At 72.6% G+C, this 93,159-nt stretch carries 86 protein-coding genes, 6 tRNA genes and 2 pseudogenes; 31 read left to right on the top strand and 63 right to left on the bottom strand.

Annotated features, from left to right (window positions below):
* Window positions 1-22: 22 nt before the first annotated feature.
* Together ACWD0J_RS18345 and ACWD0J_RS18340 are read right to left on the bottom strand one after the other, a co-directional pair.
* A tRNA-Val gene (locus ACWD0J_RS18345) sits at window positions 23-94 on the bottom strand.
* A gap of 77 nt (window positions 95-171) precedes the next feature.
* Window positions 172-624: a TIGR02611 family protein gene (locus tag ACWD0J_RS18340; RefSeq protein ID WP_451496835.1), complete on the bottom strand. Its 453-nt coding sequence runs from the start codon at window positions 622-624 to the stop codon at window positions 172-174.
* 191 nt (window positions 625-815) lie between these two features.
* Here ACWD0J_RS18340 and ACWD0J_RS18335 point away from each other — a divergent pair, with 191 nt between their 5' ends.
* Window positions 816-1,229, top strand: coding sequence for an SsgA family sporulation/cell division regulator (locus ACWD0J_RS18335; protein WP_004002642.1), 414 nt, complete (start codon window positions 816-818; stop codon window positions 1,227-1,229).
* A 268-nt stretch (window positions 1,230-1,497) separates the two neighbouring features.
* Window positions 1,498-2,061, top strand: coding sequence for a CGNR zinc finger domain-containing protein (locus ACWD0J_RS18330; protein WP_451496834.1), 564 nt, complete (start codon window positions 1,498-1,500; stop codon window positions 2,059-2,061).
* Between the two features lie 84 nt (window positions 2,062-2,145).
* Here the strand turns inward: ACWD0J_RS18330 and ACWD0J_RS18325 are convergent, their stop codons facing one another.
* Together ACWD0J_RS18325 and ACWD0J_RS18320 are read right to left on the bottom strand one after the other, a co-directional pair.
* The gene (locus ACWD0J_RS18325; RefSeq protein WP_020138043.1) at window positions 2,146-2,298 is read right to left on the bottom strand and encodes a hypothetical protein; all 153 of its coding nucleotides are present in this window, start codon (window positions 2,296-2,298) and stop codon (window positions 2,146-2,148) included.
* Window positions 2,299-2,476: 178 nt separating this feature from the next.
* Entirely contained in the window at window positions 2,477-2,923 is a 447-nt protein-coding gene (locus ACWD0J_RS18320; RefSeq protein ID WP_451496833.1) for a hypothetical protein, read from the bottom strand.
* Between the two features lie 217 nt (window positions 2,924-3,140).
* On the opposite strand from ACWD0J_RS18320, the gene ACWD0J_RS18315 reads away from it, so the two are divergent.
* Entirely contained in the window at window positions 3,141-3,659 is a 519-nt protein-coding gene (locus tag ACWD0J_RS18315) for a DsbA family protein (protein WP_451496832.1), read from the top strand.
* Window positions 3,660-3,662: 3 nt separating this feature from the next.
* Here ACWD0J_RS18315 and ACWD0J_RS18310 read toward each other — a convergent pair whose 3' ends face one another.
* The 3 genes from ACWD0J_RS18310 to ACWD0J_RS18300 form a co-directional block, all read right to left on the bottom strand.
* A complete protein-coding gene (locus tag ACWD0J_RS18310) occupies window positions 3,663-4,487 on the bottom strand; it encodes a GNAT family N-acetyltransferase (protein ID WP_451496831.1) in 825 nt (274 codons plus the stop codon).
* A 74-nt stretch (window positions 4,488-4,561) separates the two neighbouring features.
* Window positions 4,562-5,383, bottom strand: a complete 822-nt coding sequence (locus tag ACWD0J_RS18305; RefSeq protein WP_451496830.1) for an aminotransferase class IV — start codon at window positions 5,381-5,383, stop codon at window positions 4,562-4,564.
* A 35-nt stretch (window positions 5,384-5,418) separates the two neighbouring features.
* Window positions 5,419-6,504, bottom strand: a complete 1,086-nt coding sequence (locus tag ACWD0J_RS18300) for a chorismate-binding protein (protein ID WP_451496829.1) — start codon at window positions 6,502-6,504, stop codon at window positions 5,419-5,421.
* A gap of 178 nt (window positions 6,505-6,682) precedes the next feature.
* Here ACWD0J_RS18300 and ACWD0J_RS18295 point away from each other — a divergent pair.
* The 5 genes from ACWD0J_RS18295 to ACWD0J_RS18275 all read left to right on the top strand — a co-directional run bounded on the left by ACWD0J_RS18295 (window position 6,683) and on the right by ACWD0J_RS18275 (window position 7,175).
* Window positions 6,683-6,755, top strand: a tRNA-Gly gene (locus ACWD0J_RS18295).
* A gap of 37 nt (window positions 6,756-6,792) precedes the next feature.
* Window positions 6,793-6,866, top strand: a tRNA-Cys gene (locus ACWD0J_RS18290).
* Between the two features lies 1 nt (window position 6,867).
* A tRNA-Val gene (locus ACWD0J_RS18285) sits at window positions 6,868-6,939 on the top strand.
* A 40-nt stretch (window positions 6,940-6,979) separates the two neighbouring features.
* Window positions 6,980-7,051 (top strand) — tRNA-Val (locus ACWD0J_RS18280).
* Window positions 7,052-7,103: 52 nt separating this feature from the next.
* Window positions 7,104-7,175 (top strand) — tRNA-Val (locus ACWD0J_RS18275).
* A gap of 55 nt (window positions 7,176-7,230) precedes the next feature.
* On the opposite strand, the gene ACWD0J_RS18270 is transcribed toward ACWD0J_RS18275, so the two are convergent.
* From ACWD0J_RS18270 to ACWD0J_RS18255, 4 genes are all read right to left on the bottom strand, one after another.
* Window positions 7,231-7,545, bottom strand: coding sequence for a TFIIB-type zinc ribbon-containing protein (locus ACWD0J_RS18270; RefSeq protein ID WP_451496828.1), 315 nt, complete (start codon window positions 7,543-7,545; stop codon window positions 7,231-7,233).
* An 81-nt stretch (window positions 7,546-7,626) separates the two neighbouring features.
* On the bottom strand, window positions 7,627-8,586 hold the full coding sequence (locus ACWD0J_RS18265; RefSeq protein WP_451496827.1) for a phosphotransferase family protein: 960 nt from the start codon (window positions 8,584-8,586) through the stop codon (window positions 7,627-7,629).
* 527 nt (window positions 8,587-9,113) lie between these two features.
* Window positions 9,114-9,308, bottom strand: coding sequence for a hypothetical protein (locus ACWD0J_RS18260; protein ID WP_451496826.1), 195 nt, complete (start codon window positions 9,306-9,308; stop codon window positions 9,114-9,116).
* Between the two features lie 197 nt (window positions 9,309-9,505).
* Window positions 9,506-9,781 carry a hypothetical protein gene (locus ACWD0J_RS18255; protein WP_451496825.1) on the bottom strand — a complete coding sequence of 92 codons (276 nt, stop codon included), beginning with the start codon at window positions 9,779-9,781 and terminating at the stop codon, window positions 9,506-9,508.
* 196 nt (window positions 9,782-9,977) lie between these two features.
* Here ACWD0J_RS18255 and ACWD0J_RS18250 point away from each other — a divergent pair, with 196 nt between their 5' ends.
* On the top strand, window positions 9,978-11,438 hold the full coding sequence (locus tag ACWD0J_RS18250; protein WP_451496841.1) for a protein kinase domain-containing protein: 1,461 nt from the start codon (window positions 9,978-9,980) through the stop codon (window positions 11,436-11,438).
* A gap of 94 nt (window positions 11,439-11,532) precedes the next feature.
* Here ACWD0J_RS18250 and ACWD0J_RS18245 read toward each other — a convergent pair whose 3' ends face one another.
* From ACWD0J_RS18245 to ACWD0J_RS18205, 9 genes are all read right to left on the bottom strand, one after another.
* On the bottom strand, window positions 11,533-12,351 hold the full coding sequence (locus ACWD0J_RS18245) for a TrmH family RNA methyltransferase (RefSeq protein ID WP_451496824.1): 819 nt from the start codon (window positions 12,349-12,351) through the stop codon (window positions 11,533-11,535).
* Window positions 12,352-12,415: 64 nt separating this feature from the next.
* The gene (gene cobA, locus ACWD0J_RS18240) at window positions 12,416-13,648 is read right to left on the bottom strand and encodes a uroporphyrinogen-III C-methyltransferase (RefSeq protein ID WP_451496823.1); all 1,233 of its coding nucleotides are present in this window, start codon (window positions 13,646-13,648) and stop codon (window positions 12,416-12,418) included.
* Between the two features lie 162 nt (window positions 13,649-13,810).
* The gene (gene cobT, locus ACWD0J_RS18235; protein WP_451496822.1) at window positions 13,811-18,268 is read right to left on the bottom strand and encodes a nicotinate-nucleotide--dimethylbenzimidazole phosphoribosyltransferase; all 4,458 of its coding nucleotides are present in this window, start codon (window positions 18,266-18,268) and stop codon (window positions 13,811-13,813) included.
* 367 nt (window positions 18,269-18,635) lie between these two features.
* A complete protein-coding gene (cbiE, locus tag ACWD0J_RS18230; RefSeq protein ID WP_451496821.1) occupies window positions 18,636-19,850 on the bottom strand; it encodes a precorrin-6y C5,15-methyltransferase (decarboxylating) subunit CbiE in 1,215 nt (404 codons plus the stop codon).
* Between the two features lie 105 nt (window positions 19,851-19,955).
* The gene (locus tag ACWD0J_RS18225) at window positions 19,956-20,591 is read right to left on the bottom strand and encodes a GNAT family N-acetyltransferase (protein WP_451496820.1); all 636 of its coding nucleotides are present in this window, start codon (window positions 20,589-20,591) and stop codon (window positions 19,956-19,958) included.
* A 159-nt stretch (window positions 20,592-20,750) separates the two neighbouring features.
* Window positions 20,751-21,581: a MetQ/NlpA family ABC transporter substrate-binding protein gene (locus tag ACWD0J_RS18220; RefSeq protein WP_451496819.1), complete on the bottom strand. Its 831-nt coding sequence runs from the start codon at window positions 21,579-21,581 to the stop codon at window positions 20,751-20,753.
* A 79-nt stretch (window positions 21,582-21,660) separates the two neighbouring features.
* Window positions 21,661-22,407: a methionine ABC transporter permease gene (locus ACWD0J_RS18215; protein WP_451496818.1), complete on the bottom strand. Its 747-nt coding sequence runs from the start codon at window positions 22,405-22,407 to the stop codon at window positions 21,661-21,663.
* A complete protein-coding gene (locus ACWD0J_RS18210; protein WP_451496817.1) occupies window positions 22,404-23,447 on the bottom strand; it encodes a methionine ABC transporter ATP-binding protein in 1,044 nt (347 codons plus the stop codon). The genes ACWD0J_RS18215 and ACWD0J_RS18210 overlap by 4 nt, the downstream gene beginning before the upstream one ends.
* 398 nt (window positions 23,448-23,845) lie before the next feature.
* Window positions 23,846-24,496 carry an HAD family hydrolase gene (locus tag ACWD0J_RS18205; protein WP_451496816.1) on the bottom strand — a complete coding sequence of 217 codons (651 nt, stop codon included), beginning with the start codon at window positions 24,494-24,496 and terminating at the stop codon, window positions 23,846-23,848.
* Between the two features lie 69 nt (window positions 24,497-24,565).
* Between ACWD0J_RS18205 and ACWD0J_RS18200 the strand changes: the two genes are divergently transcribed.
* Both ACWD0J_RS18200 and ACWD0J_RS18195 read left to right on the top strand, forming a co-directional pair.
* Window positions 24,566-24,925: a hypothetical protein gene (locus ACWD0J_RS18200; RefSeq protein ID WP_451496815.1), complete on the top strand. Its 360-nt coding sequence runs from the start codon at window positions 24,566-24,568 to the stop codon at window positions 24,923-24,925.
* Window positions 24,906-25,355 (top strand): hypothetical protein, encoded by a 450-nt coding sequence (locus tag ACWD0J_RS18195; protein ID WP_451496814.1) that lies wholly within the window; start codon window positions 24,906-24,908, stop codon window positions 25,353-25,355. Before ACWD0J_RS18200 ends, ACWD0J_RS18195 begins: the two co-directional genes overlap by 20 nt.
* A 19-nt stretch (window positions 25,356-25,374) precedes the next feature.
* On the opposite strand, the gene ACWD0J_RS18190 is transcribed toward ACWD0J_RS18195, so the two are convergent.
* The 3 genes from ACWD0J_RS18190 to ACWD0J_RS18180 form a co-directional block, all read right to left on the bottom strand.
* Window positions 25,375-25,872 (bottom strand): GNAT family N-acetyltransferase, encoded by a 498-nt coding sequence (locus ACWD0J_RS18190; protein WP_451496813.1) that lies wholly within the window; start codon window positions 25,870-25,872, stop codon window positions 25,375-25,377.
* A 45-nt stretch (window positions 25,873-25,917) separates the two neighbouring features.
* On the bottom strand, window positions 25,918-26,424 hold the full coding sequence (locus tag ACWD0J_RS18185) for an RNA polymerase sigma factor (protein WP_451496812.1): 507 nt from the start codon (window positions 26,422-26,424) through the stop codon (window positions 25,918-25,920).
* 74 nt (window positions 26,425-26,498) lie between these two features.
* Complete coding sequence (locus tag ACWD0J_RS18180; RefSeq protein WP_451496811.1) at window positions 26,499-27,716, bottom strand: glycerophosphodiester phosphodiesterase; 1,218 nt, start codon at window positions 27,714-27,716, stop codon at window positions 26,499-26,501.
* 411 nt (window positions 27,717-28,127) lie between these two features.
* Between ACWD0J_RS18180 and ACWD0J_RS18175 the strand changes: the two genes are divergently transcribed.
* On the top strand, window positions 28,128-28,748 hold the full coding sequence (locus tag ACWD0J_RS18175) for a lysophospholipid acyltransferase family protein (RefSeq protein ID WP_451496810.1): 621 nt from the start codon (window positions 28,128-28,130) through the stop codon (window positions 28,746-28,748).
* Between the two features lie 378 nt (window positions 28,749-29,126).
* On the opposite strand, the gene ACWD0J_RS18170 is transcribed toward ACWD0J_RS18175, so the two are convergent.
* The 5 genes from ACWD0J_RS18170 to ACWD0J_RS18150 form a co-directional block, all read right to left on the bottom strand.
* Complete coding sequence (locus tag ACWD0J_RS18170) at window positions 29,127-30,650, bottom strand: MFS transporter (protein ID WP_451496809.1); 1,524 nt, start codon at window positions 30,648-30,650, stop codon at window positions 29,127-29,129.
* A gap of 117 nt (window positions 30,651-30,767) precedes the next feature.
* A complete protein-coding gene (locus ACWD0J_RS18165; protein ID WP_451496808.1) occupies window positions 30,768-31,331 on the bottom strand; it encodes a TetR/AcrR family transcriptional regulator in 564 nt (187 codons plus the stop codon).
* An 89-nt stretch (window positions 31,332-31,420) separates the two neighbouring features.
* Window positions 31,421-32,392 carry an aldo/keto reductase gene (locus ACWD0J_RS18160; RefSeq protein ID WP_451496807.1) on the bottom strand — a complete coding sequence of 324 codons (972 nt, stop codon included), beginning with the start codon at window positions 32,390-32,392 and terminating at the stop codon, window positions 31,421-31,423.
* A gap of 147 nt (window positions 32,393-32,539) precedes the next feature.
* On the bottom strand, window positions 32,540-33,967 hold the full coding sequence (argH, locus tag ACWD0J_RS18155; protein ID WP_451496806.1) for an argininosuccinate lyase: 1,428 nt from the start codon (window positions 33,965-33,967) through the stop codon (window positions 32,540-32,542).
* A gap of 156 nt (window positions 33,968-34,123) precedes the next feature.
* Window positions 34,124-35,320 carry an argininosuccinate synthase gene (locus ACWD0J_RS18150; RefSeq protein WP_451496805.1) on the bottom strand — a complete coding sequence of 399 codons (1,197 nt, stop codon included), beginning with the start codon at window positions 35,318-35,320 and terminating at the stop codon, window positions 34,124-34,126.
* A 197-nt stretch (window positions 35,321-35,517) separates the two neighbouring features.
* On the opposite strand from ACWD0J_RS18150, the pseudogene ACWD0J_RS18145 reads away from it, so the two are divergent.
* From ACWD0J_RS18145 to ACWD0J_RS18120, 6 genes and pseudogenes are all read left to right on the top strand, one after another.
* Window positions 35,518-35,961 (top strand): annotated as a pseudogene (locus tag ACWD0J_RS18145) (hypothetical protein); the annotation flags it as partial.
* Window positions 35,962-36,112: 151 nt separating this feature from the next.
* Complete coding sequence (locus ACWD0J_RS18140; protein WP_451496804.1) at window positions 36,113-36,694, top strand: pyridoxamine 5'-phosphate oxidase family protein; 582 nt, start codon at window positions 36,113-36,115, stop codon at window positions 36,692-36,694.
* A gap of 112 nt (window positions 36,695-36,806) precedes the next feature.
* Window positions 36,807-38,489 carry a peroxidase family protein gene (locus ACWD0J_RS18135; protein ID WP_451496803.1) on the top strand — a complete coding sequence of 561 codons (1,683 nt, stop codon included), beginning with the start codon at window positions 36,807-36,809 and terminating at the stop codon, window positions 38,487-38,489.
* Between the two features lie 360 nt (window positions 38,490-38,849).
* Window positions 38,850-40,232 carry a ferredoxin reductase family protein gene (locus tag ACWD0J_RS18130; protein WP_451496802.1) on the top strand — a complete coding sequence of 461 codons (1,383 nt, stop codon included), beginning with the start codon at window positions 38,850-38,852 and terminating at the stop codon, window positions 40,230-40,232.
* A 29-nt stretch (window positions 40,233-40,261) separates the two neighbouring features.
* Window positions 40,262-41,368 (top strand): FMN-binding protein, encoded by a 1,107-nt coding sequence (locus tag ACWD0J_RS18125; protein ID WP_451496801.1) that lies wholly within the window; start codon window positions 40,262-40,264, stop codon window positions 41,366-41,368.
* Window positions 41,369-41,423: 55 nt separating this feature from the next.
* Window positions 41,424-42,164: an FAD:protein FMN transferase gene (locus ACWD0J_RS18120; RefSeq protein ID WP_451496840.1), complete on the top strand. Its 741-nt coding sequence runs from the start codon at window positions 41,424-41,426 to the stop codon at window positions 42,162-42,164.
* Window positions 42,165-42,254: 90 nt separating this feature from the next.
* On the opposite strand, the gene ACWD0J_RS18115 is transcribed toward ACWD0J_RS18120, so the two are convergent.
* From ACWD0J_RS18115 to ACWD0J_RS18090, 6 genes are all read right to left on the bottom strand, one after another.
* Window positions 42,255-42,794 carry an arginine repressor gene (locus ACWD0J_RS18115; RefSeq protein WP_451496800.1) on the bottom strand — a complete coding sequence of 180 codons (540 nt, stop codon included), beginning with the start codon at window positions 42,792-42,794 and terminating at the stop codon, window positions 42,255-42,257.
* A 19-nt stretch (window positions 42,795-42,813) separates the two neighbouring features.
* Complete coding sequence (locus ACWD0J_RS18110; RefSeq protein WP_451496799.1) at window positions 42,814-44,001, bottom strand: acetylornithine transaminase; 1,188 nt, start codon at window positions 43,999-44,001, stop codon at window positions 42,814-42,816.
* Window positions 43,998-44,906, bottom strand: a complete 909-nt coding sequence (argB, locus tag ACWD0J_RS18105; RefSeq protein ID WP_451496798.1) for an acetylglutamate kinase — start codon at window positions 44,904-44,906, stop codon at window positions 43,998-44,000. Before argB ends, ACWD0J_RS18110 begins: the two co-directional genes overlap by 4 nt.
* The gene (gene argJ / locus ACWD0J_RS18100) at window positions 44,903-46,054 is read right to left on the bottom strand and encodes a bifunctional glutamate N-acetyltransferase/amino-acid acetyltransferase ArgJ (RefSeq protein ID WP_451496797.1); all 1,152 of its coding nucleotides are present in this window, start codon (window positions 46,052-46,054) and stop codon (window positions 44,903-44,905) included. The genes argB and argJ overlap by 4 nt, the downstream gene beginning before the upstream one ends.
* 88 nt (window positions 46,055-46,142) lie before the next feature.
* A complete protein-coding gene (gene argC, locus ACWD0J_RS18095) occupies window positions 46,143-47,171 on the bottom strand; it encodes an N-acetyl-gamma-glutamyl-phosphate reductase (protein ID WP_451496796.1) in 1,029 nt (342 codons plus the stop codon).
* 200 nt (window positions 47,172-47,371) lie between these two features.
* On the bottom strand, window positions 47,372-49,855 hold the full coding sequence (locus tag ACWD0J_RS18090; protein ID WP_451496795.1) for an alpha-L-arabinofuranosidase C-terminal domain-containing protein: 2,484 nt from the start codon (window positions 49,853-49,855) through the stop codon (window positions 47,372-47,374).
* A gap of 145 nt (window positions 49,856-50,000) precedes the next feature.
* On the opposite strand from ACWD0J_RS18090, the gene ACWD0J_RS18085 reads away from it, so the two are divergent.
* The gene (locus ACWD0J_RS18085) at window positions 50,001-50,444 is read left to right on the top strand and encodes a DUF6314 family protein (RefSeq protein WP_451496794.1); all 444 of its coding nucleotides are present in this window, start codon (window positions 50,001-50,003) and stop codon (window positions 50,442-50,444) included.
* On the opposite strand, the gene ACWD0J_RS18080 is transcribed toward ACWD0J_RS18085, so the two are convergent.
* The 3 genes from ACWD0J_RS18080 to ACWD0J_RS18070 form a co-directional block, all read right to left on the bottom strand.
* Window positions 50,426-51,019 carry a histidine phosphatase family protein gene (locus ACWD0J_RS18080; RefSeq protein WP_451496793.1) on the bottom strand — a complete coding sequence of 198 codons (594 nt, stop codon included), beginning with the start codon at window positions 51,017-51,019 and terminating at the stop codon, window positions 50,426-50,428. The genes ACWD0J_RS18085 and ACWD0J_RS18080 overlap by 19 nt on opposite strands.
* A 101-nt stretch (window positions 51,020-51,120) precedes the next feature.
* A complete protein-coding gene (locus tag ACWD0J_RS18075; RefSeq protein WP_451496792.1) occupies window positions 51,121-51,555 on the bottom strand; it encodes a GNAT family N-acetyltransferase in 435 nt (144 codons plus the stop codon).
* A gap of 94 nt (window positions 51,556-51,649) precedes the next feature.
* The gene (locus ACWD0J_RS18070; RefSeq protein ID WP_451496791.1) at window positions 51,650-53,131 is read right to left on the bottom strand and encodes an aminotransferase-like domain-containing protein; all 1,482 of its coding nucleotides are present in this window, start codon (window positions 53,129-53,131) and stop codon (window positions 51,650-51,652) included.
* On the opposite strand from ACWD0J_RS18070, the gene ACWD0J_RS18065 reads away from it, so the two are divergent.
* Window positions 53,130-54,047 carry a DMT family transporter gene (locus tag ACWD0J_RS18065; RefSeq protein WP_451496790.1) on the top strand — a complete coding sequence of 306 codons (918 nt, stop codon included), beginning with the start codon at window positions 53,130-53,132 and terminating at the stop codon, window positions 54,045-54,047. The genes ACWD0J_RS18070 and ACWD0J_RS18065 overlap by 2 nt on opposite strands.
* A gap of 93 nt (window positions 54,048-54,140) precedes the next feature.
* The gene (locus ACWD0J_RS18060; protein WP_451496789.1) at window positions 54,141-54,335 is read left to right on the top strand and encodes a DUF1918 domain-containing protein; all 195 of its coding nucleotides are present in this window, start codon (window positions 54,141-54,143) and stop codon (window positions 54,333-54,335) included.
* Window position 54,336: 1 nt separating this feature from the next.
* Here the strand turns inward: ACWD0J_RS18060 and ACWD0J_RS18055 are convergent, their stop codons facing one another.
* Window positions 54,337-55,590: a glycoside hydrolase family 10 protein gene (locus tag ACWD0J_RS18055; RefSeq protein ID WP_451496788.1), complete on the bottom strand. Its 1,254-nt coding sequence runs from the start codon at window positions 55,588-55,590 to the stop codon at window positions 54,337-54,339.
* Between the two features lie 171 nt (window positions 55,591-55,761).
* On the opposite strand from ACWD0J_RS18055, the gene ACWD0J_RS18050 reads away from it, so the two are divergent.
* Both ACWD0J_RS18050 and ACWD0J_RS18045 read left to right on the top strand, forming a co-directional pair.
* Window positions 55,762-56,622 carry a 3-hydroxybutyryl-CoA dehydrogenase gene (locus ACWD0J_RS18050; RefSeq protein ID WP_451496787.1) on the top strand — a complete coding sequence of 287 codons (861 nt, stop codon included), beginning with the start codon at window positions 55,762-55,764 and terminating at the stop codon, window positions 56,620-56,622.
* Between the two features lie 225 nt (window positions 56,623-56,847).
* Window positions 56,848-57,105 (top strand): hypothetical protein, encoded by a 258-nt coding sequence (locus ACWD0J_RS18045; protein WP_451496786.1) that lies wholly within the window; start codon window positions 56,848-56,850, stop codon window positions 57,103-57,105.
* A 31-nt stretch (window positions 57,106-57,136) separates the two neighbouring features.
* On the opposite strand, the gene ACWD0J_RS18040 is transcribed toward ACWD0J_RS18045, so the two are convergent.
* The 10 genes and pseudogenes from ACWD0J_RS18040 to infC all read right to left on the bottom strand — a co-directional run bounded on the left by ACWD0J_RS18040 (window position 57,137) and on the right by infC (window position 68,032).
* Window positions 57,137-57,682, bottom strand: coding sequence for an NUDIX hydrolase (locus ACWD0J_RS18040; RefSeq protein ID WP_451496785.1), 546 nt, complete (start codon window positions 57,680-57,682; stop codon window positions 57,137-57,139).
* Between the two features lie 74 nt (window positions 57,683-57,756).
* Window positions 57,757-59,097, bottom strand: coding sequence for a transcriptional regulator (locus ACWD0J_RS18035; RefSeq protein WP_451496784.1), 1,341 nt, complete (start codon window positions 59,095-59,097; stop codon window positions 57,757-57,759).
* 196 nt (window positions 59,098-59,293) lie between these two features.
* Window positions 59,294-60,442, bottom strand: a complete 1,149-nt coding sequence (locus ACWD0J_RS18030) for a PP2C family protein-serine/threonine phosphatase (protein WP_451496783.1) — start codon at window positions 60,440-60,442, stop codon at window positions 59,294-59,296.
* Between the two features lie 185 nt (window positions 60,443-60,627).
* Complete coding sequence (gene pheT / locus ACWD0J_RS18025; RefSeq protein WP_451496782.1) at window positions 60,628-63,141, bottom strand: phenylalanine--tRNA ligase subunit beta; 2,514 nt, start codon at window positions 63,139-63,141, stop codon at window positions 60,628-60,630.
* Window positions 63,141-64,262, bottom strand: coding sequence for a phenylalanine--tRNA ligase subunit alpha (pheS, locus tag ACWD0J_RS18020; protein ID WP_451496781.1), 1,122 nt, complete (start codon window positions 64,260-64,262; stop codon window positions 63,141-63,143). The genes pheT and pheS overlap by 1 nt, the downstream gene beginning before the upstream one ends.
* A 137-nt stretch (window positions 64,263-64,399) precedes the next feature.
* Window positions 64,400-65,536 (bottom strand): ATP-binding protein, encoded by a 1,137-nt coding sequence (locus tag ACWD0J_RS18015; RefSeq protein ID WP_451496780.1) that lies wholly within the window; start codon window positions 65,534-65,536, stop codon window positions 64,400-64,402.
* A gap of 66 nt (window positions 65,537-65,602) precedes the next feature.
* Window positions 65,603-66,451 (bottom strand): TrmH family RNA methyltransferase, encoded by an 849-nt coding sequence (locus ACWD0J_RS18010; protein WP_451496779.1) that lies wholly within the window; start codon window positions 66,449-66,451, stop codon window positions 65,603-65,605.
* Between the two features lie 90 nt (window positions 66,452-66,541).
* The gene (gene rplT, locus ACWD0J_RS18005) at window positions 66,542-66,925 is read right to left on the bottom strand and encodes a 50S ribosomal protein L20 (protein WP_356771806.1); all 384 of its coding nucleotides are present in this window, start codon (window positions 66,923-66,925) and stop codon (window positions 66,542-66,544) included.
* 98 nt (window positions 66,926-67,023) lie between these two features.
* Window positions 67,024-67,218, bottom strand: a complete 195-nt coding sequence (gene rpmI, locus ACWD0J_RS18000; RefSeq protein WP_003947156.1) for a 50S ribosomal protein L35 — start codon at window positions 67,216-67,218, stop codon at window positions 67,024-67,026.
* 111 nt (window positions 67,219-67,329) lie between these two features.
* A pseudogene (gene infC / locus ACWD0J_RS17995) lies at window positions 67,330-68,032 on the bottom strand (translation initiation factor IF-3).
* Window positions 68,033-68,405: 373 nt separating this feature from the next.
* Between infC and ACWD0J_RS17990 the strand changes: the two are divergent.
* Entirely contained in the window at window positions 68,406-68,774 is a 369-nt protein-coding gene (locus tag ACWD0J_RS17990) for a DUF1844 domain-containing protein (RefSeq protein WP_451496778.1), read from the top strand.
* A gap of 10 nt (window positions 68,775-68,784) precedes the next feature.
* On the opposite strand, the gene ACWD0J_RS17985 is transcribed toward ACWD0J_RS17990, so the two are convergent.
* A complete protein-coding gene (locus ACWD0J_RS17985) occupies window positions 68,785-68,985 on the bottom strand; it encodes a type II toxin-antitoxin system VapB family antitoxin (RefSeq protein WP_451496777.1) in 201 nt (66 codons plus the stop codon).
* 54 nt (window positions 68,986-69,039) lie between these two features.
* Window positions 69,040-69,771: an SseB family protein gene (locus tag ACWD0J_RS17980; protein ID WP_451496776.1), complete on the bottom strand. Its 732-nt coding sequence runs from the start codon at window positions 69,769-69,771 to the stop codon at window positions 69,040-69,042.
* Window positions 69,772-69,921: 150 nt separating this feature from the next.
* On the opposite strand from ACWD0J_RS17980, the gene ACWD0J_RS17975 reads away from it, so the two are divergent.
* Window positions 69,922-70,977 (top strand): serine hydrolase, encoded by a 1,056-nt coding sequence (locus ACWD0J_RS17975; RefSeq protein ID WP_451496775.1) that lies wholly within the window; start codon window positions 69,922-69,924, stop codon window positions 70,975-70,977.
* Window positions 70,978-71,075: 98 nt separating this feature from the next.
* Here ACWD0J_RS17975 and ACWD0J_RS17970 read toward each other — a convergent pair whose 3' ends face one another.
* From ACWD0J_RS17970 to ACWD0J_RS17960, 3 genes are read right to left on the bottom strand one after another with little or no spacing between them, the layout of a single operon-like run.
* Window positions 71,076-71,453 carry a VOC family protein gene (locus ACWD0J_RS17970; RefSeq protein WP_451496774.1) on the bottom strand — a complete coding sequence of 126 codons (378 nt, stop codon included), beginning with the start codon at window positions 71,451-71,453 and terminating at the stop codon, window positions 71,076-71,078.
* Window positions 71,450-72,706 (bottom strand): type VII secretion-associated serine protease mycosin, encoded by a 1,257-nt coding sequence (gene mycP / locus ACWD0J_RS17965; RefSeq protein ID WP_451496839.1) that lies wholly within the window; start codon window positions 72,704-72,706, stop codon window positions 71,450-71,452. The genes ACWD0J_RS17970 and mycP overlap by 4 nt, the downstream gene beginning before the upstream one ends.
* A 14-nt stretch (window positions 72,707-72,720) precedes the next feature.
* Window positions 72,721-73,545, bottom strand: a complete 825-nt coding sequence (locus ACWD0J_RS17960) for a hypothetical protein (protein ID WP_451496773.1) — start codon at window positions 73,543-73,545, stop codon at window positions 72,721-72,723.
* Window positions 73,546-75,936: 2,391 nt separating this feature from the next.
* Here ACWD0J_RS17960 and ACWD0J_RS17955 point away from each other — a divergent pair.
* Window positions 75,937-77,139: an amino acid deaminase/aldolase gene (locus ACWD0J_RS17955; protein WP_451496772.1), complete on the top strand. Its 1,203-nt coding sequence runs from the start codon at window positions 75,937-75,939 to the stop codon at window positions 77,137-77,139.
* A 30-nt stretch (window positions 77,140-77,169) separates the two neighbouring features.
* Here the strand turns inward: ACWD0J_RS17955 and ACWD0J_RS17950 are convergent, their stop codons facing one another.
* The 4 genes from ACWD0J_RS17950 to ACWD0J_RS17935 are packed head-to-tail and all read right to left on the bottom strand — an operon-like array spanning window position 77,170 to window position 81,652.
* Window positions 77,170-78,075: a DUF2510 domain-containing protein gene (locus ACWD0J_RS17950; protein ID WP_451496838.1), complete on the bottom strand. Its 906-nt coding sequence runs from the start codon at window positions 78,073-78,075 to the stop codon at window positions 77,170-77,172.
* Window positions 78,076-78,102: 27 nt separating this feature from the next.
* Window positions 78,103-78,894 (bottom strand): 3-oxoacyl-ACP reductase, encoded by a 792-nt coding sequence (locus ACWD0J_RS17945; protein WP_451496771.1) that lies wholly within the window; start codon window positions 78,892-78,894, stop codon window positions 78,103-78,105.
* On the bottom strand, window positions 78,891-80,270 hold the full coding sequence (locus ACWD0J_RS17940) for an aldehyde dehydrogenase family protein (protein WP_451496770.1): 1,380 nt from the start codon (window positions 80,268-80,270) through the stop codon (window positions 78,891-78,893). Before ACWD0J_RS17940 ends, ACWD0J_RS17945 begins: the two co-directional genes overlap by 4 nt.
* 11 nt (window positions 80,271-80,281) lie before the next feature.
* The gene (locus ACWD0J_RS17935; RefSeq protein WP_451496769.1) at window positions 80,282-81,652 is read right to left on the bottom strand and encodes a glutamine synthetase family protein; all 1,371 of its coding nucleotides are present in this window, start codon (window positions 81,650-81,652) and stop codon (window positions 80,282-80,284) included.
* 85 nt (window positions 81,653-81,737) lie between these two features.
* On the opposite strand from ACWD0J_RS17935, the gene ACWD0J_RS17930 reads away from it, so the two are divergent.
* On the top strand, window positions 81,738-82,472 hold the full coding sequence (locus ACWD0J_RS17930; protein ID WP_451496768.1) for a FadR/GntR family transcriptional regulator: 735 nt from the start codon (window positions 81,738-81,740) through the stop codon (window positions 82,470-82,472).
* 71 nt (window positions 82,473-82,543) lie between these two features.
* Window positions 82,544-83,233 (top strand): gamma-glutamyl-gamma-aminobutyrate hydrolase family protein, encoded by a 690-nt coding sequence (locus tag ACWD0J_RS17925; RefSeq protein ID WP_451496767.1) that lies wholly within the window; start codon window positions 82,544-82,546, stop codon window positions 83,231-83,233.
* 162 nt (window positions 83,234-83,395) lie between these two features.
* Here the strand turns inward: ACWD0J_RS17925 and ACWD0J_RS17920 are convergent, their stop codons facing one another.
* Window positions 83,396-84,349: a LysR family transcriptional regulator gene (locus ACWD0J_RS17920; RefSeq protein ID WP_451496766.1), complete on the bottom strand. Its 954-nt coding sequence runs from the start codon at window positions 84,347-84,349 to the stop codon at window positions 83,396-83,398.
* Window positions 84,350-84,419: 70 nt separating this feature from the next.
* Between ACWD0J_RS17920 and ACWD0J_RS17915 the strand changes: the two genes are divergently transcribed.
* Window positions 84,420-85,598, top strand: coding sequence for a TDT family transporter (locus ACWD0J_RS17915; RefSeq protein WP_451496765.1), 1,179 nt, complete (start codon window positions 84,420-84,422; stop codon window positions 85,596-85,598).
* Here the strand turns inward: ACWD0J_RS17915 and ACWD0J_RS17910 are convergent.
* From ACWD0J_RS17910 to ACWD0J_RS17890, 5 genes are all read right to left on the bottom strand, one after another.
* Window positions 85,510-86,229 (bottom strand): helical backbone metal receptor, encoded by a 720-nt coding sequence (locus tag ACWD0J_RS17910; RefSeq protein ID WP_451496837.1) that lies wholly within the window; start codon window positions 86,227-86,229, stop codon window positions 85,510-85,512. The genes ACWD0J_RS17915 and ACWD0J_RS17910 overlap by 89 nt on opposite strands.
* A 5-nt stretch (window positions 86,230-86,234) precedes the next feature.
* Entirely contained in the window at window positions 86,235-86,822 is a 588-nt protein-coding gene (locus ACWD0J_RS17905; RefSeq protein WP_451496764.1) for a helix-turn-helix domain-containing protein, read from the bottom strand.
* Between the two features lie 395 nt (window positions 86,823-87,217).
* Complete coding sequence (locus ACWD0J_RS17900; protein ID WP_451496763.1) at window positions 87,218-89,836, bottom strand: ABC transporter permease/substrate binding protein; 2,619 nt, start codon at window positions 89,834-89,836, stop codon at window positions 87,218-87,220.
* Window positions 89,829-90,917, bottom strand: a complete 1,089-nt coding sequence (locus ACWD0J_RS17895; protein ID WP_451496762.1) for a quaternary amine ABC transporter ATP-binding protein — start codon at window positions 90,915-90,917, stop codon at window positions 89,829-89,831. The genes ACWD0J_RS17900 and ACWD0J_RS17895 overlap by 8 nt, the downstream gene beginning before the upstream one ends.
* Before the next feature lie 123 nt (window positions 90,918-91,040).
* Window positions 91,041-91,172: a hypothetical protein gene (locus tag ACWD0J_RS17890; RefSeq protein ID WP_451496761.1), complete on the bottom strand. Its 132-nt coding sequence runs from the start codon at window positions 91,170-91,172 to the stop codon at window positions 91,041-91,043.
* A 1-nt stretch (window position 91,173) separates the two neighbouring features.
* Between ACWD0J_RS17890 and ACWD0J_RS17885 the strand changes: the two genes are divergently transcribed.
* Window positions 91,174-92,103 (top strand): 5'-3' exonuclease, encoded by a 930-nt coding sequence (locus ACWD0J_RS17885; protein ID WP_451496836.1) that lies wholly within the window; start codon window positions 91,174-91,176, stop codon window positions 92,101-92,103.
* Between the two features lie 149 nt (window positions 92,104-92,252).
* Window positions 92,253-93,098, top strand: a complete 846-nt coding sequence (locus tag ACWD0J_RS17880) for a siderophore-interacting protein (RefSeq protein ID WP_451496760.1) — start codon at window positions 92,253-92,255, stop codon at window positions 93,096-93,098.
* Window positions 93,099-93,159 lie beyond the last annotated feature (61 nt).

The raw sequence follows: 93,159 nt of genomic DNA, 5'->3' as shown, positions 1-93,159 counted from the left end.
GCAGACGGGCCGTCGTACCGGGTGGGCGATACTGGGTTCGAACCAGTGACCTCTTCGGTGTGAACGAAGCGCTCTCCCACTGAGCTAATCGCCCGGGCGCACGCAGAACATTACCGCATGTCAGCGGGTGCGGGCGACGGACGGCCGCCCGTCGCCCGCACCCGCCGCGGCTCACTGGTCCTTGATCTCCCAGGGCATCACCAGGCCGAACTTCCACAGGTAGACCCCGCCGATCACGGCCGCGATCACCAGGCCGGCCGAGGTCAGGATGATGTTGCGGCGCCGCACCCTGGGGTCCAGGGCACGCTGGGCCGCCTCGGTGACCTTGCGCTTGGTCCAGCGCAGCACCAGCTGGGCCCAGACGAACTCGGTCGCCCAGATCGCCATGCCCCCGAAGATCACCACCCAGCCCGGTCCGGGCAACGGCAGCATGATGATGCCCAGGACCACGACCGCGAGCCCGATGATGAAGATCAGAACCTGCCAGCTCAGGTGCAGCACCCGGCGGGCCTTGATGAATTCGGGCGCCTTCGAGCCGAGCCCCTGCTCGCCCCGCGCCCCGTCGGTCTGCGTCTCGTCCGTCGCCACGGCAACCTCGCCCGGCTCGTCACTCCCCGTGTTCATACGGCCAAACCCTACCGGACCGAAACCGGTCACCGGAATGGGCGTACCGTGCGAACACGCTCTCGGCCGGAAGAGTTACGTAAAGGCACGCAAAACACTCAGAGGGGTTTACAACGGCACCGTAGGTGGCATGTCGATTTCGCCGACGTGCGAATCCCCGAGCGCACACTGAGCGAAAGGCCCTGGCGCTTATGAACACCACGGTCAGCTGCGAGCTGCACCTGCGCCTCGTTGTGTCGAGCGAGTCCTCCCTGCCTGTCCCCGCAGGCCTGCGGTACGACACGGCCGACCCCTACGCCGTGCACGCCACCTTCCACACCGGAGCCGAGGAGACCGTCGAGTGGGTGTTCGCCCGCGATCTCCTCGCTGAAGGCCTCCACCGGCCCACCGGAACCGGCGACGTCCGTGTCTGGCCGTCGCGCAGTCACGGCCAGGGCGTCGTCTGCATCGCCCTGAGCTCCCCGGAGGGCGAAGCCCTCCTCGAAGCTCCCGCGCGGGCCCTGGAATCCTTCCTGAAGCGCACTGACGCCGCCGTGCCACCCGGCACGGAACACCGGCACTTCGATCTCGATCAGGAGCTCTCGCACATCCTGGCGGAAAGCTAGGAGCGAGGCTGCACAGAGCCGCCCGGCGCCGTCCACTCGGGGAGACGGCTCGGGCCCGGACAACCGCATACGGAAAGCACCGGCGCCGTCGCCGCGGATCCTCGCGGGGCGGCGCCGGTGCGCGTGTCTCCGCGTGTCTCCGCTCCCCCGTCCCCGGCCTCCGTCGGCCGCCGGGGACGGAGAGACGGATACTCACTCTCCGTACGAGCCGTTACCATCGGCCTGCATCGGCGGGCGTGCGCCCGACCCCCAGGCCAGGGAGCGAAACGTGCTGATCACCCACGACATCCGGTGCGCCCTCGACACCGTGGTCGATCTGGTGAACACCGCGCCGGAGGACGACACGACGCCGGACGGGCTGCGGGACGTCGCCGGCCTGGAGCAGTTCGTGGAGAACCACGAGATCAGTGATGTCGGGGTGCTCTCGGAGTTCGACCTCTCCGCGGTGCGCAGGATCCGCGGACGGTTCGCCGCGGTCTTCGCCGCGGCGGACGCCCGGACCGCCGCCGGCCTGATCAACGAACTGGTCGCCGGCGCGGGCACCACCCCGCGCCTCACGGACCACGACGGTTACGACTGGCACGTGCACTACTTCGCGCCCGGAGCCTCCGTCGCCGACCACCTGGCGGCCGACGGCGGGATGGCGCTGGCGTTCTTCGTGGTCGCCGGTGAGCAGGAGCGGCTGCGCCGCTGCGAGGCGCCCGACTGCCGGCGCGCCTTCGTGGACCTCTCCCGCAACCGCTCACGGCGGTACTGCGACAGCCGCACCTGCGGAAACCGGCTGCATGTGGCCGCGTACCGGGCGCGGCGCAAGGAGGCGGCGGCGGGCTGACCATCCGGACGGCGCGCCGCCGGGGACGACACGGCGATGTCGACGCGGCCCCCGGCGGGTGGCGCCGGAGACCGCGGGTACGGCTCAGAGCAGCAGCAGATCGTGCAGCGCAGCCATGAGCAGCAGACACCCGATCACCGCAAGAAAGATCATCAGCGGTGGCTGGGAAAGGGCGAAGAGGCATCCGCGCGGCTCGTCCTGAGGTGGCGCGGCGTCGCTCTGTGTCGTGTCCAGCATCTCGCGGCGATGATGACGTAGTCGGCACCCGCTACGCGATCAACACGCCCGTGATGTGCGGGAGTTCGCCATATTCCGTGATGTCCGGTTCGGGTCCTGATCACTTCCGGACGCGCCGGGGTCCCTCTGTGACGTTTCAGTCCGTCGTACGGACGGCGCGGGCCGCCGCACGCCGAGGTCAGATGCCGTGTTTCTTCAGGATGGCCTCGATGTCGCTGAAGTCGTCCGCGGCGGTCTCCTTGCGCGGCCGGGCCGCGGGCTGGGCCGTCGGACGGGCGCCCTGCCCCAGGGAGGGCGCCGACGCCGCCGGGGCCACCGCCTCGCGCGACGCCGCCTTGGCGGCGGCCCGGCGCTCCTTGCGGGTGCCGCCCCGGCGGCGCTCCACGGCACGGGTGGTCGCGAACAGCAGCCAGGCGACGCCGAGCACACCGAAGCCCGCCCAGGCCGCCGGACTGAACGCGGTGTCCGCCAGCCACTCCACGACGCCGGTCATGACCAGGCCGATGGGGACGAGCGCGTACGCCGCGACACGGGTGGCCGCGAGGAAGCGCTTGCGGTACGCCGTGATCGCCGCGATGCCCAGGCCGGCCGCGGAGACGGCGGAACAGACGGTCTCGGCAATCATCCGGTCCTCCAGGCAGGGCTCGGTCGCGCAGGGGGCGCTTCGTCCCTTCCATCCTGCACCCGTCGGGCCCCGCCGGGCCATGCTCCGGCCGGACATCAGGGACATCTCCGGGTCGGCTCCTCCCCAGGTGCCGGTCACGGCCGTGTCCCCGAGGGCCGCTGCGGAACCGGCCGAGGTCCGATTGGGCCGGGGCAGGCCAGGCTGGGAGACTGAGGGCATGAGCGACTCCTCCCCCGCCCGCCCCGCCGCCGTTCTCGACGTCTGGTGCGAACTCCAGTGCCCCGACTGCCGCAGCGCCCTGGACGACCTGCGGGCCCTGCGTGCCCGCTACGGCGACCGGCTGGAGCTGCGGCTGCGGCACTTCCCGCTGGACAAGCACCAGCACGCGTTCGCCGCCGCCCAGGCCGCCGAGGAGGCCGCGGAGCAGGGGCGGGGATGGCCGTACGTCGAGGCGGTGCTCGGCCGGGTCGAGGAACTGGACCGCGGGGGCGACGCCTTCCTGATCGAGGTCGCCCGTGAACTGGGCCTGGACGCGGAGGAGTTCGACACCGCGCTGATCGACGGCCGGCACATCCTGATCGTGGACGCCGACCAGGCCGAGGGCAAGGCGATCGGCGTGACCGGCACCCCCACCTATGTCATCGGCGGTGAGCGCCTCGACGGCGGCAAGAGCCAGGAAGGGCTGCGCGAGCGCGTCGAGGAGATCGCGGACCGGCTGCTGGCCGAGGGCGCGTGAGCCTCAGAGCAGGTCCTTGTACAGGCAGTGGGTGAGCGTCTCGTAGCCGAGGGACGCGTAGAGCCGCTCGGCCGGGGTGTTGCCCGCGAAGACGTTCAGCCGGATCTCGGTCCGCCCGGTCGCGGCGGCCTGCGCCTCCGCCAGCAGCATCAGCGTCCGGCCGTGCCCCCGGCCCCGGTGCTCCTCGTCGGTCTCGACGTCGTAGACGAAGGCCTGGCCGTCGCGGGTGCCCAGCCACAGCGTGCCGACCCGGATCCCCTCGTGCTCCAGGACGCTCAGGGACACGCCCTCGGTGGCCGGGCCGTCGGGCAGGAGCGTGGCGTGGTCCCGCTCCGCCTTGGCCCACGCCTCGGCCTCGGGCACCCCCCGCGAGATCCAGCTCTGCGCGTAGCCCCGCGTCTCCCGCGCCCGCCAGTCCTCGAACTCCGCCTCCGTCAGGGGGCGGCCGCGGCTCCCGGCGGGCAGTTCCGGCGGGGCGGTGCCGAGCGCCTTCGCCATCAGACGGTTGCGTACGACGTAGCCGAGGGCGGTCGCCGCCCGGAGCGCCGCCCCGGCCTCGGCGGGTATCGCCGCCTCGATCCGCCGGCAGCCCCAGCCGCGCGCCACCTCCTCCGCGGCGAGCGCGGCCACCGTTCCCCGGCCGCGCCGACGGTCCGGCGCCTCGATGCGCAGGTCCAGGATCCGGGCCACCCGGTCTCCGAAGGCGGAGGACGTGCCGAGGTGGATCCCGCCGACGGGTCGGCTGTTCACGCACACCTGGTAGCGGCGCGAACGCGTCCCGTCGCCAGCGCGCTGAAGCGGCTCGGTCGGCCGCAGAGTCGTGGTCATCAGGGGAGTTCTACCCGTCCCGGAGACCCGAGTCAGCTCATTTTTCCGGGGCTTTCGCGGATCGTCGGGGCCTCCTACGGATCCAGGTCGTCCCCGGACCGCTCGGCGAAGATCCGCATGGCCTTGGCGGTCACCGGGCCCGGCGCACCCGGCAGCGCGCGGTCGTCGACCCGGTGGACGGCCTGGACGTCCCGCAGCGTGGAGGTCAGGAAGACCTCGTCGGCCCTCTCCAGCACCTCCAGCGGCAGGTCGGTCTCCCTGGCGCCGGTCCACTCGGCCGTCAGGGCTCGGGTGATGCCCGCCAGGCAGCCCGAGGAGAGCGGCGGCGTGTGGATCTCACCGTCGAGGACGACGAAGACGTTCGACCCGGTGCCCTCGCAGAGCCGCCCCACGGTGTTCCCGAACAACGCCTCCGAGGCGCCCTGTTGCCGGGCCCGGGCCAGGGCGACGACGTTCTCCGCGTACGACGTCGTCTTCAGGCCGGTGAGCGCGCCGCGTTCGTTGCGGGTCCAGGGGACGGTGACCACGGCCGTGGTGTCGGGGCGCCGGGCGGACGCGCCGAGGGCGACCAGGAGGGTCGGGCCGTGCTCGCCCCGGTCGGAGCCGAGGGGGCCGTGGCCGCCGGTGTAGGTGATGCGCAGCCGGCCGAGCGGCATCGGGTTGGCCTCCAGGACGGCGGCACAGGCCCGGCGGACCTCGTCCAGGTCCGGGTCCGGCAGGCCGAGGCCGCGCGCGGAGCGGGTCAGCCGGTCGAGGTGACGGGTCAGCGCGAACGGCTTCCCGTCGACCGCCTTCACCGTCTCGAAGACGCCGTCGCCCACGGTCAGCCCGTGGTCGAGGGCGGAGACACGGGCGGACTCCAGGTCCTGCAACCCGCCGTCGAGCCAAAGCTTCACTGGTCTCCACCTCACACGTATGGGCCGGGCCCCTGTCACCGGCCGGAGGTCCGGGGGGCCTCCCCCGGGTCGGCACAGCACGTCGGGCCCTCGCCACTCACCTCGTACTCGCCCGACGCTACCGTGAGCAGCCGGGACGCCTTGAGCTCGGTCTCCTGCCATTCCGCCTCGGGGTCGGAGCCCCAGGTGATCCCGGCGCCGGTGCCGAAACACAGCCGGCCGGCCGGCCGGTCGAGCCAGAAGGTGCGGATGCCCACCGCCAGCTCGCCGGTGCCCCGGTCGGCGTCCACCCAGCCGATGCCCCCGCAGTACGGGCCTCTCGGTGCCGTCTCCAGCGCCTCGATGATCCGCAGCGCGCTCGACTTGGGCGCCCCGGTGACCGACCCGGGCGGGAACGCGGCATCCAGCAGCTGCGGCCATCCGGCGTCCGCGTCCAGTTCCCCGCGGACGGTCGACACGAGATGGACCAGCCCCGGGTGCTTCTCCACGGCACACAGGTCCGGCACGCTGACGCTGCCGGTGGCGCACACCCGGCCCAGGTCGTTGCGGACCAGGTCCACGATCATCACGTTCTCGGCGTAGTCCTTCTCCAGCAGGTCCGCCTCGGTGCGCCCGGTGCCCTTGATCGGCCCCGACTCGACGACCCGGCCGTCGCGGCGCAGGAAGAGCTCCGGGGAGGCGGTGGCGATCTCCACGCCGTGACCGGGAAGGCGAATCGTTCCCGCGTACGGCGCCGGGTTGCCGCGCGCCAACAGAGCCGTCAGCGCGTCCACGTCCGCGTCCGCCCCGACAGGCGCGGACAGGACCCGGCACAGATTGGCCTGGTACACCTCACCGGCCGCGATCCGCTGCCGGATCCACCGCACCCCGGCCGTGTACGCGTCGCGATCGAGCGAGGACGTCCAGTCACCGGCCGCCGGACCGCGCCACCGCCCCGGCACGGGGGCGGGCACCGGCTCCTCCCGCACGTCCGCGAACCGGGCGCAGGTCACACCGCCCTCGAAGCCGGCGCACACCGCCCAGAAGCCGCTGGAGTCCAGGGCGGCGGGGTCGTCGGTGACATCGAGGAGCCCGGAGGCGATACGGTCGCCGAAACGGGCAAGAGGAGGCAGGTCGAGCACGCAGTCGAGTCTATGGCGGGTGTCCTGGGTGTGACCTGGCCGTGTCCTTCCGAGAACACCGCCCCCCTCTGCGAGCGGGGGCAGCGCAGCACGCTGCGCAAACGCGTTTTTGTGCTGGCTGCGGAATCCGCTAGAGTTCAACACGTCGCCGGGACGCGCAAGCGCACCGAAACGACAGGCGGACGTAGCTCAGTTGGTAGAGCGCAACCTTGCCAAGGTTGAGGTCGCGAGTTCGAGCCTCGTCGTCCGCTCGTAGGAAGAAGGGGATCCCGGTCCCCTTACACTCCTGGTGGAGTGGCCGAGAGGCGAGGCAACGGCCTGCAAAGCCGTCTACACGGGTTCAAATCCCGTCTCCACCTCCAAGGACGATTAGCTCAGCGGGAGAGCGCTTCCCTGACACGGAAGAGGTCACTGGTTCAATCCCAGTATCGTCCACCGAGGCCTTCGGGCCTCTGGAGCCGTGAGGCTTCGACCCGCGCGATTAGCTCAGCGGGAGAGCGCTTCCCTGACACGGAAGAGGTCACTGGTTCAATCCCAGTATCGCGCACGCAGTGCCCATGATCGGCCCGCTCGCTGACGCGGGGAGATCGTGGTCCCGAGGACGATTAGCTCAGCGGGAGAGCGCTTCCCTGACACGGAAGAGGTCACTGGTTCAATCCCAGTATCGTCCACACACCGAAGCCCCCGGCCCTGTGGCCGGGGGCTTCTTGGTGCACCGGCCGGCGGTCAGCTGGAGAACAGCATGCGGCCGAAGCCCTTGTTCCGGTGGTTCCCCTGGTGTCCCTGGTGGCCCTGGTGGCCGTAGTGGCCGCCCTGCGGGGCGCCCCAGGCAGGGCCGGCGTGAGCGCCGGGCGCGGCCGGGTACTGTGGCGCGGCCGGGGGCGGCGGGACTGCGGGCTGGGCCCACTGGGACTCCAGGCGGGTCAGCGACTCCAGCTCGCCGTAGTCGAGAAAGATGCCGCGGCAGCCGCTGCACTGCTCGATCTGGACGCCGTTGCGGTTGTACGTGTGCATCGGCGCATGGCACTTCGGACACTGCATGGTCGGCTCAACTCCTCGACGGTCGGTCCTGCTTCGTGTTTCGCCAGGACAGACACTGCCCGGACTGCGGTCGGTTGCACCCTACGTCGGGAAACCCCGTGCCAGGTCCGGCGGGGCGGAACCCATCCGGTCGCAGGCGTCGACCAGCGCCTGCTCCACCTCGTCCAGCGGACGGTCCGCCGCGACCGCCTTGGTGATCGAGCGGGCGGCGGTCTGCACCGTGAGCGCGCGGGCCGGGACCTCCAGCGCGGGCCAGGGGTCGCCGTCCGCGGGGACGGCCGGGCCGCCCGCCGTGCGGTAGGCGGCGAGGAAGCGGGACCAGTCGTCGGGCGGGAGCAGTCCGCAGGCGTACCAGGCGGCCGGGCGGGCGAGGTCCCAGGCCGGGACGCCGAGGCCGAGATCGTCGACGTCGATGAGCAGCCACGGGCCGTCGGGCGCCGGGTGGCGGACGAGCTGGCCGAGATGGAGATCACCGTGGCAGACGGTGGAGTCCGTCATGGGGGCCTCGGCGCGGGCCCAGGCGGGGAGCGTGGACCAGGCGCGCAGGACGGGGAGCGCGGCGGGATGCGGGCCGGCGGCGTGGAGGCGGGCGACGGCGAGGGCGGCCTTCGCCGGACCGCGCATGGGGGGCAGGGCGGTCGGGGCGGGGCTGCGGTGGAGGCGGGCGAGGAGGGTGGCGGCCTCCTCCCATGGCGCCGCGTCCGGGTCCTCCGGGTCCACGGGGGTGCCGTACGGCCAGAAGGTGACGAGCCGGCCGTGCAGGTCGACGGGCGCCGGGCCGAGCGGGGGGAGGAGGACCCCGGGGAGGTGGGCGGCTGTGGTGAGCCTGGGGGTCAGGTCAGTGGTGGTCGTGTCCGGGGCGTGGGCCTTGGCGACGGTGTGGGCGTGACGGACGACGGTGGCGTCGGGGCGGTCGGCGAGGGTGCTGGTCGCCTGGTCCGTTGCTCCCCCTGTCGCTCCGCAGGGGCAGGCCGTCGGTGCCGAGTGGGCCCTGGCCCGGGTTCGGATCGTGAGCTCGGTGAGGAGGGGGGTGGTGGTCACGGGGCTCCTGGAGCGGGAGGTGCTGGTCGACCGTCACTGAGGGCTCCGCCCCCGGACCCCCGCATTCTCGCCCATCCGACCCGCCCGTCCCGCTCGGCCGGGAAGCCGGCCTTGTCCTGAGGGCTCCGCACCCATGGCCCCCGCATCGGCCCTGAAGCCTGAACCCTGAAGCCTGAAAGGGCCTCGCCTCAAACGCCGGACGGGCTGGGATCGGCCGGACCGGCACGGCACGGCACGGCACGGCACGGCACGGCACGGCACGGCACGGGGAACGTGCCCAGCGAGCCCAGGTGTCCCCGCACCCGCGACCCGGCCCCGGCCTCCCACCCGACCGAACGCGCTGCGCGCACTCCAGAACACCCGTACAGGCCGCCGCAGGCATCCCGCACCCGCCCCACGGCACAGCAATGCCGGCGCAGCTCCCCAGCTGCGCCGGCATTTGTGCCGTCCGCCGCACCCCCGTCCCCACGGGGTTTCATAGGTGGATGTCCCCGCCCGGACCGCTCTTCCGGGCCTGGGGTCGCCGCTCAGCGCCCCAGCATCACGCCCACGGACGACGCCTGTGTTGCCACTGTCTCCCACCCGTCGAAGACGAGGAGGAGCAGCGCCGCCAGAGGAAGGGCCATGATCGTCGCCACCAGGGGGTGGCGGCGGCCGGTACGGCGGGGGCGCGTGGTGCGTCCCTGCGTGCGGATCAGTGTCCGCGGTGCCGGATAGGCCATGGTCCCTCTCCTGACCGTCTCAGGTGTCGTTGGCAGCGGCGGGTGTCTGACCTCGGGGGACGAGTGCTGCACCCGCCGCTTGACCTCAAATCTAGGTGTCCGGCGTCTACCGGGCGTCATGCCCTCGTACCGATTGCCGGGCCTCCCGGAGGATGACCCGTGACCTGCGGAGTACTCCCCTGGGTGGAGACGGGGACCTAGGCCTCAGGGTCTTCCCGGAGGGGCCGCCCGCTGTGCCCCGATGTTTCCGAGCTGTCCTCCCGCGGGATCGGCTGCTCGACCAGTGCCAGCACCCGGTTCGCCATGAAACGGGCCGTACGGACGACCGAGCCGTTTCGGGTGACTTCGCTCACTTCCACCACACCTCGGCGTACTGCGGTCTCCACCCGGCGGCCCGCCCTGCTCGCCACCACCTCGTACGTGCGTGTCGTGTCCCCGGCGTCCACGACTATCTCCACTCGATCACCCTTCACGGGTTCAATCCCCCTTCTGCGACAGTCGGTTGGAACCGCCCGCGGGCCGAAGTCGGCCTGCTTCCACAGCCCCTGACCACTCTTCAAGTCTCCCACCCGGCACTGACAATCCGATGGGCCGAGAGGGCGCGGCCTCTGCGCGCGGCGGGCCGTGGAAACGTAAGCTGTGGCACGTCACACGGACCGGGCAGCGGGGATGAACATGGCGATGATGCGCCTGAGGCGCGAGGACCCGCGCGTCGTCGGCTCGTTCAGGCTTCACAGACGGCTCGGAGCGGGCGGGATGGGCGTGGTCTATCTCGGATCGGACCGTAAAGGGCAGCGGGTCGCCCTGAAGGTGATCCGGCCGGATCTGGCGGAGGACCAGGAGTTCCGCTCGCGGTTCGCCCGCGAAGTCTCGGCGGCACGGCGGATCCGGGGTGGCTGTACGGCCCGGCTCGTCGCCGCCGATCTCGACGCGGAACGGCCGTGGTTCGCCACCCAGTACGTGCCCGGGCCCTCCCTGCACGACAAGGTCGCCGACGAGGGGCCGCTGGGCGCGGCCGAGGTGGCCGCCATCGGTGCCGCCCTGTCGGAAGGGCTCGTCGCCGTGCACGAGGCCGGGGTCGTGCACCGGGACCTGAAGCCGTCCAACATCCTGCTGTCCCCCAAGGGACCGCGGATCATCGACTTCGGCATCGCCTGGGCCACCGGCGCCTCGACACTCACCCACGTCGGCACGGCGGTCGGCTCCCCCGGTTTCCTCGCCCCGGAGCAGGTGCGCGGCGCCGCGGTCACCCCGGCCACCGACGTGTTCTCGCTCGGGGCGACCCTCGCGTACGCGTCGATGGGCGACTCCCCCTTCGGGCACGGCAGTTCCGAGGTGATGCTGTACCGCGTGGTGCACGAGGAGGCACAACTGCACGGCGTGCCGGACGCGCTGGCCCCGCTGGTGCGGGCGTGTCTGGCGAAGAACCCCGAGGAACGGCCCAGCACGCTCCAGCTGTCACTGCGTCTGAAAGAGATCGCGGCCCGGGAGGCGCAGGGGCACGCGGATCTGCGTCCGCCCGCGCCGCGTGGGGGCGAGGCGGACCGGCCCACCGGGCGGATCGCCGACACCTATCCGGAGCGGGCGGCGCAACGGCGTCCGCAGGGACCGTCGGGTGCGCAGGGCGCGCCGGGCACGCCCGCACCGCGCGGTGGACCCCCGTCGCGCGGTTCCGGCCCGGTGCGGAGCGGGGGTACCCCGTCGCGCGGCGCGGCCCCGTCGCGGGACGGCAGCGGTACACGTGGCAACGGCGGCCCGTCCTCGCGGTCCGGGGCGCGGGCCACTCCGGCCGCGCGGAACACGACCCGGTCCGGTGGCGGGAGCCGTCCGGGGCCACGCAGCGGAACGGGACGTCCGACGTCCAGGAACACCGGGACCGGGCGGCGGCCGGCGAATCCCCGGCTGCTGCGCCAGCGCCTGTTCGTGTTCGTCGTGGTCACGCTGCTCGTGGCGCTCGGTATCGCGGCGGCGCAGGGCTGCCAGGGGCCGTCGCAGGGTCTCGGGGACGACCGGGGGGTCGTACGGGAGCAGCGGCAGGGGCAGGTGCACGCGCCGACGGACTATGTGCCCCTGGACAAGGGGCGGCTGATGTCCGAGCGGTACGAGTCGACTCTGCGCCAGGGCGGCTAGGGCACGGCCAGGGCGGGTTTGCGGTCGGGTCCGCCCGGGGGCGGCGCGTCCCGCTCACGGGGGCGGACCGAGCGCACGCCCCCGGGAGGCGTCGTCACAGGGACGGACGGCCCGTGGCCACCGCGTAGAAGGCGACCGCGGCCGCCGCGCCCACGTTGAGGGAGTCGACGCCGTGGGCCATCGGGATGCGGACCCACTCGTCCGCCGCGACCAGGGCCTGGGTGGACAGGCCGTCGCCCTCCGCGCCCAGCATCAGGGCCACCCGGTCCATCGTGTGCGGGGCGGCTTCGTCGAGGGTCCTGGCCTTCGCGTCCGGGGTGAGGGCGAGGAGGGTGAAGCCCGCCTCGCGGACCGAGTCCAGGCTCTTGGGCCAGGTGTCCAGGCGGGCGTACGGGACGGAGAAGACCGCGCCCATCGAGACCTTGACGCTGCGGCGGTAGAGCGGGTCGGCGCAGTCCGGGGAGAGCAGGACCGCGTCCATGCCGAGGGCGGCGGCCGAGCGGAAGATCGCGCCGATGTTGGTGTGGTCGTTGACCGACTCCATGACGACGACCCGGCGGGCGGTCTGCAGCAGGTCGGCCGCGGTGGGCAGCGGCTTGCGCTGCATCGAGGCGAGCGCGCCGCGGTGCACGTGGTAGCCGGTGACCTGCTCGGCGAGTGCGGGGCTGACCGCGTACACCGGGGCCGGGAGCTCGTCGATGACGTCCCGCATGACGTCGACCCACTTCGCCGACAGCAGCATCGAACGCATCTCGTACCCGGCCTCCTTGGCCCGCCGGATGACCTTCTCGCCCTCGGCGATGAACAGGCCCTCGGCCGGCTCGCGCTTGCGGCGCAGTTCGACGTCGGTCAGGCCCGTGTAGTCGCTCAAACGCGGGTCGTCGGGATCCTCGACGGTGATGAGATCGGCCACAGGGTGATACTGCCTTGTCCTGGGTGCGGTGCCAACGGCTGGGGACGGGTTGGGTTACCCGGGGTTACAAAGAGGTCTGCGGGCCCACGGTGACGACCTCGCCGACGACGATGACGGCCGGCGGCTTCACGTCCTCGGTCCGTACGACGTCGGCGACCGTGGCGAGCGTGGCGTCGACCCGGCGCTGTGCGGCCGTCGTGCCTTCCTGGACGAGGGCGACCGGGGTGTCCGGGGACTTGCCGTGGGCCACCAGCGTCTCGGCGATCTTGCCGATCTTGTCGACGCCCATGAGGATCACCAGGGTGCCGGTCAGCCGCGCGAGGGACGGCCAGTCGACCAGGGAGCGCTCGTCGTCCGGGGCGACATGGCCGCTGACCACCGTGAACTCGTGGGCGACACCGCGGTGGGTGACCGGGATGCCGGCCGCGCCCGGCACGGAGATCGAGCTGGAGATGCCGGGCACGACGGTGCAGGGGATGCCGGCCTCGGCGAGCGCCTGGAGCTCCTCCATACCGCGGCCGAAGACGTACGGGTCGCCGCCCTTGAGCCGCACGACCGACTTGCCCAGCCTGGCGTGCTCGATCAGGGCGTTGTTGATGGCCTCCTGGGCCATGAAACGGCCGTACGGGATCTTCGCCGCGTCGATCACCTCGACGTGCGGCGGGAGTTCGGCGAGGAGGTCGCGGGGACCCAGGCGGTCGGCGATCACGACGTCCGCCTCGGCGAGCAGGCGGCGGCCGCGGACCGTGATCAGGTCGGGATCGCCGGGGCCGCCGCCGACGAGGGCCACGCCGGTCGTGCGGGTGCGGTGGTGGGGGGCGACCAGCGTGCCGTCGCGCAGGCCCTCGACGACCGCGTCACGGATCGCGGCGGTGTGGCGGGGGTCGCGGCCGCGGGCATTCGTGGTGAGGACGGCGACCGTCACGCCTTCGCTGGTGCCGGTGGCCGGGGTCCAGGCCGTCGCCGCGTCGGCGTCGTCGGAACGGACGCACCACACGCGGTGCGCCTCCGCCTCCGCGGAGGCGCGTGCGTTCGCCTCGGGATCGCTGGTGGCGATCAGGGCGTACCAGGCGTCGGCCAGGTCCCCTTCGGCGTACGCGCGCCTGGTCCAGGTGATCTCGCCCGCGTCCGCCATCGCCTCGACCGAGGGGGTCGCCCCGGGGGACACCAGGTGGACGGCGGCGCCTGCCGCGATCAGTGCCGGGAGGCGGCGCTGCGCGACCTGACCGCCGCCGAGGACGACGACCCTGCGGCCGGTGAGGCGGAGGCCTACGGGGTAGGCGGGGTGTTCGGCCATGAGGTGCGGCTCCTCGTACGGGCGTGGCTGGGCGCTGCGGCTCTGGAGCGGCCCTGACGTGCGGATTTTAAGCTGCGGGTTCAGCGTACGGCGGGGGCGGGGGCGCAGGCGGGGGCGGGGCGCACGCGGAGTACGCGTGCCCGCACCACCCCCGGCCGCCGCCTACTTCTCGGTGACCCCGGCGGAGTCGAACGTCGCCACCTCGTGCATCGCTCTCGCCGTGCTCTGGACCAGCGGCAGCGCCAGCAGTGCGCCCGTGCCCTCGCCGAGGCGGAGGTCCAGGTCGACCAGGGGCCGCAGACCCAGCTTGTTCAGGGCGGCCACGTGACCCGGCTCGGCGCTGCGGTGACCGGCGATGCAGGCCGCGAGGACCTCGGGGGCGATCGCGCGGGCGACCAGGGCGGCGGCGCCGGCGCTGACCCCGTCCAGGATCACCGGCGTCCTGAGGGAGGCGCCGCCGAGGAGGAGGCCGACCATGGCGGCGTGCTCGAATCCGCCGACGGCCGCGAGGACGCCGATCGGGTCGGCCGGGTCCGGCTGGTGGAGGTCGAGGGCACGGCGGACGACCTCGGTCTTGCGGGCCAGGGTCTCGTCGTTGATACCGGTGCCCCGGCCGGTGACCTCGGCGGGGTCCGCGCCGGTGAAGACCGAGATGAGCGCCGCCGACGCCGTGGTGTTCGCGATGCCCATCTCGCCGGTGAGCAGTGCCTTGTTGCCGGCCGACACCAGGTCGCGGGCGGTCTCGATGCCCACCTCGATGGCCTGCTTGGCCTCCTCGCGGGTCATCGCGGGGCCGGTGGTCATGTCGGACGTGCCCGCGCGGATCTTGCGGGGCAGCAGCCCGGGGGTGGCGGGCAGGTCGGAGGCGACGCCGACGTCGACGACGCAGACCTCGGCGCCGACCTGGCTCGCGAAGGCGTTGCAGACCGCGCCGCCGCCGAGGAAGTTGGCGACCATCTGGGCCGTCACCTCCTGCGGCCAGGGGGTGACGCCCTGCGCGTGCACACCGTGGTCGCCCGCGAAGATCGCGACGGCCGCGGGCTCCGGGATCGGCGGCGGGCACTGGCGGGACAGGCCGGACAGCTGGGCGGAGATGATCTCCAGCATGCCGAGCGCGCCGGCCGGTTTGGTCATGCGCTTCTGCCGCTCCCACGCCTCGCCGAGCGCCTTGGCGTCCAGCGGGCGGATCTGCGCGACGGTCTCGCCGAGCAGGTCGTGCGGCTCCTCGCCGGGCAGCGCGCGACGGCCGTACGTCTCCTCGTGCACGACCCACGACAGCGGGCGGCGCTTGGACCAGCCGGCCTGCATCAGCTCGGGCTCGTCCGGGAACTCGTCGACGTAGCCCACGCAGAGGTACGCGATGACTTCGAGGTGCTCGGGCAGGCCGAGGGCGCGCACCATCTCGCGCTCGTCGAAGAAGCTGACCCAGCCGACGCCGAGGCCCTCGGCGCGGGCCGCGAGCCAGAGGTTCTCGACCGCGAGCGCCGCGGAGTACGGGGCCATCTGCGGCTGGGTGTGCCGGCCGAGGGTGTGCCGGCCGCCGCGGGTCGGGTCGGCGGTGACGACGATGTTCACGGGGGTGTCGAGGATCGCCTCGATCTTCAGTGCCTTGAACTGCTTGGCCCGGCCCTTGGGGAGGGACCTGGCGTACGCGTCGCGCTGCCGCATGGCCAGGTCGTGCATCGCCCGCCGGGTGTCCGCGGACCGGATGACGACGAAGTCCCAGGGCTGCGAGTGGCCCACGGAGGGCGCGGTGTGGGCCGCCTCCAGGACGCGCAGCAGCACTTCGTGCGGGATGGGGTCGCTGCGGAAGCCGTTGCGGATGTCCCTGCGTTCCCGCATGACCTTGAGGACCGCCTCGCGCTCGGCGTCGTCGTAGGCGGGCGCGGCCGGGCCGGTGGACTGTCGTACGTGTTCCACTGCGGCCGTGCTCTCTTCCTGGTCCTGCTGGTCCTGCTGGTCTTCCTGGTCGGCGGCCCGGGTGTCCAGGTCCTCCGCGGACTGTACGCGTTCGGACTCGCCCTCATGCGCGACGGGCGGCCCCTGCGCCTGCTGGTCCTCCGGGGGGAGGGTCAGGGCGTGCGGGGGCGCCGGCGCGGGGTGCGAGGCGGTCGGCACCGAGCCCTCCACCTGCACGAACTGGCTCTCCGGCGGTGCCGCGGGGGTCCGCTGGGCGGGTGCCGACGCATCGTGGGGGGCCGGGGCGTACTCCGCGTGGGGGGCCGGCGGGGCCGACGGGTGGGCGGGCTCCGGCGCGGAGGCCGTGACCGCCGCGAAGTCGGCGGGGGTGTCCACGGGGACGTTCGCGGGGGCGTCCGCGGGCTGGGGCTGGTGTGCTTCCGGGGCGCGGGCGGCGGCCGGGTCCAGGTCCGGGGCGGCGGCCCGCGGGCCCGGTGCGGGCTGGGCGTCCGGGGTCACCGGCTGACCGTGGCCTGGGGCGGCCTGCTGGGGTGCCGCGTACTCGGATTCCGTGAACTGCGGTTCCGCGTACTGCGGGGGCGTCGCGGGGGGCATGGCGGCGGCGGTGCCGTCGGCGTCCGGGAGGGGTGCGGGGGTGACGCCCGTGCCGGACCACGGGTCCGGCGAGGCGTCGGGAGCGGCCGGGAAGGGCACGGCCTCGGGGGACGCCGGGGCGTCGCCGGTGTCGACGGCCTCGGGGGCGTGCGGGGGCTGGGCGGCCTGGGGGGCCTCGGTGACGTCCGGGATGGGTGCGGCTGCGGGCATCGGGCCGGCGGCGGGGCCGGCAGCGGGGCCGGCAGCGGCAGCGTGCGCGGCGTCCGGGGCGGCATCCGGTGCGTGTACGGCGTCCGGGGCGGGGTCGAGACCCGTGGCCTGTACGGCGTTCGGGGCGGGGTCCGTTCCGGGAAGCTGACCGGCGCCCGGGGCGAGGCCCGCGTCCGGGACCTGACCGGCGTCCACCGCCGACCCGTCGCCGGGGATCGCGGCCTCGGGTGCGCCGGGCACAAAGGCTCCGGGCTCGGTGACCGGCGCGATGCCGGAGGCTTCGGCTTCGGCTTCGGCTACCACTTCGGCTTCGGCTTCGGCGGCAGGGTCGCCGTCGGCTACGAGGGCGGGCTCGGACGTGTGCGGGCTCTCGGCGCCCGGCTCCGCGTCCGGGGCCGGGACGGGGGTCGGGGTGGCGTCCGGCACCTGTCCGGCGTCCGAGGCTGCCGCAGCCTCACCGGCACCTCCGGCGTCCTGAACGCCCTCCGCCACGGCGGCCGTTCCCCACGCGTCCCCGGCGTCCGCACCGGCCTCGGCTTCAGGTGCCTGGGCGTGGCCCATGGCCGTCAGCGTCCCCTGCGCGGCGTCCGAGGCCGGGACAGCGTCCGGAACGAACCCGGCCGCCGGACCGTGGACGGCGTCAGCGTCAGGAACCGACGTCGGCCCCGCGAGCTGCTCGCCTTCCGGTCCGTGAGCGTCTTCCGGCGACTGCCCGGCATCCGGAGCCTGGGCGCCCGCCGCGGACTGCCCGGCGTCCGCCGTCTGCGCCTCCCCGGAGGCCGGCTCGGCCTCCTCATCGAATGACGCCTCGTCACCCTCTGGAGCCGGCGCGTCGAACCCGCCCTCGTGACTCTGCGCCGCGAGAGGCTCCGCTGGGACCTGCGGTCCGACACTCTGCTCCGGAGACTGCGGTCCGACGCCGGTCTCGGCGGCCTGCGGCCCGACACCGACCCCCGCGGCCTCCAGCCCGGGACCCGCCTCCGCGAACTCCGACGCAGAACCCGCCTCCGCGACCTGCCCCTCCACACCGTCCACCGCGCCCTGCGGCCCGACACCCGCCTCCGCGACCTCCGGCCCAGGACCCGCGTCCGCGACCTGCGGTCCCGCGCTCGCCTCGGCGGCCTGCGGCTCCCCGTCGGTCGTCGCGGCCTGGGGCGCGGCAGCGGCCGTCTCCGCCGGCGGTGCCTCCGCCGTCTCCGCGTCCTGCGGGGCGGCGGCAACCGTCTGCGTCGCGAGGCGGGACACCGCGGCCTGGGCGGCGCCCGCCGCTTCGGCGGCGTGCAGTGCAGCCACCGGCTCGGGCTGTCCCTCTCCGGGAACAACCGTTTCGGCAGCCGTGGCCGACGCGTTCACCGGCGCCTGGACCCCGGCGTGCACCGCATCCCGCGCCGCCGCCCCCCAGGGCGTCGCACCCTGGGCGGGCATCTCGCGGGGCTGCGGGACGTCGAGGTACTCGGGCTGGCTCGCGGGCGTCGCGGACTGCCGTACCGGAGTGCCGACGGCGCCGCGGTCGGCGAGGGAGCGGACCGGGCTGGCGGAGGTGTCGGGGATGGGCGGGCCGAGGTGCAGGGGGCGGCGGGGCTGGGCGGGTGCAGTGGGCGGGACCGGCGCGGGGTTGGGGAGGCGGACGGCGCTGAGATCGACGGAACCGCTGTCGCGGCCCGAGATCTCGTGCGGGCCCGGTTCGTGCACGGCCTCGACGACGGGCTCCGGCGCGGGCGGCGGGACCTCGTTGCCCCACGCGCCCTGGGCGCCCGGCAGCAGCAACAGGTCTTCGTCCTCGGCGGTGGTCTCGGAGAGGTAGGTGTACGCACCGTGCGCGGGGACGCCCGGCTGATCCACCATGCCTGCGTTCTCCGGCAGTCCCTCGCCCGGAACCTGGCCGGTGTCGGTCATGCGTACCCCTCGCCCATCGGTTAGTGCTTCTACGGCCGGCTCACCCGGAGCGGCGCACCGACCGCCCCGCAGTGAAGAACGAGCGTGCGTGCCCAGCGGCACGAACGACCCGTCGCCAAAAGACGACAAAGCCATTAACTGGCATTGTCGCGGCCGTTGCCCCGTCGCGACAGCTTGATCCGCGACGGCCCGCTGTGGACTGCGCCACGTTGCGCGTCCTCCGGTTGTGCCGTACCACACCCACCCCAAAACGGGCGTGTTTTCCGGACATTGACCTACGAAGCGCCGGGTGTCCGAGTGCGGTACAACGATCGGCCAGCCTACCGCGCGCAGTACGACAACAGGATCACGGGACCGCGAAAGCGGCTCAGGACGTGCGGTCCGGCAGCAGGCCGCTGAGCAGGAACGCGACGCTCCGCTCGGTCTCCGTCCAGGCCCGCGTGTCGAGTTCGACGGACTGGACCAGGGCGCATTCGACCTGGTAGCCGTGCTCGGTCAGGTCGCGGCCGACGCGTTCGGCCGCGTCCCGGGTCGCCGCGTGCGTGACGATGCGCTGCGGGCGCCGGTCGGCCACGGCCGAGACCACCGCGGCTCCCCCGCCGCCGACGCGGACGACGTCCGGTTCGGGAAGGTTCTCCAGGATGTGCGGGGCGGTACCGCGCACGATCTGCACCTGGACCTCGAAGCCGCGCGCGGCGGCCTCCGTGCGGGCGCACGCCGCGAGATCCTGGTCGACGGCGATGACGGCGGCGCCGGCGCGCGCGGCCTCCACGGAGAAGGCGCCGCTGCCGCAGCCGATGTCCCACACGAGGTCACCGACGCGCGGTCCGAGCCGGGCCAGTTGGGCCGCGCGGAGCAGTTCCGCCTCGCCCTCGCCGAGATCGCCGCCGTACGCCTCGGCGGGCAGCGCCCAGCCGCGCGGGCCGGTGCCCGGCTCACGTCCGGCGATCCAGCCGCCCTCGCCGTTGCCGACGGGACCGGCCGGGCCGATGACGATGACGACGTTGGGATCGCGCCAGGTGTGGTCGGCGGCCTTGTCGGAGGTGACGACGGTGACCTGTTCGTGCTCGGTGCCGAGTTCCTCGCAGATGACGAAGGTGCGGTGCACGCCCTCCAGGAGCAGTCCGAGTTCCGCGGGGCCGGCGCCGGGCGAGGTGAGGACGGCGACCTTGGTGTGGGCCCGGCATACGTTCACCGCGCGTCGCAGGGTCCGTCGGTGTGCGACGACCACGTGTGCGTCGTCCCAGGGCATGCCGGCCCGGGCGAAGGCGGCGGCGACGGAGGAGACCGCGGGCACGACCTCGACCTCCAGGCCGAACTCGGGGGCGCGGAGCGTGCGGACGACACCGAAGAACCCGGGGTCGCCGTCGGCGAGCACGACCGCGGTGCCGCGGTGGCCGGCGACGCGGCGGGCGGCGAGGGCGACGCTGCCGAGGCGGACGCGTTCGGCGCCGGGCGGTACCTCGGGGAGCGCGAGGTGGTGAGGGGCCCCGGCCACCAGCGTGGCGGCGCTCAGGGCGGAGCGTGCCGCGGCGGTCAGCGGCGAGCCGTCCCAGCCGATCACCGTGACCCGGTCGGCCATCGTCTCTCAGTCTCCAGGGGGTGTGCGCGGGTGGTCAGGGCAGCCGCCGGAGGCGGGCTCCGTGAGAGTACCCGGTGAAGTGGGCCGGGGCGCGGGCCCCCTGCGTCAGTTCCAGTCCGGGAACGACGTGAAACCGCCGGTGTCGGCTCGCTCGCCCGCTCCGTCGAGGTCCTCCGGGAGCAGGCTCCACACGATGAAGTCGGTGCGGACGTCGGCCCAGGTGCCGTCCTCGGCGCGGACGTGGGCTATGCAGGCGTTGCGCAGGACGCCTTCGCTGATACAGCCGATCTTCTGGGCGACCTGCTGGGAGGCGGTGTTGTCGGCGGCCGTGCGCAGCTCGATGCGCTCGAAGTTCTGGTCGCCGAGGAGCCATTGGGCGGTGGCCAGGGCCGCCTCGGAGGCGTAGCCCTCGCCACGGGCCCAGGGGGCGATGACGTACGACAGCTCGGTGGACCGGATGTGCCAGTTGGTCTTGGTCAGCTGCACGACGCCCACCAGTCGCTGGGTGAGGAACTCGGTGACCGCGAAGTCGATGCCGCGGCCCGCCTCGCGTTCGCCGGGCGCGTTCTCGGTGATCCAGGCGCGGGCCGCGTCCTCGGTGAAGGGCTGGGGAACGTCGGTCCAGGCCGCGACCTGCTCGTCGTTCATCATCTCGGCCAGTGCGGGCACGTCGTCCTCGTCGAGGGGACGCAGCACCAACCGCTCCGTGCTGATGGAGATGTTGGGGAAGGTGCTCGTCATGCGCCGCTCCGTAACCGTCGGGGACCCTCAGCCTGCTGAACTGCCCAGCATGCAGCATGTGAGCACCGAACCGCACGACGGGGTCCACACCGAGTGAGGGTGCGGACCCCGTGCGTGGCGATACGCGGTATACGCGCCGTCGGCCCGAACCGACCGGGATCAGAACGACGGGAGGACCGAGCCCTCGTAGGTGTCCTCGATGAACTTCTTCACCTCGGCGGAGGTGAGGAGTTCCGCGAGCTTCTTGACGCGCGGGTCGTCCTCGTTGCCCTCCTTCACGGCGAGGAAGTTGCCGTAGGGGTTGTTCTTCGCGGACTCCAGGACGAGGGCGTCCTTCGCGGGCTTGAGGTCGGCCTCGATGGCGTAGTTGCCGTTGATGACGGCCGCGTCGACGTCGTCCAGGGAGCGCGGGGTCTGGGCCGCCTCCAGCTCCTTGAAGGTGAGCTTCTTGGGGTTCTCGACGATGTCGGCGGGGGTCGCCTCGTTGCCCACGCCGTCCTTGAGCGTGATGATCCCGTTGGCGTCCAGGAGCTTCAGTGCCCGCGCCTCGTTCACGCTGTCGTTCGGAACGGCGACGGTCGCACCGCTCTTGAGGTCGTCCGCGCTCTTGACCTTGTGGGAGTAAAGGCCGAGCGGCTCCAGGTGCACCGTGACGACGGGCGCGATGTGCGTGCCGTTCTTCTTGTTGAAGTCGTCGAGGTACGGCTGGTTCTGGAAGTAGTTGGCGTTCACCGAACCGTCCTCGGTGGCCGTGTTCGGCGTGACGTAGTCCGTGAACTCCTTGACCTGGAGGTCGAGTCCCGCCTTCTTCGCCAGGTTGTCCTGCACGTACTTCAGGATCTCGGCGTGCGGTGTCGGGCTCGCGGCGACGACCAGCGGTCCGCTGGTGTCGGAGGAGGCGGAGTCGTTGTCCGAGCCGCAGGCGGTGAGCCCGAAGGTGAGGGCTCCGGCGGCGAGGACGGCGGTGGTGATCTTGGCAGTGTTACGCACGAAAAGTGCCTTTCCTGAGGGGTGCTGCGCCCCGCGATGGGTGTGCGGGGAGATCTGGTGGGGTGTGGTCCGTGCGGTGTCAGGCGGCCTTGCCGACGCCGGCGGCCGCCGGGTCCGGGTCCTTCTTCTGCTTCAGCAGGCGCAGCCTCGGCAGCGGGCCCGAGCCGCTGCCGCGCCGGTGCAGGGAGCGGGCCGCGTAGTCGCCGGCGAACTGGATGAGCGAGATGACGACGGCGAGGATCGCCACGGTGATCCACATCAGCTCGGTCTCGAACCGCTGGTAGCCGTAGCGGATGGCGATGTCGCCGAGGCCGCCGGCGCCGACCGTGCCGGCCATGGCGGAGTAGCCGATGAGCGCGACGATCGTGGTCGTGGTGCTGGAGATCAGCGACGGCAGGGACTCGGGGACGAGCACCTTGCGCACGATCGTCCAGGTGTTGCCGCCCATCGACTGCACGGCCTCGACGAGCCCGCCGTCCACTTCGCGGACCGCCGTCTCGACCAGGCGCGCGAAGAAGGGGATGGCGCCGATGGCGAGCGGCACGATGGCGGCCTCACGGCCGATGGTCGTGCCGGTGAGGGAGCGGGTGAAGCCCATCAGCGCGACCATCAGGATGATGAACGGCATCGAGCGGGCGACGTTCACGACCTGCCCGATGACCCTGTTGGCGACGACGTTCTGGAGCAGTCCGCCGCGGTCGGTGAGGACGAGGAGGACGCCGAGCGGGAGTCCGCCGACGACGGCGATGAGCGTGGACCAGCCGACCATGTAGAGCGTGTCCCAACACGCCTGGGACAGCAGGGGCTGCATCTCGGACCAGGTCACTTGGCACCTTCCTTCACCAGCTGGGGCTCCCGGCCCTCGGGTCCGACCACGTCGATGTGCAGGCCCTGTTCGCGCAGGAAGCCGATCGGCACGACGTTGTCCTCGTAGTGGCCGGGCAGCTCGATGCGCATACGGCCGACCTGGAGGCCGCCGACGGTGTCGATGGCCGCGCCGAGGATCGATATGTCGATGTTGTAGGTGCGCGCGAGCTGGGAGATGACCGGATGGGTCGCCGTCTCGCCCTGGAAGGTGATGTCGACGACGGTCCGGTCGGCGCCGGAGGCATCGCCGCCCACCGGGAACAGCGCGGCGGCCAGTTCGGAGCCCGGGGTCGCGAGCAGCTCGGTGACCGTGCCGGACTCGACGACGCGGCCCCGGTCCATGAGCGCGGCCGAGTCGCAGATCGACTTCACGACGTCCATCTCGTGGGTGATGAGCAGGACGGTCAGTCCCAGTTGCCGGTTCAGGTCGCGCAGCAGCTGGAGGATGGAGCGGGTGGTCTCCGGGTCGAGGGCGCTGGTGGCCTCGTCGGACAGCAGGACCTTGGGGTCCCCGGCCAGGGCGCGGGCGATGCCGACGCGCTGCTTCTGGCCGCCGGACAGCTGCGCCGGGTAGGCCCCGGCCTTGTCGGCGAGACCGACGAGGTCGAGCAGCTCCAGCGCCTTGCGGGAGCGTTCCTTGCCGGACTTGCCAAGGATTTCGAGCGGCAGCTCGACGTTGTCCTGGACGGTCCGCGAGGACAGCAGGTTGAAGTGCTGGAAGACCATGCCGATACGGCTGCGCGCCCGGCGCAGCTCCTTGCCCGCGCGGGGTCCGCGGCCCGCGAGGGCGGTGAGGTCCTGGCCGGCGACGGTCACCGTCCCGGCGGTGGGGCGCTCCAGCAGGTTGACGCAGCGGATGAGCGAGGACTTGCCGGCGCCGGACTGGCCGATGACGCCGTACACCTCGCCTTCGCGGACGTGGAGGTCGACGCCGTCGAGGGCGGTGATCTCGCGGCCGCGGGATCGGTAGACCTTGGTGAGGCCCGATGTGGTGATCACGTGGGTTTCCGTCACTGTCGGGTGCAGGGCGTGGGTGTGCCCTGGCGGGTGCATTCGGTCGGGAACGCGGCACGGTTCTCGTGCGGTGGCATGCGGAACCGGGGAGAACGTGTGCGCGATCGAGGTCCCCCGCGCCGTTCGGGCTGTGGGGGAGGCATCGGTCCCCTACGCGCCACGGCGTGGGGACATGCCAGGCGGCTCGCTTCGGGGCGCGAGGCTCAGGGTGGTGCGAGGGCCCTCTAGAAGGCGCACATTCGACACATACAACGAGCACCGGGCGTCGGGGTCGCCTCGGTCGCAAGGGTGCGGCAGCTCGTGATGGTCATGCGATCAGTAAACCAGATGGACGGTCCTTACCGACTGCCGCTGTCCAGGATGCGGACAGCGGCGGACGCCCCTCAGGCGCGTACCGAGATCTCCACGTTCCCGCCGGTGACCAGCGCGGACAAGGCCGACAGGTCCTTCACGACGAGGTCGGCGGTCAGCTCGTGGGCCTGGTGGGTTGTGGTCAATGCCACGGTGGTCATCCCGGCCGCGCGGCCGGCCTGGAGCCCGGCCGGGGCGTCCTCGAAGACGACACAGCCGGCCGGGTCGACGCCCAGCCGGCGGGCGGCGAGCAGGTAGGGCTCGGGGTCGGGCTTGCCGCGCGTGATGTCGTCGGCGGCGATCATCGTCTTGGGCAGGATGCCGACGGCGTCGAGCCGGGCCTCGGCGAGGCGCCGGGTGGCGGAGGTGACGACGGCCCAGCGGTCCGCGGGCAGCCCGTCGAGGAAGGACCGGGTGCCGGGCAGCAGGTGGACGCCGTCGTTGGGCACGTCCTCCACCTCCAGGTTCTCGATCCGCGCGACGGCTTCCGGCACGAGGTGGGCGGGCAGCAGGTCGGCGGCTATCTCGGCGGCCGGCCGGCCGTGCAGTTCGACGCGGGCGAACTCCTCGGCGGTGATCCCGTACTCCACGGCCCACCGGGTCCAGCAGCGGTCCACCGAGGCGAGGGAGGAGACGAGGGTTCCGTCGTTGTCGAACAACAGGGCTTGTGCGTGGATCTTCATGCCCTCGACCCTACGGTGCACGCCGGGGTCGGCCGCATCGGGCCTTTTGGCCCGTAATAGGGTCGCGGCATGCTTGCTGCCTTGACGCTCGTGACCGGCGTCGCCGCACTGCTGCTCGCCGCGTGGTGCGGCTGGGCCGCGTACCGTGACCAGCCGACCAAGGACTGGCACTTCATCGGGATGGCCGTGGTGTCGGTGCTGGCCCTGGTCCAGCTGGTGATCGGGATCGTGCAGCTGGCGCGGGGCGAGAAGCCGGAGCAGGGCACGACGATCTTCGTGGCGTATCTGCTGGGCGCGTTCGCGTGCGTCCCGGCGGCGGGGTTCATGTCGCTGGCCGAACGCACGCGGTGGGGCTCGGTGACGGCCGCCGCCGGCGGGGTGGTGCTGGCGGTGCTGGAGGTGCGGCTCTATGACATCTGGGGAGGCTGAGGTGACCGTGACCGGCAGGAAGCCGGCCAGGACCCGGCTGATCAGCGGGCCGGGAACCCTGCTGGTGTGGCTGTACGGCGTGATGGTCGTCGGCGCGGTGTCGCGCTCGGTCTACCAGATCGCCACGGAGTTCGACCGGGCGCCGCTCGCGTACGCGCTGTCCGCCGTCGCGGGTGTGGTGTACGGGTTCATCACGTACTCGCTGGTGCGCGGCGGGGAGACGGCGCGCAGGGCCGCGCTGGTGTGCTGCGCGGCCGAACTCGCGGGCGTGCTGGCCGTCGGTACCTGGACGCTGATCGAGCCGTCCGCCTTCCCGGACCAGACCGTGTGGTCCGACTACGGGATGGAGTACCTCTTCATTCCGGTGCTCCTGCCGGTCTCCGCGCTGTACTGGCTGCGCAGGGGCGTACGGCGGGCGGACGCCGCCTGAGCGTCCTGCGGGCGAACGGTCACGCGGTGGCCGCGTAGGTGCCGGCCGGCTTCTCCAGGACGATCATCTCGACCCCGTCGTCGCCCTTGGCGGTGCCCACCGTGTGGTAGCCCACCCGGCGGTACAGGCGCAGGCCGCCCTCGCTGCGGCGGCCGGTGTGGAGGCGGAAGCTGGTGGCGCCGCGCTCCCCCGCAAGGGCCGATTCGGCCGCCCGGAGCAGGCGGGCGCCGATGCCGTGGCCCTGCAGGCGGGGGTGGACGCAGAGTTTGCCGATGGCGGCCGAGCCGTCGTCGGTGATCCGGCCGCGGACCGAGCCGACCACCTCGTCGCCCAGCCGCGCCACGAAGACGCAGTCCGTGGCGACCTCGTCGCGGACGGAGTCCAGGCTCTGGACGAGCGGGTCGATGCGGTAGTTGCCGTACAGCGCCGCCTCACTCTGGAAACACAGGTACTGGAGCCGGAAGATCTGCTCCGCGTCCTGCCCGGTCGCTGCCGAGATGGTCACGCTCATGCCCATGTGCGCACGCCTCCCGCTCACCTGATCGCCTGTTGTCCCTCACTCCTATCCCCGCGCTCCGTGGGCCGCAACCTCCGGCGTCAGCAATCTCCGCAGACAACTCAGGCATCTGGAACGTTCCGGGCCGAGACTGCCCTGTGAGATACCCAACTCCCCCGCGATCTCGCGATAGGTGAGGTCTCTCGGCGACAGGAGCGCCCGCATCAGGGCGGGGCAGCGGCCGGGCAGCCGGCGGACCGCGTCGTGCAGAGCGCGGCGGCGGGCGGCGGCGAGGGCGAGCTGTTCGGGCGTCCGGTCGCCGTCGTCGGCCGGCTCGACGCGGTACGGCCGTTCGAGGCGGGTCGTACGGCGGGTGCGGCGGGACTCGGAGCGGACGGCGCGGCGGAGCCAGCCGTGCGGGTCGAGGGGGGCGCCCTGGGCGTCGAGGTGCTCCAGGAGGCGGAGCCAGACGGCCTGTTCCAGGTCGCCGGGTTCCGTCCCGGTGGCATGGGCCTCCGCCGAGGCTTCGGCGGTGAGCAGGGGGCGCAGGGTGGTGAGCAGGTCGTGCGTCATACGCACAGCGACGCGGCCGCCCGGGCGGCGGGTTGCCCGGGCGGCCGGATGTCACCCCAACCGGGGGCGGCGGCTCAGCCGTTGACGAAGTCCTCGCGGGCCAGCAGGCCGGTGTCGGGATGGTCGGTGAAGATGCCGTCGATGCCCGTGGCGAAGTACGCCCGGTAGGCGCCGAAGACGTCGCCGTAGGCGTCCGCGTCCGTGCCCTTGCGGAACTCGGCGGGCAGGAAGGGGTTCTCGTTGCGCAGGGTGTACGGGTGCAGGATCAGGCCCGCCCTGTGGGCGTCCTTGACGAGGGTGGTCGGCGTGGTGAGCCTGCCGGCCGCGTCGCGCGGGACGACCAGGTCGAGGGTCGGGCCGATGCCCTGGGCGTAGGAGGCGATCTCCTTGAGGCCCTTCGGGGTGACGAGGTCGGCGACCGTGCGGGGGTCGCCGGTCTCGACGAAGTCCCAGGGGCGGCTGCCGGCGGAGGACAGGAGCACCACCAGCGGGTTGCCGACGAGCTTGTCCAGGCGCTGGATGCTGGTCGGCTCGAAGGACTGCAGGATGACCGGCGCGTTCTTCTTGTCCTTGCCGTACCGGCGCAGCAGCCGGGCGACCCGCTCCTCCAGGCCGAGGCCCAGCTTGCGGAAGTACGTGGGGTGCTTGAGCTCGGGGTAGATCCAGACCTGCCTGCCGCGCGCGCGGGTCTGCTCGTCCTGCCACTTCAGGACCTCTTCGAAGGTGGGGATCTCCCAGCGGCCGTCGTAGAGGGTGTTGTGCGGGCGGTTGGCCGGGATGCGCTCGACCGCGCGGAGCGTCTTGAGCTCGGCGAGCGTGAAGTCCTCGGTGAACCAGCCGGTGGTGGAGACCCCGTCGAGCAGCTTGGTGGTCCGGCGGCCGGCGAACTCGGGGTGACCGGCGACGTCCGTGGTGCCGCCGATCTCCGGCTCGTGGCGGCAGACGAGGTGACCGTCCTTGGTGGGCACCAGGTCGCCGGCCTCGACGATGTCGGCGCCCAGGTCGAGGGCGAGTTGGTAGGAGCCCAGGGTGTGCTCGGGGCGGTAGCCGCTGGCTCCCCGGTGGCCGATGACCGTGGGCACGGGCAGGCTCCTGAGCCCGCCGCTCCCGCGCCCGGCGCCGGCGGCTCCGGCCGCGCCCGGCAGCCCGAGCACCGCTCCCCCGGCCCCGAGCACCGCGGCGCCGAGCAGCGCCCGCCGCCCGGCCGCACCGGCCCGGTTCGACCCCTGCGATCCCTGCGACTCCTGCGACTCCTGCGATCCTCGCGACCCCTGTGTTCCCCGCGTTCCCATGAGCGCCCCTCCCTGCCGTCGGCTCGTCAGTGCGCGCTGATCGTAGGTGCGTGTACATGGCGGGCGGGAGACCCCCGGTGGAACACGGGGGTGACTCGGGATGTCGCATGGGAACAGATGTCTGACGCCTGGTCGGCTTCAGGGGCACAGCGCGGGGTACGCGACCTGCGTCACATCGTTCCGGGCGTGTTACCGCCCGGCGATGGCGAGCCGCCGCAGGTGAACGGGCGTCAACAGTGCGTAAGACCTCGGTGAACGCGCCGCGTCCGATGTGCGCGAGCACCCGAGCCGCGAGTAATGTCCTCACCTGCACAGACTCATACAGATTCCCTGGCCGTTCTCTTGACTCCGGAGGGCCCGTTGTCCCGCTTCACGCTCATCAAGGCAGTGCTCGGACCGATCATGCGCCTGATGTTCCGCCCACGGGTGGAGGGCGCGGAGAACATCCCGGGCGAGGGTGCGGTGATCCTGGCCGGTAACCACCTGACGTTCATCGACTCGATGATCATGCCCCTCTTCTGCGACCGGCAGGTCTTCTTCATCGGCAAGGACGAGTACGTCACCGGCAAGGGGATCAAGGGCCGGCTGATGGCCTGGTTCTTCACCGGCTGCGGCATGATCCCGGTCGACCGGGACGGTGGCCGCGGCGGTGTCGCGGCGCTGATGACCGGCCGCCGGGTGCTGGAGGAGGGCAAGGTCTTCAGCATCTACCCGGAGGGCACGCGCTCCCCCGACGGCCGGCTGTACCGGGGCCGTACGGGTATCGCCCGGCTGGCCATGATGACCGGCGCGCCCGTCGTGCCGTTCGCCATCATCGGCACGGACAAGATCCAGCCCGGCGGCGCCGGCTTCCCGCGCCCCGGCCGGGTCACGGTCCGCTTCGGCGAGGCGATGGAGTTCTCCCGGTACGAGGGCATGGACCGTGACCGGTACGTGCTGCGGGCGGTGACCGACTCCGTCATGACCGAGGTCATGCGGCTGTCCGGGCAGGAGTACGTGGACATGTACGCCACCAAGGCCAAGGCGGCGTAGGACGCTTCCCCACACGGCGGGCCGCTCCTCGGGCGGCCCGCCGTCGGTGTGTCCCGCGCCGGACGCCGGACGCTGGACGCCGGGAACCGGAGCAGGGACGCCGAGCCCTCGCCGACGCGGGAGAACAGCCGGACCCGGCCGCCGCGCGACTGCGCGCTCTGCCGGACGAGGCCGAGGACCAGGACGAGGCCGAGGCCGAGCCCGGCGTGCCGGTCGGGTCCACCGTCCGCCCCGGTACGCCGGGCACGGTCGTCCGCCAGGGGGCCGAGGAATACGGAGGCGGGGACCGGCAGGAACCGGCGCAGGAACCGGCGAGATGAGTCACGGTCCGCACCGGCACCGCCGCCTCCCACCGCCTCCCGCCACCGACCGCTCCCGCTACCGACCGCCGTCGAGCCGCTGGCCCCGGAGCAGGAACCATGCCGCCACCGCCGTGGCCAGCAGCACCGCCGCGCCCACGCCCGCCGCGAGCGCGAGCCCCTCAACGAACGACTCCCGGGCCGCGTCCAGCATCGCCTCGGACGTGTGCGCGGGGAGCCCCGCGGCCGCCTCCACCGCCCCGCCCAGCGACTCGCGCGCCTCCGGCGGCGTGCCCACCGGGCCCGCGAAGTCGCGGTAGACGCCGGTCACGATCGAACCGAGCACCGCGATGCCCAGGGCCGCGCCCAACTCGTACGCCGTCTCGGAGACCGCGGACGCGGAACCCGCCTGTTCCTTGGGCACGCTGGAGAGGATCACGTCCGCGGTCACGGTGAAGGAGAAGCCCGCGCCGACGCCGACGACCAGCAGAGCGGCTCCGAGGAGCGGGTAGCCGGTGGACTGGTCGATGACGGTGAGCAAGGCCAGGGCGAGGCCGACGGCCGCGAGTCCGCCGGTGACCACGGACCGTACCGAGAAGCGCCGGGCCGTCGTGCCGGCGATCAGACCGGCCGCCACCGCGCCGACGGCGGCCGGCAGTTCGGCGAGGCCCGCCTCCAACGGCTGCCTGCCCTGGACGAGCTGGAGGTACTGGGAGAGGAAGAACACCAGCCCCGACAGCCCGAGGATGGTCAGCAGGTCGGCCAGGACCGCGCCGCTGAAGCCGCGGTGCCGGAACAGCCGCATGTCCAGCAGCGGGGCCGGCAGAGTGAACTGACGGCGTACGAAGCCGTGGAGCGCGCCCGCGCCCAGCAGGGCCGAGGCGAGCGTCTCCCAGGTCAGGCCGTGGGTCGCGACCTCCTTGACGGCGTACACGAGGGCGATCATGCCGACCAGCGACAGGACGACACTGAGCATGTCCCACGGGCCGGGACGCGGATTTCGCGACTCGGGCAGCAGCTTGATGCCGACGAGGACCAGGACCGCCATCACGGGCAGGTTGATCAGGAAGACCGAGCCCCACCAGAAGTGTTCGAGCAGGAAGCCGCCGACGATGGGCCCCACGGCCGTGCCGGCGGACGCCGTCGCGCCCCAGATGCCGACGGCCAGGCTGCGTTCGCGCGGGTCGTGGAAGAGGTTGCGGATCAGCGCCAGGGTGGCGGGCATCAGGGTCGCGCCGGCCACACCGAGGAGGGCCCGGGCCGCGATCATCAACTCGGGTGTCGTGGCGTAGGCGTTGAGAACGGAGACCGCTCCGAACGCGGTCGCGCCGATGAGCAGGATCCGCTTGCGGCCGATGCGGTCGCCGAGGCTGCCCATGGAGACGAGCAGACCGGCGATGACGAACGAGTAGACGTCGCCGATCCACAGCAGCTGGGTGCCGGTGGGCTTCAGGTCCTCACTGATGTACGGGGTCGCGAGACCGAGGACGGTCGCGTCGACGGCCACCAGCAGCACAGCGAGCACGAGGACGGAGAGCGCGAGCCAGCGGCCGGGGCGCTTCACCGCCTCGGTCGGGTTCGCCGGCTGCAGGATGCTGGTCATGATTCCTCTCTCTGTCGGGCGGGATGCCGTCGGGCGGAGTGCCGTCGGGCGGAGTGCTGCTGCGACCCGGGGGGCGCCGTCACGCGGGCCCCTGTGACGCGGGGTGCGGGGTGCGGGTTACGCGGACCGCTGTGGTCCGGGATGCCGCAGCGCGCCGCCGAGCAGCAGCTCGACGATCATGTGCTGGAAGTCCTTGGGGGCGCCCTTGCCGCTCTGCACCATCCAGGCGCCGGAGGCCAGCAGGCCGTACAGCGCCTCGGTGAGCCAGGCGGGCGTGAGGTCGATACGGAACTCACCGTCCAGCTGGCCGCGCCGGAACAGGTCGGAGATCCGGTCGTCGAGCTGGGACCAGCCCGCGTTCTGCTCCTCGCCCTCGAACAGCTGGTTCTCGGTGTAGAGGAAGGCGAGCAGTCCGGCGGCGGGTTCGAGGGCGCGGACCAGTCGCCGTACGGCGTCGCTCGCGGGTCCGTCGTCCAGGCGGGCCGTGTCCAGGGCGGCCTCGCACTCCGCGATGCCGAGCGCCTCCAGCGCCCGCACCAGCGCGTCCCGCCCGGCGAACTGGCGGTGCAGCGTGGCCCGGCTGATCCCGGCGGCCCTGGCGACCTCGTCCATGGTCGCGGTGGATCTGCGGGTCAGCAGGGCCGCGGCACTGCGCAGCACATGGTCACGGTCGACAGTCATGAGACAACGATAACCCACGTGAGACATTCATGTCTCATCACGGGCGTGACTGTCTCACGGTGACCGCTCAGCGGAACGTCATGTGCCGGTCAGTGCCAGGGCAGCTGCGCGCGTCGCTCCCAGTAGACGTGCGGCTCCTCCGCGAGCGCGTCGAGCCGGGCCAGCTGCTCCTCGTCGAGGTCGGCGACGGCGGCGTGCAGGTTGGAGGCGAGCTGGGTGAGCGTCGCGGCTCCGGAGAGCACGACCCCGGCCCACGGCCGGCGGAGCACCGCCGCGAGGGCAAGGGCGTCACAGCCGAGGGAGGTCTCCTCGGCCACGGCCTTGAGCGCGTGCGGCGCGTACGGCTCCGCGAGGCGTCCGTTGGCCATGCCCTCCTTCACGATGACCGTGAGTCCGGCGTCGTGCGCCTCGGCGAGCGCGGGGGCGGCCGAGGTCTCCAGGACGTTGTACGTCGACTGGACGGTACGGAAGAGGGGTTCGCCGTCGACCGTGACGGCGAGGGCGGCCCGGACGGCGTCGGCCTGGGCGGGCCCGCTGGTGGAGAAGCCGATGGTGAGGCCCGCGGCGGCGGCCTCGGCGAGCCTCGCGTGGAGTTCCTTGTCGGTGAGGGCGGGGCTGTCGGGGGTCACCGAGTGGATCTGGTAGAGGTCGAGCCGTTCCCCGAGCAGGGCGGCGGTCTCGGCCCGCTGCCGCTCGAACGTCGGGACGCCGTGGTCCTTGACCTCGTGCTGCTCGGCGTCGGTGGTCCAGCCGGCGGTGTAGGTGTAGCCCCACTTGCTGCCGATGACGACGTCGTCGACGTCGGGACGGGCGTGCAGCCAGTCGGCGAGGAACTCCTCCGAGCGGCCGTAGGAGCGGGCGACGTCGAAGTAGCGGACGTTCTGGGCGTAGGCCGCGTCCAGGAGCTCGTGGGTGCGGGCGCGCAGCGCCCCGACGCCGCGGTCCTCCCCGAGGTCGCGGTCCCGGCCGAGGTTGATGTAGCCGGGGCGGCCGACGGCTGCGAGGCCGAGTCCGAGGTGGCAGGTGGGGGTTGTGGCTGCGGCCAGTCGGGCGAAGGGCATCGCGGGCTCCGTTCGGTCGGCTCCAGTACGGCCTGCGACCAACGTAACCCGTGATGACCTTCGCCCCGGAGCGCGGTTCGCGCGGCGGTCCGGCGGGTGCGGGGGCGTCGTGGCCCGTCCCGCGGTGCCCCGCGCCCCTGAAGGCGCTCAGCGCTTGGCGTCGGCCCAGGCGTGCTGTGCCTCCACGTCCGCCTTCACCTCGGCCAGCTGGACGGCCACCGCGCTCGGTGCCGTGCCGCCGCGGCCGTCGCGGGAGGCCAGGGCCCCCTGCACGTTGAGCACCGACCGCACCTGAGGCGTGAGGTGGGCGGAGATCTTCGCGAACTGCTCGTCGGTCAGCTCGTCGAGTTCCTTGCCCTCGGCCTCGGCGACCTTGACGCACTCGCCGGCCACCTCGTGCGCGACCCGGAAGGGCACACCCTGCTTGACCAGCCACTCGGCGATGTCGGTGGCGAGCGAGAAGCCGGCCGGGGCCAGTTCCGCCATGCGCTCGCGGTGGACGGTGAGCGTGGCCATCATGCCGGTGAAGGCGGGCAGCAGGACCTCCAGCTGGTCGATGGAGTCGAAGACCGGCTCCTTGTCCTCCTGGAGGTCACGGTTGTACGCGAGCGGAAGCGCCTTCAGGGTCGCCATCAGGCCCGTCAGGTTGCCGATCAGCCGGCCCGACTTGCCGCGCGCCAGCTCGGCGATGTCCGGGTTCTTCTTCTGCGGCATGATCGACGAGCCCGTGGAGAAGGCGTCGTGCAGGGTCACGAAGGAGAACTCCTTCGTGTTCCAGATGATGATCTCCTCGGCGATCCGGGAGAGGTTCACGCCGATCATCGCGGTGATGAAGGCGAACTCCGCCGCGAAGTCACGGGAGGCCGTGCCGTCGATGGAGTTGCCGGCGCTGCCGTGCTCGAAGCCGAGCTCCTCGGCCACCGCCTCCGGGTCCAGGCCGAGGGAGGAACCCGCCAGGGCGCCCGAGCCGTACGGCGACACGGCCGTCCGCGCGTCCCACTGACGCAGGCGCTCCGCGTCCCGGGACAGGGACTGCGCGTGCGCGAGGACGTGGTGGGCGAAGAGCACCGGCTGGGCGTGCTGGAGGTGGGTGCGGCCGGGCATCGCCACGTCCGGGTGGGCCTCCGCGAGGCCGATCAGCGCGTCCTGGAGGTCGGCGATCAGACCTCCGATGACGCGGGCGTGGTCGCGCAGGTACATGCGGAACAGGGTCGCGACCTGGTCGTTGCGCGAGCGGCCCGCGCGGAGCTTGCCGCCGAGGTCGGGGCCGAGGTGCTCCAGCAGGCCGCGCTCCAGGGCGGTGTGGACGTCCTCGTCGGCGATCGTGCCGACGAAGGAACCGTCCGCGACGTCCTTTCCGAGCCGGTCGATCCCGGCGAGCATCCGGGTCAGCTCGTCCTCGGTGAGCAGCCCCGCCTTGTGCAGCACGCGCGCGTGGGCACGCGAGCCGGCGAGGTCGTAGGGCGCGAGCCGCCAGTCGAAGTGGACGGACGCGGACAGCTTCGCCAGGGCCTCGGCGGGACCGTCGGCGAAACGACCGCCCCAGAGCCGTACGTCACCGCTGTTGCTGCTCACTTGCGTTGCTCCTCAAAGGCAGGGTCGTGTCAAGGCATGGTCGTGGATGTGCCGCCGCCTCCCTGCCGGCCGGCGGTCGCGGCCGGCGGTCAGGGAGGCGGCGTTCACGCTATCGCTTGCGCGGGCTCGCGCCCGCCGCGCGAGGTCCCGTTCGGGCTACGCCCGCGACTGACGCCGCGCCGCGATCTTCGACGACAGGCTGTAGATGTCGATGAAGCCCTTGGCCGCGGCCTGGTCGAAGGTGTCGCCGGTGTCGTAGGTGGCGAGGTTGAAGTCGTACAGCGACGCCTCGGAGCGCCGGCCGGTGACGACCGCGCGGCCGCCGTGCAGGGTCATCCGGATGTCCCCGCTGACGTACTGGTTCGCCTCGTCGATGAAGCCGTCCAGGGCGCGCTTGAGCGGGGAGAACCACTGGCCGTCGTAGACCAGTTCGCCCCAGCGCTGCTCGACCTGGCGCTTGTAGCGGGCCAGTTCGCGCTCGACGGTGACGTTCTCCAGCTCCTGGTGGGCGGTGATCAGGGCGATCGCGCCGGGAGCCTCGTACACCTCGCGGGACTTGATGCCGACGAGACGGTCCTCGACCATGTCGACCCGGCCGATTCCCTGGGCTCCGGCGCGCTCGTTGAGCTGCTGGACGGCCTGGAGGACGGTGACGGGCCGGCCGTCGACGGCGACCGGGACGCCTGCCTCGAAGGTGATGATCACCTCGTCGGCCTCGCGCGGGGTGGCCGGGTTCGAGGTGTACTCGTAGACGTCCTCGATCGGGGCGTTCCAGATGTCCTCGAGGAAGCCGGTCTCGACCGCGCGCCCGAAGACGTTCTGGTCGATGGAGTACGGGGACTTCTTGCTGGTCGCGATCGGGAGGTTCTTCTCCTCGCAGAACGCGATGGCCTTGTCGCGGGTCATCGCGTAGTCGCGGACCGGGGCGATGCACCTGAGGTCGGGCGCGAGGGCGGCGATGCCGGCCTCGAAGCGGACCTGGTCGTTGCCCTTGCCGGTGCAGCCGTGGGCGACCGTGGTGGCGCCGTGCTTCTCGGCGGCGGCGACGAGGTGCTTGACGATCGTCGGCCGGGAGAGCGCCGAGACCAGCGGATAGCGGTCCATGTAGAGGGCGTTGGCCTTGATCGCCGGGAGGCAGTACTCCTCGGCGAACTCGTCCTTGGCGTCCGCGACCTCGGCCTCGGCAGCGCCGCAGGCGAGGGCGCGCTTGCGGATGACGTCCAGGTCCTCGCCGCCCTGACCGACGTCGACCGCCACCGCGATGACCTCGGCGCCCGTCTCCTCGGCGATCCAGCCGATGGCGACAGAGGTGTCCAGACCGCCCGAGTAGGCGAGTACGACGCGCTCGGTCACGGGGCTCTCCTCACAATGCGTTCGCTGATATGCATGAGTATGCAGGAGTCTGCATGATTCGTCAATTTTGCTGCCGCGGCAGAGAAAATCTGACGGGCCTTTGAACGCGGGAAACCGCTTACCCGTACCTCTCGCCGAACGCAGGCGCCGCGTTCGTCCACGACGAGACCCCCCCCCGACCCGAGTGAGGCATCCGCATGTCCAGGGCTCTTCCGAAGTACAACAAGCGTCGCGTCACGCTGATCGGCGGCGCCGCCGCGGTGGCACTGACCGGCGCCGTCATCGCCGGTTCCGCCCTCGCCGGGGAGCCGGCGGGGTCGAAGAGCGGCACCACGAACGCCCGGACGCTGGCCGGTCCCGGCACCATCAGCTGCCCGGACGTCGCGTCCCGGCTGCCCGCGATCCCCGCCTCCGCGCAGGCCGAGGTGGACCGCAACCTGGCCCTTCTCCAGACGCAGATCGCGGAGGCCAACCAGCGGATCGTGGACACGGTCGGCCAGGGCGGACCCAACTTCGTCCAGAACGCCATCCTCGGCCCGCTGGAGGACAAGCGGATCGCCACCGTCAACCGCATCGCCACCGCCATCGGCCGCACCGCCGAGAAGCCCCAGGGTCTGGACTCCCTGGCCGCCTGCACGGTCACCGAGTGACGTGACAGGCGCTGTGGCCGCCCCGTGTGAGCGCCGGCCGGGGCGGCCACGGACGTCCCGGAGTGTCCCGGGCGAACTCCGGGAACGTTGACGCCGGAAATCCTTAGACAGACGAAATACCGGGCGGCCATAATCCCTTGACATGGGAAAGACCTACGAGCGCATCGACGGCAGGCTGCGTACGTTCATCGAGGCGCAGCCCCTCTTCTTCACCGCGTCCGCCCCGCTGTCGGGCGACGGCACGGTCAACCTCTCCCCCAAGGGCCTCAAGAGCTCGCTCGTGATCCTCGACGAACTCACCGTGGCCTACCTCGACTTCGCCGGCTCCACCGCGGAGACGGTCGCGCACCTGCGCGAGAACGGCCGGATCACCCTCATGTGGTGCGCCTTCCAGGGCCCGCCGAACATCGTGCGCGTGCACGGCCGCGGCGAGCCGGTCTTCCGGGACGACCCGCGCTTTGCCGAGCTGCTCGCCCGCTTCCCCGACATCGACGCGACCGCGCACGGACTGCGTGCCGTCATCGTCGTCCGGGCCGAACTCATCCGGGACTCCTGCGGGTTCGCGGTGCCGTACATGTCGTACGACGCGGACCGCGAGCTGCACGCCAAGCGCTTCGCCCGGGAGGACGACGCCTCGCTCAGCGAGTACTTCGCCAAGAAGGAGCACATCGCCACGAGCCTGGACGGACTGCCGGGACTACCTCTGCCACTGCGTCCGATTTAGCAGCTTTTATTTGATCTATACACACACAGTCTCCTTGTGTGAATATTGCCGGAATTCTCCCGTCCGCCGCTCGCGTGTGCCTAGCCTGAGCGGACGAACACATGGGGGATTCATGTTCCGACCGACACACGAACCGCAGAGCAAACGCCATGTCCGCACCTCGTACTTCGTGGTCGGCGAGGGCATCTTCGCCGACCCGGGGCAGGAAGGGCCGGCGCGGCCGTCGGCGGGGTCGACCGTCGCGGCCCTGCGCAAGTTCCAGTTCTCCCGGCTGGGCCCGAAGGCCGGGCCGGACCAGCTGCTCGACCGGGCCGCCCGCAAGGAACTCGCCGAGGCGATGACCGCGGCCGGTCCGCAGCCCGACGCGAACAACCCGGCGGTGCCGGCGGGCTTCACCTACCTCGGCCAGTTCGTGGACCACGACCTGACCCTGGACGCCACGGCGGTGCACCTGGAGGACGAGGTCACGGTCCGCCAGCTCCTCCAGGGCCGTTCTCCGGCGCTGGACCTCGACAGCCTCTACGGCCTCGGCCCGGACCACCGCTTCGACCGCCGGTTCTACGAGGACGACGGTCTGCGGCTGCGCACCGGCACGACGCAAGGACTGCCCGATCCCGACGGCGACCACATCGTCGGCCTGCCCCTCGGTGGTTTCGACCTGCCCCGGGCGGGCGTCGGCTCACTGGTCTCCGAGCGGCGCAGGCCGCTGATCCCGGATCCGCGCAACGACGAGAACCTGATCGTCGCCCAGGTCCACTGCGCCTTCATCCGGTTCCACAACCGGGTCGTGACCGACCTGATCGACAAGGGCGTCTCGAGCGCGGTCCTGTTCGAGACGGCACGCGAGACGGTGGTCAAGCACTACCAGTGGATGCTGCGCCACGACTTCCTGCCGCGGATCGTCGACCCCGGCGTCGTCGACGAGGTGTTCACCCAGGGCCGGAGGTACTTCGAGCCGGCCCCGGGGGAGAACGACCACCCGACCATGCCGGTCGAGTTCTCCGTGGCCGCCTACCGGCTGGGCCACAGCATGGTGCGCGGCGCCTACAACTGGAACCGGGTCTTCGACAACGGCGCCGGCACACTGGGACTGCTCTTCCGCTTCACCGGCACCAGCGGCATCCTCTCTCCGCCGCCCGCCGATGTCACCGACCCCGAGGCGGGCACCTTCGAGCGGCTGCCCACCAACTGGATCGCCGACTTCCGGCGCCTGTTCGACTTCCGTGAGGCGGGCCGGGACGACCTGGGCGTGCCGGCCGAGCAGTTCAACCTCGCCCAGCGGATCGACACCCAGCTGGTCAATCCGCTGGCCGATCTGCCGCTCGGCTCCTTCGGCGGCCGGGGCGGGCCCGCTCCCGATCCGGTCGAGCTGAACCTGGCCTTCCGCAACCTCACCCGGGCCAACATGATCAGCCTGGCGACCGGCCAGCAGATGGCCCGGCACCTCGGGGTGAAACCGCTGCTCGCGTCCGACTTCGAGACCAGCGGCGGCACACGGCTCGGCGAGGGGCTGCGGAAGAAGCTCGCCGAGAGCTGCCCGCTGTGGTTCTACATCCTGCGCGAGGCCGAGGTGAACGGCGGCGGGCGGCTGACCGGTGTCGGCGGGCGCATCGTCGCCGAGGTGTTCCACCGCGCGATGGAGGGCAGCCGGCACTCCATCGTCCGGGATCCGTTCTGGCGGCCCTTCCTGAGCCCGGTCGCGGAGCGGAACGCCAAGGACGTGTTCGAGATGACCGACCTGATGCTCCACGCCTTCGAGGGCCGCGCGGACCTGCTCAACCCGCTGGGTGAGTGAGCGTCGGCCCGGTGAGTGGTGGGGCCGGTGAGCGCTGGGCCGGTGAGCGTGGGGTGAGCTGACGGTCCGGCCGGCGGCGACGGCGTCGTGGGGACGAGCCCGAACGGCTCGACCCCGCCGCCGTCGCCGCCGTGCTGTCCGCGTCCCACGCGTCCCCCCTTGTCCCAAGCGTCCCGCGCACGAGGGCGCAGGCCGGGGCGGACCGAAGGGGCGGGCCGAAAGGGCGGGCCGGGGATGGGTTACCGCCAGTCACCCCCGTGTGCACCGGACTCGGCGGGCGGCTGAACACACGGGCGTCGCGGCACGTATCTGTGGGCCAAGGGACCACGCCACCCCCCTTGCCCCGCTCCCGGAGGAACCGTGACCACGACGCTCGCAGGCGGCCGCGCCGCCCGCCGCCAGACGATGCGCCGCATCCGCCCGCGCCGCTCACCGGCGACCCTGCTGCTGCTCGCCGTGTGGGCGGGCGCGGCCGGCGTGTTGTGGCTGTGGTGGGCCAACACCCCCTCGATCAGCGACAACAACGGAAAGATCCTCAACGCGGGCCGGATCACGGGCCTGCTCGCCGGCTACCTGATGGCGCTCGTGGTGCTCCAGATGGCCCGGGTTCCCGCGCTGGAGCGCCGGGTGGGTTCCGACCGGGTGGCGCGCTGGCACGCGATGAGCGGCCGTTACACACTCTGTCTGACCGTCGCGCACGTCTTCCTGATCATGTGGGGCTACGCCCTCCAGGCCGGCAAGGGCCTCGGCGACATCGTCCAGCAGACCATGGACTCCATCAACCAGCTGCCCGACATGGGCAAGGCCGCCATCGGCACCGGCCTGCTGTTCGTCATCGGGCTGATCTCGATCGGCCCGGTCCGCCGCCTGATCCCGTACGACACCTGGTACCACGTGCACCTGCTGACGTACGCGGCGGTGTTCCTGACGTTCTGGCACCAGCTCACCACGGGCAACGAGTTCGCCGTCGAGCCCGCCGCGAAGACGGTCTGGTACGGGCTGTACTGCACGGTGACGGCACTGGTGATCTGGTACCGGATCCTCACCCCGATCCGGCTGAACCTGCGGCACCGGATGCGGGTCGAGGCGGTCATCGAGGAGACGCCGGGCATCGTCTCGGTGCTGATCGGCGGGCGGAAGCTGCACCGGATGGGCGCGGAGGCGGGCCAGTTCTTCCGCTGGCGGTTCCTGGCACCGGGCATGCGGTTCAGCTCGCACCCGTACTCGCTGTCGGCGGCGCCGCGCCCCGGCATGCTGCGGATCACGGTGAAGGCGATCGGCGACCACAGTGAGCGGCTGCGTGAGCTGACGCCCGGCACCCGGGTGTGGGCCGAGGGTCCGTACGGTGCGCTGACCGCCTCCCGGCGCAGTCGCGGCAAGGTGCTGCTGGTGGCGGGCGGCGTGGGGATCACCCCGATGCGGGCCCTGTTCGAGACGCTGCCCGGCGCGGCCGGCGACATCACCCTGCTCTACCGGGCCAACAGCACCCAGGACCTGGCGCTGTGGGACGAGCTGGCCGTGATCGCCGACGAGCGGGGAGCCCGGCTGATGTACGCGGTCAACAGCCCGGACGGGGAACGCCCCGACATCTCGGCGGAGCGGCTGCGGCAGAAGCTGCCGGACATCGAGGACCACGACGTGTTCCTGTGCGGGCCTCCCGGGTTCGCGCAGTCCGTCTACGAAGCACTGCGCGGCGCGGGTGTGCCCGCCCGCCGCATCCATCACGAGTCGTTCGAGATGTGAGCGACGGGATTTCAGGAGCTGTTGAAGCGATGAGGAAGAGTCACCCCGTCCGACGTGTCGTTCTCGCGAGCGCCGCCACCGTGTCCGGTGTCGTGCTGCTGCTGTCGCTGAAGCCGTCGTCCGACCCGGCCGCGGCGGCGGGCGGCGCGGCGTCCCCGCCGGCGGCGGGACAGGAGTCGGCCCAGGGCGGTGCCCAGGCCACCGCGTCCGGCACGTTCACCGGGGACGCGGCCAAGACCCAGTACGGCGCCGTCCAGGTCCGGATCACGGTCAGCGCCAACAAGATCACCAAGGCCGAGACGGTCCAGGCCCCCAAGGGCGGCCAGAGCGACCAGATCACCGCCAACGCCGTACCCAGGCTCAACCAGGCGGTGGTCGCCACGCAGAGTCCGGACATCGACACGGTGTCCGGGGCGACGTACACCAGCACCGGCTACCAGCAGTCCCTCCAGTCGGCCATCGACAAGGCGAACGCCTCGGCAGCGGCAGGGGGATCCGAGGACTCGGGCAGCGCCCAGGCCCGCACGGTCACCGGGGACGCGGCCAAGACCCAGTACGGCGCCGTCCAGGTCCGGATCACGGTCGCCGGCGGCAAGATCACCAAGGCCGAGACCGTCCAGGCCCCCAAGGGCGGCCAGAGCGACCAGATCACCGCCAGCGCGGTGCCCAAGCTCAACCAGGCGGCCGTGGCCGCGCAGAGCGCCGAGATCGACACGGTGTCCGGGGCGACGTACACCAGCACCGGCTACCGGCAGTCCCTCCAGTCGGCCATCGACAAGGCGGACGTCTCGGCGGAGGCGGGGTCCGCGGGGTCCCCGGCACCGGGCCAGGGCGCGGAGTCGGGCTCGGACGGCGCGCAGGCGGCCAAGACCGTCACCGGGGACGCGGCCCAGACGCAGTACGGCGCCGTCCAGGTCCGGATCACGGTCGCCGGCGGCAAGATCACCAAGGCGGAGACGGTCCAGGCCCCCAAGGGCGGCCAGAGCGACCAGATCACCGCCAACGCGGTGCCCAAGCTCAACCAGGCGGCCGTGGCCGCCGGCAGCGCGGACATCGACGCGGTCTCCGGCGCCACGTACACCAGCGCCGGCTACCGGCAGTCCCTCCAGTCGGCGCTGGACCAGGCCGGTGGCTGACACGGTGGCCGAATCGGCACAGGCTCCCGCCGCGGTACGTCATGCGGAGGAGGTCATGGGGACGGTCTTCTCCTTCGACGTCCGCGGCGGGGATCCCGATGCCGTAGGGACCGCGCTGAGGGAGGCGGTCGCCGGGCTGCACCGGGTCAACGAGGTGTTCACCACCTACCGCGACGACAGTCAGGTGTCCCGGCTGGCCCGCGGCGAGCTGACCGTCGAGGAGTGCGACCCGCTGGTCGCCGAGGTGCTCGGACTGGGCGCCGAGGCGGAACGGGCGAGCGACGGCTGGTTCAGCATGCGCTACGAGGGCCAACTCGACCCGACCGGCATCGTCAAGGGCTGGGCCGCGGAGCGGGCGGCACGGCGGATGGCGGAGGCCGCCGGGGTGAGCGGCGTCAGCGTCAACGGCGGCGGCGACGTACAGCTGTTGGGCGTACCCGGTCCGGCCAGGCCGTGGCGGGTCGGTGTCTCGGACCCGTTGCGTCCGGGCGGGCTGGCGGCGGTGATCTCGGCGGCGGGCGCGGCCGAACTGGCCGTCGCCACCTCCGGTACGGCCGAGCGCGGCACCCACATCGTCGACCCCCGCACGGGCCGCTCCGCGGTGACCGACCTGGTGGCCGTCACCGTCGTGGCACCGCATCTGACCTGGGCGGACTGCTGGGCCACCGCGGCGTTCGCGATGGGCTCACGGCAGGCCCTCGGCTGGCTGGAGTCCCTGCCGGACGTGGAGGCCCTGCTGATCACGGCGGGCGACGAGGTCCGCTGCACGAAAGGCTTGGCTGCCCGGCTCGGCTGAGCGGGACGGGACCTGCCGCCAGGGGCGCGGGGAACCGGGGCCGCACGCCGCCCCTCACCCGCGCCCGGCGCCCTTCCGTCGCCCCACCCCTCAGTGGCCGCTCTGCGCCAGCCTCAGCAAGTGATCGGCCAACGCCTGTCCGCCCGAGGGATCCCGGCTGATCAGCAGCAGCGTGTCGTCGCCCGCGATGGTCCCCAGGATGTCGTGCAGCTCGGCCTGGTCGATCGCCGAGGCCAGGAACTGGGCCGCTCCCGGCGGTGTGCGCAGGACCACGAGGTTCGCCGAGACCTCCGCGGAGATCAGCAGCTCCGCGGACAGCCGCCGCATCCGCTCCTCCTTCGCCGACCCGCCCAGCGGCGCCCGGGGCGTCCGGAAGCCCCCCTCGCTCGGCACCGCGTAGATCAGGTCGCCGTCGGTGTTGCGGATCTTCACCGCGTTCAGCTCGTCCAGGTCCCGGGAGAGCGTCGCCTGGGTGACGCTCAGCCCGTCGTCCGCGAGGAGCTTCGCCAACTGGCTCTGGCTGCGCACCGGTTGCCGGTTGAGGATGTCCACGATCCGGCGGTGCCGCGCGGTGCGGGTCTGCGGCACGGCAGGCCCGGCGGTCTGCTCGTGATCCTGCGCCTGGCTCATCGTCGTCTCATTCCCCGGGTCATCCGTCCCCCTTGGCCACGTCCAGGATGCCGGGCAGCGCCTGGAGCAGCGCGTCCGCCTCGTCGTCGCGGAGGTTCAGCGGCGGCATGAGCCGTACGACCTCGGGGGCGGGCGCGTTCACCAGGAACCCGGCGTCCTGAGCCGCCTGCTGCACCTTCGGCGCGAGCGGCTCGGTGAGCACGATACCCAGGAGGAGGCCGGCACCCCGGACGTGGTCGATCGCCGGATGGCCCAGCGCCTCGATCCCGTCGCGCAGCTTCTCGCTCTGCCGCTTCACGTTCTGCAGCAGCCCCTCGGCCGCGATGGTGTCGAGGACGGCGAGTCCGGCGGCGCAGGCGACCGGGTTGCCGCCGAAGGTCGTGCCGTGGTGGCCCGGTCCCAGCAGTTCCGCGGCCCGGCCGAAGGCGACGGTGGCGCCGAGCGGCAGGCCGCCGCCGAGTCCCTTGGCCAGGGTGACGACGTCCGGCAGGACGCCCTCGTGGGCCTGGTACTCGAACCAGTGCCCGGTCCGGCCGATCCCGGTCTGCACCTCGTCCAGCACCAGCAGCGAGCCGGTCGCCGCCGTGATCGCGCGGGCCGCCTTGAGGTAACCGGCCGGGGGCACCACCACCCCGTTCTCGCCCTGGACCGGCTCGATGATGACGAGCGCGGTGTCCTCGGTGACCGCGGCGGCCAGCGCCTGCGGGTCGCCGTACGGCACGTGGGTCACGTCACCGGGCAGCGGCAGGAAGGGGTCCCGCTTGCCCGGCTGGCCGGTCAGGGCGAGGGCGCCCATGGTCCGGCCGTGGAAGCCGCCGTCGGTGGCGACCATGTGGCCCCGCCCGGTCAGCCGGCCGATCTTGAACGCGCCCTCGTTGGCCTCGGCGCCCGAGTTGCAGAAGTACACCTTGCCGTCGCGGCCGAAGTGTTCGAGGAGCCGCTCGGCGAGCGCGACGGGCGGCTCGGCGATGAACAGGTTGGAGACGTGCCCGAGGGAGGCGATCTGCCCGCTGACGGCCTCGACGACCGCCGGGTGGGCGTGGCCGAGCGCGTTGACCGCGATGCCGCCGACGAAGTCGAGGTACTGCTTGCCGTCGGCGTCCCACAGCCTGGTGCCCTCGCCACGCACGAGGGGCAGCCGCGGCGTGCCGTAGTTGTTCATCAGCGCGCCCTGCCACCGCTGGGTGAGCTCGGCGTTCCCGGTCATGAGTCCCCCTCGTTGGTCGCGTCCGGCACGACCATCGTGCCGATGCCCTCGTCGGTGAAGATCTCCAGCAGGATCGAGTGCTGGACCCGGCCGTCGATGACGCGGGCGGTGGTGACGCCGTTGCGCACGGCGTGCAGACAGCCCTCCATCTTCGGCACCATGCCGGAGCTCAGGTCCGGCAGCAGCTTCTCCAGCTGGGAGGCGGTGAGGCGGCTGATCACCTCGTCGCTGCTCGGCCAGTCCTCGTAGAGGCCCTCGACGTCCGTGAGGACCATGAGGGTCTCGGCGCCCAGCGCAGCAGCGAGTGCCGCAGCCGCCGTATCAGCATTGACGTTGTAGACATGGTGGTCGTCCTGGCTCCGGGCGATCGACGAGATGACCGGGATACGGCCGTCCGCCAGCAGCGCCTCGATCGCGCCCGTGTCGATGTCGGTGATCTCGCCCACCCGCCCGATGTCGACCAGCTCCCCGTCGATCTCGGGCTGGTGCTTGACGGCGGTGAGGGTGTGGGCGTCCTCGCCGGTCAGCCCGACGGCCAGCGGGCCGTGCCGGTTGAGCAGGCCGACCAGCTCGCGCTGGACCTGTCCGGCCAGCACCATCCGTACGACGTCCATGGCGTCCTCGGTGGTGACGCGCAGGCCCGCCTTGAACTCGCTGACGATGCCGTGCTTGTCGAGGGCGGCGCTGATCTGCGGGCCGCCGCCGTGCACGACGACGGGCTTGAGGCCGGCCTGGTGCAGGAAGACGACGTCCTGGGCGAACGCGGCCTTGAGGTCCTCGTCGATCATGGCGTTGCCGCCGAACTTGATGACGACCGTCTTGCCGTTGTGCCGGACCAGCCAGGGCAGCGCCTCGATGAGGATCTGGGCCTTGGGCAGGGCGGTGTGTTTCCGCGTGGTGCTCATGAGGAGTAGGCGCTGTTCTCGTGGACGTAGTCGGCGGTCAGGTCGTTGGTCCAGATCGTGGCGGTCTCCGGTCCTGCCGCGAGGTCGGCGACGATGTGCACCTCGCGGTAGCGCATGTCGACCTTGTCGCGGTCCTCGCCGACACTGCCGTTCTTGCAGACCCAGACGCCGTTGATGGCGACGTTCAGCCGGTCCGGTTCGAAGGCGGCCCGGGTGGTGCCGATCGCCGAGAGCACCCGGCCCCAGTTGGGGTCCTCGCCGTGGATGGCGCACTTGAGGAGGTTGTTGCGGGCGATGGAGCGGCCCACCTCGACGGCGTCGTCCTCGGTCGCGGCGTTGATCACCTCGACCTTGATGTCCTTGCCGGCGCCCTCGGCGTCCCGGATCAGCTGCTGCCCGAGGTCGTCGCAGACCTGCCGGACGGCCTCGGCGAACTCCTCGTACGGCGGGGTGACCCCGCAGGCGCCGGAGGCCAGCAGCAGCACGGTGTCGTTGGTGGACATGCAGCCGTCGGAGTCGACGCGGTCGAAGGTGACCCTGGTGGCGGCGCGCAGGGCGCTGCCCAGGGTGGCGCTGTCGACGTCGGCGTCGGTGGTGAGGACGACGAGCATGGTGGCGAGGCCCGGGGCGAGCATGCCCGCGCCCTTGGCCATGCCGCCGACGGTCCAGCCGCCCCGGGTCACCACGGACGTCTTGTGGACGGTGTCGGTGGTCTTGATGGCGATGGCGGCCTTCTCGCCGCCGTGCTCGCTCAGCGCCCCGGCCGCCTTCTCGACGCCGGGCAGCACCTTGTCCATCGGGAGCAGGATGCCGATCAGTCCGGTGGAGGCGACGGCGACCTCTCCGGCGCCGAGGCCCAGCACCTGCGCCGCCTTCTCGGCGGTGGCGTGGGTGTCCTGGAAGCCCTTGGGTCCCGTACAGGCGTTGGCGCCCCCGGAGTTGAGGATCACGGCGGTCACCTGGCCGCTCTTGAGGACCTGCTCGGACCACAGGACCGGCGCGGCCTTGACGCGGTTGGAGGTGAAGACGCCGGCGGCGGCACGGCGGGGGCCGGTGTTGACCACGAGGGCCAGGTCCGGGTTGCCGTTCTCCTTGATCCCGGCGGCGATGCCCGCGGCCTGGAATCCCTTGGCTGCCGTGACGCTCACTGCATCTCCTCGTTCGCTTCTGCGCCCGTGCGGCGCAGCGGTGCGGCTTTCGTCGTCGTCCGCGGCCCGGTGGCCGCACGTGCGTCGCTCACGGTGCGACTCCGATCGTGGACAGACCGAGCTCCTCGGGCAGTCCGAGCGCGATGTTCATGCTCTGGACGGCACCGCCCGCGGTGCCCTTGGTCAGGTTGTCGATGGCGCTGATCGCGATGATGCGGCCCGCGGCGGCGTCGTACGCGACCTGCACCTGAACGGCGTTGGAACCGTGGACGGACGCCGTGGCCGGCCACTGGCCCTCGGGCAGCAGGTGCACGAAGGGCTCGTCGGCGAAGGCCTTTTCGTAGGCGGCGCGCACGCTCTCGGCGGTGACGCCGGGGCGCGCCTTGGCGGTGCAGGTGGCGAGGATGCCCCGGGGCATCGGCGCGAGGGTGGGCGTGAAGGAGACGCTCACGCGCTCGCCGGCGGCTCCGCTGAGGTTCTGGATCATCTCGGGTGTGTGCCGGTGCCCGCCGCCGACGCCGTACGGCGACATGGAGCCCATGACCTCGCTGCCCAGCAGGTGCGGCTTGGGGGCCTTGCCCGCGCCGGAGGTGCCGGACGCGGCGACGATCACGGCCTCCGCCTCGGCGAGTCCGGCGGCGTACGCCGGGAAGAGGGCGAGCGAGACGGCGGTCGGGTAGCAGCCGGGCACCGCGACCCGCCTGGACCCCTCCAGCGCGGCGCGGCCACCCGGAAGTTCGGGCAGGCCGTAGGGCCAGGTGCCGGCGTGCGGGGAGCCGTAGAAGGTCTCCCAGTCGGCCGGGTCCTTGAGCCGGAAGTCGGCGCCCATGTCGACGACGAGGACGTCCGGGCCGAGCTGCTCGGCGACGGCGGCGGACTGTCCGTGCGGCAGTGCGAGGAAGACGACGTCGTGTCCGGCGAGGACGTCGGCGGTGGTCTCCTCGAGCACCCGGCCGGCCAGCGGCAGCAGGTGCGGCTGGAGCGCGCCGAGCCGCTGACCCGCGTTGGAGTTGCCGGTCAGGGCACCGATCTCGACCTCGGGGTGCGCCAGGAGCAGCCGCAGGAGTTCCCCGCCCGCGTATCCGCTCGCTCCGGCCACTGCCGCACGTACCGCCATGGAATCCATCCTCCTCGTGATGGCATGACTATACGTTTCGCTGCACGTTTATGCAATCTCGTTCATCGGGGCCATGATCTTCCTACCCTCGCCCGGCCCTCTTCATGACCGTACGCAGGAGGCCTGCGGCGACCGGGCCCGCAGGCGAGGACACGCGCGCGTGGGCCGCCGCCACCGGGGACAGCGGCCCACGCCGGGGGCTACCTCTGCTTGATCCGCAGGAAGGTGACCGAGTTCGCCGGGAACGTGTACGTGAACTCGGCGGCGACTCCCCGGACGGTGGACGACACCGGTGCCACCGCCGTCGCGGTCTCCGTGTTCACCGCGTCCGGGGCGGCGGCCAGGGTGGTGACCTTCGCCGTGGACGCGACCTTCGCGCCGCCCAGGTCGATCGCCGTGCGGGCCGCCGAGGACTGGGCGTTGACGACCTTGACGATCAGGTCACCGGTCTTCTTGTCCTCGGTGACGACCTGCCGGAACGGCTCGGCCGGCCTGTCGTCGGTGAAGCTGCCCCACTCCTGGCCGTCGAGGAGGAGGGTGACCTGCCGGCCCCGCACCTTGATGTCGATGTCGTAGGCGCGGCCCGTCTCGATCGACCCGGCCTTGGAGATCAGCGTCGACTTGCCGCCGTCCACGGCCTGCTCGACGGCGGACTGGGTGTTGTTCCAGCCGCCGAGGTTCCACCAGTAGTAGTTGCCGGTGTCCTTCACCCCGAAGGCGACGAGGAAGCCCTCCTTGCCGGACTTCTTGGTGGCCTTCACGTGCAGGTCGTAGTCGTGCCAGGACGGGTCGCCGGCCGAGACCATGGTGTTCTCGGCGGCCACGTCGGTCTGCACGTACTGCCCGTCCTGGACGCTCCAGCTGCCACCCCCGGAGTGGGTCCACCGCGAGGCGTCACCGCCGAAGTCGTCGCCGAACAGGGGCGTACCGTCCGCGCCCGTCACCGTCACGTCGTCGTACGCCGCCGTCGTCGCCCACGTCGACAGCCCCACGGCGCCGGTGATCGGACCCAGCAGCGACGGTGTGCCGGTGGCCTCGGAGGGCACCACCCGGTCGCCGACGTTGGTCATGAACAGCTTCTGGACCTCGTAGTTGGCGGAGTTCCAGGAGGCGTGGTTGTTGAACCACACCATGTCCGGGCTCCACTGCACGTAGTCCTCGTTGGCGAGCAGCGGGGCGTACGAGGCGAGTTTGACGATGTCCGCGTTGCGCTCCAGGCCGGTCATGAACGCGGCTTCGGCGAGGCCGTTCTTGAAGGCGTTGCCCTGGGAGGCGTACTCGCCGAGGAAGACCTTCGGGCCGCCGCGGTCGTAGGAGTCGTAGCGGTCGTTGTTCTGCAGGAACCACTGCGGGCTGTTGTAGTAGTGCTCGTCGACCATGGCGACGTCCGCGTCCCGGTTGAGCTGCCAGGCCGTGTCGAAGGTCGCACCGGTGTCGTCCGGCCCCGAGTTGGAGACGACCGTGATGTCCGGGTACTTCGCCTCGATGGCGGCGCGGAACTGCTTGAACCGGGCCATGAACTCGACGGGGAGGTTCTCCTCGTTGCCGACCCCGATGTGGGTGAGGCGGAAGGGCTTGGGGTGCCCCATCTCGGCGCGCTTCTTGCCCCAGGTCGAGGTCGCCGGTCCGTTGGCGAACTCGATGAGGTCGAGGGCGTCCTGGATGTGCCGCTTGAGCAGCGCCTCGTCGTCGGTGGCCTTGTTCTGGCCGCAGCCGGTCACCAGGGCCGGCACCACGGGCAGCGGCATCGCGCCGACGTCCTCGGCGAAGCGGAAGTACTCGTAGTAGCCGAGGCCGTAACTCTGGTTGTAGCCCCAGAAGTTGGCGTTGGTGGCGCGCTCCTCCACCGGCCCGATGGTGTCCTTCCACTGGTAGGCGCGCTTGCGCTGGTAGCCGGAGGCCTCGCTGTAGTCCTCCATCGAGCCGGTGTTGACCAGGCAGCCGCCGGGGAAGCGCAGGAAGCCCGGGTGCAGCGCGGCGACCTTCTCGGCCAGGTCCTTGCGCAGGCCGTTCGGCTGGTGCTTGTAGGTGTCGCGCGGGAAGAGGGACACCATGTCCAGCGCCGCGCCGGCCGAGGAGGCGACGGTGAGGCGGCCGGCGGAGCTGGTGCGGGTCGCGGTGAGGGTGGCGGTGTACTTGGCCCAGCCGCTCTTGCGCACGGCCACCCGGCGGGCGGTGGCCAGGGTGCCGTCGGCGTCCTGGAGGGTGACGGTGAGGGCGGTGCCGCCGGCGGCGCGGGCCCATACCGAGAAGTCGTACTTCTTGCCCTCGTCCACGTGGACGCCGGTGTTGTAGCCGGCGTTGGTGACGGACGAACCGGCCGCCACGGAGAGGTAGTTGCGGTTGCGGTCGTTGAGCCGGCCGGCGTCGTCCACGACCTGCGCGGTGCCCTCGACCGACCACGAGGTGAGGGGCGTGTACGAGGCGTTGTCGGCGGTGGAGTACTCGAAGGACCGGTTCTGCACGAGCTCGGCGTACAGACCGCCGTCCGCTGCCCGGTTGATGTCCTCGAAGAAGACGCCGTACATCGTGTCGTCGATCTTCGCGCCCCGGGCGGTGGGATCGACGGTGATCGCGTAGTCGGTGACGTCCTCGGCGTGGGCGGGTGCCGGGACGAGGCCGGCCGCCGCCAGGAAGGCGGTGGCCGTGAGACCGAGTCTCCAGCGGGAGCGGGTGCGTGACATGGATACTCCGCGGCTCGAAAAGGAAGGGAGGTGCGACTGTTCGAAATATCAGACGATGATCAGCACTTCGAACGGCAAGATAGGGAGGGGGCGGGGACGCGTCAATGGGTCGCGCAACAACGGACGGGACGGGGAGCGGAGCGGGATGGGCGAGTTCTGGCCAGTAGCGGACGTACTGGCGTACCTGTCCGGGAGCTGGCGGGTGCGGCGGTCGGTGCGGGACCTGGCGAGCGGCGACGAGGGCCGCTTCACCGGTACGACGACTTTCGGCCCGCTGGAGGAGGACGGGTTGCTGCACCACGAGTCCGGCACGTTCGTCTGGCAGGGCGTTCCCCGTCCCGCCGAGCGGACTCTGCGCTTCCTGGCGAGCGACCGGCCCAGCAGGGCGGAGGTGCGGTTCGCCGACGGCCGTCCCTTCCACGACCTCGACCTGGCCCGCGGGCACCACGTCGCCGGCCACCCCTGCGCGGCCGACCTCTACCGGGGCGAGTTCACCGTCCGCGACCGGGACCACTGGCGGACCGTGTGGCGGGTGCGCGGCCCCGCCAAGGACCTCGTGCTGACCACCGACTACGTCCGCGGCGGCTGAGCGGTCCCGCCGTCGAAGCGGAGGCTCCAGCGCCCGGCCCGGCCCGTGACGACGGCCGCCGACAGGGGCCGGACGTCGATGTTCCAGTAGGTCGAGGGCGGCGCGCCGAGGACGTGCACGAGAGCGGCGCGGATCACCGAGGGTTCGGCCACGGCGACGATCCGGCCGCCGTCCTCGACGGGCCGGGTGTCGAGCCAGTTCCCGACCCGCGAGACGAAGTCCAATAGCGACTCGCCGCCGTGCGGGGTGGCCCGCGGGTCGGTGAGCCAGGTGTCCACGGCCTGCGGCTCGCGCGCCATCGCCTCACCGAGGGTCAGCCCGCGCCAGCGCCCCATGTCACAGTCCCGCAGGGCCAGTTGCACGAGCGGCGCATAGCCGAGCGCCTCCCCGGTGACGCGGCTGCGCGGGGCCGGCGAGCAGTAGCGCAGCTCGGCCGCCGCGAGCGGGACCAGATCGTGGGCGACGCGCTGCACCTCGTCCCAGCCGGCCTGGTCCAGCGGACGGTCGTCCTCGAAGCGCTCGGCGAGCAGCGGGGAGCTGCGCGCGGCGGCGACGAACGTGACCCGTAGTTGCATGCGGCGATCGTGAGACGCGGAAGTCCGCAGGTCAAGAGGTGTTACCGGGGAGTTATCCGAGCGGGCCGGCTAGAAGGCCGATGAAGATCTTGGTGAGCCTTCTAGAGGACCAGCGTCATCCACTGGTCCGGCTTCGCCAGCGGCGCGAACCCGAGCCTGTCGTACACCCCGTGGGCGTCGTGCGTGGCGAGCAGGATCCGCCGCAGCCCGTACGGCCGCAGGTGATCGCACACCGCCCCGGCCAACGCGGTACCGATCCCCTTGCCCCGCACCGACCGGTCGACGTACACGTCACACAGCCACGCGAAGGTGGCCCGGTCCGTGACGACCCGGGCATAGGCCACCTGCTCCCCCGAGACCGTCTCGTACACCCCGAAGTTGAGCGACCCCTCGATCGCCCGGTCCTGCTTCTCCCGCGGACGCCCGAGCGCCCAGTACGCGTCGGTGGACAGCCACCGGTGCACCCGCTCGGCGTCGACGCGGTCGGGGTCGGTGGAGATCTCGTAGCCCTCGGCGAGGCTCGGGGTGTCGATCATGCGGGGAGGTTCGCAGGCCCATGACGACCGCGTCGAGCGATTATCCCCGGCTGGCGGCCGCGCCGCCGGCCCCCCGCGGCACGGCGCCCCTGCGTCACAGCACCTCGTCACAGGCCGCGCGGAGTCTGCGTACCCCCTCCGTGATCTCCCCCGCGCCCGCGACCGCCGCGAAGCTCAACCGGACGTGGCCGGCCGGGGGTTCGGCGCTGAAGTACGGGCGACCGGGGGTGACGGCGACGCCCGCGCGCAGGGCGGCGGCCGTCAGGGCGGGCTCTCCCCCCGAGCCGAGAGCCTGGGAGGTGCCTCTGGTGCCCCTGGTGCTGTCGGGCAGGCGGAGCCAGAGGTGGTAGCCGCCCGAGGGGATGTGCGGGAGGGAGAGTTCGGGGAGGTGGAGCCGCAGGGCCGCCGTCATGACGTCGCGCCGGGCCCTCAACTCCGCCGAGACGGCCCGCAGATGGCGGGGCCAGGCGGGCGAGCCGATCAGTTCGAGTGCCGCCTCCTGCAGCGGCCGGGGGACGAAGAAGGTGTCGACGACCTGGATGGCGCGCAGCCGCTCCAGCACCGGGCCGCGCGCGGCGAGCGCGCTGACCCGGAAGCTCGGCGAGGTCGCCTTGGTGAGCGAGCCGACGTGGACGACGACGCCGTCGGGGTCGTCGGCGGCGAGCGGGCGCGGCAGCGGTCCGGCGTCCTCGTGCACGAGCCGCCGGACGAAGTCGTCCTCGACGACGAAGGCGCCGGCCTCGCGTGCGATGCCGAGCACCTCGCCCCGCCGCTCGGGGGCGAGCACCGCGCCGGTCGGGTTCTGGAACAGCGGCTGGCAGACGAAGAGGCGGGCCCCGGTGGCCCGGAACGCGTCGGCGAGCAGGGCCGGCCGTACGCCGTCGGCGTCCACCGGCACCGGAACGGGCCGAAGCCCCGCCGCCCGTGCGATCGCCAGCATGCCCGGGTAGGTCGGCGACTCGACGAGTACCGGCGCGCCCGGCGGGGCGAGTGCGCGCAGGGCGGTGGTCAGCGCGGACTGGCCGCCCGAGGTGATCAGCACCTCCGCGGCGGTGATGCTCCCGCCGGGCCCGCCGATGCCGCGCGCGAACCACTCCCGCAGCTCCGGCAGCCCTTCCGTGGGCGGCCGTCCCCACGCGCCGGGCCGGCGTCCCGCGCGGGCCAGGGCCGCCGACATCGCCCGCTCCGGTTGCAGCGAGGGGTGCAGATAGCCGCCGTTGAACTCGATCACGCCGGGCGGCGGAGCGGCCAGCGAGACCAGGACGCCGGACGCGTCCACCGACCGCGGTACGAGGTCGGCGGCGCCGTCCGCGCTCAGTGCCACCTCCTGCCAGGAGGTGTCCCCGGCCGTAGCGACGGAGGTCCGCGCCGGGGCGCGGAAGGCGCCGGCGCCGGGCCGGGTGACGACCAGGCCCTCGGCGGCCAGCTGCGCGAGGGCCCGCGAGACGGTCACCGGGCTCACCCGGTACCGCTCGACGATGGTCCGGCTCGACGGCAGCTTTCCACCAGGAGAGTAGCGGTCCAGCTCCCTTCGGAGCCGTTCCACCAGATCACCGACGCTGCTACGCTCATGCATGAGAGCACAGAGTAGCGCTACCGCACCGACCCGGATAGCGGTCACCACCCCGGCCGGACCCGCCGCCACCGGCACCCTGCTGGCCGGCCTCGGCGTCGTCGCCTTCTCCCTCACCTTCCCCGCCACCGCCTGGGGCCTGGAGGGATTCGGGCCCTGGACGCTCGTCGCCGTGCGCAGTGTGCTCGCGGCCCTGATCGCGGGCGGGTGTCTGCTGGTCCTGCGCGTTCCGCCGCCCGGCCGCCGGCACTGGCCGGGGCTCGCGGTGGTCGCCGCCGGGGTGGTCGTGGGCTTCCCGCTGCTGACCACGCTGGCGTTGCGGACGTCCACCACCGCGCACGCCGCCGTCGTGGTCGGCCTGCTCCCGCTGACCACCGCGCTCCTGTCCGCGCTGCGGGTCGGCACCCGCCCCTCCCGCGCCTTCTGGGCGGCGGCGCTCGCGGGCGCGGCCGCGGTGGCCGCCTTCACCGTGCAGCAGAGCGGCGGCGCCCTCACGTCCGCCGACCTGTATCTGTTCGCCGCGCTGCTGGTGTGCGCGGCCGGCTACACCGAGGGCGGCCGGCTGGCCCGGGTCATGCCGGGCTGGCAGGTGATCGGCTGGGCCCTGGTGCTGTGTCTGCCGCTCGCCGTGCCCGCCGCCGCGGTGGCCCTGGCGTCCGAGCCGGTCCGGCTGACCGCGCACAGCGTGGCCGGGCTGCTGTGGGTGGCGGCAGGCTCGCAGTTCCTCGGCCTGATCCTCTGGTACCGCGGCATGGCGGCCATCGGCATCCCCCGGGCCAGCCAGTTGCAGTTGGCCCAGCCGCTGCTCACACTGGTGTGGTCGGTGCTGCTGCTGGGCGAGCACCTGACGGTGGCCGCCCCGCTGACGGCCGCGGCGGTGCTGGTGTGCATCGCCGTCACCCAGCGGGCGCGGAGCTGAGCGGCGCGCACGCGCCGGTTCCAACCGGGCCCCCGCGCCGTAGACTCGGGGCCACGGACCGCTGCTCCCGGACTTGGTGAGGAGGCCCGACAGATGCGTGCAACCGTGGGCGACCAGATCGTCCAGCACGGCAGGGTGGTCGGACAGCACGACAAGGTCGGCGAGATCGTCGAAGTGATGGGCCGGGAGGGCAACCCGCCGTACCGCGTCCGCTTCGAGGACGGCCACGAGGGTGTGTGCTCGCCGGGTCCCGACACCGAGATCCGGCACCGGGAAACCCGCGGGTGAGTCAGCGCGGGGGCGTCGCCGGCCGCTGGTAGTGGTCGGTGACCACCCGCGCCATCGCCCCGGTCCGGTCCGCCGCCACCTCCTTGGCGGCGAAGAAGACGTGCCCGCGCACCTGCGGATGGTCCCGGGCCAGCGTGAGGTGCCGGGACAGCTCGGCCGGGTCCTGCCAGGCCGCGGGCTGCGCGGGATCCCCGGCCTTGTAGAGCGCCTCGCCCGCGTACAGCTCCGTCCTGCTGCCCCGGGCCACCCGCGCCCACCAGGACAGCAGCTCGGCGTAGTCGGCGGCGGCGAAGCCGATGTTCCAGTAGAGCTGCGGGACGATGTAGTCGACCCAGCCCTCACGGACCCACGTGCGCGTGTCCGCGTGCAGATCGTCGTACGTCTGGACGCCCGCCCGGGTGTCCGAGCCGAGCGGGTCGGTGGCGGCGTTGCGCCACACCCCGAAGGGGCTGACCCCGAAGCGGGTGGTGGGGCGGGCCGCCTTCACCCGGGCCGCCGTCTCCCGCACCAGCCGGTCGATGTTGTCGCGCCGCCAGGCGGCCCGGTCCGGGAAACCGCCGCCGTGACGCTCGTAGGCGGCGGCGTCGTCGAAGCTCCGGCCCGCCACCGGGTACGGATAGAAGTAGTCGTCGAAGTGCACGGCGTCCACCGGATACCGGTGCACCGCGTCCAGCATCGCGTCCTGCACGAAGGCGCGGACCTCGGGCAGCCCGGGGTTGTAGTAGAGCTTCCCGCCGTACGCCACCACCCAGTCCGGGTTCCGGCGGGCGGGATGGGAGGCGACGAGCCTGGTGGGATCCGTGTGATTCGCGACGCGGTACGGGTTGAACCAGGCGTGCAGGGCCAGCCCCCGTGCGTGCGCCTCCTCGACGGCCGTGCCGAGCGGGTCCCAGCCCGGGTCCCCGCCCTGGGTGCCGGTGAGGTACTGCGACCACGGCTCGTACGGCGAGGGCCACAGCGCGTCGGCGGTCGGACGCACCTGGAAGATCACGGTGTTCAGGCGGCGGCGCACCGCCGTGTCCAGGTGGGCGATGAGCTCGGCGCGCTGCCGGTCCGCCGACAGCCCCGGCTTCGAGGGCCAGTCGCGGTTGCTCACCGTCGCCAGCCACACGCCCCGCATCTCACCGCCGGCCCGCCGCCGCTGCGGCATGGCCGCCGCACCCGAGGCCGAGGCCGCACCCGAGGCCGCTCCCGAGGCCGACGTGAGCAGCGACAGCGCCGCCAGCGCGAACGCCCGCCGTGACAGTCGTCCCATCCGCACACCCCTTCACACGGTGGATCCGCCCGGTCACGGATCGTCTTCGCGCCCCAGGATGCCCGACCCGGACGATCGATCATCGCTACTTCGGGGTAACGTGCACGATCGGAGCAGGCAACGGACCGCGGGGGCCGCCTGCGACAGCCGTAGATCAGCGAAAGGGACGATGTGACCGACATCGAGCGGGTCGGAGTCGTGGGCTGCGGCCAGATGGGAGCGGGCATCGCCGAGGTGTGCGCCCGCGCCGGCCTGGACGTCAAGGTCGCCGAGACCACCGGCGAGGCCCTGGAGATCGGCCGGACCCGGCTGTTCAACTCCCTGTCGAAGGCGGCCGAGCGCGGCAAGATCGGCGCCGGGGAACTCGACGCGACGCAGGCCCGGCTCAGCTTCACCACCGACCTCGGCGAGTTCGCGGACCGTGACCTGGTGATCGAGGCGGTCGTCGAGAACGAGCAGGTCAAGACCGAGATCTTCCAGGTGCTCGACCAGGTCGTGACCCGGCCGGACGCCATCCTCGCCTCCAACACCTCCTCGATCCCGCTGGTGCGGCTCGCGGTCGCCACCGCGCGGCCCGACCACGTCATCGGCATCCACTTCTTCAACCCGGCCCCCGTGCAGAGGCTGGTCGAGCTGATCCCGGCACTCACCACCTCCGAGGGCACGCTCGGCCGGGCCCAGGTCTTCACCGAGAAGGTGCTCGGCAAGCACGCCATCCGCGCCCAGGACCGCTCGGGCTTCGTGGTGAACGCGCTGCTGATCCCGTATCTCCTCTCCGCCATCCGGATGTTCGAGTCGGGCATCGCCAGCCGCGAGGACATCGACAACGGCATGGAGCTGGGCTGCGCCCACCCGATGGGCCCGCTGAAGCTGTCCGACCTGATCGGCCTGGATACCGTCGCCTCGGTCGCGTACTCGATGTACGAGGAGTACAAGGAGCCGCTGTACGCCGCTCCCCCGCTGCTCCAGCGCATGGTCGACGCGGGCCGGCTGGGCCGGAAGTCCGGTTCGGGGTTCTACACGTACGCCTGAGACACCTGCGGTCGGCGTGCACCGTGCCCGTGACAGGGTGCCGATCACACAGTGCGACATCCAGGGGCCCGGCACTCTTCGGAGCGCCGGGCCCGTCGCATTCACACACCGTGTGCGCGCCGGGCTCGCATATGCCCTTCGCACACTCTCCCCACGCGCCCACCAGGCGAGTTGACTCTTCATGCGCATGCAAGGGATGTGATGACTACGGAAAGGAGCGGACTCGTGACCGTCGACCCCGAGCATCCCGTGGTCCAAGGAGAACTCGCAGAGTTACGCCGCCGCCTCGACGTCGCCTACGCGCGCGTCGAGGGAGGGCTGGCCCTGCTCACTCACCGGACCGAGGAGACCGACAAGGAACTCGACGACCTGGCCGCCCGGATCGTCGCCCTGGAGCACGCCCGCTGGCCGCTGCCCGCGGTGGCGGTGCTCACCGCCGTGGGCGCGCTCGTCGTGACGATCTGGCAGGCCCTGGGTCACTAGGGGGCGTCGGCACCAGGACGCGGTGGGGGATTCAGGGCCTGGCGTCCTGACCGAGCCTGAGGTGATGCAGCAGCAGTAACGCGGCCGCCATGTTGGCGGCCGGGACCTCACCGCGGGCGACCATGTCGGGAACGAGCTTGAGGGGGACCCATTCCCGGCGGTCCGACTCGAAGTCGTCCACGGGGTGCCCGATGTACTCACCCCCGTCCGCCCAGAAGACGTGGTGCCGGGCGTCGGTGAGGCCGTTGGACGGCTCCACGCTCACCAGGTGGCGCAGGGGTCCCGGCCGCCAGCCGGTCTCCTCCTCCAGTTCCCTGGCGGCCGCGCGCGCGATGTCCTCGCCGTCCTCGACGACGCCGGCCGCGAGTTCCCAGCCCCAGCTGTCGGTGATGAAACGGTGGCGCCACAGGAGGAGTACTTCGTTGGCCTCGTTCACCACCGTGGCCACGGCGACGGGCCGCAGCCGTATGAGGAAGTGGTCCAGGTGCCGGCCGTCGGGCAGCTCCACATCTGCCAGGTTGACGGTGAACCAGCGGTTTTCATACACAGTTTGTTCGTTCTGTTTCGTCCACTGCACGGTTCTGCCACCTTCCGTCGAGTAAGTGGCAATATCGCAGCAGGAACGAGGGGTGTCGGTGCTCGTGTGCCGGTCTACAGCGGTACGCGCAGTGCCCCGTCGATGAGTTCGGCCGCCTCGGCCGTGCCCGCACGGCCGCTGCGCACCAGGTGGTCGCGCACCGCCCGGAGTCTGTCGCGCAGCCGCTGGGACTCCATCCCGCGGGCCTGTTCGGCCATCTGCACCGCGATGGCCACCGCCTTGTCGGTGTTGCCCTGGCGCAGCTCGATCGTGCTGAGCATGGCCAGCCGGTGCACCCGGCCCCGGTCATGGGCGGGATTGTCCACGGCCGCCGCCGCGTGCTCCCGCGCCGCCGCCAGTTCGCCGAGGCTGAGCAGCGCCTCCGCCACCTGGACGTTGACCAGTCCCGGCTGGACATAGCCGGTCTCATCGGGTTCGTATCCGCGCCGGATGCGTTCGGCGGCCTGCTCGGCCCGACGGATGCAGGACAGCGCGCTCGTGCCGTCGCCGAGGTGGGCGTACGCCTTCGCCTGCATCGCGTACAGGTCGGAGGCGAGCGCCGGGGTGATGTGCGTGCCCGCCGCGCGCAGCGCCGCTTCCGCGAAGGCCACGGCCTGCCGGTACTCCCGCATGAACAGCGACTGGTTGACCAGCAGCGCGATCACATAGGCGCCCAGACCCCGGTCCCCGCTGGCCTTCGCCAGCCGGAGGGCCTGGTGGAAGTAGCGCTGGGCGAGCCCGTGCGCGTCGGAGTCGTACGCGCAGATCCCGGCCACCGCGACCAGTCCGCCCGTGGCCCGGTGCAGCTGGCGGCCCGTCTCGTCGGTGTAGCTGCCGCGCAGCAGCGGGGCGGCCTCGGCGTTGAGGAAGCCGACGATCCGGGAGCGGGTCGCTATGCCGCCGGCCTTGCGGTACATCTGCTCGTAGTGGGCGCGGGCCGCGCGCAGCATCTCGATGTCCGTGGAGGTGACCCGGTGCCGGCCGCCCCGCGAGACGTCGACGTCCTCGGGCGGATTCTCCCATTCCCACACGGGCATGACGGCGGGCGTGCCGGTGACCGCTGGCGCGCCCAGGACGTGCGGGCGCTGCTGCTCGTCGCAGCGCCACAGGGCGGTGGCCCGTTCGACGAAGCCGGACAGGGAGGTGCCGTGCGGGGTGGCGGGTTCGCCGGGGACGCCGAGGCCGATGTCGTCGAGGGTGACGGGGCGTTGCAGCCGGGCGGCGAGCACCTCGCAGATCAGGTCGGGCACCTGCCCTCGGGGGCGCTGCCCCTTCAACCACCGTGCGACTGCGGTGTGTTCATAGCGGAGGGCGAGGCCGCGCGCCCGGCCCGCCTGGTTCACATGGGCGGCGAGGCCCGCGTGCGAGATCCCGGCTTCGTCCAGGATCGCGTCGAGCAGAGTGTTGGGCTGCATGGGAGGCCCCCCGGTGACTCGGTGCCGTCAGAGTAGTGGTTCCGCCTTCGCACGGGGTGTGAACGGAGTACTCGAATCCGCACCGTGTGCGCACTGTCGCGGAGAGTTTCCGGCCGGTTGACTGAAATGCCTCGCAAGAGGCCGGCCGGGCCGCCGGCTCCCCCTCGTACAGTGCGGCGGCCCGGCGTGCGAGTGACTAGTGGTGCGTGGTCGGCTGCGGATCGGTGGTGGCCGGCCGCGCCCGCGCGGCGGACCCGCAGGGGTCGCCGTCCCGCGCCGCTGGAGGATGTCGTCGTGACCGGTCGTTGCGCAGGACCAGTAAGGCGACGTCATCCGCGGGCGCGCCCGCCGCGTGGCGCAGGAGGGCGGTGAAGACCGAACCCAGGACGGCCTGGGGATCGGCCGCGGGGTCGGCGTGGACGGTCTCGGACAGCGCCGCGGACAGGGAGAAGAACCGGCCACGTGCGTCCCGTGTGTCCTCGGCTCCGTCGGTGTGCAGGACCAGTGCCTCGTCCGGCAGCAGGTGACCGCACCGCTCGATCGGCAGGTCGGGCGGGAGCGGGAACGGGCCGAGCGGTGGGAGGGGGTCCGCGCGGGAGAGGGACTCGACCCGCGTACCACTGAGCAGGTACGGCCACGGGTGACCGCAGTTCAGGGCGTGCACCTCGCCGTCCCGGCGGATCTCCAGCAGCAGGACGGTGACGAACTCCTCGGCGGCCGGGGTGTCGGGCTCCGGACCGGCCCAGGGGTGTTCGGCGCGCTCCCGCTCGCGCAGGTGACGGGCCAGGGCGCGCTCCAACCGCCGCAGCACACGGTCGAGTCCGGCCTCGTCGTGCGCGGCCTCGCGGAAGCTGCCGAGGACGGCGGCGGCGGTGGGGACAGCGGCGAGCCCGTGCCCGCGCACGTCACCCATCACGATCCGCACGCCGTGTTCGGTGGCGACGGCCTCGTACAGGTCGCCGCCGATGCCGGCGCCGCGGTCGGCGGACAGCTGGGCGGCGGCGATGTCCAGCCCGTCGATGCGCGGGGGCAGCGGCCGCAGCAGCGCGCTCTGCGCGGCACCCGCGACCCGGTGCGCCTGCCGCAGTTCGCGCAGCAGGGTCCGGCGGACATGGAGCACGAGTCCGGTGCCGACGGCGAAGAACACGGCGCTGGTGGCGGCGCGCGCGCTGAGGCCGTTCTGCTGGGCGAGCGGACAGACCAGTTTGTACGTGATCGCGACGGCGCCCCACACCGCGGGCAGTCCGAGCGCGAGGGCCCGCCGCAGCGGCCGACGGCCGGGTGCCCGTGCGCCCGTACGGATCCGCCCCGCCCTGCGGGGCGGACCAGCCTTGATGCGGATCATGCCGATGGCCCCCCAATCAGGCCCTGACAGCGCAATCGGACCGGCCCCGAAAGGCCGGTCCGATTCTGTCGAGCACCTAGCCCGCGAGGACCACATCACCGGGAGAACTCACTCGATCGAGTGAGGTGACTGCAACGCACCGCAAGGGGCGCGGAACTGTGGCACCACCACAGCCCCCACGCCGCCTAGGCCCTCAGGACAGCGCCCGTCCGCTCGCCCGCCAGGGCGACCGCGGCGTCCCGGGCCGCCGACGCCTCGTCGACGGTCAGCGTCCGGTCGGGCGCACGGAAACGCAACGCGTACGCCAGCGACTTCCGGCCCTCGCCCAGCTGCTCGGCGTTCTCGTACACGTCGAACAGCCGGATCGCCTCCAGCAGTTCCCCCGCGCCCTCGCGCAAGGCGGCCTGCACGTCGGCGTGCGGGACGGACCCGTCGACCACGAGGGCGACATCCTGGGTGGCGACAGGGAACGCGGAGATGCCCGGCGCCCGCACCGTCGCGTCGCCCACCCGCTCCAGCGCGTCCAGGTCGAGCTCCATGGCGCAGGTGCGCGCGGGCAGTCCGAGCGCCTTCAGCACCCGCGGGTGGAGTTCGCCCGCGTGTCCCACGACCCGCTCGTCCCCGTCGGCGACGACCACCAGCTCGGCGCACCGGCCCGGGTGCCACGGCCCGTACTGCCCGCCGCGGACGACGAGTTCGGCACCGGCCTCGCGGGCCACCGCGCGCGCCGCCTCGACCGTGTCGGCCCAGTCGGCCGGACGGCCCCTGCCCCACCAGCCGGCCTGCTCCCGGGCGCCCGCGAGGACGACGGCGACATGGCGCGGCTGCTCGGGCAGCGCGGCGTCGAGCTCGGCGATCTCGGCGTCGGTCGGACGCCGGTCCACGGGCAGCGGGACAGCGACGCGCTGCTCCTCGCGCGGGTGGAAGACCAGGCCGGTCTCGAACAGCGCCAGGTCGTGCGAGCCCCGGCCGTCGTTGCGGCGCAGCGCGCCGAGCAGGCCCGGCAGCAGCGAGGTGCGGAGCGCGGGCTCCTCGTCGCTCAGCGGGTTGGTCAGCTTCACGACCCGGCGGGCCGGGTCGTCGGCGGCGAGGCCCAGCTGGTCGAAGACCTGCTCGCTGACGAACGGGTAGTTCGGCGCCTCGACGTATCCGGCGCCGGCCAGCGCCCGGCCGACGCGGCGGTGCAGCCGCTGCCGGTGGGTGAGGCCACGGCCCGCCGGGGGCCTGGGCAGCGTGGAGGGCAGGTTCTCGTAGCCCTCCAGGCGGATGACCTCCTCCGCCAGGTCGTTCGGGGCGCGCAGGTCGGGCCGCCAGGACGGCACGGTGACGATCAGCTCGTCCTGCCCGTACACGTCGCAGCCGACCTCCTGGAGCCGGCGTACGACGATCTCGCGGCCGTACTCGACACCCGCGACCTTGTCCGGGTGGTCGGCGGGGAGGGCGATGGTGTGCGGCGCGGACGGGGCGGAGACCTCGGTGACACCGGCCTCGGCGGTGCCGCCCGCGAGCAGCACCAGGAGGTCGACGGCGCGCTGTGCCGCCGCGGCGGCGGCCTGCGGGTCGACACCGCGCTCGAAGCGGCGGGACGCCTCGGTGGACAGCTTGTGCCGGCGGGCCGTACGCGCGATGGAGACGGCGTCGAAGTGGGCCGCCTCGATCACGACGTCCGACGTGGCGTTCTCGGCATCGTCGTGGTCGGCGATCTCCGTGTTGGCGCCGCCCATCACACCCGCGAGACCGATCGGGCCGCGGTCGTCGGCGATGACCAGGTCCGCCGCGTCCAGCGTGCGGACCACGCCGTCCAGGGTGGTGAGCTGCTCGCCGGGCTCGGCGCGGCGGACGCCGATGGTGCCCTGGACCAGGGTGCGGTCGTAGGCGTGCAGCGGCTGGCCGAGCTCCGTCATCACGTAGTTGGTGACGTCGACGGCGAGCGAGATCGGGCGCATGCCGACCTTCTGCAGCCGGCGCCGGAGCCAGATCGGGGAGCGGGTCTCGGGGCTCAGGCCGGTGACCGTGCGGGCGGTGAAGCGGTCGCAGCCGATCGGGTCGGCGATCCGGACCGGGTAGCCGAAGGCGTTCGGGCCGGGCACGTCGAGCAGGGCCGGGTCGCTGAGCGGCAGACCGTAGACGATGGCGGTCTCGCGGGCGACGCCGCGGATGGACAGGCAGTCGCCGCGGTTGGCGGTGACGGCGATGTCCAGGACCTCGTCGACCAGTTCGAGCAGCTCGATGGCGTCCTTGCCGACCTCGGTCTCCGGCGGCAGCACGATGATGCCCTTGGTGCCGTCGTCGCCCATGCCCAGCTCGTCGCTGGAGCAGATCATGCCGTGGGACGTCCTGCCGTACGTCTTGCGCGCGGAGATCGAGAAGCCGCCCGGGAGGGTGGCGCCGGGCAGCACCACGACGACCTTGTCGCCGACGGAGAAGTTGCGGGCGCCGCAGACGATCTCCTGCGGCTCGCCGCTGCCGTTGGCCTGTCCGACGTCGACCGTGCAGAAGCGGATCGGCTTCTTGAAGCCCTCCAGCTCCTCGATGGTCAGCACCTGGCCCACCACGAGCGGGCCCTTGAGGTCGGCGCCGAGGTGCTCGACGGTCTCGACCTCCAGGCCGGCGGACACGAGCTTGGCCTGGACGTCACGGCCGGTCTCGGTGGCCGGCAGGTCGACGTACTCCCGCAGCCAGGAAAGCGGGACCCGCATCAGATCTCCATCCCGAACGGCCGGGTGAACCGGACGTCACCCTCGACCATGTCTCGCATGTCTTCGACGTTGTGGCGGAACATCAGCATCCGCTCGATGCCGAACCCGAAGGCGAACCCGCTGTACTTCTCCGGGTCCACGCCGCAGGCGGTCAGCACCTTGGGGTTGACCATGCCGCAGCCGCCCAGCTCGATCCAGCCCTCGCTGGAGCAGGTGCGGCAGGGCCGGTCGGGGTTGCCGACGGACTCGCCGCGGCAGACGTAGCACACCATGTCCATCTCGGCGGACGGCTCGGTGAAGGGGAAGAAGTTCGGCCGCAGCCGGGTCTTCATGCCCTCGCCGAACAGGGACTGGACCATGTGGTCCAGGGTGCCCTTGAGGTCGGCCATGGTGAGGCCCTCGTCGACGGCGAGCAGCTCGACCTGGTGGAAGACGGGCGTGTGGGTGGCGTCCAGCTCGTCGGTGCGGTACACGCGGCCGGGGCAGATCACGTAGACCGGCAGCTCACGGTCGAGCAGGGAGCGGATCTGCACGGGCGAGGTGTGGGTGCGCAGCACGACGCCGGACTCGGTGCCGCCCTCGGGGCCCTCGACGAAGAAGGTGTCGTGCTCGGTGCGGGCCGGGTGGTCCGGGCCGATGTTGAGCGCGTCGAAGGTGAACCACTCGGCCTCGACCTCGGGGCCCTCGGCGACCTCGTAGCCCATGGCCACGAAGATGTCCTCGATGCGCTCCGAGAGCGTGGTCAGCGGGTGGCGGGCGCCGGCCGGTACGCGGTCGTACGGCAGCGTGACGTCCACCGCCTCCTCGACCAGCACGCGCTGGTCCCGCTCGGCCTCCAGGTCGGCCTGGCGGGCGGCGAGCGCCTTGTTCACGGCGCCGCGGGCCTGGCCGACCAGCTTGCCGGCGGCGGCCTTGGCGTGCGGGGGCAGGGCGCCGATCTCGCGGTTGGCGAGGGCCAGCGGGGAGGTGCCCCCGGTGTGGGCGACCTTGGCCTCCTGGAGTGCGTCGAGGGAGTCCGCGGCGGCGAAGGCGGCGAGCGCCTCGTCCCGCATGCGCTCGATCTCTTCCGGTTTCAAGGCCTCGACCTCTACCGGGTCGTACGACTTATTCGGTGCCGACATCTCTTCCCGTGCTTCCGGTTGGCTGGCGGATGGTCCCCGTCCCGACTCGGGGACGCGTCGTCCCGGGAACGGGGACGCAAAGGTGCCAAAGGCCGAGTCTAACGGGGTGGGGGTGGACGAATGCGCCCGCGGGCTGCTCAGGTCAGGTAGGCCGGAGCGCTCACGGGCAACGTAAATCGGAACTCGGCGCCGCCGCCGGGGGCGCGGCCGACCGTGATGGTGCCGCCGTGGGCCTCGACGATGCCCTTGACGATGTAGAGCCCGAGGCCGGTGCCACCGCGCTTGCTGCCCCGCCAGAAGCGGGTGAAGACGCGGTTCATGGACTCCTCCGGGATGCCGGCGCCCTCGTCGCTCACCGTGACCGACGTGCCGGTGTCCTCGCCCTCGCGGGGGGACGCCGTGGGCGTGACGTCAATCGTGACGGTTCCCTCACCGTGCCGCACCGCATTTTCCAGCAGGTTGCTGAGCACCTGGTCGATCTTGTCGGGGTCGGCCCACAGGGCGGGCAGCGGCTGTTCGAGGCGCAGCAGGAACCGGTCGGCGGGCAGGCCGGCGGCGACGTAGGCCTGGATGTGCCGGCCCACGGCGGCGCCCATGTCGACGGGCTGGCGGCGCACCTCCAGGCGTCCGGAGTCGATCCGGGAGATGTCCAGCAGCTCGGCGATGAGCCGGGTCACCCGGTCGGCGTCCGCGTCGACGGTCTCCAACATCAGCCGCTTCTGGTCGTCGGTGAACCTCTCCCACTTGGCGAGGAGCGTGGCGGTGAAGCCCTTGACGGAGGTGAGCGGGGAGCGCAGTTCGTGGGCGACGGTCGCGATCAGCTCGGCGTGGCTGCGCTCGGTGCGGCGACGGGCCTCGGTGTCACGGAGGCAGACCACGACACGGCGGACGGGTCCGGTGGGTGCGCCGCGGACGTACCGCGCGGAGACGAGGACCTCGCGTCCGCCGGGCAGCAGGAGGTTGCGCTCGGGCTGGCCGACCCGGATCGCGAGGCCGCCGTACGGGTCGGTCAGCTGCCACCAGCGCCGCCCCTCCAGGTCCTCTAACGGGAGGGCCTTCTCCAGCCGCTGTCCGAGTGCCTCGGCGGCGGGGACGGCGGTGATGCGTTCGGCGGCGGCGTTGAAGCAGACGACGTGCCCGTGCTCGTCGGCGACGACCAGTCCGTCGGGCAGCTGGTCGGGGTCGATGCCGAGCTCGGCGAGATCACCGGGCCGGGACACGGGCGGGTGCCGCACATCCCGTGCTCCCGGTGCGCTGCTCGTGCCGACGCTCATCCCCGTACCCCACCTCTCAGACGGCCGCTCAGACTGGCGCAGTGGGCCCCCGAGCTGGTCACCCTACTAGCTCTCGGTGACGGAGCGGCACCCTCCGGAGGCGCGCTGTGCACGCGCCGACGCATAGAGACATACGGCGGCGGCGGTGGCGAGGTTCAGGCTCTCGGCCTTCCCGTGGATCGGGACGCGCACCACGGCGTCCGCGAGTGCGCGGGTCTCCTCCGGGAGCCCCCATGCCTCGTTGCCGAAGATCCAGGCGGTCGGCCCGCCCATGGTCTCCTTGTCGAGCTCGTCGTCGAGGTCGTGCGCCCCGGAGCCGTCGGCGGCGAGGATCCGCACACCGGTCCCCTTGAGGCCCTCGACCGCCTGCTCCACGGGGACACCGACGGCGACGGGAAGGTGGAACAGCGAGCCCACGGAGGCCCGGACCGCTTTCGGGTTGTAGAGATCGACGGAGGCGTCGGTCAGGACGACGGCGTCGGCACCGGCGGCGTCCGCGCACCGCAGCACGGTGCCGGCGTTCCCGGGGTCGCGGACGTTCGCGAGGACGGCGACGAGCCGGGGCCGGGCCGCGAGGATCTCCTCGAACGGCGTGTCCAGGAATCGGCAGATCCCGACGAGGCCCTGTGGGGTGACGGTGGTCGAGATGTCGGCGATCACCTGCTCGTCGGCCAGGTGCACCCGGGCCCCGGCGTCCCGGGCCTCCCCGACGATGCCGGCGTACCGCTCCGCGGCGTCGGGCGTGGCGAAGAGCTCGACCAGGGTGGACGCGTGCCCGGCGGCCTCCCGCACCGCCTGCGGCCCCTCCGCGAGGAACAGCCGCTCCTTGCCCCGGAAGTTCCGCCTGGCCAGCCGCCTGGCCGCGGAGACGCGGGAGGAACGGGGGGAGATCAGCTCGGGGGTGGCGGGGGCCATGCAACTCACCTTCGGTAACCAGTCAGCACAACGGACCCGCGGGCAGTGCCCACGGGTCCGTGCAGTCACGTCGGCTCAGGGCCGGCGGCGTCACGCAGCCTTCGGCGCGTTCACGTCCGACGGCAGCGCCTTCTGGGCCACCTCGACGAGCGCGGCGAACGCGCCGGCGTCGTTCACGGCCAGCTCGGCCAGGATCTTGCGGTCCACCTCGATGTTCGCGGCGTTCAGACCCTGGATGAAGCGGTTGTAGGTGATGCCGTTGGCGCGGGCCGCGGCGTTGATGCGCTGGATCCACAGCCGGCGGAAGTCACCCTTGCGCTTCTTGCGGTCGTTGTAGTTGTAGACCAGCGAGTGGGTGACCTGCTCCTTGGCCTTGCGGTACAGGCGCGACCGCTGACCACGGTAGCCGGAGGCCTGCTCGAGGATCGCCCGGCGCTTCTTGTGGGCGTTGACTGCCCGCTTGACGCGTGCCACTTGTTAACTCCTTGTAGCGGGGCCGCGGTGGAACTCACGCGGCCCGGAAACGATTGGGTCCCGGTCCTGACGTACGACGGCGCTCGCGCGCCGGCGGGTCACTTGCCGAGAAGCTTCTTGATCTTCTTGGCGTCGCCCGGGGCCATCTCGGCGTTGCCGGTGAGGCGGCGCGTCAGTCGGGACGACTTGTGCTCGAGCAGGTGGCGCTTGCCGGCGCGCTCGCGCAGCACCTTGCCGGAGCCGGTGATCTTGAAGCGCTTGCTGGCACCGCTGTGCGACTTGTTCTTCGGCATAGCGCCGTTCTCTCCTCGTCGGTGGCGCTCCCGTGCCCGGTCACGACAACCGGGCACTGTGGAGCGTCGCTCTCGTATCGGATATGTCCTGGGGACTCGCGTCCCCCGGGATCACGCCTCGGCGGATGCCTCGGCAGGGGCCTCGACGGCGTCCTCGGTGATCTCGGCGTCCTCGTCGAGATCGCTCTCCGCGGCGTTCTGCGACTTGCCGGGGTTCGCCTTCGCTTCAGCCTTGCGGGCTTCCTGCGCCTGACGCGCCTCGGCCATCGCCTCGGTCTTCTTCTTGTGCGGACCGAGGACCATGATCATGTTGCGGCCGTCCTGCTTCGGGTTCGACTCCACGAACCCGAGGTCGGCCACGTCCTCCGCGAGACGCTGCAGCAGTCGGTAGCCGAGTTCCGGCCGGGACTGCTCGCGACCACGGAACATGATCGTGATCTTGACCTTGTCGCCCTGCTTGAGGAACCGGACGACGTGACCCTTCTTGGTGTCATAGTCGTGCGGGTCGATCTTCGGCCGGAGCTTCATCTCCTTGATGACCGTGTGCGCCTGGTTCTTGCGCGCCTCACGGGCCTTCATGGCCGACTCGTACTTGAACTTCCCGTAGTCCATGAGCTTGCACACAGGCGGACGGGCGGTCGCCGCCACCTCGACCAGGTCCAGGTCGTACTCCTGCGCAAGCTCCAGTGCCTTGGCCAGGGGGACGATGCCCACCTGCTCGCCACTGGGACCGACAAGTCGCACCTCTGGAACGCGAATCCGGTCGTTGATGCGGGGCTCGGCGCTGATGGATCCTCCTCGGTTAGCACCACACGGCGGTCTGGCGGACAGCCGCGTATGTCTCTGTTCGACAGACCTGACCGCGCCGAAGCACAAAAAATGCCCCGGACGATCACAGGCGGGGCTCCAAGCACTACCGGAGCACCGCCGCGATGACCGCGGGGCGCTTTCGGGCGACTCCATCGTCCGTACGGAACGATGGCGGCCGCCTGACCGGGTGACCCGCCGCCCCGGAGGGCGGTCAGGTGGGAGATCGGAGCCTCCACTTGTGGGCCGGTCACACTTACACACATGCGTGTCCGGCCGGTCGTCACACAAGGTTAGCAGTTCACCGGGGCGTGCGCTAATCCGGCGGCTGTCGCCTCCTGCTGTCAAGAGGGCGGGCACCGGGCCCTATGGTGTCCTGCATGAGTGAGACCTCCCCCGCCGGCTCAGCCGAGCAGCCCGACTTCGACGCGATGACCCGCGACATCGCCGAGGTTCCCGCCGTCGAGGTGATCGTCACGGTCGCCGTCAACCTGATGAGCGCCGCCGCCGTGAAGCTCGGCCTGACGGAGGAGGGCGACAAGTACAAGGACCTGGACGAGGCCCGCAAGCTGATCCACGCCCTCGCCGGCCTGCTGGACGGCAGCGCGACCGAGATCAGCTCGTTCCACGCGGCGCCGCTGCGGGACGGCCTGAAGTCGCTCCAGCTGGCGTTCCGCGAGGCGTCCCTCGTCCCGGACGAGCCGGGCCAGGGGCCGGGCGAGAAGTACACCGGCCCCGTCTACGGCTAGTCCGCGGTGGTCAGCCCTGGGGATCCTGCGGTTTGACCTCGACCCGGCGCAGGCTCTGGTCCTTGAGCTCGGTGCGTGCCTCGGTGCGGTGTCCCCGGGCGATGTAGTCACGCACGACCGCTTCGACGGCGTCCTGGGGCGAGCCGATCCCGGCCAGGACCATCACTTCCACCACCAGTTCGGCATCGAGACTGATGTTGACCTTGGCCATGGGCGGCCCCCCTTCGTCGGTCCGGGACTCTAACAGCCGCACCACGGGGCCGGCTCAGTGGCGTACGTACAAGGGCTCGCCCGGCGGCGTCGCCCCGGCCGGCAGGAGTGCCAGGTCGAGGCCGCGCACCAGGCGGGCCCTCAGTGTCTCGTCGGCGGCGAGGCGCTCGGCCACCGCGCGGGCGGCCTCCGCCGGGGGTGCGGACCCGTCCAGGACGAGGGCGAGGGTGCCGTCGGCCTGTCCGGGCCCGAGGTGGGCGCGCAGCACGCCCGGCTCGGCGGCCACCGCGGCGCGTACCGCGTCGCGCACGGCCGGGTCGGCGAGCGGGTCGGCCGTCGTACGGCCCTCCGCGAGCGCGAGCAGCGCGGGCCCGGTCAGCTCGTACGGCACCGGTCCGGCCAGGTCGAGCACGATGGTGTCGGCCTGCTCGTGCGCCGCGGCCCGCAGCGCCTGGTGCAGGGGTACGGCGACGGGGCGGGCCGCCGGGTCCCAGCGGGCCAGCGACTCGGTGGAGGTGAAGGCGGGCAGGGCCGTGCGCAGGCCGGCCTTCAGGGTGGGGACGGCCATGTCGCTGGTCTTCTCGTGACGCAGCCCGTTCTCGTCCTCCTCGGCCTCGCCGAGCACGGCCACCACGGGGACGAGCAGCCGGGCGCCCCTGAGCGCCTCCAGGACGGGGCCCTCGGCGCCGCGGTCCTCGGCCCAGGCGGCGAGCGCCGCGCTCAGCCGGGGGTCGGCGGAGCCGTCGTCGTCGGAGAAGCCGGAGTCGGGAATGTTCTTGTTCGCCACGGTCCCCGACCCTATCGGGGGGATGCTGCTGGGCTTGTGCGGGCCCGGAAACCTGCCCGTGACGCCTTTCACGGCTTTCTCAGAATTCCCTGACACACCTCTAACCTGCGCCTAACGGGCCGCACAGTCGGGGCACCCAGCATCGCGGGCATGGAGTCTTCCAGAGGCGCTCGAAGCCACCGCTCCCGTCCGTCCCGGCGGCGCCCCCTGCTGTACACCGCGCTCGCCTCCGTCGCGATCGCCGGCGGTACGGCCGCGGGGACGGTGTATGTGAAGGCGCAGGCCCATTCCGTCGGAGGCGCCCTGTCCTCGGCGGCGACACCGTCGGCCTCCCCGACGGCCCCGGCTTCGGCTTCGGCTTCGGCCTCTGGGGACTCCGAGGACGGGGAGGCATCGGTGGAATCCATGGCGGAGCCGACGGTGGACCGCGACGCCCTGCTGGCGGACGCCCTGCAGGCGGTGAGTGTGCCGGACACCGCGGCTGTTTCGGTGGCGGTGCTGGACCTGGATTCCGGTGAGAGCGCCGCCTACGGCGACGGGGCCTTCGACACCGCGAGCATCGTCAAGGTGGACATCCTGGCGGCGCTGCTCCTCCAGGCGCAGGACGCGGGCACGCATCTCACCGCGCAGGAGAAGGCGTACGCCACGGCGATGATCGAGAACAGCGACAACGCCTCCGCGTCGGCGCTGTGGGAGGACATCGGCGGGGCGGACGGGCTCGACGCGGCGAACAAGCGGTTCGGGCTGACGGGCACCGAGGGCGGCGACGGTGTGCTGTGGGGGCTGACCCAGACCACGGCCGCCGACCAGCTCACGCTGCTGAAGCAGGTGTTCGGGGACGACTCGGAGCTGAGCGAGGCCTCGCGGACGTATCTGCGGGGGCTGATGGGGCAGATAGCCGCCGACCAGCACTGGGGGGTGTCGGCGGCGGCCGACGGCTCCGGGTGGGCCCTGAAGAACGGGTGGCTCGCGCGCAGCACGACCGGCCTGTGGGACATCAACAGCATCGGGCGCGTCACCGTGGACGGTCACCACTGTCTTCTGGCCGTGCTGTCGAAGGGCAACGCGACGAAGGCACAGGGGATTTCGCTGGTCGAGGCGGCGGCGAAGGCGGCGGTGTCGGTGTTCACCGGCGACGGTGCGTCCGCCGCGGTGTCGTCCTCGGTGTCGTCCTCAGTGCCCGCGTCCTCGGCGAAGCAGAAGTAGCGGGGAGGCGGCTGGGGTCGGGGCCGCGGCCCGGCCGCCGGGGGCGGATGCCGGGGACGGGCCAGGCGACGGGTGCCGGGGACGGGCCAGGCAGAGGGTCAGTGACGGACCAGGCAGAAGGGGTGCCCGGCCGGGTCGGCGTAGACGCGCCAGCTCCGCCGGTCGCAGCCGCCGTCGAGCAGGGTCGCGCCGACGGCCAGCACCTCCTCCTGCGCCCGGTCCAGGTCCGCGACGCCGAAGTCCAGGTGGAACTGCTGAGGGCGGGCCGGATCCGGCCACCGCGGCGGCCGGTGATCCCGCACCCGCTGGAAGGCGAGGACGAGACCGGACGGCGTGTGCAGCGTCGCCCAGCCGTCGTCGAGGGTCCACCGCCGGTCGGGCCGGTCGACGGTGCCGCCGAGCAGGGACCGGTAGAACCCGGCCAGTTGCCCGGGGTCGGCGCAGTCCAGCACCACGCACTGCAGGTCGGCGATCATGTCCACCGGTCGTGGGGCTCGTGGCCGTCGTGGGAGCGCGGTCCGCGGCGACCACGCCACACGAGCACCGCCACGATCAGCAGCACACCACCGAAGCCGCCCGCGAGGGGGGCCGCCCAGCCGGCGGGACCGTCCTCCTCCTCGGCGGTGTCCGGGCCGGAGCCGAAGTACTCGTCACCGTACGAGGCGGCCCGCAGGCCCTCCGGCTCGATCCGGCCGGCCTGCGCGAGGGCGGCGGCCGGGTCGATGAAGCCGAAGCCCCGGGAGTCGTCGCGGCCGTCGGCCGGGGCGTTGCGGGCCGTGTCCTCCAGGAGCTTCTTGATCTGGGCGGGGGTCAGGCCGGGGTGGGCCGCCCTGATGAGCGCGACCGCGCCGGAGACGAAGGCGGAGGCGGCGCTGGTGCCCCAGCCCTCGTAGTACCTGTGGTCGGGGTCGGCGATGACGACATCGACGCCGGGAGCACTGACCGTGGCGTACCAGCGGCGGGTGGAGAAGGAGGCCCGGGTGCCGAACTTGTCCACGGCGGTGGCGGCGATCACACCCGGGTAGGCGGCCGGGTAGGAGATGTGGTCGCCCTTCTCGCCGCCGTTGCCGGCGGAGGCGACGACGACGGAGCCCTTCTTGAGGGCGTACTGGACGGCCTCGTCCTCGGCGGGTTCGGGATGCGCGGAGGCGGAGTCGTCGCCGAGGGAGAGGTTGATGACGTCGGCGCCCTGGTCGGCGGCCCAGCGGATGCCGTCGGCGAGGGCGTTGCCGCGGGTGCTGCGGGCCTTGGCGCGCGCCGGGTCGTCGTCCTCGAGGATCACCCGGATGGGGAGGATCTTCGCCTCGGGAGCGATGCCCATGACGCCGTCGGCGTTGCCGGTGCCGTGTCCGTGGCCGGCGATGATCCCGGCCATCGAGGTGCCGTGGTGGGCCCAGGCGGCGTCGCCGTCCTCGGCGCCGAAGCCGATCATGTCCTTGCCGGGGAGGACGTTGCCGACGAGGTCGGGGTGGTCGGCCTCGACGCCGGTGTCGAGGACGGCGACGGTGACGCCCGCGCCCTTCGTCGTCCGCCAGGCCTCCTCGGTACGCATGGCGTCCAGGGCCCACTGCTGGGCGCGGATGCCGTCGGCGTGCGCGGCGGTGGGCGGGACGAGGGCGACGGTGGCGGCGAGCAGGACACTCACGAGACCGGCCCTGCGGGTCCTGGCACGCGCGCGGCTCAGGGGACTCGTCCGGCCGGCGGTCAGCACCCGGCTGATCGGGCTCATCCCGTTGACCGGGCTCATGAAGGCTTCTCCGTGGGCGAGCTGACGGTCTTGCGCAGGCCGCGTTCGACACGGTCGGCGAGGCCCTGCGCCTCGTGGCCGAGGCCGGCCTGGGCCGGGGCGGTGGTGACACCGGACGCCATGGCCTTCGCGGCGGGCTGCGGGGCGTCCACGGTACGGCCGTCGGCCCAGCCGGAGACGGCGTAGACGACGACCGGGGCGTCGGTGAGGACCGACAGGGTCCAGGAGGCGCGCTGCTCGGTGCCGAACTCGGCGGCGGGGGTGTCCTTGGCGGCGTACGGGCGGGGCATCAGGTCGGTGCGGTCGTCGAGGCCCTCGTCCGTGAACCGTCTGCCGAGGGCGCTCATCGCGGCGGCGTCGCCCTTGGTGAAGAGGAGACCGACGGTGGTGACGTAGCTCTGGGTGGCGTCGGTGTAGGTGGCGCGCAGGAGCCGCCGGCAGCCGACCGGGGCGAGCGCCTTGCGCAGCAGGGGGTCGAAGGCGTCCTCGCAGCCGCTGTCCGGGGCGACGGCGATGCGCGTCCAGGTGCGGTCGGCGCCGCCGGGGCCGGCGCCCTGGCCCTCGACGGTCGGCGGGAACAGCTGGTCCACCGGAACGCTGTGCCACAGCCCGCCGGCCACGGCGAAACCGTCCCGTGTCCCGGTCCGCCCCGGCTCCCCGACGAGCCAACTCCCGGTCGCGGCACCGCCGATGAGTCCCAGACCGAGCACGACACACGCCGCCGCGGCGGCGATCCGAGGCCGCACCCGCACCCCGCGCGCCCGCGGTCGGGCCCGCTCGTCGAACCCCTCGGGCTCCCCGAACGACACGACGGGCCGCACGGAACCCGGGGCTCCGCCCGGCGTCACGGGCGCGTTCCAGGAGAGAGCGGGATCGGGGACACGGACGGCGGAGCCGGAGTCGCGTGGGGGGTGGGAGGGGTGAGGAGGCTCGGCGGCAGGCGGGTGCGATCGGTTGCCGGGGCTGTGCGGTGCGGAGGGCGGCCGCGGGCGGCTTCCGGCGGGAGCGGAGCCCGGCGGTGACTGCGGACGGCCTCCCGCGGGGGCGGCGGGGGCCGACGGGGGCCGCGTGCGGCGCGCGGGCCCGGCGGGGGCGTGCGGAGCGCCCCTGGGCGCGGGGGGCGCGGAAGGCGTACGGGATCCACTCACGGTGCCGGAGGCGCCCGGGGCCTCACGGGTGGGACGCGGCGGGAAGCCGGGCCGGGCGGGCGTGGCCGGCTCGTCACTCGCGCGGCCTCCGGACCGCGCGGGAGGCGTGGCGGAGCCGGGGCGACGATCGGGAGCGGAGTCGGGGTGAACGCCGGCCGGCGAGGCGGACGTGCCGGAAGCCGAGCGGGGGTCCGGGCGCACACCGGACGACCGGCCCGACGAGGCGGAACCGGGGCGTCCGAAGGACGCGGCCCCGGGACGAGCACCCGCCCGCGCATCCGACGTCCCGGAACCCGGTCCGGAGTCCGGCCGCTGCGCCCCCTCCGCGGCAGCCGGCCCGGCCGCCTGCCGGCCGGCAGACCCGCCGCCAGACGCACCCGCACGCCCCAAGGACCCGGCGGACGCGGACCCCGGACGAGCACCCGCCCGCCCGGCCGGCGTCCCGGGACCCGGGCCGGAGTCCGACTGCGTCGGCGCCGGGTCCGCGGGGATCGGGCGGAGGCGGAACGTCGTCTCCGACGCGGTCTCGGCGGGTGCGGAGGTACGGCGGGGCGGTACCGGAGGCCGATGGCTCGGCCGGGGGGGTATGGGGTCCGAAGCCGGAGCCCCTGAGCTGGATCGAGAGGGCTGGTGTCCCGCCGCGGCCGGGCCCGCGCTGGGCCGGGGCGGTACGCGTCCCGGCGCGGCCGGGCCGGGAGTCGGCTGCGGAGGAACGAAGCCCGGCGCGGGCGTCGCGGCGTCCGGCCGGGGCGGCACGTGGTCCGGCGCGGACGGGCCGCCGCCCGGTCGCGGAGGCATGGCACCCGACACCGTCGGGCCGCTCCCCGGCGGGGGCGGCGGCACAGGGCCGGGTGCCGTCGGCCCGGCGCCCGGACGCGCAGACCCGAAGCCCGGCGCGGACGGCTCCGCATCAGGCCTCGCAGCCCTGGAACCCGGCGCGAACGACCCGCCGTTCGGCCTGGAAGGCGGGAAACCCGGCACGGACGGCCCGGCCTCCGGCCTCGGAGACAGCGAAGCGCCCGGCCGCGGCGGCAGCGCGTCGGGCCCGGACGACCCGCCGTCCGGGCGCGGCGGCGGGGAACCCGGCGCAGACGGTCCGCGGCCCGGCGGGGGCGCGGATCCGGGTGCGAACCATCCGGCGTCCGGCCGCGCAGGCGCGGGAGCACGCGTCACCGGCCCCGCACCCGGCTGCGGCGGCGTCGCGCCCCGCTCGGAGGTGGTGCCGCTCTCTCGGCGTATCCCGTGGCCGGTCGACGGCGGGGTGTCCGGGAAGCGGGCCGACGCCCTGGGCGGGGGCGGCGCGGAGGAGTCGCCGTCGGTCGCGAAGAACGGTGTCCGCACGTGCGGGAGACGAGGGCCGGTGTGCTGCGTGGAGGACATGCGGCGGGCCCCGTCGGCGTCGGTGTCGCTCTCAACGTCACGGCGAACCGACGAGCCTGCCCCGGCGACGGAACCAGAAGGGGAACGAGAGCCGGTACCGGGACCGCTGCCCCGCACCGGCACCGGCCCGAACCCGGCGGCCGCCTCACCCGACGCCGCAGCGGACCCGTCGGCAGGCGCCGGAGCCCGCCCGGACATGCCTTGGTCCGCCGGCACCGGACCGCTCCCCGCGAACCCCCGGTCCACTTGCATCCGTCCGGCCCCGGAGTCGTCCGCACGCGCCGGCCCGGAACCGCTCTCCGGGACACCCCCGTGCGTCCCTGCCGAGCCGCTCTCCGCGTCCCCCGCCGCCGGCGGTCCCGGTGGGCGTGGGGGGACGGGGGCGCGCCGCGCTTCCGTGCTCATGCACCCCCCGTTTCCTCGTGCCCGGGCCGTCTCCTCGTACGCGGGCCGGTTGTCACCGTCGACCGGGCCCGGCGTGGACTCGGCCGTCCGGGCAGGCATACCCGCACAGGCGGACCGGCATCCCGGCGCGGGCGTGTGGCCGGGGACGGCACGGTCCTCCGTGCGTGCGCGTCACTCTACGGGTTGTCGCCCGGTGAACGGGAACCAGTCCGCGACCCCGGGGCATCTGCCCGGAACGTCCCCCTACCCTGCGGTAATCCTGTCTGGCAGTCTTCGTTCATGACTGCGCGCGCCGCCGACCGGGCCCGTTACGACCGGGCCACCGCCCATCTCGACGCCCCCCTCGCGATCGTGGACCTGGACGCCTTCGACGCGAACGCGGACGATCTCGTCCGCCGGGCCGGCGGCAAGCCGGTCCGGGTCGCCAGCAAGTCCGTACGCTGCCGGACCCTGCTCGAACGCGTGCTGGCGAAGGACGGTTTCGCGGGCGTCATGTCCTTCACTCTCGCCGAGTCCCTGTGGCTGGCGCGGAGCGGCTTCGACGACGTCCTGCTCGCCTATCCCTCCGCCGACCGTGCCGGGTTCGCCGAACTGGCCGCCGACCCCAAGCTCGCCGCCGCCGTGACCGTCATGGTCGACGACCCCGCGCAGCTCGGCCTCATCGACGGAGCACGCGACGGCGGACGTGAAGTCATCCGTGTCTGCCTGGAGTTGGACACCTCGCTCAAACTCCTCGGCGGCCGGGTGCGCGTCGGCGCCCGGCGCTCGCCGCTGCACTCCCCCGCCCAGGTCGCCGACATGGCCCGTGCCGTGGCCCGGCGGCCGGGGTTCAAGGTCGTGGGGATCATGGCGTACGAGGGGCACATCGCCGGTGTCGGTGACGCCGTCGCCGGACGGCCGCTGCGCTCGCGCGCGGTCCGGCTGATGCAGGCCGCGGCCCGCCGGGAACTGGCCGAACGGCGGGCCGCGGTGGTGCGCGCGGTGCGGACCGTGGTGCCGGACCTGGAGTTCGTCAACGGCGGCGGCACGGGCAGTGTGCAGCACACCGCCGCGGAGGACTCGGTCACCGAGATCGGTGCCGGGTCGGGACTGTACGTACCGCGGCTGTTCGACAACTACACGTCGTTCAGCGGGCGTCCGGCCGCCCTGTTCGCCCAGCCCGTCGTGCGGCGGCCGGGAGTCGGGGTCGTGACCGTCCTCGGCGGGGGGTATCCCGCCTCCGGTGCGCCCGGTCGCGACCGGCTGCCGGTGCCCTGCCTGCCGGAGGGGCTGGCGTACGACCCGCAGGAGGGACCCGGCGAGGTGCAGACCCCGCTGCTCGGCTCCCCCGCCGACGACCTCCTGCTCGGTGACAAGGTGTGGTTCCGGCACGCCAAGGCCGGGGAGTTGTGCGAGCGGTTCGACGTGCTGCACCTGATCGAGGGGGACGCGGTGACGGCGACCGTCCCCACGTATCGCGGGGAAGGCCACACCTTCCTCTAGCGCTCCCCGCGCCCTTCCCCCGCCGGCCTGTCAGTTCGACGGGCCGAGGCCGCTGCCCACGCCGCCGCCCCCGTCCGTGTCGTCGACCGACCGGATCCCCTCGGTGATCCGGTCCATGTCGGCGAGCGGCGGCCCGTCCGGGCCGGCGTCGAAGACGAACCGTACGAGCACCGGGGACTCGCTGCCCACGCTGGACGGGAAGACCAGGGACTGGACGTAGCCGCCGGGGCCCTCGGCCGTCCGCACCCGCCAGCGCACGAAGTACCCGGCGCGTCCGGCCACCGCGACCGGCCCGGACGTGACGCGGTGGTGCGACTCGATGCCGCCGTAGGGGCGCCGGTCGAGGGGGTCGCGGTCGTAGGCCGCGTCGGCCGCCTCCGGGATGTCCGCGTTGGCGAGGATCTCGGGGGACCGCTCGTCGTTCCCGGTGACCGTCCGGGAGAGGACCAGGCCGTGGCGGCAGGTGCCGACGCCGGCCGGGCAGTCGTAGGTCCCGTCGTCCGTCGTCATGACGACGTCGTCCTGCGTGACGTGCTCCGGGCTGGTCCAGCCGTCGGGCAACGGCAGGGTGATGCCGTTGAGCTGGTCGACCACGACGGCCGGGTCGCCGGCGGGCGGCGTAGCGGTGGTCGGCGCCGGGGCGGGCTGCTCGCTCGCCGGTGCGGAGGCGGGGGGCACCGGCGCCGGCGCGGTGTTCGCGTCCGGCCCGCCGCCGTCGTCCTCGGCGAGGACGAACGCGCCCGTGACGATCGCGGCGACGAGGACGGCCCCGGCGGTGCCCAGGGCGACGGCCTTGGCCCGTCCCGAGGCACCGTCGGCGGCCGGCGGCCCCGGGGTCCGCGGGGCACGCCGGTGGTCGGTCCACATGGCCCCGTCCCACCAGCGCTCCAGATGCGCGGCGGAGGGGTCGGGGTACCAGCCGGGCGGAGGCGTCATGCTCATCCCGGCACTGTAGGACGGCGCCTACAGCGGGGTGACGTACGCCCCCGAGATGCCGCCGTCCACCAGGAAGTCGGTGGCGTTCACGAAGGAGGAGTCGTCGCTGGCCAGGAAGGCCACGGCGGCGGCGATCTCCTCGGCCTCGGCGAACCGGCCGACGGGGATGTGCACGAGCCGGCGGGCGGCCCGCTCGGGGTCCTTCGCGAACAGCTCCTGCAGCAGGGGGGTGTTGACCGGTCCCGGGCACAGCGCGTTGACCCGGATGCCCTCCCGCGCGAACTGCACGCCCAGTTCACGGGACATGGCGAGGACACCGCCCTTGGAGGCCGTGTACGAGATCTGCGAGGTCGCCGCGCCCATCCGGGCCACGAAGGACGCGGTGTTGATGATCGAGCCCTTGCCCTGGCGCCGCATGTAGGGGATGGCGGCCTTGCAGCACAGGTAGACGGAGGTCAGGTTGACCTCCTGGACGCGCTTCCAGGCCTCCAGGCCGGTCTCCAGGATGGAGTCGTCGTCGGGCGGGGAGATGCCCGCGTTGTTGAAGGCGATGTCGACGCTGCCGTAGGTGTCGTACGCGGTCCTGAAGAGCGCCTCGACCTGCTCGGGGTCGGTGACGTCGACCTTCACGAACGTCCCGCCGACCTCCTCGGCGGCCGCCTTGCCGCGCGTCTCGTCGACGTCGCCGAGGACGACGTGCGCGCCCTCGGAGGCGAGCCGGCGCGCGGTGGCGAGGCCGATGCCGCTGCCGGCTCCGGTGATGACGGCGGTACGGCCGGCCAGGCGGCGGCAGATGATCTCGTCGGTCGATGCGGTCACTGTGCGGGGCCCTCCGTGCTGATGAAGACGTTCTTGGTCTCGGTGAAGGCGGTCAGGGCGTCCGGGCCCAGTTCGCGACCGATGCCGGACTGCTTGTAGCCGCCGAAGGGCGTCCAGTAGCGGACGCTGGAATGGGAGTTGACGGACAGGTTGCCCGCCCGGACCGCCTGGGAGACCCGCAGGGCGCGGCCGACGTCCCGGGTCCAGATGGAGCCGGAGAGGCCGTAGTCGGTGGCGTTGGCCAGGGCCACGGCCTCCGCCTCGTCCTCGAAGGGCAGGACGACGGCGACCGGGCCGAAGACCTCCTCGACGGCCACGCGCGCGCGTGCGTCGACGCCGGTCAGGACGGTGGGCGGGAACCAGAAGCCGGGGCCTTCGGGGGCCTTGCCGCGGATGCCGGGGGCGTCCGCGTCGACGTGGGAACGGACGCGGTCCAGCTGGACCCTGGAGATCAGGGGGCCCATCTGCGTCTGCTCGTCGGCCGGGTCGCCGACGCGGACCGACTCGATGCCCGGAGCCAGCAGATCGAGGAAGCGGTCGTACGCGGAGCGCTGGACGAGGATGCGGGTGCGGGCGCAGCAGTCCTGGCCGGCGTTGTCGAGGAAGGCCATGGGGGCAGCCCTCGCCGCGGCTTCGAGGTCGGCGTCGGCGAAGACGATGTTGGGGCTCTTGCCGCCGAGTTCGAGGGTGACGCGCTTGAGGAGGGCAGAGCCCTTCGCCAGCACCTGCTTGCCCACGGCCGTCGACCCGGTGAAGACGATCTTCGCGACGCCCGGATGCCCGACGAGCGCGTCGCCCGCGACGGGGCCGTGCCCGGGCAACACCTGGAACAGGCCTTCGGGCAGGCCCGCTTCGAGGGCGAGTTCGGCCAGGCGCAGGGCGGTCAGCGGGGTCGTCTCGGCTGGTTTGAGGAGCACCGCGTTGCCCGCGGCGAGCGCCGGGGCGGTGCCCCAGGCCGCGATCGGCATCGGGAAGTTCCAGGGGGCGATGACGCCGACGACACCCAGCGGTTCGAGGATCGTGACGTCGAGGCCGCCGGGCACCGGGATCTGGCGTCCGGTCAGCCGTTCCACTCCGCCGGCGGCGTAGTCGAGGAGGTCGCGCACGTTGCCCGCTTCCCAGCGGGCGTTGCCGATGGTGTGCCCGGCCTCCCGGACCTCCAGCCCGGCGAGTTCTCCGACGTGTTCGTCGACCTTCGCCGCGAACCGGCGCAGCAGCCGCGCCCGGTCGCCGGGCGCGAGGGCGGCCCATCGGGACTGTGCCCCCGTGGCGCGTACGACAGCGGCGTCCACGTCGGCGGCGGTCGCGGCCGGGACGGTGGCGATCACCTCCTCGGTGGCCGGGTTCAGTACCTGGAGTTCGGGCTGCTGGGACAAGAATCGACCTCTCACAGGCGTTCGAAGGAGCGGCGCAGCTCCCAGTCGGTCACGGCGGCGTCGAAGGCGTCCAGTTCGACGCGAGCCATGTTGCGGTAGTGCGCGACGACCTCGTCACCGAAGGCGGCCCGGGCGATCGGGCTGTTCTCCCAGAGCTCGGCGGCCTCGCGGAGCGTGGTGGGGACGTGCGCGTAGCCGCCGGTGTACGCGTTGCCCGTGCAGGCCTGCGGCAGCTCCAGCTTCTGCTCGATGCCGTGCAGGCCCGCCGCCACCAGGCCGGCCACCGCGAGGTGCGGGTTCACGTCACCGCCGGGCAGCCGGTTCTCGAAGCGCAGGGAGCGGCCGTGGCCGACGACGCGGAGCGCGCAGGTGCGGTTGTCCTGGCCCCAGGCGACGGCGGTCGGGGCGAAGGAGCCCGGCTGGAACCGCTTGTAGGAGTTGATGTTGGGGGCGTAGAGCAGGGAGAAGTCGCGCAGGGCGGCCAGCTGTCCGGCGAGGAAGTACCGCATGACGTCGGACATGCCGCCCTCGTCGTCCGCGGAACCGGCCATGGCGTTGTCGCCGGCCGCGTCCGTGAGCGAGAGGTGGATGTGGCAGGAGTTGCCCTCGCGTTCGTTGTACTTGGCCATGAAGGTGAGCGACACGCCCTCCTGGGCGGCGATCTCCTTGGCGCCGGTCTTGTAGACGGCGTGCTGGTCGCAGGTGACCAGGGCCTCGTCGTAGCGGAAGACGATCTCGTGCTGGCCGGGGTTGCACTCGCCCTTGGCGGACTCGACGGTGAGGCCGGCGGCGGCCATCTCGTTGCGGATGCGGCGCAGCAGCGGCTCGATGCGGCCGGTGCCGAGCACGGAGTAGTCGACGTTGTACTGGTTGACCGGGGTCAGGCCCCGGTAGCCGGCGTCCCAGGCCTGCTCGTAGCTGTCCTTGAAGACGATGAACTCCAGCTCGGTGCCGACCTGGGCGGTGAAGCCGTGCTCGGCGAGGCGCTCCAGCTGGCGGCGCAGGATCTGGCGGGGGGCGGCGACGACCGGCGAGCCGTCGCTCCAGGCGAGGTCGGCGATCAGCATCGCGGTCCCGGCGTTCCAGGGGACGCGGCGCAGGGTGGAGAGGTCCGGGTGCATGGCGAAGTCGCCGTAGCCCCGCTCCCAGGAGGACATGGCGTACCCGTCGACGGTGTTCATCTCGGTGTCGACGGCGAGGAGGTAGTTGCAGCCCTCGGTGCCGTGGTGGAGGACCTCGTCGAGGAAGAAGCGGGCGGCGAACCGCTTGCCCTGGAGCCGCCCTTGCATGTCGGGGAAGGCCAGGACGACAGTGTCGATCTCACCGCCGGCGACGAGGGCGTGCAGCTCCTCGACGCCGAGCGGGGGTGTGCGGTCTGCCACGGGAAAGCCTCCTTCGGCTTCTACGGTCAGCCGGAAGCCATAAGGTATTTCGGAGAACCATTGCTTGGGAAGGGGGCGCGGCCACATGTCGCTGGAGGCTGACGGCGGCCGGGACGACCGGCTGACGCCGGTGCTGCGGCCGGTGCGGGCGGGCAACGGCTTCGAGGAGGCGCTGGAGCAGATCCTCCAGGTCGTCCGGCTCGGCCTGGTGCCGGGCGGGGAGCGGCTGCCCGCGGAGCGGGAACTGGCGGAGCGGCTCGGGATCAGCCGGGTGACGCTGCGCGAGGTGCTGAAGGTGCTCCAGGACCAGGGGCTGGTGGAGTCGCGGCGCGGGCGGTACGGCGGAACGTTCGTCCTGCCGCGCACGGACGCGGGTGGCGAGGAGGAGCTGCGGCGGCGGATCTCCGCGGTCGACATCGAGGACGTCCTGCGCTTCCGGGAGGTGCTGGAGGTGGGCGCGGCGGGGCTGTGCGCGACGTACGGGCTGTCGGCTGAGCAAGGGGACCGGCTGCGGGAGGCCCTGGCCGCCACCCGGGACGCCCCGCTGTCCGAGTACCGCCGCCTGGACACCCTGCTCCACCTCACCCTCGCCGAGCTGTGCGGCTCGCCGAGCCTGACCGCGCGGTACGCGGCGGTACGGGCCTCGGTGAACGACCTGCTCGACTGCATCCCGCTCCTGGTGCGCAACCTGGAGCACTCCCAGCGCCAGCACACCGCGCTGGTCGAGGCGGTCCTGGACGGCGACGCGGACGGGGCGCGGGAGATGATGCGGGAGCACTGCGCCGGGACGGCGGCGCTGCTGCGGGGCTTCCTGGCATGAGGCAGCGGCAGCGGCAGCCGGGATCGGAAAGGTATGACGACAGTCCATTGAGGGCGGGCGCGGAGGGGCACATGTCGGACAGGCCGTTGATCGGTGTCAGTACGTATCTGGAGGCCGGGACGCGCTGGCGCGTGTGGGAGCTGGAGGCGGCACTGCTGCCCGCCGGATATCCCCGGCTCGTGCAGCGGGCGGGCGGTCTGGCCGCGATGCTGCCGCCGGACGCGCCGGAGCACGCCGCCGCCGCCGTCGCCCGCCTCGACGGCCTGGTGATCGCGGGCGGCCCGGACGTCGACCCGGTCCGCTACGGTGCCGAGCGCCACCCGCGCACCGGACCGCCCGCCCGCGCCCGGGACGCGTGGGAACTCGCCCTCGTCGGCGCGGCGCTCGCCGCCGGGGTGCCGCTGCTGGGCATCTGCCGGGGCATGCAGCTGCTGAACGTCGCCCTCGGTGGCACGCTCGTCCAGCACATCGACGGGCACGCGGAGGTGCCGGGCGTCTTCGGCCGGCATCCGGTGAAGCCCGTGCCGGGCACGTCGTACGCCGACGCGGTCCCGGAGGAGACCTCGGTGCCCACCTACCACCACCAGGCCGTGGACCGGCTGGGCGCGGGGCTGATCGCGTCGGCGCACGCGGCGGACGGGACGGTGGAGGCCGTGGAGCTGCCTGGTCCCCCGTGGGTGATGGGCGTGCAGTGGCATCCGGAGATGGGCGAGGACCTGCGGGTGATGCGCGCGCTGGTCGACGCGGCGCGGGGGGCGTGAGGGGTTCTTTCGCCCCCGCCGCCCCTTCCCTTCCCTGCCCGTCCTTCTGGGGCTCCGCCCCAGACCCCGCTCCTCAGACCCCGCTCCTCAGGCGCCGGAGGGGCTGGATCCAGCCGGGTCTGGGGCGCAGCCCCAGAGGGACGGGAAACATCCCCGCGGCCACTACCCCCGCGTCAGCGACAGCAGATCCCTCGCCGGCCCCACCGGACGGTGGCCCGTGGGCCAGACCGCTCTCAGGTCGCGGGCCAGGGCGACGCCGTCCACCGGCACCCGCACCAGGCGCCGCATCGCCAGCTCCTCCCCCACCGCCAGTTCGCTCAGCACCGCCGGTCCCGCCCCGCTGACCGCCGCCGCCTTCACGGCCGTGGTGGACGACAGTTCGATCAGCGGCCGTGCCAGTCCGCCGAGCGCCACGTCCAGGACCTGCCGCGTCCCCGACCCCTCCTCCCGCAGGATCAACGGTGTCACCGCCAGCTCCGACGCCTCCAGGGAACGGCGACGGCGGGCCCAGGGGTGACCGGGTGCCGTCACCACGATGAGGTGGTCGTGGGCGATGACCACGGAGTCCAGACCCGTCGGCACGGTGAGCCCCTCCACGAAACCGAGGTCCGCCTCGTCGGCCAGCAGCCGTTCCGCCACCACCGTCGAGTTGCCCGCGAGCAGCGACACCGCGGTGCCCGGCCGCTGGGCGCGCAGCGCGAGCAGCCAGCCCGGCAGCAGGTACTCGGCGATCGTCATGCTCGCCGCCACCCGGAGCCGGGAGTCCCGCCGGTCCCGCAGGGCCTGCGCACCCGCGTCGAAGGCCTCCGCCGCCTCGACGATCCGCCGCGCCCAGTCCGTGACCAGCGCGCCGGCGTCCGTCAGGCGCGAGCCACGCGGTGAACGGTCCACCAGCGCCACCCCCAGCTGGCGTTCCATGGACCGGATCCGGCTGCTGGCCGCGGGCTGTGTGATCCCCATCTCGCGCGCCGCCCCGCCGAGGCTTCCGAGCCGCGCCACCGCCAGCAGCAGCTCCAGCGCCCCGAGATCGGGCACCCGGTGCGCCAGCGGCCCGCCGCCCCCCGCCTGGCCCTGGCTGTGCCCCTGCCCCTGTCCCCGCCCCTCCGCGCCGCTCATAAGGACAGCTTATGCCCTCATAGCTCCGTCCTCCCTGGTCGCCGCCCTCCGCCGACGAGACCGTGGACCCATGCTCACCGCGGCCCAGCCCCTCCCCCGTGCCACCGCGCACCCGCCTCACCCGCGCGCCGTCGCCGTCCGTCACCTCGGACCGAACTGGTACGCCACCGTCATGGGCACCGCCGTCGTCGCCACCGCCGGGGCCGCGCTGCCCCCGCGCGTCCCGGGTCTGCGGACCGTCTGCGCCTGCGTCTGGGTCCTGTCCCTGGTGCTGCTCCTCGTCCTGCTCTGCGCCCGCGCCCTGCACTGGAGGCACCACCGCGACCAGGCCCGCGCCCACCTCCTCGACCCGGCCGTCGCGCCCTTCTACGGCTGCCTCTCGATGGCCCTGCTGGCCGTCGGCGGCGGGGCCGTCACCGTCGGCCGGGACTGGATCGGCACCGAAGCGGCGGTCGCGCTCGACGCCGTGCTGTTCGGCGCGGGTACGGCCGTGGGGCTCGGGGCCGCCGTCGCCGTGCCGTACCTGATGGCCGTACGCCATCGCGTCGAGCCCGGACAGGCCACGCCCGTCTGGCTGCTGCCGGTCGTCGCGCCCATGGTGTCCGCCGCGCTCGGGCCGCTCCTGGTGCCGCATCTGCCGCCCGGGCAGGCGCGGGCGACCCTGCTTCTCGCCTGCTTCGCGCTGTTCGGGCTGAGTCTGTCGGCGACCCTGCTGATGCTGCCGGTGGTCTTCGGACGGCTGGTCACCGGCGGGCCGCTCCCGCTCGCCCTCACCCCGACCCTGTTCCTGGTCCTCGGTCCGCTGGGCCAGTCCACCACCGCCGTCGGCGCGTTCGCGGACGTGGCGCCGGGGGTCCTGCCGGCCCCCTACAGCCAGGGCTTCGGCGTCCTCGCCGTCCTCTACGGCGTGCCCGTCATGGGGTTCGCGCTGCTGTGGCTCGGTCTCGCCACCGCCCACGTCGTACGGGCCCGCCGGCACGGCATGCGCTTCGCGATGACCTGGTGGGCGTTCACCTTCCCGGTCGGCACCTGCGTCACCGGCGCCGCGTCGCTGGCCCGGCACACCGGGCTGCTCGCCTACGACTGGCCGGCGGTCGGGCTGTACGTCGTCCTGGTCGCCGCCTGGGGCACCGCCGCCGTGCACACCGTGCGCGGTCTGGTCAGCGGCGAGCTGCTCGCAGCGCCGCGCCCAGCACCCGCGGCGCCTCGGCCAGCGACGGTCCGTACCACGTCAGGTGCCGTCCGCTGACCAGCGCGCTCGGTACTCCGGGGAAGGCCTCCGGGCCGTCGTCGGCCGTGAAGCGGTACGGCTCGTCCGGGAGGACCACCAGGTCGGGGGCGCTCGCACGGAGTTCCCCGACCGGGATGCGCGGATAGCGCTCGGGGTGGCCGGCGTACACGTGGCCGACGCCCAGGCGGGCCAGCACGTCGCCCGCGAAGGTGTCCCGGCCCAGGACCGTCCACGGCCGTCGCCAGACCGGGACGACCGCCGTCCTGCGGTGTTCGGGCCGCCGCAGCGCCGACCAGGCCCGCTCGGCCTCGTCCAGCCATCGCGGCCGGGCCGCCGCCCCGCACGCCTCGGTCACCCGGGCCAGTTCCCGGAAGGCCTGCGGCACGTCGCGCACCTCGGTCACCAGCACCTCGACGCCCGCCTCGCGCAGGGCCGCCAGGTCGGGGGCGCGGTTCTCCTCCTCGTTGGCGATCACCAGGTCCGGGGCGAGGGCGACGATCCGGTCGAGCCGCGGGTTCTTGGTGCCGCCGACACGGGGGACGTCGAGGTCCGCGGGGTGCGTGCACCAGTCCGTCGCGCCGACGAGGGCGCCGGGGGTCGTCGCGGCCACGGCCTCGGTGAGGGAGGGGACGAGCGAGACGACGCGCACGGGCGTCACGGGCGGGGCCGGTCCCGGACCGCCTCGATGTGTTCGGCCACCGCGACGACGATCACCCGGGTGTCGGCCACCGTCGCCCGCCACCGGTGGCGCACGCCGCCGGTGAGGTACAGGGTGTCGCCACGGCCCAGCCGGTAGGCGCGGCCCTCCGCCTCGATCTCCACGGCGCCGTCGGCGACGTACATCAACTGGTCGTTGCGGTACTGGAATTCACGGCCCGCGTCGTGGTCGCCGGTGAACTCCGAGGCGTGCATCTGGTGATGGCCGCGCACCAGGGAGCGCACCTGGGGGTCGTCCGCCGGGTCGGCCGCGGCGGTGTGCTCGACGCCCTCCGCGCGGACCACGTCCACGCTGCACGCCGGGTCGGCGGCGGCGAGGAGCTCCACGGCGGTGGTGCGCAGCGCGTCGGCGACCTTCTCCAGCGAGCTTCTGCTGGGCCGCGCGCGTTCGTTCTCGATCTGGCTCAGGAAGGGGACCGACAGGCCGCTGCGTTCGGCCACGACGGCGAGGGTGAGCTCCAGTGCCCGGCGCCGGCGGCGCACGGCCGCGCCCACCCGAAGTGGCTGTTCTTTGTGGTCGCCCATCGCTCCGGCTCCCTCCTCGGCTCGTCGGTCCGTCCTGATGCCTTGTCTGCACCCTACGCATGTTCGGCAAACCGTTTCACGCGGCCGTCACATCGATGTCACGCGGTGTGCGGCCGGACCTCACAGTTCGCGCCAGCGCGACGGCTCCGGATCCGCCGGGCGCAGGTACGGACCGCTGTGGTGGCGCGGTGTCGCGGGGGTGCGTCCCCCGGCTGTTCCCGGAGTACGGCGAAGCTCGGGCTGGGGCGTCGCTGTATGTGGTTGGCCGAATCCTTACGGTGAGTCCTCGCGGTGAATTCCTCTCGTGAGCCGGGCACATGACCCGGGGACGGGCCCCGCCCCACGCTGTCAGGACGTGTGGGAAGGCCCGCCCCCGGGCGGTGTCGGCGCAGCGGCTACTGCGGTGTCATCCGGCCGGCCACGTCCGGGTGCTCCTTCAGCCAGGCGGCGACCGCCTCCTCCTCGTTCCCCTGTCCGCGCTTGTTGATCTCGGCCTCCAGGGTGCCGAGTTCGTCCTCGCTCATCCTGAAGTTCTTGATCCACTTGGTGAGCTGCGGGTACTGCCCGGGGAACTTCTCGTTGGCGATCGTGCGGATCGTGTTGCCCTCGCCGAAGAGCTTCTTGCCGTCCTTCAGCTTGGTCAGGCGGTACTGGCTGTACGCCCAGTGCGGCGACCACAGGACGACCGCGACGGGCTCCTTCTTGGCGTAGGCGCGCTTGAGCTCGGCCAGCATCGCCGGCGTGGAGCCGTCGACGACCTCGTACTCCTTGTCCAGGCCGTAGCCGGGCAGGACCTTCGTCTTGAGCAGGTCCATCTCGCCGGTGCCCGGCTCGATGCCGATGATCTTCCCGTCGAAGAGATCGGCCCTGCCCTTGAGGTCCTCGTAGGACTTCACGTCCTTGACGTACGAGGGCACGGCGATCTCCAGCGAGGTCGGTTCGTACCAGGTGCCCAGGTCCGCGAGTCTGTCCTTGCTCTTGTCCCAGTAGTTCTTCTGCGCGTACGGCAGCCAGGCGTCGAAGTTGAGGTCGAGGTCCCCGGAGGCGAGACCGGTGTAGACCGGGCCGACGTCCATCTGCTTGAGGTTCAGCTTGTAGCCGCGCCGCTCCAGGACGTTCTTCCACAGGTAGGTGACGGCGATGTCCTCGTCCCAGGGGAACCAGGCCACGTCGATGGGCCGCTTCGCCTCGGCGGGGACCGCTGCGGAGCCGCCCGGGACGGGGGCCAGCTTGTCGACGACGTCCGGGTGCTGCTTCAGCCAGGCACGCACGGCGTCCTGCTGCCTGCCCTTGGCCGCCTTGTTGATCTCGGCTTCCAGGCTGGTGAGCTGCTTCTCGTCCATGGTGAAGTTCTTCAGCCACTCACCGACGACCGGGTTCTCGGCCGCGAAGCCCTTGCGGGCCACCGTGTGCACGCCGTCGCCCTTGCCCCAGGCACCCTTGGGGTCCTTCAGCTTCTTCAGGTCGTAGTCGCTGTACGCCCAGTGCGGCGACCAGAGCGTGACGACGATCGGCTGCTTGTGGCTGTAGGCGCGCTTGAGCTCGGCCAGCATCGCGGGCGTGGAGCTGTCGACGACCTTGTACTCCTTGTCGAGGCCGTACTCCTTGAGGACCTTGCTCTTGAGCAGGCCCGTCATGCCGGCGCTGGACTCGATGCCGGTGATCTTCCCGCCGAAGCCGGCGGCCTTGCCCTTGAGGTCCTCCAGGGAGTCGACGCCCTTCACGTACGAGGGCACGCTCAGCTCAAGGGAGGTCTGGCCGTACCAGGCCCCCAGGTCCTCCAGCTGGGCGCCGTACTTCTTCCAGTACTGCTCGTGGGTGGTCGGCAGCCACGCGTCGGTCTGGAAGTCGACGCTGCCCTGGGCGAGGGAGGTGTAGAGCGGCCCGGCATCGAACTGCCTGGTGTCCACCTGGAAGCCCCGTTCCTCGAGGATCTCCTTCCACAGGTAGGTGGAGGCGACGCCCTCGTCCCAGGGGATGTAGCCGATGCTGATCTTCTTGCCCTGGCCGACGTCCTTGCCGTCGGCGGTGGCGGTGGTGCCGTCCGTGGAGCCGCCGAAGACGCCCATGCCGCCCGCGACCAGGGCGAGGACCACCACACCGATCACGGCGACCTGCGGCCGGGGCCGGTAGGACCAGACCTTCACTCCCTGGCCGGCGCGGGCCTTGGCGGCGGCGCGGCGGCCCAGCGGGGAGACATGGACGCCCAGGGCGCTGGTCATCCGGTCGAGGTAGATCGCCAGGATCACGATGGCGACGCCGGCCTCGGAGCCGAGTCCGACGTTGAGCTGTCCGATGGCCTCGTTGACGTCGCCGCCGAGGCCGCCGGTGCCGACCATGCCGGCGATCGCGGCCATGGACAGGCCGAGCATGATGACCTGGTTGACGCCGGCCATGACGGTGGGCAGCGCCAGCGGCAGCTGGACGCGCAGCAAGGTGTTGCGGGGTGTGGTGCCGAACGCCTCGGCGGCCTCGACCAGTTCCTTGTCGACCTGGCGGATGCCCAGCTCGGTCATGCGCACACCGGGGGCCAGCGCGAAGATCAGGGTGGCGACGATGCCCGCGGAGGCGCCGGTGCCGAAGAACAGGATCGCCGGGATGAGGTAGATCATCGCGGGGAGCGTCTGCATGAAGTCCAGCACCGGCCGGACCAGTCCGCTGACCCGGTCGGAGCGCGCCGCCCAGATGCCCACCGGCACGGAGATCACCAGCGCGATGAGCGTGGCGACGAGGACCAGCGACAGCGTCACCATCGCGTTGTCCCACAGTTCGAGGGAGTCGATGAAGGCGAAGCCCGCGAAGGTGAGGACACCGGCCAGCGTGCCGCGCAGCCAGAACGCGAGCACGGCGAAGATGCCCGCGAGCAGCAGGGGTTCGGGCGCCTGGAGGACGGTCTCGATGCCGTCGTAGGTGCCGGTGAAGACGGTCTTGAGGAAGTCGAAGAGCCAGGCCATGTGGCCCAGCAGCCAGTCGACGGCGTCGTTGACCCAGTCGCCGAGCGGAATCCTAGGCACGGGACATCACCTTGCCCTCACCCTTGTCCCGCGGGGAGTCGCAGGCCACGGGTGCGCCCCACTCGTCGCCGAGGAACCCGACGAGGCGTTGTCTCGGTACCACGCCGACGGGTGCGCCCTTCGCGTCGAGGACCGTCACGGGGTGCGTCAGGCGGGCGCTGATCGCGCACAGTTCGGCGAACGGCGTGTCCGGCGTCGCGGTCTCGCAGCCGCACCGGCCCTCGTCGCCGCGCACGTCCGTGTCCATCACGGCGGACGCGGTCAGCACGCGGGAGCGGTCGACGTCCTGGATGAAGGAGGCGACGTAGTCGTTCGCGGGGCGGACGAGGATGTCCTCGGCCGTGCCGTTCTGGACGATGCGGCCGTCGCGCATGACGGCGATGCGGTCGCCCAGGCGCATGGCCTCGTTGAGGTCGTGGGTGATGAAGACGATCGTCTTCTTCAGGGTCTGCTGGAGCTGGAGGAGCTGGTCCTGCATGTCGCGGCGGATCAGCGGGTCGAGCGCGCTGAACGACTCGTCCATGAGGAGCAGTTCGGCGTCGGTGGCGAGGGCGCGGGCCAGGCCCACGCGCTGCTGCATGCCGCCGGACAGTTCGTCGGGCCAGGACTTCTCCCAGCCGGCCAGCCCGCACAGGGCGAGCGACTCGGCGGCCCGCGCCTCGCGCTCGCGCCGGGGCACGCCCTGGACGGACAGTCCGTAGGCGGCGTTCTCCAGGACGCTGCGGTGCGGGAAGAGCGCGAAGTGCTGGAAGACCATGCTGATCTTCCTGGCGCGGACCTCGCGCAGTGCGCGGTCGCCGAGCGCGGTCAGGTTCTCCCCGCCGAAGCCGACGTGGCCCGCGGTCGGCTCCAGAAGACCGTTGAGCATGCGCAGCAGGGTGGACTTGCCGGAGCCGGACAGCCCCATCACGACGAAGATCTCGCCGGGTTCCACCGTGAACGAGGCGTCGATCACGGCGGCGGTGGTGCCGTCGGCGCGCAGTTCCTCCCGGCCGGCTCCCTTGCGGAGCCGCTCGACCGCCTCGTCGGGTCGTCGTCCGAACACCTTGTAAAGCCCTGCGGCCTCAAGTCTGGATGACACGCGTACCTCTTGTCTCGGCGGGCAGAAGCGGAGGAGGCCACCCACAGATGAAGGTGCAACCGGCGTCGCTCCGAAGCGGCCCCTGCCCCGACGCCTTTCGGCCAAACGCGGGCGTGTCCCAGTTCACAGGACGTTTACGTCCCCCTGTTGGCCGTCGGCCTCCGCGCGGAGGCCGTCGCCGGCGCCCCCGCCGAGCCTGCCGACACCGCCGTCGGCACAGTCACCGCCGCCCTCGGTGTCAGTGCGGTACGGCATGATGCGTGGCGTGACCGGACGACTGATGCTGCTCGACACCGCCTCGCTCTATTTCCGCGCCTACTTCGGCGTCCCGGAGTCCGTGAAGGCCCCGGACGGGACGCCGGTGAACGCCGTGCGCGGACTGCTGGAGTTCATCGACCGCCTGGTCAAGGACCACCGCCCCGGCCATCTGGTGGCGTGCATGGACGCCGACTGGCGGCCCCAGTGGCGGGTCGACCTCATCCCCTCCTACAAGGCCCACCGCGTCGCCGAGGAGCACGAGAGCGGCCCGGACGAGGAAGAGGTGCCGGACACCCTCTCGCCCCAGGTGCCGGTCATCGAGACCGTCCTGGACGCGCTCGGCATCGCCCGGGTGGGCGTCGCCCGGTACGAGGCCGACGACGTGATCGGCACGTTCACCGCGCGCGCGAAGGGACCGGTCGACATCGTCACCGGCGACCGCGACCTGTACCAGCTGGTGGACGACGCGCGCGGGGTGCGCGTGCTGTACCCGCTCAAGGGCGTGGGCAGCCTGCAGCTGACGGACGAGGCGTGGCTGCGCGAGAAGTACGGGGTCGACGGCTCCGGGTACGCGGATCTGGCGCTGCTGCGCGGCGACCCGAGCGACGGCCTGCCCGGCGTGCCCGGCATCGGCGAGAAGACGGCGGCCAAGCTGCTCGCCGAGTTCGGTGACCTGGCCGGGATCATCGCGGCGGTCGACGACCCGAAGGCGAAGCTCACCCCGTCGCAGCGCAAGCGGCTGGACGAGTCACGGCCGTATCTGGCGGTGGCGCCGAAGGTGGTCAAGGTGGCGGACGACGTCCCGCTGCCGGACGTCGACACGACGCTGCCGCGCGCCCCGCGCGACCCCGCGGCCCTGGAGGAGCTGGCCGCCCGCTGGGGGCTCGGCGGATCACTGCACCGGCTGCTCGCCACCCTCGCGGTGTGATCGACGCGCGCGTGCTCCCCGCGGAATTCTCAGACCCGGGGAGCAAGATTCAGTACGGGAGGCCGGGGGACCTGTCGTGTCAGAGGGGCATTCCGCAGAGGGAGATGCTAACTTAGGTAAGCCTAACTATAGGGATCAGGGAGGCCGCCATGGCAGAACGACCGGGACGCAAGCCGCGCAAACCCCACACCGCGCAGGTCATCCGTACCGAACGGCTGACTCCCCACATGCAGCGTGTGGTGCTCGGCGGCCCGGGTCTGGCCGATTTCTCGGCGGACACCTGCACCGATCACTATGTGAAGCTGCTCTTCCCGGCGGACGGGGTGACCTACCCGGAGCCCTTCGACATGGAGCGGATCCGCGAGGAGTTCCCGCGTGAGCGGTGGCCGGTGACGCGGACGTACACCGTGCGCGCCTGGGACGCCCAGCACCGCGAGCTGACGCTGGACTTCGTGATCCACGGCGACGAGGGCCTGGCCGGCCCCTGGGCGATGCGCGTCCAGCCGGGCGAGACGGTCCGGTTCATCGGCCCCGGTGGCGCCTACGCCCCCGACCCGGGCGCCGACTGGCATCTGCTCGCCGGCGACGAGAGCGCGCTGCCGGCCATCGCGCGATCCCTGGAGGCGCTGCCGGACGGTGCCCGGGCCCACGCCTTCATCGAGGTCTCCGGGCCGGAGGAGGAGCAGAAGATCGACTCCGACGTGGAGGTCGTCTGGCTGCACCGCGGCGGCCGGCCCGTCGGCGCGGCGCTGACCGAGGCCGTACGCGCGCTGGAGTTCCCCGAGGGCCGGGTGTGCGCGTTCGTGCACGGCGAGGCGCACTTCGTGAAAGAGCTGCGCCGGCTGCTGCGGGTCGAGCGCGGGGTCGCGCGCGAGGAGTTGTCGATCTCCGGCTACTGGCGGCTCGGCCACAACGAGGACGGCTGGCAGGCCTCCAAGCGGGAGTGGAACGCGCGGATCGAGGTCGAGCAGGAGGGCGTGGCGACACCCTCCTGACCTGCGCGGATCATCGACGCCGACGCCGGGAGGGACGACGAGTGCTTTCGTCGTCCCTCCC

This window comes from Streptomyces sp. NPDC003011 (assembly GCF_053591515.1).
Note: the sequence above shows the minus strand (reverse complement) of the source record. Positions and strands in the feature narration are given on the sequence as shown.

Bases quoted from the DNA above. Each gene is read 5' to 3' on its own strand.
- pheT (WP_451496782.1), bottom strand. From the start codon at position 63,141: ATGCGGGTCCCGCTTTCCTGGCTGCGGGAGTACGTCGACCTGCCGGCC.
- mycP (WP_451496839.1), bottom strand. From the start codon at position 72,706: ATGAGCCCGATCAGCCGGGTGCTGACCGCCGGCCGGACGAGTCCCCTG.
- ACWD0J_RS18115 (WP_451496800.1), bottom strand. From the start codon at position 42,794: ATGAGCCAGGCGCAGGATCACGAGCAGACCGCCGGGCCTGCCGTGCCG.
- ACWD0J_RS17890 (WP_451496761.1), bottom strand. From the start codon at position 91,172: ATGCCGTACCGCACTGACACCGAGGGCGGCGGTGACTGTGCCGACGGC.
- ACWD0J_RS18015 (WP_451496780.1), bottom strand. From the start codon at position 65,536: ATGAGCGTCGGCACGAGCAGCGCACCGGGAGCACGGGATGTGCGGCAC.
- ACWD0J_RS18195 (WP_451496814.1), top strand. From the start codon at position 24,906: ATGACATCTGGGGAGGCTGAGGTGACCGTGACCGGCAGGAAGCCGGCC.
- ACWD0J_RS18140 (WP_451496804.1), top strand. From the start codon at position 36,113: ATGGGAAAGACCTACGAGCGCATCGACGGCAGGCTGCGTACGTTCATC.
- ACWD0J_RS18160 (WP_451496807.1), bottom strand. From the start codon at position 32,392: ATGCCCTTCGCCCGACTGGCCGCAGCCACAACCCCCACCTGCCACCTC.
- ACWD0J_RS18090 (WP_451496795.1), bottom strand. From the start codon at position 49,855: ATGTCACGCACCCGCTCCCGCTGGAGACTCGGTCTCACGGCCACCGCC.
- ACWD0J_RS17920 (WP_451496766.1), bottom strand. From the start codon at position 84,349: ATGAGCGGCGCGGAGGGGCGGGGACAGGGGCAGGGGCACAGCCAGGGC.
- ACWD0J_RS18070 (WP_451496791.1), bottom strand. From the start codon at position 53,131: ATGCATGAGCGTAGCAGCGTCGGTGATCTGGTGGAACGGCTCCGAAGG.
- ACWD0J_RS18135 (WP_451496803.1), top strand. From the start codon at position 36,807: ATGTTCCGACCGACACACGAACCGCAGAGCAAACGCCATGTCCGCACC.
- ACWD0J_RS18335 (WP_004002642.1), top strand. From the start codon at position 816: ATGAACACCACGGTCAGCTGCGAGCTGCACCTGCGCCTCGTTGTGTCG.
- ACWD0J_RS17930 (WP_451496768.1), top strand. From the start codon at position 81,738: ATGTCGCTGGAGGCTGACGGCGGCCGGGACGACCGGCTGACGCCGGTG.
- ACWD0J_RS18315 (WP_451496832.1), top strand. From the start codon at position 3,141: ATGAGCGACTCCTCCCCCGCCCGCCCCGCCGCCGTTCTCGACGTCTGG.
- ACWD0J_RS18085 (WP_451496794.1), top strand. From the start codon at position 50,001: ATGGGCGAGTTCTGGCCAGTAGCGGACGTACTGGCGTACCTGTCCGGG.
- ACWD0J_RS18310 (WP_451496831.1), bottom strand. From the start codon at position 4,487: ATGACCACGACTCTGCGGCCGACCGAGCCGCTTCAGCGCGCTGGCGAC.
- ACWD0J_RS18035 (WP_451496784.1), bottom strand. From the start codon at position 59,097: ATGCAGCCCAACACTCTGCTCGACGCGATCCTGGACGAAGCCGGGATC.
- ACWD0J_RS18175 (WP_451496810.1), top strand. From the start codon at position 28,128: ATGTTCCGCCCACGGGTGGAGGGCGCGGAGAACATCCCGGGCGAGGGT.
- ACWD0J_RS18260 (WP_451496826.1), bottom strand. From the start codon at position 9,308: ATGGCCTATCCGGCACCGCGGACACTGATCCGCACGCAGGGACGCACC.
- cobT (WP_451496822.1), bottom strand. From the start codon at position 18,268: ATGACCGACACCGGCCAGGTTCCGGGCGAGGGACTGCCGGAGAACGCA.
- ACWD0J_RS18125 (WP_451496801.1), top strand. From the start codon at position 40,262: ATGAGGAAGAGTCACCCCGTCCGACGTGTCGTTCTCGCGAGCGCCGCC.
- ACWD0J_RS18080 (WP_451496793.1), bottom strand. From the start codon at position 51,019: ATGCAACTACGGGTCACGTTCGTCGCCGCCGCGCGCAGCTCCCCGCTG.
- ACWD0J_RS18110 (WP_451496799.1), bottom strand. From the start codon at position 44,001: ATGACCGGGAACGCCGAGCTCACCCAGCGGTGGCAGGGCGCGCTGATG.
- ACWD0J_RS18340 (WP_451496835.1), bottom strand. From the start codon at position 624: ATGAACACGGGGAGTGACGAGCCGGGCGAGGTTGCCGTGGCGACGGAC.
- pheS (WP_451496781.1), bottom strand. From the start codon at position 64,262: ATGTCGGCACCGAATAAGTCGTACGACCCGGTAGAGGTCGAGGCCTTG.
- ACWD0J_RS17880 (WP_451496760.1), top strand. From the start codon at position 92,253: ATGGCAGAACGACCGGGACGCAAGCCGCGCAAACCCCACACCGCGCAG.
- ACWD0J_RS18225 (WP_451496820.1), bottom strand. From the start codon at position 20,591: ATGACGAGCACCTTCCCCAACATCTCCATCAGCACGGAGCGGTTGGTG.
- ACWD0J_RS18075 (WP_451496792.1), bottom strand. From the start codon at position 51,555: ATGATCGACACCCCGAGCCTCGCCGAGGGCTACGAGATCTCCACCGAC.
- ACWD0J_RS18165 (WP_451496808.1), bottom strand. From the start codon at position 31,331: ATGACTGTCGACCGTGACCATGTGCTGCGCAGTGCCGCGGCCCTGCTG.
- cbiE (WP_451496821.1), bottom strand. From the start codon at position 19,850: ATGGCCGACCGGGTCACGGTGATCGGCTGGGACGGCTCGCCGCTGACC.
- ACWD0J_RS17950 (WP_451496838.1), bottom strand. From the start codon at position 78,075: ATGACGCCTCCGCCCGGCTGGTACCCCGACCCCTCCGCCGCGCATCTG.
- ACWD0J_RS18170 (WP_451496809.1), bottom strand. From the start codon at position 30,650: ATGACCAGCATCCTGCAGCCGGCGAACCCGACCGAGGCGGTGAAGCGC.
- ACWD0J_RS18180 (WP_451496811.1), bottom strand. From the start codon at position 27,716: ATGGGAACGCGGGGAACACAGGGGTCGCGAGGATCGCAGGAGTCGCAG.
- ACWD0J_RS18055 (WP_451496788.1), bottom strand. From the start codon at position 55,590: ATGGGACGACTGTCACGGCGGGCGTTCGCGCTGGCGGCGCTGTCGCTG.
- ACWD0J_RS17925 (WP_451496767.1), top strand. From the start codon at position 82,544: ATGTCGGACAGGCCGTTGATCGGTGTCAGTACGTATCTGGAGGCCGGG.
- ACWD0J_RS18205 (WP_451496816.1), bottom strand. From the start codon at position 24,496: ATGAAGATCCACGCACAAGCCCTGTTGTTCGACAACGACGGAACCCTC.
- ACWD0J_RS17990 (WP_451496778.1), top strand. From the start codon at position 68,406: ATGAGTGAGACCTCCCCCGCCGGCTCAGCCGAGCAGCCCGACTTCGAC.
- ACWD0J_RS17955 (WP_451496772.1), top strand. From the start codon at position 75,937: ATGACTGCGCGCGCCGCCGACCGGGCCCGTTACGACCGGGCCACCGCC.
- argB (WP_451496798.1), bottom strand. From the start codon at position 44,906: ATGAGCACCACGCGGAAACACACCGCCCTGCCCAAGGCCCAGATCCTC.
- ACWD0J_RS18250 (WP_451496841.1), top strand. From the start codon at position 9,978: ATGAACATGGCGATGATGCGCCTGAGGCGCGAGGACCCGCGCGTCGTC.
- ACWD0J_RS18120 (WP_451496840.1), top strand. From the start codon at position 41,424: ATGGGGACGGTCTTCTCCTTCGACGTCCGCGGCGGGGATCCCGATGCC.
- ACWD0J_RS18185 (WP_451496812.1), bottom strand. From the start codon at position 26,424: ATGACGCACGACCTGCTCACCACCCTGCGCCCCCTGCTCACCGCCGAA.
- ACWD0J_RS17985 (WP_451496777.1), bottom strand. From the start codon at position 68,985: ATGGCCAAGGTCAACATCAGTCTCGATGCCGAACTGGTGGTGGAAGTG.
- ACWD0J_RS18010 (WP_451496779.1), bottom strand. From the start codon at position 66,451: ATGGCCCCCGCCACCCCCGAGCTGATCTCCCCCCGTTCCTCCCGCGTC.
- ACWD0J_RS17975 (WP_451496775.1), top strand. From the start codon at position 69,922: ATGGAGTCTTCCAGAGGCGCTCGAAGCCACCGCTCCCGTCCGTCCCGG.
- ACWD0J_RS18060 (WP_451496789.1), top strand. From the start codon at position 54,141: ATGCGTGCAACCGTGGGCGACCAGATCGTCCAGCACGGCAGGGTGGTC.
- ACWD0J_RS18065 (WP_451496790.1), top strand. From the start codon at position 53,130: ATGAGAGCACAGAGTAGCGCTACCGCACCGACCCGGATAGCGGTCACC.
- ACWD0J_RS18320 (WP_451496833.1), bottom strand. From the start codon at position 2,923: ATGATTGCCGAGACCGTCTGTTCCGCCGTCTCCGCGGCCGGCCTGGGC.
- ACWD0J_RS18270 (WP_451496828.1), bottom strand. From the start codon at position 7,545: ATGCAGTGTCCGAAGTGCCATGCGCCGATGCACACGTACAACCGCAAC.
- rpmI (WP_003947156.1), bottom strand. From the start codon at position 67,218: ATGCCGAAGAACAAGTCGCACAGCGGTGCCAGCAAGCGCTTCAAGATC.
- ACWD0J_RS18190 (WP_451496813.1), bottom strand. From the start codon at position 25,872: ATGGGCATGAGCGTGACCATCTCGGCAGCGACCGGGCAGGACGCGGAG.
- argC (WP_451496796.1), bottom strand. From the start codon at position 47,171: ATGGCGGTACGTGCGGCAGTGGCCGGAGCGAGCGGATACGCGGGCGGG.
- ACWD0J_RS17905 (WP_451496764.1), bottom strand. From the start codon at position 86,822: ATGGGCGACCACAAAGAACAGCCACTTCGGGTGGGCGCGGCCGTGCGC.
- ACWD0J_RS18200 (WP_451496815.1), top strand. From the start codon at position 24,566: ATGCTTGCTGCCTTGACGCTCGTGACCGGCGTCGCCGCACTGCTGCTC.
- ACWD0J_RS17970 (WP_451496774.1), bottom strand. From the start codon at position 71,453: ATGATCGCCGACCTGCAGTGCGTGGTGCTGGACTGCGCCGACCCCGGG.
- ACWD0J_RS18325 (WP_020138043.1), bottom strand. From the start codon at position 2,298: ATGCTGGACACGACACAGAGCGACGCCGCGCCACCTCAGGACGAGCCG.
- ACWD0J_RS17885 (WP_451496836.1), top strand. From the start codon at position 91,174: ATGCGTGGCGTGACCGGACGACTGATGCTGCTCGACACCGCCTCGCTC.
- ACWD0J_RS18030 (WP_451496783.1), bottom strand. From the start codon at position 60,442: ATGATCCGCATCAAGGCTGGTCCGCCCCGCAGGGCGGGGCGGATCCGT.
- cobA (WP_451496823.1), bottom strand. From the start codon at position 13,648: ATGGCCGAACACCCCGCCTACCCCGTAGGCCTCCGCCTCACCGGCCGC.
- ACWD0J_RS17915 (WP_451496765.1), top strand. From the start codon at position 84,420: ATGCTCACCGCGGCCCAGCCCCTCCCCCGTGCCACCGCGCACCCGCCT.